This window comes from Algibacter sp. 2305UL17-15 (assembly GCF_040720935.1).
Taxonomy (GTDB): Bacteria; Bacteroidota; Bacteroidia; order Flavobacteriales; family Flavobacteriaceae; genus Jejuia.
This window is the reverse complement of the sequence record NZ_JBFDAE010000002.1, coordinates 346,030-429,160: the sequence shown is the minus strand read 5'-3', so window position 1 is coordinate 429,160 and position 83,131 is coordinate 346,030. Positions and strand designations below refer to the sequence as shown.

Genomic DNA, 83,131 nt, shown 5'->3' with positions numbered 1-83,131 from the left:
AATATACTCAACTACTTTGATAATAAGAGCACAAATGCCTCGGCAGAATCTTTCAACGCAAAAATTAAAGCTTTTAGGGCACAGTTCAGAGGTGTGAGAAACGTAGATTTTTTCCTTTATAGGTTAACCACAGTATTTGCGTAAACACAACAATTGTTCTTGATCCGTTATTTGTTTTATGAATGATTACTACAAAATGTGTGGTATAAAATGTAAATTTTGAGACAATATTGCCAGCGTCCTTCGGACTTCACAATGTTGAGTTTCGAGATCCCGCCCTTCTGCGGGATTAGTTCAACTAACAACATTGTGCGCGTCCTTCGGACTTCCAATGTTGAGTTTCGAGATCCCGCTCTTCTGCGGGATTAGTTCAACTAACAACATTGCGTGCGTCCTTCGGACTTCACAATGTTGAGTTTCGAGATCCCGCCCTTCTGCGGGATTAGTTCAACTAACAACATTGCGTGCGTCCTTCGGACTTCACAATGTTGAGTTTCACTAAGAAAACATGTCCTTCACTTTTTCAAAAAATGATTTATCCGAGCTTTCTGGTTTTGGGGAAAAATGCTCATCTTCCACCATGGTTTCAAAAAATTCTTTCTGCTGCTTATTCAACGTTTTTGGTGTCCAAACGTTTACATGCACCAAAAGGTCTCCTTTTCCGTAGCCGTTAATACTTGGGATTCCCTTTCCGCGTAAGCGTAAAATTTTACCAGATTGTACACCAGCTTCTACTTTTATACGGACTTTACCAGTTACCGTATCAATTTCTTTTGAGGTGCCTAAAACAGCTTCAGGGAAACTTACATATAAATCGTAATGTAAATTATCACCTTCACGCTGTAAATTTTCATGATCTATTTCTTCAATAGCTACTAATAAATCTCCAGAAATTCCATTTCCAGGCGCTTCGTTCCCCTTTCCTGAAACTTTAAGCTGCATACCATCCACAACACCTGCTGGTATTTTTATGGATACTGTTTCTTCCGAAACTTTTAAACCTTGTGCATCTGCATCGGCAGGCTTTTTATCTATGGTCTGTCCGGCGCCACCACAAGCATTACATGGTGCCGATGTTTGCATTCTACCTAAAATAGTATTGGTAATACGCGTCACTTGTCCTGAACCATTACAGGTGGAACAGGTTTTATAAGTTGTTCCTGGAGCTTGTATTTTACGTTTTACTTTTATCTTTTTCTCAACGCCGTTTGCGATTTCTTCGAGTGTTAATTTTACACGAATACGCAGGTTGCTTCCTTTTACACGACGTTGTCCACCACCGCCACCAAAGCCAGAGAAACCACCGCCGCCGAAGCCGCCACCGCCAAAAATATCGCCAAACTGGCTGAATATGTCATCCATATTCATGCCGCCTCCGCCACCGCCAAAGCCACCGCCTTCAAAGGCTTGATGACCATACTGGTCGTAGCGTGCTTTTTTATTGTCGTCGCTTAAAACTTCGTAAGCTTCTGCTGCTTCTTTAAATTTAGCTTCGGCATTCTTATCATCTGGATTTTTATCAGGATGAAATTCTATGGCTTTTTTTCTGTAAGCTTTTTTAATTTCCGCTGCGCTAGCGCCTTTACTAATTCCTAATATTTCGTAATAATCTCTTTTAGCCATTCCCTATTCAACCCTTCCAAAAGGAAGAACTTATTTTTAATTAATATTTTATTGCCCTATAACTACTTTTGGAAAACGAATAACTTTCTCGCCTAAAACATATCCTTTTTCGATAACGTCAATAATTTTCCCTTTTAAATCGTCTGAAGGTGCTGGTATTTGTGTAATTGCTTCATGATTATCGGCATTAAAAACATCACCTTTTTTAACGGTCATTGCCTTTAAGCCCTTTTGCTCTAAAGTGTTTACCAATTTCTGATAAATCAACAATACCCCTTTACGCAACTCCTCAGCTTCTTTATCATCTTCTATATGGCTTAATGCACGTTCAAAATCATCAAGAACTGGCAATAAGGTTTTCATCACATCCTCGCTTGCCGTAGAAAATAATTCTATGCGCTCTTTAGATGTGCGTCTTTTGTAGTTTTCAAACTCTGCAAATAAGCGTAAAAACTTATCTTTTTCTTTTTGAAGCTCCTCTTGTAGTTGTTCTTCAACAGTTAATTCCTCAGCCATTTCTTCTTGTTGTTCTTCAACTGCAACAGCTTCATTTTCAGCACGGTTAAGTTGCTCTTCCTGGATGTCTTTTGCTTTGTTTTTTTTACTCATGGTGTATTTTTTAATACTACTACATTTCGGTTGGCAAAAGTACTGCCAATATTGTTAAAATGCCACATTGTCATTAAAAAATTTGACCTGAATTTTGTTTAACTATTTTTTTACATTTCTATAAAACAATTTGTTTAATTTTGCAGCTTAACTTAAAAATTGAATACAAATGAAAACGAATTTTAAAAATATGCTATATGTTGGTGTTTTAGCACTAGCTTTAGTTGGTTGTAAGGACAAGGCTAAAGAAGCAGAAACAAGCGCTGCTAAAGCTGCTGCCGAAGCAAAAGTTGAATCTGTTAAATATACGGTAGATACTGATGCGTCTGCAATTGAATGGAAAGGTTTTAAACCTACAGGTACTCACAACGGCACCATTAAATTAGACTCTGGAGTTTTTGCGCTTAACGGAAATACTATAGAAAGCGGCTCTTTTTTAATTGACATGAAATCTATTACTGTTTTAGATATCCCTGCGGAAGAAAAAGACAACGCAAAATTAACTGGACATTTAAAAAGTCCTGATTTCTTTGATGTGGAAAACCACCCAAGTTCAGCTTTTGAAGTAACCGGTGTTAGTGAAGCAGAAGGCAAAACAATGCTTTCTGGAAATTTAACGATTAAGGGTGTTAAAAACAATATTACATTCCCTGTATCTGTTACAGAAACTGGTAATGCAGTAAGTTTAACGAGTGAAACATTTACTATAGATCGTTCTAAATGGAACGTGAAATATGGTTCTAAATCGTTCTTTGATAATTTAGGCGATAAATTTATTAATGATGATATTGAATTAAAGATTGATGTTACGGCTAAGAAGGCTTAGTTTTTAAATTTTCTGACTTAAATATTATTTTGAAAACCACCTTTTGGGGTGGTTTTTTGTTTTAATAATTGAAACTTGAATTTATAGTAATTTTCGGCTATCTTGTTTGATCTTGGATATAAGTCATTAAACGACGCATATACGAGAGCCATTAAACGAACCCTTTATATCTACCCCAACAAATCCTCCAAAGCAGGTTTCAAACGATGATATTCAAACTGAAACCCTTTATTTTCAATTTCTTTAGAGCTTACACGTTGACTTTCAAACAACAAAATATGCATTTCTCCTAAAACCAATTTCATTGTAAACTTTGGGATATTCGGTAAAAAAAGAGGTTTATTCAAAACACTTGCAGCGGTTTTAGTCAGCTCATTATTGGTTACGGGGTTTGGTGCAACACCATTGTAAACGCCAACTAATCTATGTTCTAAAACATAAATAAATATTCTTGCTAAATCTTCAATATGAATCCAAGATTGCCATTGTTTTCCACTTCCAAAAGCAGCACCAGCACCATATTTTACAGGTTTTACTATTTCTTTTAAAGCACCACCGTTGTTGCTTAATACCAACCCAATTCTAACTTTGGAAACCGCTACATTTACTTCTGAAAATTTATCAACTACGTTTTCCCATGCTTGAACAACTTCACCTAAAAAAGTATTGCTTTTTTCTTTATGGGTTTGATCGTAATAATTGGTCAACGAATCTGGGTAAATACCGATAGCACTAGCTGAAATAACATGCTTAACCGTGTGCGATTCTCCTTTTAGACTATTTATAAGCAACTGTGTACTATCTACTCTACTTTGTATGATTTGTTGCTTGTAACTTTCTGTCCACCGTTTTGAAATGGACACTCCTGCTAAATGGATAATAGCCTCCACATCTTTAAAACAATTGGTATCAATTGCTTTGGTATTTGGATTCCAGTAAAATCCTTGATAATCTTCTTCTTGAACTATTTTAGAGATACTCGTTGTTAAATAGTTGATTTGCATGTTTTTGGAATGGCAGAGCTTCACAATTTCCTGTCCTATCATTCCTGTAGCTCCTGTAATTAAAACGCGCATTTACCTTTTTTTATTAAAGTTACGAAAAGGGATATGGGAATGCTAGGGGTTTAAGTAAGGTTTAACAGAATGTGAAAATTGACGGAAGACGGATGACCGATGACGGGTGGGTCAGGCTTTGGTGCACAATTAATGGCTGAATATTAAAATACAGATGATACTAACTGAATACTGCGACTGCGACTGATACTGCAACTGCGACTGCGACTGCGACTGCGACTGAAAACTAAAAAATCTCTCGCAAAGGCGCTAAGGCGCAAAGAGTTATTGCTTTAAAATGGAAATGATAACTGTGACAGCGACTGAAATTTGACTGAAGACGGATGACGTGTGGATTAGGGCTTTGGTGTACAATTAATGGCTGAATATTAAAATACAGATGATACTAACTGAATACTGAGACTGCGACTGCGACTGCAACTGCGACTGCGACTGCGACTGAAAACTAAAAAATCTCTCGCAAAGGCGCTAAGGCGCAAAGAGTTATTGCTTTAAAATGGAAATGATAACTGTGATTGCGACTGAAATTTGACTGAAGACGGATGACGTGTGGGTTAGCGCTTTGGTGCACAATTAATGGCTGAATATTAAAATACAGATGATACTAACTGAATACTGCGACTGCGACTGCGACTGAGACTGCGACTGAAAACTAAAAATCTCTCGCAAAGGCGCTAAGACGCAAAGAGTTATTGCTTTAAAATGGAAATGATAACTGTGACTGCGACTGAAATTTGACTGAAGATGGATGACCGATGACGGGTGGGGCAGGCTTTGGTGCACAATTAATGGCTGAATATTAAAATATGGATGATACTAACTGAATACTGAGACTGCAACTGAGACTGAATACTGCTTACTAAAATCAAACCCCTTTAATACGTTCCCATAACGATTTAAACAACGCTCCTAGACTTTCAAACTTGGGTTCAAAAGGTTTCATATTTAGTCGCTTACCATCTTTATACAGGAGCAAACTAAATACTGAAGTATTTGGATTAGCTTCATCTAAAAGCGGATAGCGCAAATCGTTGTATTCGTATTTATTTTCATCTAATTTATAAATGCTATAATACTGATTACTAAACCATGCCAAACCTTTGATGTCATTATAATCAGACGGTTTTAAATCCCGTTGCTTTGGCACTTCCCTGAAATTCTGAAATCTGTTTTTTTTGTCAAACAAAGAATAATCTGCTACAAAATACGATGTCTCTGTTTCCGCTATCGCATACCACAAAATGTTATTTAAAATGGCCGGTTGCGTGCTAAATCTTATGGCACTAATGTCATTATCTTTCAAAGATTTTCTAAAAACTGAATCAATATATAATTTATTTCCCAACGTAAATAACATGTAAGCTGAACTAATACCAATACCCAACTTTAGCCAAAGTCTTCTTTTTTCTGAAGTTCTTCTAAAAAACATTAAAACGATGACACAAACCAAAAAAGGCAATGTATATGCAGGATCTGCTACGGCTATATTATTTAGCGCAACCCGATAATCGCTAAAAGGCGCAAATAACTGTGTGCCGTAAGGTGTAAAACAATCTAGGATTGGATGCGTAAAAAGTGACCAGAAGAATAGTGAGGTCCAATCCTTGAGTGTTGTGCTGTTTAAACGTCTTCCAGAATTGTAGAGTTTATAGACTACCCAACCCAAAATAAAAGCTGCCAAAACAGAAAACAAAATAGAATGCATAAACCCTCTGTGGAATAACATTGCATCAATTTCATTGCCGTAAAGCCACCCCCCTACCAATACATCTAAATCTGGAATGGTCCCGCCGAGAGCTCCAAACAACAAGGCTTTATTTCCTATTTTTTTTCCCAGTACCGCTTCTCCACATGCAGCACCTAAAATAATTTGAGTTAATGAATCCATTCCATATAAAAATGAATGGCAAAAGTACAGAAGTATTTCCATTTGCGTACCTATTGTTAAAATCGTAACATTACGTATCCAAAAAAAATAGATGAAAGAAGACGATAATATTTCCGAATTCAAAGCTAACGACCAAAACATTATTGAAAATAAAGAGCTTAATTTTTATGAAGCCCTTATTCCTGTTGTGCTATTAATGAGTCTTTTGGCATACAATATTTTTTTTGCTGCTGGTGAGCTATTTGGAGAATATTCCAATCAATTTATCTTGCTTATTGGTGGCGCGATAGCTGCTATTGTTGGCTTTTTTAACAAAGTAACACTACATAGAATGTTATCGGAAATATGGGAAAACCTAAAAAGTGTTTTTGTACCAATAATGATTCTGTTTTTAGTAGGGGCATTAGCAGGAACATGGCTCATTAGCGGTGTTATTCCAGCTATGGTTTATTATGGTTTACAAGTATTAAGTCCCGAAATATTTCTACCGGCGTCAGTAATAATTTCTGCTGTAATCTCTATTGCTACAGGTAGTTCCTGGACAACCTCTGCTACGGTCGGCATTGCACTAGTTGGTATTGGAACAGCTTTGGGCATTAACCCTGGCATGATTGCCGGTGCTGTAATTTCTGGTGCTTATTTTGGAGATAAAATGTCGCCTCTTAGTGATACCACAAATCTTGCACCAGCTATGGCAGGAACAGATTTGTTTACTCATATTCGATATATGACGATTACAACAGTACCTACAATTATAATAACACTGATTGTTTTTGGTATTTTGAGTGCAACTATTGAAACCTCTGGAAGTGCCGATGTTAGCAATCTTTTAAAAACTATAAACACAACATTTAATATATCTCCTTGGCTATTTTTAGTGCCATTGGCGGTTATTGTTCTCATTCTTTTTAAGACGAAACCTCTAATTGCATTAGGTGCTGGAGTGCTGCTCGCTGCGCTTTTCGCATTCATATTTCAACCAGAAATTCTGAATAGTTTAGGAGAATCAAAGTTATCATCTGTAATTTCCTCAATATTTTCTGATACACGAATTACAACTGAAAATGAGAAGCTTAACGACCTCTTTTCAGCCGGCGGTATGAAAGGTATGCTATGGACCATCTATTTAATTCTATGCGCTATGGTTTTTGGAGGTATAATGGACGGCATTGGTGCATTGGCTAGAATTACGCGAGCCTTACTTTCTGTTGCTTCATCTGTTTTCGGATTATTTGCAAGTACAGTTATCAGTTGTTTGGGATTAAATACCATTGCGTCCGACCAATATTTAGCCATCGTTATTCCTGGGAAAATGTTTAAACAGGCCTTTGAAGATAAAGGCTTAGCTCCAGAGAATTTAAGCAGGACCTTGGAAGATTCTGGAACCGTTACATCGGTTTTAATTCCCTGGAATACCTGTGGAGCTTATCAAGCAGGAGTTTTAGGGGTTGGCGTTGGCGAGTACTTTATATATGCTATTTTCAACTGGTTGAGTCCGTTTACAACATTACTGTTCGCAGCTTTTTCAATTAAAATCAAACAATTAAAATCTTCAAAATAACAAGTAACCCTCTCATTTTCAGCACGCATAAATAAATACTATTAATCAATAAGTATTTAAAATTTTATGCCGTTTCATTTTCTTTGGTTGTAGGTTATTTTTGCATACTGAAAACGAATAATTAATTATAAAATTTAAATAAAAATGGCATTAGTAGGAAAAAAATTTCCAGATTTAAACGTTGACGCAATGAACGATATGGGCGATACCTTTAAGGTGAACGTTCTTGAAGAAGCGGTTAACAACAAGAAAAAAGTAGTATTGTTTTGGTATCCAAAGGATTTTACTTTTGTATGTCCAACAGAATTGCATGCGTTTCAAGCTGCTTTAGGTGAATTCGAAAAAAGAAATACAATTGTTATAGGTGCATCTTGTGATACACCAGAAGTGCATTTTGCATGGTTAAGTGCTTCAAAAGATAATGGAGGCATTGAAGGTGTAACTTATCCCCTTTTGGCAGATAGCAACAGAAACCTATCTAGCGTTTTAGGTATTTTGGATATCACTAATGAAACCTATAATGAAGCAACAGATTCTATTCAGGTCGAAGGAGACAACGTGACCTACAGAGCAACATATATCATAGATGAAGATGGTATTGTACAGCACGAAAGCATTAACAACATGCCTTTAGGTAGAAATATTGGTGAGTACCTTCGTTTGGTAGATGCATTAACTCACGTACAAGAAAAAGGTGAAGTTTGTCCTGCAAACTGGGAAGAAGGAAAACAGGCAATGAGCGCAAATGCAAAGGCTACGGCTGAGTATTTGGCAGTTCATGCTAACTAATTTGAAATTCCAAATGAGAAAATCCAAATTCCAAAAAGCAACGTTGTAATATTTTGGAATTTGGAATTTTGTTTTTGAAAATTTAAAAAATTATGATTAAAGAATTAAGCGAAGATAATTTACAGACTCTTGTTGCTGAAAACGAAACTGTCGTAGTCCAATATTCAGCAACATGGTGCGGCAATTGTCGTATTATGAAACCAAAGGTTAAAAAGTTAGCTTCAGAGTTAGAAAACATCACTTTTGTAATTGCCGATGCTGAAAAATTTCCAGAATCTAGAAAACTAGCCACGGTTGATAATTTGCCAACCTTTGCAACCTTTAAAAATGGAGTGTTTGTAAATCAAGTACAAACTAACAAATTTGAGGTTCTAAAAGCGCTTGTTGAAGAAGTTGTTTAGAGTTTTCGCTTTTGTGGAAATGACAAAATAAAATACCTAATGAAGTTACCAGTAATTAAACATCTTACACAATTTATTGAAGAAAACGACGAAGATTTTGTGGTTGAAACCATTGAAACCTTGGAAGCCTTAACCGAAGTTTCGTCTCTAAAAGATGAAGAACTGGATGTTATAGGCGAATTGATCTCAAACATGTATGGTGCTATTGAAGTGCATAAAATGACCAAATCGGGAACACCGAAAAAAGAAGCTTTAAATAGTTTTATGAGCCGTGTTTTAGGTTCAATTGACACATAATTGAAAAAAGGAAAATTAGTTAAGTTTAAAACCACTCTGCTTTCGCAAAGTGGTTTTTTTGTTTTATTTAAATCCTTTAGTCGATTATTGTTTTTTTAATTTCTATACTTTTGGTATTTTAAATTGTAAGAATAGTATCTTAGCACAGATTTTAATGCTTATTAAGAGTTTAATAAAGTATAACGATATTAATTTATAACATTAAAGAGTATTACTAAAATTTATGAAAAAATTCCGTCATTGCGTAAAGTACTATGGGCTAAATGGTCTCGTAATCTTTTCTAAACTAAAATTAGGTCTCACAAAAAACATATCAGTTCCTGGGATTTCTCACCCAATATATCTTCGAAAATCTACGACTGATATTCCAACTTTCTTTCAAATATTCACCAAACTAGAATATAAAATCCCATTAAAGTTTGATCCAAAAGTAATCATCGATTTAGGAGCCAACATTGGATTAGGAGCTATTTATTTGGCTAACAAACATCCTAACGCGAAAATTATTTCAATAGAACCGGAAAGATCAAATTTTGAAGTGCTTAAAAAAAACACAGGAAACTATAAAAACATCATTCCATTACAAAAAGCAATTTCTAATTTAGATGGTCAATTTATTGAGATTGAAGATACAGGCGCTGGTAATTGGGCATTTATGACCAAGGTTATAGAAAAGAACCAAAGCACTACATCCTCAGTAGAAACCATATCAGTAAAAAAACTAATGGAATTACATGATTTAAAACACATTGACATTCTTAAAATTGATATTGAAGGTGCAGAGAAAGAACTATTTGAAAGTAATTATGAAGACTGGATGCCTGTTACCAAATGCATCATTATCGAATTACACGATGATATGAAAAAGGGATGTTCAAAAAGCCTTTTTAAATGTATCGGCAATTATAATTTTTCTGTGGAATTTAAAGGAGAAAACTTGGTTTTTATGAATGATGATTTAGTTGATTAATCATTTTTTATTTAAATACCTCTATCGTTCCTAACCTAAATTAATAGTAATTTACAAAGAGTAACTCATTCAAATTAGTAGTTAACTCACTTATACCTACAGATTACTCATTACATCTTTTATAATGTTTTGATTGGTTATAGTTTTATTCCAAACTTAAAATAACCAATCATGAAACAGCTTTGTATTTTATTCCTATTATGTGCCTCATCAATAGCTTTTGCTAACAATACCAACCCGACAACATCTTTAGTAAAGTCCGTAACGGTATTTATTGATGGTGCGCAGGTTACACGTTTTGCAACCATCACTTTACCTATTGGAACTACAGAGTTTTCATTTACAAAACTATCCCCCTACATTCAAGAAAACAGCATTCAAATTTCGGGATTGGATAATGCTTCTATTTTGTCCATCAATTATGCCATAAACCATTTATCAAAATTGGATAAATCTGAACATATTGAAAAGCTTCAAAACGATATTGAAAGACTTAATGATGCTATTCTTCTTGAAGAAGATATGATGTCTGGCTATGAAGAAGAACTAAACATCATAAAAGAAAACAGAAAATTGGGGAATGAAAATCAAGTGGTAAGTCTTGAAAAATTGAAGCAATTTGCAGCTTATTATCGTGAACGCATTACGGAAGTCAATAAATTGATTCATAAATCTTTAAAAAAGAAAAAGGAATACAATGAGCAAATTGGAGACATTAAACAGCAATTGGCAGAATTAAATGTGGATGACAAAATTCAAACAGGAGAAATAAAAATAAAACTAAATACGAACACAAGTAAACAATTGAATCTCATTATAAAATACAATGTAAACAATGCAGGTTGGTTTCCTATCTACGATTTAAAAGCAAAAGACATCAGTAAACCTCTCGATTTACATTATAAAGCCCATGTCTATCAAAATACTGGGATTAGTTGGGATAGCGTAAAACTGACACTCTCTACAAATGACCCAAACATCAATAACATAAAACCAGATGTCAACCCGAAATACTTGAACTTTATTAGTCGCAATAGCAATTATAAAAGTGAAAACTCAACCAAAAGTTACAACTTTAAATACAACCCCTTTATAAAACAAATTAGCGGTATTATTACGGACGCGTCAGGTGTTCCACTTCCTGGAGCAAATGTGATTGTTAAAGGAACTACTAATGGTGCTGTAACAGATTTTGATGGCAACTTTAGTTTAAAAGCCAATGGCGGAAAAGAATTAGAAATATCTTATTTGGGATATAGAAGTGAAATTATCCCCATACATTCGAGTGTTATCAATTTAAGTTTAGATGAAGATGTTAGTGCTTTGGATGAAGTTGTGGTAAGTGGCTATGGAACATCAAAAAGAAGAGATATAACAGGTGCTGTTGCTTCTGTGAAATCCGAAAGTTTTGGCAATGCACTTCAAGGACGTGCCGCTGGTGTTAATATTAGAGGAGTTTCTTCTTTCAATTCTAATGCAAAACCTTTATATGTTGTGGATGGAGTAATTATGAGTTCCAATAAATTCAAAGATATAGATGAAAATATGATTGCCAACATTGAAGTTCTTAAAGATGCTTCAGCAACGAGTATTTATGGAAACAGAGGTGCTAACGGAGTAATTATTGTTACTACAAAAAAAGGAAGCTACACATCTTCAGGCGATATTATTACAGAGGGCATTACAAACACGAATTTTGAAATTCAGAAACTATCTACGGTAGAATCTGATGGCAATATCACAGTCATTGAAATTGACAAATACACCGTGCCTGCTACCTTCTCCTATTTTACGGCACCTGTAATTAATGAAAACGTGTTTTTAACCGCAAAAATTGGCGACTGGCAACAGTACAATTTACTGCCAGGTGAAGTGAATGTGTATTTTGAAGATAGCTATTCTGGAATTACAACTATTAATCCATATGCTACAACCGATAGTTTAACCGTTTCATTAGGCGTTGACCCAAATGTGGTTATTAAAAGAAAACCCATAAATAACTTTAAGAAAACGACGTTTATAGGAAATAATAAAGTTTTAGATAAAGTCTATGAAATTGAACTCAAAAACAACAAACCAACTGCCATAGCGATTGTAATTGTGGATAGAATTCCTGTAAGTCAAAACAGGGAGATAAAAGTGGATGATATAGAAACTGGAACTTCAGATTATGATGCTAAAAAAGGCATTCTAAAATGGAAAATGACTATTTCTCCAAATCAATCCAACACTTATAAATTCTCTTATACTTTGAAATATCCGAGGTATAGGAAGGTTAATTTGTAGTACTTATAATAATTTAAAATTGTTTGAAACTTGACTTTGTCAGAAAAATTTGGAACTTTGTTTAACGTAGTATATAAAATGTTAAAATGTTTTCATATTCCAAAGGCGGTGTACAATTACCGTTCAACATACCCTGAACTGGGTATTGGTTTAAACATAATTTATCTTTAGTTTTAAACTAAAATTTTTAACAATGAAAAAAACATTACTTCTACTAATTATACCTTGTTTTCTATTTGGACAAACAGGTATAAATGTTCCTGAAATGACACATTGTGACACTCAGATGATAAACTTCCTGAATTCATTTGGTATTCCAGGGGCTACATTTGCTATATCAGTTAATGGACGTATGGTGTATTCACGTGCTTTTGGCAATGCCAATATGACATCTACTGAAGTAACACGACCTTATCATCTGTTTAGAGTTGCCAGTCTTTCAAAACCCATTACGTCTATTGGAATTATGAAAATGATAGATGATGGTTTTCTGAATTTAAACGATAAAGTATTTGGTACAGGAGGTATTTTAGAAAACCATTGGTATTTCTCAAACATTACAATTACAGATGCCCGATATGACGACATTACTGTACAAATGCTACTTGAACATACAAGTGGTTGGGATAGAAATATTAATTGTTTTCCAAACCCAACATCCCCTTATCCTTGGTTTTTTAGTGGGTGCGACCCAATTGTAGCCCCTTTACAAGCTACACAAGTTTTAGGTGAGTCTAATCCAGCAAAGGAAGAGCATCTTATTTCATTTTTATTAAAACAGAATTTAAATCATGAGCCTGGTACAGTTTACTCCTATTCTAATATGGGGTTTTTGGTATTGAGTGAAGTTATTGAAGAAATTTCAGGAATGACTTATGAAGCTTGGATGCAACAAGAAATATTTAATCCATTAGGGATTTATGATATGCATATTGGAAAAAACTTATTAGCAAACAAAAGAGAACGAGAAGGTGAGTATATTGGAGAGGGTTTTACTACCTTATCTCAATATAATGATGGTACTGTTGTGCCTTGGGAGTATGGTGGTTTTAGTGTTGAAATAATGGATGGTCATGGAGGATGGATTTCCACATCCCGTGACTTAGTAAGGTTTTTACTAGCAGCTGATGGTTTTAGCACTAAACCTGATATATTATCATCCACAGCTATTAATACAATGTCTACACCCTCATCAGCTAATAATTTTTACGCAAAAGGTTGGCAAGTTAATAGCGCTAACAATTGGTGGCATTCTGGTGCTTTAAGCGGTACAGCAAGTTATTTAGTAAGAACTTCTGGAGGAGCTACTTGGGCTATTGTTTTAAATAAGCGTTTAACTGATTCTAATGCGAATGCGTTTTGGTCGCAACTTGACGCAATGGGATGGAATTGTATTGGAGGTACAACTACTTTTCCAACGCACGATTTATTGGATGCACCTACATTGAATGCGACCAATTTGCAAGCAACTAATATTACCGGAAATAGTATGGATTTATCATGGCAAAATGGCAATGGTACAAGTAGAATTGTAGTAGCTAAAGATATTTCATCTTCAACAAATTCATTTGATTTTGAAGCTTATCCTATTGACGGAATGGATTATGTTGCAAATAATGATTTTACTTCTGGAGATGATTTAGGTGATGGAACTTTTGTTATTTATAATGGCACAGGTAATTCTGTAAGCCTTGCAAATCTATCTGAAACTACGAACTATGCTATACGCATTTATGAGTACAAAAAGTTAGGTAATAATGGTAATAATGCCTTATATCTATTGGGAGGTGCTGAACAATTGGTTCAGGCTACAACTATTTTAAATATTAATGAAAATGATCTATCAAATCATATTAATGTTTATCCTACAGTAGTAAATACAGCATTTAATATAGATATCAGAGAAAGTAAAATTGGGACCTATAATTTCTACCTTTATAACATTAATGGAGTTCTTATTAAAAGAGGAATTTTAGAAAATTCACAAAATAAATTAAATTTAGAACATTTAAATTCAGGTATTTACATATTAAAAATTAGTGAAAATCACATAAAAGAAAATGCGTTTAAGATTATTAAAATTTAAAAACCGAAATATCAACTGCGCATAACAAAAGAGTGTAGTCAATTACCGTTTATGTGCTACTTTGGAAAAGCAATTACTAAACCAAAATTTGAGTTTTATTTGCTAACTTATAGCCAAGCCACAACAACAAATAATACACCAAGACGTTGAACAAACTATAAAAAATCATCCAACCTACTTCGAACTCCGTAAAATAAACCCCGCTTTTTTTTAATGCTTTTATTTTAACAAGAGCATCCGTAGTGCTTTGAACGAACTGCATAGCCTTTCTAATAAGTAATTAAATGGCTTCGGCATACTCAAACTTTACTAATATAAACTTAAATCCTTAAAATCATTTGGGAAATAGCGAAGTTATTCTTCCTTTAAAATCTTTTTCAATTCCGTATAAGCAACCTGTTCCATTTGTGCATAATCGCCGTCCGCAAAAGCCATAAGTTTAATATCGGCAAATAAATCTGCCAAATCGTTGCGGTAATAATCATGTGTTTTTACACCTTTTACAATCTTTTGGATACATTCAAAATCACTATCCTTTTGAAATTGCTCGTAAACACGTTGGTACACCTCTTTATCAACACGACTTAAAATATATTCTTTTTCTTTTGGGGATGCGTTTAAATCTAAATGCGACACATAAATTAAAATATAGGCTAATAATTCGTCTTTTGTCCATGTACTTGGTTGGGTCATATCTCCTGAAGTCAAAGTACCATATTCTGTCCATGAGCCATCATAAACCGAAATATTCTTATAACCTGACAGTTCCGCACCTAATGCCAAAACACAGGCTGTAATACCAGAACCACATGAAAAAATGATGTCTTCATCTTTTTCAGCAACCATATAAAATGCCCTCTCCACATCTTTTTTCGACTTAAAAACACCATCTTCCAATAAATCGGTAAAAGGCAAGTTAACCGAATTGGGAATTGTTCCTCTGCGTAACCCTTCTCTTGGTTCATCCACTTCACAATTAAAACGTGCCGAAGATCTTGCATCAATTATTTTATGGGTTTTAGTTGAAGTAGCGGTTTCAATATCATCGAAAAATTTCATAAAATTTGGTCGCAAATTAGCTATAAAATCGCCTTCATTGCCTTCATAAGGTTTCATATATTCTGTGGGATATCCTGCCTTTAACCATTCTGGAAATCCGCCATCCAAAACAGCTATAGTGTTAAAACCGAAAGCTCTAAATAAATACCAAACCCTCGCACTTGAGTAAATCCCTTTATCGTCATAAACCACAATGGCACTATTTTGATGGATCCCTAATTTTCTAGCTTCCTTTTGAAATTGTGCTTCTGAAGGAAATGCACTTGGAAAAGGATTTGAGGTATCACTAAACTTTTGTTTGATATCAAAAAATCGTGCATTTGGTATTTGCTGTTGCAAGGCATCAAGAGTCTTTGCAATTGTCCCATCTAAAATAACGAGGTTTTCAGCATTCAAGTTCTTATGAAGCCATTCTGCTGAAACCAAAGGTTGTGTTAAACTAACTTTAGACATACCAATCTATTTGACTTGTTCATAATTATCATACCATTCCTTGGGTTTAGGCTCGTGCAGCTTATCCAAAGATTTAGCGACTATCATAGAGACCGTGGCATCTCCAGTTACGTTTACAACCGTTCTGCACATATCTAAAGGCCTGTCAACCGCGAAAATTAGGGCTAAACCAATTGGCAATAATTCCGCAGGAAACCCGATGGATTCCAAAACAATAACAAGCATTACCATACCAGCACTTGGCACCGCCGCACTCCCAATTGAAGCCAATAAGGCTGTAAGCACAATGACCAATTGATTCGTAAACGTTAAGCCCTCGGGCCAAATAACCTGCATGATAAATACGGCCGCAATACCTTGATAAAGGCTTGTACCGTCCATATTTACGGTAGCACCAACAGGCAATACAAATCCAGACACTTCTTTATCTACGCCTAAATGTTCTTCTACTCGCTCCATAGTTACTGGCAAAGTCGCGGCACTACTACTTGTTGAAAATGCGAGTAATTGTGCTGGACTTATTTCCTTTAAAAACCAAATTGGCGACTTTTTGGTATAAATCTTCAATAAGAGCATATAAAACCCAATCATTAATATCAATCCGCCAACAACGCACAATGCATAATACAATAGTTTGACTAAAATTTCGGTATCATCAAAAGCAATAATCACATTTGCCAACAAAGCAAAAACAGCATACGGTGCAAAAAGCATAATTAAATCTACCATTTTCATGACCACTTCATTCAAGGAATCGAAGAAGTTTACGAGTGGTTTTGCTTTCTCTTCCCCAATAAGCAACAAACAGATACCGACAAAAAGGGCGAAGAATATTACTTGCAGCATTGATGCTTCTACAAAAGATTGAAAAATATTACTTGGAAAAATATCCACCAATGCCTGTAACGGACCCGCCTCTTTTTGTGCCGATGCCTTCATTAATTTATCGGTAACTCCGGCATCGTTTTCATATTTGAGCTTAATTTTTTCGATGGTATCCTGTGGCATGCCTTTACCAGGTTGTAATGTGTTTACGATACTTAAACCGATGACAATCGCCACTAAGGTTGTCCCAATATAAATACCAATGGTGCGTAAACCCATGGATTTTATTTTTGAAATATCCTTTAAATCTGAAATCCCTTTTATTAAAGATGCCAGTATTAACGGAACTGCAATCAGTTTTAAAAGGTTGATAAAGATGGTGCCGAAAGGTGCAATCCAATCGGTTACAAAACCTTTGCCGCCATCAACGGTGTTCATAATAAAACCAAAAATGATTCCGAGAACCATTCCTATAATAATTTTCCAATGTAATGCTAGTTTTTTCATTCCGCTCCTAACCTCTCCAAAGGAGAGGGATTTGTTCGTTATTGTTTATTTAAATTTTGATAAATTTTTTAGACAATATAAGTATTTTTAATGTTAATGAGTGGTGTTATTAAAATTGCTTAATTCAACTAAACTTCAAGTTATCTTCTAAATATAAAATTTTACAAAATATTCTTAGGAATAATTTTTCTAGTCCAAGTTTTCAAACGCTTGTAATTACTTACTTCGGAATCTGGATTGTAATCCAATGTGGTTTCCCAAGAATTCCCAGGTTTAAATTCTATTTCCATGCCGTTTAAAACACCATTTGATATTTTTCGTGAATTTACCACAACAAAACATTCTGTATTTAAATTTGCACTTCTGGGATCTAAATTAAATGTGCCTATAACGGTTGTTTTTCCATCGATGACCATGGTTTTTGCATGCAGTCCGAATATGGGTTGATGCTCCAATGTTTCCTGTAATTCGCCGGTCATTATTTTTGTACGTTCTTCGGCATCAGGACGAAACTCAAATATGCGTACTCCTGTATTTAGAACATCTTCTCTATTTTTTTGATAGCCACTAAAAGCCTCTACATTATCTGTTGATGCCAAACTATTGGTTAGAATTCTAATCTTTACCCCTCGATTTACGGCATCTTTGAATAAATTTCTACTGAGTTTTGTGGTCACTAAATACGGGGTTTGAATGTCGATAGAAGATTTTGCATTTTTTACCAAATTAATCAAAGCAGTTGTTGAAATGCCTCCACCCGATAAAAAGTTATCGCCACTATTTTTTCCTGGTTCATCTGAAATAAAATCAACGTCATCCAACCAAACAAGATCTCCAGAATTTTTAATGGTGTTGAATGTATTTGGCAAATCTGCGATTCGTTGTCGTATTTGTGGCCAGAAGTTATCTGGATTACAAGCATATTGATGTAAATTGTCAAACCTGTTTTCTGGATATGCGCGCTCAGAATCATTACCAATAATAGTGGTTACAGGTTTACTTAAATCACTATTCCAGAATTCGTTAAAAGACCTTTTTACCGTTTGAGACACTTTGCCTAATAACAAAATATCCCTGTCCCTGAAATTATAGTCGTGGTCGTAATCAAAGTATTCATCTGCAATATTTCTACCGCCAGTAATCACAATTTTATCATCTACAATAAAGGTTTTATTGTGCATGCGTTGGTTGGCATCTCTAAAATCGGTGGCGAACTTTCCAATTTTCTGAACAATATTCTTTCCTAGATTTACGCCTGGATTGTAAATTTTGACTTCAATATTTTCATGGGAATTAAAAGTTAAAATATCTTCAATAGTGGCATCCACCATAATATCATCTACAATAATTCTAACTTTAACACCTCTGTCTGCTGCTCGTATTAAATAATCGCAAGCAATTAATCCGACATTATCCGTTGAAAAAATAAAATATTGAATATCGATGGTTTTTTCGGCATATTCGGTTAACCATGCTCTGGTAATCATGGCGTTACTGCCATCTTCTAAAACGTAAACCCCTGTTTTCGTTTCCATCTTTTCGGAAACGTCTTTTAGTGTATTAGAAAGTGTTATGGTATCGTTTCTATGGATTTGCGAGCAGAAGTCTGTTTGTGGTGTTTGGGTTTTATTTTCTTTGCAGGATGTGAGTAGGATTAAAATGAAGCCTATTTTTAGTATTTTGATTTGGTTCATATACTTCTTATTTTCTTTTAGAAATAGTACACATTTTATATGTTATATATGCATGCTACAATTGGTGCTTTCCGCTCAATTGCCCAATTTCAGAATCCGAAATGCTCCTTGAATTACCAGCACAAAAACAATTGTTCCGATAATCAAATCAGGTTTATTTGAACTCCAATAATTTACTAAAATTCCTGCAATTATTACTCCTAAATTGATAATCACGTCATTCGATGTAAAAATCATACTTGCTTTCATATGTGCCTCTTCTTTGCTTTTTGACTTTTGCAAAATGTAAAGACAAATACCGTTTGCGACAAGTGCAAAAATCGAAACGATAATCATTGTCGAAAAGTCGGGAAGTTTCTCATCTCTGAAAAATCTTCTTAACACTTCTACAAATCCAATAATCGCAAGTGTTATTTGAAAATATCCAGCAAGTTTGGCAATCCGCTTTTTCTTTGTTAAAGTTCCTCCAACCGCAAACAAACTAATTCCGTAAACAAAACTGTCCGCAAGCATATCCAAACTGTCGCCAACAAGTCCCATAGATTTTGAGATAATTCCTGTCGTCATTTCAACAATGAAAAAAGCAAAATTTATTGCAAGTACAGACCAAAGTAGCTTTTTTTGGATTTTGTTTTCTTTAAATTCCGTTTGGTCGGTTTGTTCAGTCGAGATTTTCTTTCCGCCTAAATTCAGTTCGAGAACTGACTTTTCGATTTGGTCAATTTCTCCGCTGTGAAAAACAATCAATTTTCTATTCAGAATATCAAAATCCAAATTCGCAATGCTCGAAATCCCGTCCAATTTCATTCGGATTAGATTTTCCTCGGAAGGACAATCCATTTTTGTAATTTCAAATATCGTTTTATTCACTCGCTTGGTGGTTTTTCAGCATTACTTACAGCATGTTATATAATTACTTTTATGTTTCAAAATCCCGCAAATAAGCCAGGATAAGATGAGTTAGATATCTTTGTTATCCCATAAATATAATTTATTTTTCGTAAGTTAACACCACATTATAATAAGTGTATGATACTAGTTACAAACTAGCAGCAGCGGGCGTCATTACGAAAAAGGTACGATTGAAGTAATCTTTTAAAAAAAAGACGATAATTTAAACACCCTAGATTGTTTCGTTGCTCTCGCAATGACGATACATTTAAAAAGGTGCCTCACAAACCACATCCAGAATCTCCTGCGTTACAGGATGCACAAAACAAAGTTGTTCTGCATGCAAATACAACCGCTCCCCTTTTGTACCGTATAAATCATCGCCAACAATAGGAGTGTTTAATCCATCAGTATGAGCTGCATGCACCCGTAATTGATGCGTGCGTCCAGAAATAGGAAAAAAGTGAATGCGTGTTTTACCGTTTTCAATAGAGACGACTTTGTATTTGGTTTGGGCAGGCTTTCCGTGTTCGTAACATACCAATTGATGTGGGCGATTGTCTAAATCTACTCGCAACGGTAAATCGATAATGCCCTCTTTGGTTAGTAGTTCGCCATCCAACAACGCCACATAACGTTTTTTTATACTGCGACCGATAAACTGCTTTTGAAGGTTTTTATGTGTTTTTTCGTTTTTGGCGACTAGCAATAATCCAGAAGTGGACATATCTAAACGATGCAACAATAAAGGCCCTTTGGCTTTTGGTAAATACCGCCTCATTCTTGTTAATACTGATTCTTGAATGCGTTTCCCTGGCACGGATAAAAACTCATGGGGTTTGTTTACGAGGAGTAAATAATCATCTTCGTAAACAATTTCGAGAGGTGCTTCGTAAACAGGCATCTGCTCTATTGGGTTATCTTCAACATCCAATCCTTGCATCATGTGTCCTAAAATAGGTTCGCATTTACTGCGGCAGGATGGGTAAAACTGTTTGTGTTGACGCACCTCGGATTTTGGCGATGCGCCCCACCAAAATTCCGCCATGGCAATTGGTTTCAAATTATTTTGATAAGCATATTGAAATAACTTTGGTGCTGCACATTCTCCCGAACCTGCTGGTGGGGTTGGCGTTACTGTATTTTTAAAAATAGCGTTTAAATCTTTTGTTTTTCCTTCGGCATTTAAAAATCGATATTGCCCGTGCAAACGTTTCTGTAAAGACGCCGATTGTTTCGCACGCTTTTCCTTTAAATCGTTTAATGGATTTAAAAAACTATCTAGATGCGTTCGAGCTTTTTCAATTTTTTGTTCCCAATCTTGTTTTAAATCTTTCAACCTAAAATGATAATAGATACTTTGGTTTTTTAAATCTTCAAGCAGGTCATTATAAGCTTCGGTTGATAAATTTTTCAAACCTTCTTCACGTTCTACTTGGCGTGCTTTCTTTTTCGATTTAATAGCTTGTTTAAAGTCTTTTAATTCAAATTCGTAATCTAAAATACGTTGCTCTAAATTGGATTGTGCTTGTTTTAATTCAGACCCATTTTCTAAGGTTTCAATCTGTCTGTTGAGCCTGTTCAATTCTGCTTCTCCAATTTTATAAAATCCCTTTTCATTTAAGTTATCATACACCGTAGGTACAAATCCGTTTATAAAATTACTTTCGGCAAGTTTTCCCGAAAACGCTGCCAAATAGCCTAAGTCTCCTTGTGAGTTTTCCACGACCATTACCCCAAACATCTTCCCTATTTGCAAACCTTCCATACTTGGATCTAATCCGAAATTATGTTCAAAATCGGTTTGAGATTCTAAATAAGTTTGTAAATCTTTTGCAGCAAGAATACTCAGCTCGTGCGGTTGGTAATAAAAAGGAAAAGTAAATTGTTTTGGTAATTCTATTTCCGTTTTTATATGTAATGGACGAAATAAGGTGTTACGAAACGCTTTTTTATCATCTTTCAAAAAATCTCCGGAAATGATGTGTTTTTTATTTTCTATTGAACGATCATACAAATACACCCAAACTTTAATTTGAGAGCCGTCTTCTTGAAAAACAGTTACTAATTCTCTTTTAAATAAACTAGATTCTGGATTATTTCCATCAATCCCTTCGTAAGCATCTAAAACTTTAAAAACATCTTTGGAATTCTTCAATTTATAAACCTTTCCATAGACTTTCCAAGAAATATCATCACTTAAAACAGCACCCGGAAACCAAGAAATCTCATAAAGTTTACCATAAAAAAAGCCTTTACCTGTAACTTCAGAATTACGAGATAAAAATTGAGACATCTCAGTGTCTGAATCCTTTAGTAATGTGCCGTAAACGAATAGATAGTCAGAATTCAAACGGAAGAAACGTGATTAAATAAATCGGTTTAAATCAACTTCATTAATCTGTCCATGAGACGCATGCGCCACCAACGCTCCGTTTTTAACCACTAAAAGTTGTGGAGATTCATGTATCAGTTGAAAAGCGAAACCAACTTCATCCGAAATTTTTCTATAATTCAGTAAATCTAAATAATACAAGTCCAATTCTTTTTCGCTAAAGTTATAGTCTTTTATAAACTGACGTTGCACCATACTACTAATACCACATCGTGTGGAATGTTTAAAAATTACTTGAGGTTTTATACTCGATTTTTGTTTGATGTAATCTATTTGCTGTAAATCGTTAAATGAAACCCATGGTAGAATTTTTTCTTCTTTTGCTACCTTATCACCTCCAAATATTTTATTTAATAATCCCATAATTGCTATTAATAATTCTGTGTTATAATTGAAACGCTTATTCTATTTATTCATTGTTTAGTATCAGTCGAATTCATTCAAAAAACTTACGAACTGACTAATAGTCATCTCTTTACGGAAGAATCAAGACATTTTGTCTCAAAATAATCAACTTTTAGAAATGGTAAGGTAATTGACCTGTACTGGGCGTAAAGTTAAGCAAAAAGAACATAAATTATATACATATGAATTTTAATAATTATACCATAAAATCCCAAGAAGCCATACAACAGGCACAACAGATTGCACAAGGATTCGGACATCAGCAAATTGAAAATGAACATCTATTCAAAGGCATTTTTGAAGTTGATGAAAACGTGATACCGTTCATTTTAAAAAAGCTGAACGTTAATGTTTCCATATTAAAACAGGCACTTGACAAACAACTGGAAAGTTTCTCGAAAGTTTCTGGCGGCGAAATTATGCTTTCCCGTGAGGCAGGAAAAACCTTAAACGAGGCTTCTATCATTGCCAAAAACATGAAGGATGATTATGTTTCTGTGGAGCATCTGATTTTGGCGGTTTTTAAATCCAAAAGCAAAATTGCACAAATGCTGAAAGATCAAGGTGTGACCGAAAAAGCCCTAAAAGCTGCGATTGAGGAACTACGAAAAGGCGAAAACGTTACCTCACAAAGTCAAGAGGAAACTTATAATTCTTTGAGTAAATATGCAAAAAACCTAAATCAGTTAGCTAAAGACGGAAAACTAGATCCCGTTATTGGTCGTGGTGAAGAAATCCGACGCATACTTCAAATTTTATCTCGACGCACTAAAAACAACCCAATTTTAGTGGGTGAACCCGGAACTGGTAAAACCGCTATTGCAGAAGGTTTGGCGCATAGGATTATTGATGGCGATATTCCTGAAAACCTAAAAGATAAACAGATTTTTGCGCTCGACATGGGTGCGCTTATTGCGGGTGCTAAATATAAAGGCGAATTTGAAGAGCGATTAAAAGCCGTGATCAAAGAAGTTACGACTAGCGATGGAGATATCGTTTTGTTTATAGATGAAATTCACACGCTGGTTGGCGCTGGTGGCGGACAAGGCGCTATGGATGCCGCAAACATTTTAAAACCTGCATTGGCTCGTGGCGAACTCCGCGCTATTGGTGCGACCACTTTAGATGAATATCAAAAATATTTTGAAAAAGACAAAGCATTGGAGCGTCGTTTTCAAAAAGTAATAGTGAACGAACCTGATACGGAAAGCGCGATTTCTATCCTTAGAGGTATCAAGGAAAAGTATGAAACACACCATAAAGTGCGTATTAAAGATGATGCTATTATTGGTGCTGTAAAATTATCGCAACGTTATATCACAAACAGGTTTTTACCGGATAAGGCTATCGATTTAATGGACGAAGCCGCGTCTAAAATGCGTATGGAAATCAATTCAAAACCTGAGGAATTGGATGTTTTGGATCGTAAAATAATGCAGTTGGAAATTGAAATTGAAGCCATTAAACGTGAAAAAGATGAAACGAAATTAAAATCCCTGCGTTCAGATTTAGCTAATTTAAAAGAGGAACGTAACGCTATTTTTGCAAAATGGAAGAGTGAAAAAGAAGTGGTTGATAATATCCAAAATACAAAATCTGATATTGAAAACTATAAACTAGAAGCTGAAAAAGCGGAACGTGAAGGCGATTATGGAAAAGTAGCGGAATTACGATACGGAAAGATTAAAGAAGCGCAGGAAGAACTTGAAAAGCTTCAAAAGCAATTGCAAGAGCACTCTGAGAATTCTTTGATTAAAGAGGAGGTAACTTATGATGATATTGCAGAAATTGTTGCAAAATGGACAGGAATTCCTGTGACTAAAATGCTGCAAAGCGAACGCGAAAAATTGTTAAAACTTGAAGACGAATTACACAAACGCATTGTTGGTCAAGAAGAAGCCATTGAAGCAGTAAGTGACGCCGTGCGACGATCGAGAGCTGGTTTACAAAACCCGAAAAAACCTATCGGGACCTTTCTTTTCTTGGGAACAACTGGTGTTGGAAAAACGGAGTTGGCAAAAGCCTTGGCCGAATACCTATTTGATGACGAAAACGCCATGACCAGAATTGATATGAGCGAATATCAAGAACGCCATGCGGTGAGCAGATTGGTTGGTGCTCCTCCCGGATACATTGGTTATGATGAAGGCGGACAATTAACAGAGGCCGTAAGAAGAAAACCTTATTCTGTGGTATTGCTAGATGAAATTGAAAAAGCACATCCTGATACCTTCAACATCTTATTACAAGTTCTTGATGAAGGACATTTAACAGATAATAAAGGACGTGTAGCCGACTTTAAAAACACGATAATCATCATGACTTCCAATATGGGAAGTACCATTATACATGAGCGTTTTGAAGCTACAAAAGATATAGATTCTGCTATCATAGCTGCAAAAATTGATGTGTTGGCATTGTTGAAACAATCTGTTAGACCAGAGTTCTTAAACAGGATAGACGATACTGTAATGTTTACACCTTTATCAAAAGAAAACATTGTTGAGATTGTAAAATTACAATTAAAGGGTGTCACAAAAATGATTGCACAACAAGGCATCACTTTTGACGCCACACAACAAGCTATAGATTATTTAGCAAACAAAGGTTATAATCCAGAATATGGTGCAAGACCTGTAAAACGTGTCATTCAAAAAGAAGTTTTAAATGCTTTGAGCAAAGAGATTTTGGCAGGAAAAATAACAACAGATAGTATCATTCTACTCGATGCTTTTGGAGATAAGTTAGTTTTTAGAAATCAAAGTGATTTGGTAGAAAACATATAAAAATTTAGTTTAGTCTGGTTGGTATCCCAATAACTATCGGGATGAAAAGCAACGTGCGTCTTTTATAAGATAAACGTTGCTTTTTTTATATGCGATTAAATATACCAATTGGAATATTTAATAAAACTAAAATTATAAAAAACTTCCAAAAGTATTAGAAACCACTACCAAAATTAGATTTCAACATTCCGCAATCCATTTAATCATCTAAATAATCGAAGTTAGTACGATAAAGAAAAGAAAGCCATTTGAAAGCCATTATTTGGTGTGGTGACGTACATTTCAATCTTTTAAAACAAACGCGAGAAAAACATTCTGAAGATTTTATGGAATGATTCAAAAACGTGAATCATCCTGTTACTGCGGATAATTTTGAAAACAGACTGATAAATCTTAAAAATAAAACCATGAAAAGGGTTTAAAATTATTTTGGCAAGTATCGATATAAGGGTTCAATTCATCGAATAATTGAATAAAAAGCAGAAATGCTCTACAATAATGCTTAAATTTAAATGTTTATTAATCTGTTGATAAAAAAATAAAATCTCTCCCTCTGGTTAGTCCTAAATTTTTAATTTCACATTTGTTATTATCGCCTCAATAATGACTGAGAATATTACTAATTTTTAAAGAAAACCTACTTTTTATTTATGAATTTATCTAACTATATTGATTACACATTTTTAAAACCTACAGCTACAGAACGTGATATTATAAATGTGTGTAAAATAGCCAAGGCAAATAATTATTTTTCAGTATGTGTTAACGGCTGTTACGTGCAATTGGCGAAAGAACTTTTAAAAGATACAGATGTAAAAGTATGTACCGTTGTTGGGTTTCCATTAGGTGCGGCATCCACAAAAAGTAAAATTTCAGAAGCTTTAAATGCTATTGAAGATGGTGCTAATGAGATAGATATGGTTATTAATTTAGGTTATCTTAAAAGCAGAAATCACGTTTCGGTTTTAAGGGATATTAGCGATGTAAAACGTGCCGTTGGAGATACACCTTTGAAAGTTATTTTAGAGATTTCGGAACTTAATAAAAATGAAATAGTTAAAGCTTGTGAAATTTGCGTTGATGCCAATGCTGATTATGTAAAAACCTCGACAGGTTTTGCAAGTGGTGGCGCAACATTTACTGCGGTTAAAATTATGAAGAAGATCATAAAAGATAAAGCCAAAATAAAAGCTTCTGGCGGTATTCAAGATTTTGAAACGGCGGTAAAATATCTAGAATGTGGTGCAGATAGAATAGGAACTTCAAAAATGTTAAAACCTGAAAGCGACACCCTTCAAAAAAGAAATTCTAAGATTTACAGACGTTATATTGAAACTTCCCAAAAAAGCGAAGTTTCTATTACTAACCTGAATTTAAAGGAAACCAAGGTTTAATATTTACTTTAGTTTAAAACATACTGAATTCCCAATAAACTTTTGTGCCAAAACATCAATTGCTTGTTCTGATAATTGTAAAACCCTTGGATAACCTCCCGTAGTTTGGCAATCCCGCATTAAAATTATCAATTTTCCCGATGGCGTTAACTGTACTGTTCCGGGCATTACTAACGATGTAATTATAGATGGTAAAGCATTGTCTAAAGTTTCCTTTAATTGATACGCCATTCTGTTATTTTCTTTTGAAATGCTGAAATCTTTAGAAAACAACCTTTCTTTTTGTGCTTTTGAAAGTTGATGAAACTCTGGCCCTTTAAAAACTTCGATTACATTCGATTTTAAATAATCAGTATCAATTTTAACACTAGAAAATTTCTTTTTATTTGAAATATTATTTTTAGAAATTTTGAGTTCATCTCCTTTTTTTATCTGGATTTGCTCAGTAATTCTAGGATACATACTTCTGCTTCCCATTACAGATTCTGTTATAAAACCGCCAGACACCGCTAAATAACTTCTAAAACCTGAAACCAGTTTCCCAAAACTTAGAATATCCCCTTTTGATACCTCTATTAAACTATCATTTTTAATCGTACTATCGTTTAATTTAGGACTCATATGTCCCCCAGAGATACAAATTGCAGTACTCTCCAAAATTTCCAGTTTTGGACCACTCATGGTCATCTCTAAAACCGCAGCTTCAGTTTTATTTCCCAATAAACTATTTGCAACTTTTAACGCCCGCATATCCATAGCACCAGAAACAGGAACTCCAAATTGTTGCCACCCCATTCTTCCTAAATCTCGAACCGTTGTATAAAAACCCGGTTTTAAAACTCTAATCATTCACTACCTCGCTTTCTATTTGATACACACCAGCTTCAACCAATGTCTTTATATTTTCATGCTCTTCTAAAGAAATAGGATAAAACTGGATAACATCTCCAGCTTTTGCAAAACATGGTGGGTTTTGTAAAACATTAAAAAAGTCAATTGGAGAATTACCAATAATGTTCCACCCTCCAGGACTTGCGGATGGGTAAACACCTGTTTGCTCTCCTCCTATGCCTACTGCTCCTTTTTCAATCTTCAATCTTGGTGTTGCTTTTCTGGGCGTAAAAAGGGTTTTATCCAGACCTCCTAAATATAAAAACCCGGGTAAGAAACCTATAAAATAAATAGTATATTTTGGTTGAGAATGACGTTTAATAATAGTTTCAACAGAAAGGTTTTTTTCTTGGGACATACCTTTTAAATCCATACCAAAACTAGCATCATAACAAACGGGTAATTTCCATAATCGGGAGGTTCTTTTCTCAATTTTACCAAGTGAATTATATAGTGACTTTAATCGTTCAATTTCTTCATCTAAAACTAAAGGTTCAATACTGTAAGTTATTAATATTGAATTATATGCGTTATTTATAGAAATAAATTTTGAAGTGAGTTCAATTTCAATTTTATGTTTGAAATTCAAAACATCATTTAAGATGGTTGTATCAATTTTAGCAGGCCACACAATAAGAATTGAACGCTCTCCAAATGGCTGATATTTTAATTGAAATTTCACTTACAACTATCGGACGCAGATCCCTTTTTCTTCTAATTGATTATTAAGCCTATTAAGCAAACCGATAGCTTTCGGATTATCGCCATGAATACAAAACGTCTGAGCTTTAATTTTTATTTTTTTACCAGAAATGGTTTTAACCTTTTCTTCTGAAATCATGCGATATACATGTTGAAAAACATCTTCTGGGTTTTCAATAATTGCGTTTTCTTTCTGCCTTGAAACCAATGTTAAATCATCATTATAGTTTCTATCAGCAAATGCTTCATATACAATTGGAATTTTATTTTCAACAGCAATTTCTGCCATAACGGAATTATAAGGCACATAAAGAGCTACAGGCAATTCCATACTTTTCATTACCTCAGCAATTACGGTAGCAATTTTTTCATCCTTTGCCGCCATATTGTATAGTGCACCATGAGTTTTTACATGGTGTAAATTCATATTCTCTTCTTCAAGAATGGCTATCAATAGATTAATTTGATCTTCAATTGATTTGAATAAAGCTACGCAGGGCATATCCATGGCAACTCTACCAAAATTTTCAGGATCTGGAAACGATGGATGGGCTCCTATTTTTACTTTATATTTTTTGGCAAGCTTAACAACATGCTGCATGATATCTTCATCTCCTGCATGACCACCGCAGGCAATATTACAAGATGAGATAAAAGGCATGAGTTGGGATTCGTTACCAATACCTTCACCTAAATCGGCATTTATATCTATTGAAAGTTTGGGCATTAAAATATATTTAAATTAAAAACCTTATTTAAGGCGGTAATAGCCAACAAGATACTTATTAAAAGTATGAACCCACCAAAAGTATTGTTGGCTATTGTGTTTTTATAATTTCCTAAAAGCGTTTTCCTATTCATGACCCACAATAAAAATCCAGCAATAACAGGTAGTAGCAGTCCATTGGCCACTTGTGCAAATTTAATAATTTCTATAGGTTTTATCCCTGATGATGAAAGAATTACACCTAAAATTAAAATAAATGCCCAAACACTTCTAAATTTTACAGATTTTAAATTAGAATCCCAACCTAAACAGCCACTTGCAACATATGCCGCTGCCAAAGGTGCCGTAATTGCACTTGTAATTCCAGCAGCAAATAATCCGATTGCCAAAAAGTATTTTGAAAAACTCCCGAATAATGGTTCTAAACCAAGTGCTAAATCTGCTGCATTGTTAACTTCAGTACTTTGTATTGCCGTTGCGGAAACAACAATACTCATAGACACCAAACCACCTAGCAGAATGGCGATAAACGTATCTTTTCTGGCATGGCCCAAATCACTAACATCTTGCCATTTTTCTTTTACTAAAGAGGCATGTAAAAACAAATTATAGGGTACCACAGTTGTGCCTATTAAAGCTATAATTAATAATGTACTTCCATCTGGTAACTTTGGGATAAAAGCACCTTTTAATAATTCTAAAATATTGGGTTTGGTAAAAATCGCTGTAGTCAAAAATGCAAAACTCATTAAAATGACTAAAAACACCAATGCCTTTTCAATGATTTTATAATTACCGAGATATAACAATACAAAGGCAATACTGCCAATAACGAGACTTAAAATATTTAAAGAAAAGCTTCCAATATTTATGTGATGATTGCCAACTATGGTTTCCAGTCCAAGAACACCTCCACTAATATTTCCAGCTTCATATGCAGCATTTCCAATAACAATTGCAGATAATACCAATGCAATTGATAAAAACTTAAAAACAGGTATTTTAATTTCCGACCGAATAATTTCTGATAAGCCCTTTTGAGTAACGAGCCCCAACCTTGCGGCCATTTCTTGGAGTACAATGGTGGCGATGATAGATAACACCAACGCCCATAATAACGCAAATCCAAATTGCACTCCAGAAAGCGTACAAATAGTTACAGTTCCAGGGCCAATAAATGCTGCTGCCACTAAGGGACCTGGTCCTATATTTTTAATCATTTTTTTCAAACAGAAGTGATTAATCGTACTATTTTAACTGATTCAGCAACTCCTCTACCGCTCTTTTTAACTGCGTATCCTTTTCTTTTGCTTTATCGTCTGGGTTATTATAAACTATAATATCTGGAACAGCTGGTCCCAATTCCATATTAGATTGTGTTTCTTTAACATACCAACCTCTATAGGGCATTCTGACGTAAGAGCCATCTATCAAATTGGTACTTCCCGTTGAAATAACAGCACCAAATGTTGGCACTCCAACTAAAGTTCCAAGACCTAAAGCTTTATAGGCATGCGAAAAAATTTCAGCATTAGAATAGCTATTTTGGTTGCACAAAGCTATGGATGGTTTTGTCCATGATGCTAAAGGTAAGCGCTCGCTAAAGGGATAATGATCCATGAATTTAGTATGCTCTTTTTCTAAATTCTCAGCAGCTCCTCTTGGAACGGTATAGGCATGTTGCTTCACATTAAGAACCGCCATCAAATAATCGGTTGTCCAGCCTCCTCCATTAAACCTCACATCAATTACGATGCCTTCCTTTCCTAATCCCGCGGCTGTTAATTCGCGCTCAAAACGCTCAAAACTTGTCCAATTCATACCTTGAATATGAATATAACCTAGCCTGCCATTTGAATACTTATCGGTAAGTCGCTGTCGCTCTTTAACCCATGCTTTATAATTTTCTGCGCTGTTACTGCTTTTTGGTCGGATAACAATTTCTTTTGAATTACCACCTCTATTTACCTCAACATAAATTTTCTCATTTGAAGTACCTTCCAATAAACGATAAACGTTTATATCCTTATTAAGTTTTATACCATTAACAGCCGTAATAATATCACCTACATAAAACTTACTTGTGCTTCTATCTCCTGGCATGGTAGGGACTACAGACATCACTTTTAAATTTCCATTTGAAGTTGGTTCTAATTCAATGCCCAATAAACCTGTGGTTTCTTTTTGAATATCTTCTCTGGTCTCTACTTTGTAAAGCCCCATGTGGCTCGCATTTATTTGCCCCAACATCCAATTAAACACCATCTGAAAATCTGTTCGTGTGGAAGAAGCTTCTAATGCTAAAGGTTCATATTTCTTTCTGAGGTTATTCCAATCTTGTCCATGAAAATTAGGGTCGTAAAAACCATCATTAATAGCTTTCCAAGCTTCATTAAAAATTTGTTGGGATTCGGTATTGTAATCAATATTTAGTTTTGCGGAAAACGGTAATGCTTCTATTTTATCATTTGATACATCGATACGTGACAGACTGCCTTTATCTTTCGTTAAAAATATAGTTGTAAATTGTTTATCGGCAGTAATATTGGAAGGTTTACTGTTTTTAGAGGTTAATCCCTTTACATCTTTTCCATCCCATTTTATTTTGAATAGATCAGATTCTACTTTAGGATTTCCTCTACTCCGATTTCCAGTAGTATAATATATGGTTTTACTATCTTTTGAAAATAACTGACCAAATTCCCCACCAACAAAAGCGGTAACTTGTACTTGGCGCTCATGGATATCCTCAAAATCTATAACCACATTTTTTACTTTTTCTTTTTTATCTTTGTTTTCTTTTTCCTTATTGCATTTATCATTTTTATCTTTCTTCTCTTTAGACTTTGAATCGTCTTCAGTTTCTTCATCCCAATCTTCTTTGGTTTTTTCCCAATCGGCTTTAGTTAACCACGTAAACCAAACATCATAGTCACTATTATTTCTGTTGGAAGAAAACATTAATTTTTTGCCATCGGGACTCCAAACCGCACTTCTGTCCTGTTTTGGGTGCATAGATATATTAACGGGTTTTGTACTATTATCTGCCTTATGAATATAAATTTCAGTATTAAAATCTAAATTACTTAAACTATAAGCCAACCATTTCGAGTCTGGAGACCATGCCACACCACCCGGAGTTGCCCAACCGTCCAGTAAAGTTTTTTGATTAGATAACTTCCCCTTAGCATCAATAGTTGCTACAACTAACTTACCTTTCCCAACATTATATGCCAAAGATGTTCCACTTGGTGCTAATTTTAGATTGCTTTCGTCGTCTTCAGTATTGGTTAATCGTTCAATTTTATGCTTTAAGGTTTTAAATACATCAGATTCCTTTTCATTATTTGATTTTACGAGATAAATATCCTTTTGTCCATCCCTATCAGAAATAAAAACAAGTGTGCTATCATTCAACCATGTAGCATCACTTTCCCTAAAGGAAGATTTTGAAATATTTACAGTTCGTTTTTTATCTTTTGAAGTTTCCCTAATAAACAACTCGCCTCGCATGTTGATTACTGCATATTTTCCATTAGGCGAAACTGCGATATCACTTACTTTATCGGTATAAGTTTTATGAACCACAGGGGAGAATCTATAATCTGAAGCCAAATTAATATTCACTTCCTTTTGTGCTTTTGTTGCTGCATTAATAACGAATACTTGATTACCCTTGGTTGCCACAATATCGTTTCCATTTCTACTAATTTGAAATGAAAAAATCCCCATATCTTTAAAACTAGTGACTTGTGATATAGTGCCTTGTTTTTCGCCTGAACCATTAATAGTCAATTTGTGTACATTATATTTTCCGCTTCTTGAAGATTGAAAATAAATGGTGTTATCATCGCCCCATTGCGGATAAAAATCGTTCCCGTCAAAATCGGTTAACTTCGTGTAACTATCATTTTTAATGTCGTACAACCATAAATCCCTATTGGCGGGCCCTTGATAGGCTTCTCTTTCTAATCTACAACTTCCTTTTACAAAGACTACATATTTACCATTAGGAGATACATTAGCATCAAAACCGGTAGCATCCAAAAAACGTTTAGGTGTCCCTCCTTTTTCATCTATAATATGAGTTTCGTACTCACGCTCAACCTGAACAAAATTTCTTCGTGTTGAAAAAAGTATAGTGCCAGTAGCCGTAAAATCTGTGATGACATCCGAAGCAGAATGATACGTTAATCGTTTTGGCGCTCCACCAGATGCTGGCATCAGGTAAACATCATTATTACCGAAGCGTTCACTAATAAATGCAATGGATTTACCATCGGCACTCCAGATTGGTCTTGTGTCATATGCCTCATGAACGGTTAATCGTTTTGGGTTTTGTCCATTGATGGTCGCTGTCCAAATATCCCCTTGATAATTAAAGGCTATAGATTGTCCGTTTGGACTAATTGCAGGAAAGTTGATTAAAGGGTTTTGAGCAAAGGCAAAGGTTGTCAATAACAAGCATAAACTTGCTAAAAACTTTGAATACAGTTTCATTTTTTATGGATTATTGTAATTATAGCCCTAAAAATATAACTTATTAAGTAATTATAGGATGTATCTTTTAGCTTTAACAAAGTTTTTACTATTATTCTGAAACTGAATTCAAGGCATATATGGCAAAACTCCCCAACCAATGTCCGCCCTCATAACTATCTCCAAAAATACTTGGCAAGGAATAATTGATGTGTTGGTATGCAATATCATTAAGATGATGGTATTCGGGCAAGTCCTCTGCTATTTTCAATAAACTCCACGCTCTGGAAAAATTCAGGCCATCTAAATGCACTAAATGCCCATCACTCCTATCGGAAACAATACCAACTTCCAACGTGAAATTTTTATCTTTTAATTGTGGCAGAAATTCATCCAACCATGATTTATATGTTTCAATTGGCAATAGCCGTTTCATCAAAGCCGCTTCTTCTAAACATGGCGATAAAAAATCTGTACCACTAGGCTCCCAAGACATAGGGCAGTTTTTATCGTTCATAAAGAAAAACTTAGCGCGATCGGAAATAGCAGATTTAAGAGCTTCATTGTTTAAAGTTTCAGCATAATCATAAGCAAATGAGAGCCCGAATGCCGTATTTGTATGTGTACCGACACGAAGTGAGTAATTTAATCTTGGTAAGAATTCTATATAGTTTTCCATAATTAAATCTGTTAAAGGCTGAAGGTTTGCCTCCAGTTTTTTTGCAGTTTCATCATCCCAAGTATGGAGTTCTTCTGCCAGTTTTAGCAACCATGCCCAGCCATAGGTGCGTTCATAAGATTTGTTATGTTTCCCATGAAAATAGGCAACTTCGGCTTCTATATTTTCTTTTGAAATGTTATTGAGCAGTTTTTGTTTAATAGCATCCGCATTGTCAATATTAGGAAACGACTTCAACAAACTTACCAAACTCCAATGGCCGTGAACTGCCGAATGCCAATCGAAACACCCGTAAAATGCGGGATGTAATGTTGTTGGCGATTTTAAATCTTCAGGACCACCCAAAGTTTGGGATAAACGGTTTGGGTATTCCGTATTTACGCAATGCAATGGTAAAGCGGCCAGTTTATTCGCTTGCTCTAAATCTAATTTAGGCACATCAATACTAATTTCTGAATTCATATGAGACGAAACTTCAGAACTTTGAATGTTTACTTCTTCCTTTTTTGAAGAATTACATGCAAATACTATTAAGGTTATGATAATAAAAGCGCTCTGTTTCATAAAAATGTTTTAAAAATAACGACATGCTAAATTTACCTTACCTCAAAAGAATTGCCAAATATTTACTCCCTTAACATTTTATATTCCCCCAATTAGAGCATTTGTTGTATAAATATAGACAACTGTTATGTTATAAAATTGCATTACCAAGATTAAAACAACATATAGTAATATATTTGTAAAAGCCATTATTAGAAAAATAATTATTTAACTCACAATACGAATAGATGAGACCACTTACGACCACTTTAATATTGTTCATTACCACTACGCTATCTCTTTTTTCCCAACAGAATGATTGGGAAAATCCCCATGTAAACCAGATTAATAAATTGCCCGCAAGAGCTACGTTTTATTCTTATGAAACTACAGATTTAGCAAAGACCGATGTTCGTGAGAATTCGAAAAACTATACATCTTTAAACGGCGATTGGAAATTTAAATGGGTAGCAAAACCTGCCGATGCTTCGGATAATTTTCAGGAAAATGATTTTGATAGTACAGATTGGAAAACTATAGATGTACCGTCAAACTGGGAAATGCGAGGTTACGGTATTCCTATTTACACCAATTCAACTTATCCTTTTTTTAGTGATTTTCCAAAAATCAACCATCACGACAATCCTGTGGGACATTATATTAAAAGCTTCAAATTTGAAGCGTCTTGGAAAGATAAAGATGTGATTCTTCACTTTGGTGGCGTTTCCTCTGCCTACTACGTTTGGGTAAACGGAAAATTTGTTGGTTATAGCGAAGACACCAGATTGCCTTCTGAATTTGATATCACAAAACATTTGGTTGATGGCGATAATAAAGTGGCGGTAAAAGTATATCGTTGGGCAGATGGCAGTTACCTAGAAGCGCAAGACCATTGGAGAATGAGCGGTATTGAACGCGAGGTGTATTTACAAGCATTACCAAAAGTGAGACTTTCAGATTTTACGGTTAGAACGGTTTTGGATGAAAATTATAAGGATGCTTCATTACAGATAAGACCAGAAATCACGGTTAATATTCCAAATAAGTACATTGAAAAAATAGGGCATTTTGGAGGCAACCCATTGAAAACCGTTGTTGATGACTGGGTGTTAACAACGCAATTAGTTGATGCCGATGGACAAACCATTGGAGATGAAAACACCATAAAACTAAGAAAAATTCTAGGCGAATTTTATCCTCAAAGAGATAATGTAGAATTTGGTTTAATAAAAACTGAAGTTCCCAATCCTAGAAAGTGGTCTTCAGACGATCCGTATTTATACACTCTCCTTTTTGAACTTAAAGATGATAAGGGTAATTCCATACAACATACCAGCACAAAAGTTGGATTTAGAAGTCTTGAAATTGATGATAGAGGACGCTTTTTAGTGAACGGAAATCCTGTGAAAATGATTGGTGTAAACCGTCACGATCACGACCAAATCAATGGTAAGGCATTAACCCGAAAAAATATTGAGGATGATGTGAAGCTTTTAAAGCAATTCAACTTTAATGCCGTAAGAACCTCACACTACCCTAACGACCCGTATTTTTATGATTTATGTGATGTCTATGGCATTTATGTGATGGATGAAGCGAACTTGGAAACCCATGGTACCCGCGGACAATTATCCAACGTGCCAGATTGGGGAGCTGCCTATTTAGAACGCGCCATTAGAATGGTAGAGCGCGACAAGAACCACCCGAGCATTGTGTTTTGGAGTTTGGGTAACGAGTCTGGAATGGGGCCAAACCATGCAGCGATGTCGGGTTGGATCAAAGAATTCGATCCTACGCGGTTTATTCATTATGAAGGTGCGCAAGGCGATGCTACCGATAAGCGTTACAAACCAAATTACTTTTCAAAAAACTCTGGAAACCCAACCGACCCTAAATGGGTAGATATGTTGAGTCGCATGTATTTTACGGCTTCTGGTACTCAAGGTTTAATTGACAGTACAGATGATTTTGATAAACGCCCTGTGATTTTATGTGAATACGCCCACGCTATGGGAAATTCCACAGGAAACATGAAAACCTACTGGGATATGATTTATAAAAACGACCGCGCTTTAGGGGGTTATATTTGGGATTGGATTGACCAAGGCATACTTACAAAAGATGAAAATGGAAAAGAATTTATTGCCTACGGAGGCGACTTTGGCGATAAACCCAATGATAATAGTTTCTGCTTAAACGGAATTATTGCATCAGATAGAACGCCAAAACCTGCAACTTACGAATGTAAAAAAGTAAACCAACCTGTTGCTATTTCTACTGATGATGCTAAAAGCGGAGATTTTCAAATATTAAACCGTCATCATGCTATTGATTTATCGGGTTATGATTTGAAATGGGAATTGACCGAAAATGGAAAAACAATCCAAAAGGGTAATTTAAATAGTTTAGACACAAAACCATTTGAAACCAGCACACTTAAAATAGACTTAAAAAAACCAAAGTTAAAAGCAGGTAGCGAATATCATATTTCTATAAACGGGCATTTAAAAGAAAATACACTTTGGGCAAGTAAAGGGTATTTGGTATTTACCGAACAGTTTAAACTCGATTATACTGTTAAAGAAGCAAAACCAATGACGAGTAATGCTACTTTAAACGTAGTTGATACTACAGAGGAAATTAGTATTTCTAATGCATCCATCGCTCTTAAAATTGATAAAGGGTCTGGATACATTTCATCTTTTGAATCGAATGGGAATACCTTATTTAATTCGCCATTAAAACTTAATTTTTGGCGCGCAGAAACTGAAAACGATATTGCTTATAGACGTGCTAAAAAGCAAGAATCTGAACGCGATTGGATGACAGCGGGGGCTAATTTTGTACCTAGTAAAGTTGAAGTCGCTTCAAATGAAAAAGGTAAAGTAGTTGTTGCTGTAAATGGTAGTATTGAAAACCCTAAAACAGAATTACAATTAAAATACACCATTCTCGGAAACGGTTCGGTTAAAGTAAACTATACGGCTAATATCGACGAAAACGCACCTAATGTTCCAAGAATCGGGATGCAATTTGATATTTCAGATACGTACAAAAACCTAACTTATTTCGGTAGAGGTCCAGAACCAAATTACCAAGATAGAATGTCTGGTGCGCATGTGGGCTTATATTCTGGGAATGCGAAAACCATGAGTTATATGTATCCTGTTCCTGAAGAATACGGAAACCATACCGATACACGTTGGTTTAAATTACAAAATAATGCTTCAAAAGGTGTTTTAGTAAAAGGCGAAGATAATTTAAGCTTTAGTGTGCAAGCGTATAGCACCATGAATTTAGAAAAAGCAAAACATTTAAATGAATTGACAGAACGCAATACATTAAGTGTAAATATAGATTTAAAACAAATGGGCGTTGGTGGTGATGATACTTGGAGTAAAAATGCTGAACCACATGAGGCATTTTTAATTGCTCCGGGAAGTTATAGTTATTCCTTTTATTTGGTCCCTTTGAGTTCTAAGATAAAGCCTGAAACGGTGAAGTTTTAAACCAATTTTTTTGATATTTAGAGAAAAAAAGGATAGTACACCCCAGGGTGTACTATCCTTTTTTATTTATATATATGTTATACTTCGAAGAGTGCATTTTATTTTCCGTAATGATAGCGACAAGCTGCTATCAATAGTTCATCATTTTCGTATTTATAAACCAATCAATGTTCTGATGTTATGTGTCTTGACCAATAACCTTGTAAACCTCCTTTTAAAGCTTCTAAAACATTTATTACGACCCGTTCTGCGAAGTTTGTAACTTGGCGCTAACTTAACTTTTCAATCTAGCTATTTTGCCACAACTAGTTTTTGAAAACCGTACCATTCTCCTAACCAGAAAACATAAAAACGCATCAATTAATTTCCAGTTTTTTGTAATGTCCAGCGTCTGCCAAGAAGATCTGTACCAGATATATTACCGTTCGGCTCTACCTGTAGGCTCACACTTCCACGGTCTGGTATCGCGCCGTTCATAAGATAAACCATGACATTATACGTTAACAATTTGTTGTGAGGATTATAGCCCCATGTACCTTTTATTTGCGAAAACCCATCTGCACTTTGCTGGGTGCCGCTTAAAGCACCTCCAACATTAAAATATAGATTTAAATAAGATATTTGTTGCCCAAATTGATAAATGTAAATGTTCCAAGACCCCGGCATGTAGATGTTATTTTGCTGAGGCGGAGGTGTGGGCTTTTTTGGTGGCTGAATGTTTGGGGCACTACTTTGGTTTGTTTGATTAGTGTTAATATGTGTTTTGAAATTTTTATCGACTGACAATCTTTTATTCTTGATCAAGTTATGTATCTGTTCCGCCATTTTCCAAGTTTGTCCTGCGCCAAACCAACTAAAGCAATAAAAATACATCATTTTTTTAACGCCATCGTAATGACCTGAAATCCCCATGTAGTTATATGTGTATCCTGGATTTATATCTTGCGGATAATAGTCCAATACATCAATATCTTTTATGGTAATTTTAATGTCTCCAACAAATTCTATGCTGTTTGAAAGCACCTTGATTGTACCAGATTGTTCAGAGTTATCTACAATGGCTTTTGCTTGATTGATATGCCTCATTTTCACATCCTTAAAAGTAGCCAAGAGTTTAGCTGGTGAGGTTGGAAAATCATCTTTTAAAAGATGTGCTTCTTGCTTTTCTTTATGGGTATTATTTGCTATTTCAGGTTCTGGCAGTTTTGGAGATGGTTTTTTTAACTTTTCAATGGTTACAGGTATTGTTTTTGATCCACATCCATTTTTATCCTTAACGTGAATACTGCCACGGTTCATACCCGCTTTTGGAGTAAATTTTAGTTGAATATAGGTATCATGCTTTTTAATCTCTATCCAATCACTTTTACAGGTTGCTGTCCAATCTAATTTACCGCTCCCTTCATTAAACACATCGATAGTTTCATCGTGCAGAGTTTCATCGAATCCAACACCAATATGGTAAATTTTTTCCTGAGATACGTTCAGCCTTGGCTTCCCGACGCCCATGTTAATTGTTTTATATTCTTCATTTATCTCCTCTAATTTCTTTTTGGGTATAAGTTTTCTTTTACAAAGTGGAAGACTCCCAACACCTCCAGCTTGTTTTTGAGGTCTTTGCTTGGTTTCATCATAGATTAGTGGTGAAATATAATCATATACGTCATCACTACTCACATAACCCTCTTCATTTCTATTGATTTTATCAGATAATAGCGCTTCGTGAAGGTATTTTGTAAATGGACTTGGGCTATTTGGGTTATCTGAATCGACCGTTAATTCCATAGAACTTGAACTAGTCATTACAAACCGACCTGTAGCCTGTAACTTTCGTGATAATTCCCCGCCTTTAAACCCTCCGCTGTGGCAACAATCGAGAATTAAAACATGCTTTCTTGGCGCATAATTTTCTATTAGCCTGTTGATTACGCTAGCAGGAATTGTTGTAGAGATTGGGGAATCTTTCTTTGAGTTTTTAGCGCACAGATATAATGTACTCATTCTATCTTGTAACCCATGCCCGCTATAATAAAATAACGATTGGTCATTATGTGTTAAGTTTTTGAAGAACTGCTCTAATGCAGTTAGAATTTCTGCTGAGGTAGCGTTTAAGAGCGTAGTAACATTCTTTTCCTCAAACAATCCTTTTTCAGGATTACAAAGTGCCTGTTTTAATATCCTGACATCATTTACCGGACCATTAAGTTTGGGCAAACCATGGGGGTCTTCAGGAAACTCACTGTTCCCTACAAGTATGGCTTTATAGGTAACACTCATATCATGACGCTTTTTCTATGGCTTGTTGCAGAAACTCTTTTAGCATGTTTTTGTCTAAACCGTTTGCATCTGCGGTAAATGACACCATCTTTCCGTTGATGTTTGCTGACAATTCTATTTTGGTAGATTTATCTCTTGATAACCATGCTTTAACTACATCTACTATTCCTGTTATTACTGCGGGCCCAAGTGTGATAATTAAGGTTTCCAGTCCGCCTTTCATGCCCTCTACTGGCTCTATCCTTTTTTCTACTTTTGTAGCTCTCCCTTGTAGATCGCTTACAAGTAAATTTTTTTGTTGTGCCCATCGTGAATCATTTTCATCAAAAAAATCGGAAGTTGGATTCAGAATAACTTCTATCTGTTTGTCTTGCATAATGCTTATTTTTTTTGGCTGTATTCCAAATTTATAGAATTTATTTCAAATATGCGAGTTTATGTTTACAGATTTTTAGAGTACTTGAATGTTTTTCAGAACTTTACGTTAAGGGTCTGCTCTCTTCTATTTGAAAATTTTTGGGCGATAACCCGATCCTGATAACTACCGGGAGCGGTCGGGCTTTCCACTATACCTGCCTACCGACCTGGTCTTTTTTAAGCGTCTTTGCGAAGGAGGAACGACTGTGGCAATCTGTTTAATTTATTTTCTGTGCTAAATTTAGTGCATATTGGTCTTAAAAAAGGATGCCGCTTCAATCCCTATCCTTTAGATTAGCATTGCTTATAACAATACCAATACATTTTCCAACTCAATCTTTGAAAGTAATTCTAGTTCGTTATTTTCAAATTTAGAATCTAAATGCTCTAAAACTGCATCATCAGCCTTAGGTTTGTAATTATTATAATCCACAAACCTGATACCTTCTATAAAACGTTCGTTATAGGCTTCACGAAAGCGTAAGCCCACACCATGGTTTTCGGAATAAGAATAGGCTAAATAATCAGCTTTAAAGGTTTTGGTATGGATCCAATAGATAAACACATCTTCAAAATCTTCGCCACCACCATCTTCATTAAAAGTGATTTTAATTTTATAGTACTCCATTCCTTTTATCTTGGTTGTTCCTAAAAAAGATTTATTGACAGCTTTACTATCTAAACCATAAGGTAATACAGAAAAATAATGCACAGAATTAACGGAAGCGCTATATTTTAAAGCCGTAGAATCTGCCAACTTAATCCTTTCACCATTTATATAACGATTAAAACCGTTGTTGTCCAATACGTCAAAAATTGAATCGGATGTTTTTATAATTAACCTTGAGAGCGCAAATTGTCCGTTGTGTCTCGTTGCTGAATATTGCTTATCGCGGAATTCAAATGCTATTTTGGAATTTTGTAACATTTCGGCGCCAGAAACCAATATGGATTTTTGAACGATGCTATCTGCATTTTGAAGTTCTTTTTCACAATTGAATAGAAATGAAGCAAATACAGATATCAAAATAATTTTCCTTATCATGACTGGGCTTTGAAAGTGAGTCGTAAAACCGATAGGTACTTAACGGTACAAATGTATAATATACAAATTTTAGGACGATGCACTCGATAGGGCACTCGTCAGAGACGAAGCGCTAGAGCAAACCAGAAATAGCTGGGAATTTTTACTGTATTATAATTGCTTCTTATTTTGTTTTTGAATTTTAATTTCCATCAAAGTCGGGAGACTTTGCGGAGCGGGATGTATTAAGAAATGTTTAATTGTAAGTCAGGTGCTTTCAAGTTTCTTGATTTTATGTTATTTTGGTATTTCTTTTATTATGAACTCATCTTAACTTTTTCTATTCCCTAAAAAATGGCTTAAATTCGCTCATATTTCGCTACTTTTATTATCCGTAGCCCAGAAACGACGGGTCTATGCCTTTCAAAAATTAACTAATCTGAATACCCCGATATATCGGGATTCGATTAAAAACAAAAAATTAAGATGAGTTCTATATATTTAAATCCTTCTGATATGGAAAAGAACAACAATTTTAGAATATCCAATTTGGGCGAACCCACAAAAACGTCCCCAATACATTTAAGCAAAATCAAAGGCGACAACATTTTTAATTTCATTGAAGATAGTGAACGAATTCTGGCAGATGTCCAATTGAAAAATCTCAATGCTACCTTGAAAGACGGCATGCTTCCAGACTCGTATGAACGTTCTGGACCTCGGGAAAAGGTCTTTTTTGAAGGCGAGAATACTACCGCTGCTATTGTGACTTGTGGCGGACTTTGCCCTGGTATCAATAACGTCATTCGCAGTTTGGTTATGGCGCTGCATTATTTTTATGGCATAAAAAGAGTTATCGGTATTCCCTACGGTTTTGAGGGATTGAATCCTGAAAGTGGTCACGAATTCATTGAACTTACACCAGATAAAGTCAAGAATATCCACGAGTTTGGCGGGACGATCTTGGGGTCTTCAAGGGGGAATCAGGATGTATCTCTCATGGTTGATACCCTTGTGGATAATAAAATCGATATATTATTTACCATTGGTGGCGATGGGACTTTGAAAGGCGCTAACGCCATTGGCACTGAGATTATTAATAGAGGCTTAAAAATTGCAGTCGCTGGAATCCCAAAAACCATTGATAATGACATTGATATCATTGACAAATCCTTTGGTTTTGAAACGTCCTTTGACGTGGCTTGCCCAATTGTTAGAGATGCTCATAACGAAGCAGATGGCGCTTACAACGGAATGGCCATTGTAAAATTAATGGGAAGGGATAGTGGATTTATTGCGGCTTCAACGGCACTTTCAATGCCAGTCGTAAATTTTGTGCTTGTACCAGAAATGGATTTTGAATTGGAGGGAGAGAACGGATTCCTTGCAAATCTAAAAAAAAGACTGCAATTGAAAAAGCATGCTGTCATTGTTGTCGCTGAGGGCGCAGGCCAGCATTTATTTAAAACTAAAAATAACGAGATTACCGACGCTTCGGGTAACATTCAGCACAAGGATATTGGGTTATTGCTCAAGCAGAAAATCAAGGAATACTTTGATGGTATTAAGATGAAGACAACCATAAAATATATTGACCCTAGTTATATCATCCGAAGTGCTCCCGCAAATGCTAACGATAGTCTTTATTGCAACCGTTTGGCTTATCACGCTGTTCACGGGGCCATGGCAGGAAAAACAAATTTTGTAGTGGGAAGCGTTCACAAAAGATTCGTGTACCTACCCATCACGGATGTTACCAAAAAGCGAAAAAAGATTGATATGGAAAGTGGGTTGTGGTTTGGGGTGTTACAGAGTACAGGGCAGCCTTTTTCGATGAAGTAGTTCTGCCAGTTTTGTATGCGCTAGTGCCTCGCTCCGCAAAGTCTCCCGACTTTGAGCCATATTCTTTTGTTCTAACCCAACCACCCTTCTCTATCCAAACTACGATACTGAATAGCCTCACTAATATGAGACCCATTCACATCGGTAACACCTTCCAAATCTGCAATCGTTCTTGAAACTTTTAAAATTCTATCATAGGCCCGAGCCGATAAATTCAAGCGTTCCATAGCCGTTTTTAAAAGCTCTTTGGAAGCATCATCTAAAACACAATGTTTTCTAATTTGTTTCACATTCATTTGGGCATTATAATGCACTTTATCAGAGTCTTCAAAACGTTGGGTTTGAATTTCCCGGGCTTTAGTAACACGTTTTCTAATTTCAACAGAGGTTTCCCCTTTTCTATCATCAGATAGTTTATCAAAAGGAACAGGTGTCACTTCAATATGAATATCGATACGATCCAACAACGGCCCAGAAACCTTACTTAAATAGCGTTGCATTTCCGCAGGACTTGATGTTATAGGGGAATCTGGATCATTAAAATAACCACTCGGACTCGGGTTCATACTCGCCACTAACATAAACGACGATGGATAGGTTACCGTGAACTTTGCTCTGGAAATCGTGACTTCCCGATCTTCCAAAGGTTGACGCATAACCTCAAGAACTTCACGTTTAAATTCGGGTAATTCATCTAAAAACAAAACGCCATTGTGCGACATAGAAATTTCCCCGGGTTGCGGATAACTGCCGCCGCCAACAAGTGCGACGTTGCTTATTGTGTGATGCGGACTTCTAAACGGACGCTGCGCCATCAATCCTGAATCTTTTACGCGACCAACTACTGAATGTATCTTTGTGGTTTCCAAAGCTTCATGTAGTGTCATCGGCGGTAAAATACTTGGTAATCTCTTGGCCAACATTGTTTTTCCTGCTCCCGGAGGGCCTATTAAAATAATATTATGTCCGCCAGCAGCTGCTATTTCCATACAACGCTTAATACCTTCTTGCCCTTTCACATCTGAAAAATCAAACTCTGGAAAATCCAGATTCTTTTCAAATTCTTCTCTGGTATTGATTATGGTTTGCCCTAAAGGTTCACCTTTATCAAAATAATTAATGACTTGTTCAATAGTTTCAACACCATAAACTTCTAAATCATCTACAATAGCAGCTTCTTTAGCATTTTGCGCAGGTAGAATAAAACCTTTAAAACCTTCTTCCCTAGCTTTAACGGCAATAGGTAACGCGCCTTTTATGGGCTGCAAACCGCCATCAAGCGACAATTCTCCCATAATCAAGTATTTATCTAAATCTTCGGCTTTAATTTGACCTGTTGACGCTAGAATTCCGATGGCCAACGTTAAATCGTATGCGGAACCCTCCTTTCGTAAATCTGCGGGAGACATGTTAATGATAATCTTCTTTCCTGGGATTCTGTAGCCATTATTCTGAAGTGCTGCCGCAATTCTAAAATTACTTTCCTTAATGGCGTTATCAGGCAAACCTACAAGATGGTAACCTACACCCTTATCTACATTTACCTCAACAACAACAGTTGAAGCCTCTACACCAAAAACGGCACTAGCAAAAACTTTTTTAAGCATATTTTTTTATTTCTGCTTAAATGTAAGAAATGTATTTGGGATTGAATAATAAATTAAGAATTCTATAATATGCTTTTTTTAGGCTTTGCAACAATTATAGTGTAAGATACGACAACATCATTATTTATCTTAATATGAACATCATAATTTCCCTTTTTAGAAAAACGGTATTTAAATTTGTGATTATTCTTGTCTTCAGGATTTAAAACTTTAATCTTTTCATTTTTAAAACCTTTGTTAATAAACAAGCATATCTTATCAGTTTCCATGTTATAAGATGTTTTCAAACTGAATAAAACTTCTTCATGAACCGAAATTTGAGTGACAAGTTTTTCTGGTAATATAGGCATAACACCAAACTTATAAGTGGTCCCATAAATTAAAGGTGCTTTTACAAACTCATTTATCGTTAATGTATCATTTAGTAATAGCCATTTTTTATCGAGAGGATAATGGTTTTTAGAGAATAATTCCGGTGATGCTAGAAAATAACCATCATTATAATTTTTAACAAATATATTTTCATTTATATAAAAGTAACCACTAGCTAAGGTAGCATCTACCAAATACCATTTATTATTTAATTTAACCGCATTCCACGAGTGATTGGGAATATCGATGGCTTCAACATTTGTATTTACAGTTCTGCTGTAACCATTCACAATCACACATTCTATATCGGCTAAAGACGCCAACTCCTTCAATAAATAAGCATATCCAGAACATATTGTTTTTTTATCTTTTAAGAGTCTGTCAAAAACCCAAGCTTCTACTTGAGTATTCCAATTAGAAAATGCAATACTATCATTCTTAAATTTTTTACGTTTTCTAATGGTTTTTTCACTAAACCCATGGTCGCTCTCAATATTTGAACACACCCAAGTATGGATGGCTCTAAATTTTTCGACTTGGGTATTCAAATTATTAGAAAGCTTGTAAGCTAATAACGGTAGATTACAGAGTCTTTCACCTTTATATAAATTGGCTATACTATCTGCCTTTTCAAAATTGATATATTTGAAATCAGATTTTTGAGCTTCAATTGTGGAACTCAGAAATAAAAAGAATATATAAAGAAATAGTTTCATTAGAATATACCTTTTAGTTTTTGCCAAAATGAGCGTTTAGATTTATAAATAGTACTCACTTCTACTTCTCCCATTAAAACACAGGAACTACTTGGCATAATAACATTTAAAATAGTTTGATTTTCTTTAATAACAATTTTTCTAGTCTCAAAACCCAAATAACTCACCAGTAAAACATCGCCTTTTTTTAATGCCTTTGGAAACGTAAACTCGCCATCAAAATTAGCAGATGTCCCTGTACTTGTTCCTTTTAAAAGGATATTAGCCCCAGGAAGCGGTCCTGATTCATCTGAAATAATTCCAGTTAGCAATCCGTCTTGTGCAACAACTTTCTTATTAGTATCACTTTTATTAGTATTCAACTCTTGAACAATTTCCGTTTTAGGTGTGTTATCCTGAGCTTGAATAGTATGAAGCGATAGCATTGAAAAAAACGTTAAACTAAAAATTCTTAAATATTTAAAGTTTGAAGTTTTTTGTGGTTCGTTGAAAAATGAATAATCTTTTAACTGGGAAAAATTAAAATACCCACAAGTATTTTGGTCATTGTTTTTAAAATGTTTGATTAATTGTTCATCACTCATTTTTCTAAAGTCAATAACATTTTTTTGACATGAGCTACAGAATCCTCCCGTTGATGTTTCTTTAAACTGACTGAATTTTTCTGAACACGGTTTACTAATTGTAAGATTGAATTTTTGTTCCATGATATTTGTTTTTTTGTTCTCTCGAAACTAGAAATAACAAGTAAAACAAAAAATCTAGTTTTATTAAACGATACTTCTGGATGAGTAAACAGTACGTTTCAACGAGTTAAAATTTATTGCAAAAAAGAATCCCGCCAAGGCAGGATTCATTAATTACATTATAAAACGTTTCAATAAAAGTATTTAGTTAATAAATTTAGGTTTGATTACCAACATGACCCAACCCCAATTCTGCACATCGGCCGCAGCACTTTTAGAAACATTCTTTAACTCATACATCCCATCGCTAGCAAACATTTGCGAATACCCAGCAACTAAAGCATAACCCTTAAATGCCTTCTTAAATACAATGTCCACTTCTGTTCCTAAAGCATTCTCTCCGCTTGGCAAATCTTGTTCGCCACTAAAGTTTAAAGCTTTTACCATTAAACTAGAGGTTTCGCTTAATTTAAAGTTGGCACTTACATGAATATCAACTAAACCAATAGAATTTGCGTGATTCCCTACGTAGAAATAATCCATAAATCCATTAAACTTGTGGTTAGTACCGTATAACGGAAAGAAGGCTCCAGTTTCTCCTGCTCCACCATCGTTTCCACTAATAATTTCAATACCTGCACCTAAACCAACTTTCGGAGATGCTTTGTAAGTTAGGTCTAACCCCACCAAATAGGCGCCTTTTACAGAAACCATATTTACACGCTCTCCAGTTTGAATAAAAGCATTGGCAGCTGCACCAAATGCACCCGACTTATAGTCAAGATGCGTTCCCAAGGTTTGCAAACTACTTACACCACTTCCTGCATAAACTCTTTCTCCAGCAACTACATCAAAGTTTTGAAACACATTGTTCAATGCCAATAAACTTCCCGAAAAGCTTCCCCAATTTTGTTTCGCATATACATACTGCATCGCTTTATACGAAAAGAACCCTGGGTTTTCGGTATATTCATTTCCAACATTCGTAAACCCGCTTACATTGGCAGGCATATTATCAAAATCTTGATTAAAAGCGAAACCAAAGTCTAACACAAATTTGTCTTTCTTGTATTTTATAAGTGCGGCATCATGGTTTCGACCTTGTTGCGCCCAATCCAATCCGCCCATAATACGCTGATCATCATAAGATATAGATTGACGCCCCAGTTTTGTTGACCAGCCAGACCCTAAATTAATGTCTGCCCAAGCCTCAAAAATTGCGAAAGAGTTGTTATCATCTACAACTCTTATCTGTCTGTTCTCGCCCCAAGTAAAAACATCCTGAATACTTAAATAAAATTTATAAGCCTCTGTGTTATAACCTGTATTTAATCGCACTCTAGTGGCGGTAGAAAAACCAGGTTCTGCAGCATCTGGAATAATACTTCCAAATCCGTTACGGTATTCTGCCCGTGGCCTAAATTCTCCGTCTAGTGTAAATTGCGCTTGTGCAAATTGAATCATCAATGCCATCAGGCCTATCAATACATATTGTTTTCTCATTTTACTTGTTTTTAAGTTTGATTTACTATTAGTTATTTTATTGTTTATAATTCTTGTTTTATGATTTTTTTAATGCAAATATATAGTTGTAACTATCCTAAGATTATGATATTTCTCATGTTTCATGACCTTAAAGATGAATTATATTTTGTGTTTTTTTAATTTAATGCTCCAGGAAGTCGATCAAATGTTTTCTGTATGTATAATAATCGTCGTGTTCCAATACTGCTTTTCTTGTTCGAGGCCTTTCAAAATCAATCTCTAAAACATCGCCTATTTTGGCTTTTGGACCACTGGTCATCATCACAACGCGGTCTGCTAAAAAGATAGCCTCATCTACATCATGTGTAATCATAACCGCAGTAATTTTTTCCTTATTCCATATTTCAATCAAAATATCTTGAAGCTCCCCTCGTGTTAAAGAATCTAACATACCAAAAGGTTCGTCCAACAATAATACTTTCGGTTTTATGGCAAAAGCACGAGCAATACCAACACGTTGTTGCATTCCTTGGGATAATTCCGAAGCACGCTTATTAAACGCCTCTTCCAAACCGACTTTTTGCAAATAGTACTTCGCAATGTCGTTGCGTTGTCCTTTTGTGGCATGCGGAAATACTTGATTTACCCCCAACATCACGTTCTGCAACGCCGTCATCCAGGGCATTAAACTAGGTGATTGAAAAATAACGCCTCTATCTGGCCCAGGCCCTTTAATATGTTTTCCCAATACTGAAATATTCCCGCCAGAAATCGGATTCAATCCTGCTATCATAGATAACATCGTTGTTTTACCACAGCCCGAATGCCCAATAATGGTGACGAATTCCTCTTTTCTAATTTGAAGATTCAGGTCCTCCAAAACCACGTAATCGCCTTTTGGTGTTGGATATATCTTCTTTAAATCTTTTAAATCCAGCATCACTTCATTCGAAGGAAAACGCATATCTGTAATAATTTTCGTTTTGTTTTCAATTATAGTACTCATTTTGACACTTATTTAAATCGGTTAACAAAATCTTTCGGAGTCAACTCCGGAAGCACAAATTCTTCTTTAGCTTGTGATTTCCGCTCATCTCCAATATCCATTAAATATTCGATAATGGCATTTCTCGTTTTCTTAAAATTCGGGTTATCGTTCATTTCGGTTTTGTCCCTCGGTCTGTCGAGGTCAATTTTAAACTCAGGGCCCAAGGTCGCGTTTGGCCCTGGACGCAATGGAATAATACGATCTGCCATATAAATTCCCTCATCCACATCATTGGTAATCAATAACGCCGTACGCTTATCTTTTCCCCAGATATTTAAAATTTCATCTTGAAGATTGCCACGGGTTAAGGCATCCAAAGCACCAAGCGGTTCGTCCATAATAATCATTTCAGGTTTCATCGCCAAAGCTCTGGCAACCGCTACACGTTGGCGCATCCCGCCCGATAATTCCTTGGGGCGTTTAGTAATTGCAGGCGTTAAACCCACCATCTCCACATACGCCGCAACAATGGCATTCAACTCCGTTTTACTTTTCTTCGGAAACGCCTCTTTAACCGCCATATAAACATTCTGACCTACCGTTAACCACGGCAACAATGAGTAATTCTGAAAAATCACACCGCGTTCATGGCTCGTTCCCTGCACCGGCTCACCCTTAAACAAAATCTCCCCTTTTGTGGGCTCCAAAAGACCATTGATCAAGTTTACCAATGTGGTTTTTCCACTCCCCGTAAACCCCACAATTGCTACAAATTCGCCTTCTTCAATGGACAAATTAATATTCGAAAGCACCTCGGTATCATTCCCGTCCTGTTCGTACGTTTTATAAATATTATTTAATTCTAAGTATGCCATTTCTTTTTTGTTTTAGAAGTTTAATGGTCTAAAAGTTTAGCGCTTCCCAACACCTAAAGTTATCAACCTTCAAACTTTTATATTTATCATTTTTTTGGGGCTGCCCGACGAGGAAGCCTCCCTGACCCCTCCGAAGGAGGTAACGCTTACTCCAATTAGTTTATTCTTTTTGTCCACAAAAAGCTAAACTTCAAACTCACAACTTCAAGCTTCCATCTTTTTTCATTTCCACAACGTTAACTCCCGTCTCCCGTCAACCGTCTTCCGTCTTTTTCAAATGGCACCCGTCTTATCAAAACTTACCCAATTCTGAATCGTTAACATCAATCTATCCAACAAGAAACCAATGATGCCAATTACAAACATGGCAACGATAATTTTTGCATTCGAGTCGTTCGCACCATTCTGGAATTCCTCCCAAACAAACAGTCCCAACCCTGGGCTTTGTGCCAATAATTCAATGGCAATCAAGACCATCCACGCTACCGATAAGGTAATTTTCAACCCCGTAAAAATTAACGGTAAAGATGATGGCAGGACCACTTTAAAAATCTTTTGGAAATTTCCGAGCTTCAATACTTTCGCCACATTTATATAATCTTTATCTACAGATGAAACTCCCATGGCCGTATTGACCAAAGTTGCCCACATAGAACATAAACCAACACTTATAAAAGATATGGTAAACGAACTATCCTCATTAGAATCTATCAACAACGTTTTTACAATCATAAACACCAATAAATACCAAACTACGGGCGATACGGGTTTAAAAATTTGAATGAACCAGTTAAACGCACTTTTCAAAGTGGGGCTCAATCCTATAAATATTCCAAGAGGCACTGCAATAAATAATGCGAGTAAAAATCCAGCAAAAACCGTTTTCAAACTTCTAAAAATTTGATCGACAAACGATGGTCGTCCTGTGTAGGTAATCGCGTCTTTACCTTCCGCTATACGTTTTTCATTTAGCGCCGCCGTTTTTTCAATAAAAGCCGCTTTATCAGCACTAATAATATTATGGTCCCTTAATAAGGATTGATACGAACTCCAAACCTGACTGGGCGATGGTAACGTATTTGGCTGACAACTAGAATCTCCAGATTCAATACAAGTACGAAGTGCTTCGGCTGCCGCAGGACCTTGGTCATTTAAAGCCTTTTCAATTTTAAATTCGGCTTCAATATTATACAAACTCCTTGAGCCCATGTGCCACAAGCCAATAAATAATAAAATGGAAGCAAGCGGTACAATCACTTTACGTAGAAAATTTTTAAAATCTTCCTTTTCTAGCTTCCCAGTAAATAAGTCTCTTAGTGTGCTTAAAAAGCCTAACCCCACAAATTTGGTCGCTTTTTCCAATGTTATACTTAACTTCATCTTTCTCTATTTTTTTGTCGTGCTGAACTTTTTTCAGTATCTCATTTTTATAGGATTTAAAACGAGTTCAGCACCACATATTTTAAAATGTTTACTGTACAGCTTTGTCTTTATTTCCAATTTTAAAGCTGTTGATATATACAATCGGATCTTTAGCATCATAAGATGTTCCATCAATAAAATCGGTAGTTGCCGGTTTGTAACCATCTGTCGTTGGAATATCTCCTGCGGGAATCTGTTCTTCTTCAACCAAAAGCTTTGCTGCTTTAGTCCAGATATCCGGTCTGTATATATCTTTAATTGTATTTGCATACCAATCTGCCGCTTTAGCTTCAGGAATTTGTCCCCATCTTCTCATTTGCGTTAAGAACCAAATACCATCAGAGTAGAACGGATATGTTGCATTGTATTTATAGAACACATTGAAATCTGGCATGTCACGTTTGTCGCCTTTTTCAAATTCAAACGTACCTGTCATAGAATTTGCCAATACTTCTTCTGGCGCACCAACATACTGAGACATGGCTAATATTTTCACAGCTTCTGCCCTATTGCTAGGTTCGTCCAACCATTTTCCAGCTCTAATTAATGCTTTTGTCACAGCGACCGCGGTATTTGGATAATCTTCAACAAATTTCTTTGTCATTACAAATACCTTTTCTGGGTTGTTTTTCCAGATATCATAATTTGTCACAACCGGCACACCAATACCTTTAAAAACGGCTTGCTGGTTCCAAGGCTCTCCTACACAATACCCATAAATAGTTCCTGCTTCTAGGGTTGCTGGCATTTGTGGCGGAGGTGTTACAGACAGCAACACTTCAGCATCAATTTGCCCTTGTACGTTATCTGCTGTGTACATACCCGGATGGATGCCTGCAGCAGCTAACCAATAGCGAATTTCGTAATTATGCGTAGAAACGGGAAATACCATCCCCATTTTAAAAGCTTTTCCAGAGTTTTTATAGTCTGTAATAACAGGTTTTAGGGCGTCTGCTTTAATAGGGTGGATTGGTTTTCCGTCAGCATCTTTTGGCACATTTGGTTTCATTTTGGACCAAACATCGTTTGATACGGTAATACCGTTGCCATTTAAATCCATTGAAAACGGAGTTACCAATGCTGCTTGACGCCCAAATCCTGCGCCAGCAGCAATGGGCTGACCCGCCAACATATGAGAGCCATCCAATTGGCCATCAATTACACGGTCCAACACATTTTTCCAGTTAGATTGTGCTTCAACAGACACAAATAAACCTTCATCTTCAAAAAACCCTTTTTCTTTTGCAATGGCCAATGGTGCCATATCGGTTAATTTGATAAAACCGAACGTTAATTGTGGCTTTTCAATAGCTAATGTTATCGTTTTTGATTTTTCTGCTACAACTTCCGCTGTAGTTGTTTTCTTTTTGTCATTTCCTCCGCATGAGAATAATAAAACTGCAACGGGTAAAACCCAAGTTGTTCTTTTTAGTAGAGATTTCATAATTGAATTGTTTTTTAATTAATCTAAGTATTAATACTTACACAGGGCAAATATATAAGTAGGTTGACTTCTATTTTATGATGAATACCATATTGAAACCTCTTTTTTTGACATATAAAAACCTGCTATTAAACAGGTTTAAAAAGCAAGACATTTATTTTCAGTATTTTAAAAGCGTACCCAGCTTATACGTAAGCATACGTAATCGAGAAAAATGAATAAATAATAGAAATTAATAAGCGCTAAAAAATACCCCGCTCAGTTTAAGTATCAAGGAAATAATTATGTTCGCTAATCTCCTTTTTTAATAATTGAACATCCGTAATACCAATCTTCCTTCCTTTAGCGAAAATAAGGTTCTCTTTTTTTAATGCTGAAAAAATGCGAATAACTTGTTCCTCTGTGGTGCCTGCATAATCCGCATATTCTTTTCTGCTCAGCGGTAAATTAAGAAACCCTCTCAAATCCCCAAATTTTCGGTGTATGTATAATAAGGTGTCAATCACACGTTCCCGAACCGTCATTTGCGAGATGGATTTTACTTTGTTCTCACTTCTGTTCAATTCGTTAGCATAGAACAACATCATGTCATAGGTAAACTTTGGATTATTCAAAAGTGTGTATTGGAGATGTTCTTTTGAGAAATAATGCAACTCGGAGTCTGTCAGGGCTATAGCTCCAATAGAATAGTACTCTTGGGTGCCAAACCCACGATGACCAATAATTTCACATGGTTTTGCAAAACGTACAATTTGTTCACGCCCGTTAATGCCTGTTCTGATCACTTTTACAACGCCACTTTTTATAAAGAAAAGCCCATTAACAGGAGCGCCCTCCATGATAAGCTGCTGTCCCTTTTTACATTTTAAGATGGTGCTGCTCTGAGGAAGTTCGGAATTAAAAAGTAACTCTGAATTGTTATGGATCAAGCAGCTGGCACTTTTACAGACTGCACAAGTCCCCGCAATAACAGTTTTGGAATCTAATTTATTTTGAGCAGAAGTCGATTGCATTACGTATTAAGTTCAATATCAAAAATACGTAATAATACTTAGTTTTAAAACATAGAAGCTTAGTTTTGAGAACATCTCAAAAAATGGCTACTAAAATTAATCAATTCCTTTTTTTGACTTTCTCTAATATCAAAATTATAATAAAAGATCTATTTTTTATACCGAAGTTTCCCCAATTCAATACCAATTGCTGTTTTTGCCAGTATGGTAAACACAAATGCTCCCATGGCCCAAATACCAAGAGTTACCCCTATTTCAATACCTGTTGGTGTGTATTCAGCTATTTTACCATAAGGCCCTGGTATAAAACCGGGAACAATCAATCCGAAACCTTTTTCAATCCAAATGGCGATAAATAATATAAAACAACAGAAAAATAGGACTTTAAAATTATTCCGAAGTTTGTGGAATGTCAATAGAACAGTTGCTAAAACATTCAACGGTATAGCTGTCCAAATCCAAGGTAACAATGCATTTTTTCCATGTAATCCGAAGAATAAATAATATGCACTTTCACTATGGTGTGTTGGCGCATAAAACTCTTTAAACAATTCTGAAATCAACATAATCAGATTTATTTGGGCAGCAACAGTAACCACCATTGCTATTTTTTTGATGGTCTTATCCTCAATTTTAAAGGCGGTATGTGTTCTAATAATGGCCAATACCAAAATGATCAACGCAGGTCCCGCAGCGAATGCAGAAGCTAAAAACCGAGGTCCCAACAAAGCGTTGTTCCAAAATGGACGCGCTTGCAACCCTTGGTATAAAAATGCAGTTACTAAGTGAATTCCAACGGCCCAAAACACAGATAAAATTGCTCCGGGAACATAAACACTCGCCTTAGATTCCTTTCCTTGGTAATGTCTGAACAAAATATAAAATGGAATAGTAATGTTTAAAAACAGATAGCCATTAAGTACCAATACGTCCCAGGTCAGCATCGAATTCGGAAAATTAAACACGCCAATACCCGGTATCATATGCCACAACACCGATGGTCCTCCCATATCAGCAATAACAAATGCTAAACACATAATTAGTGCTGCTACTGCTAATCCTTCACCAATTAAAACGGCTTGTTTAAAATCAATATCTTTAAGTACATAAGTAGGCATTACTAACATTACTGCAGCCGCCGCAACACCAACTAAAAATGTAAAATTGGAAATATATAAGCCCCAGCTCACTCTATCTGACATGCCTGTTGCACTTAACCCTTGATCTAGCTGGATAGAATAACAATACATACCAACTAACATTATAAAAGTTAAAAATGCCATCCAAATGTGGTATTTTTTAGAACCGTGAGTAATAGCGTCCACACTATCAATTACTAAACTTTTAAAAACTTTTAATCGTCGCATATAAATTTTATTAAAAACTCTATATTTTCATTTGGGCGTTACCACAAGGGTCGGGCTTTCACTACTCGCTCCCTCCTACGTCGGGGAGCTCAAACAGACCGTTCAATCCCTAACGGGGGTTAGTACGCAATAACCAGTATTCAGTCCGCAATCTGCATAACTATTTGCCAACTAGTCCATAAAATACCAGAACTTAGGCTCCGTACCTAAATCTTCTTTCAATCGAAATACCTTTTTATTTTCTAAAACCCATCTAATGGTACTATCTGGGTCCAATAAATTTCCAAAAATTCTGGCGCCAGTTGGGCACGCTTCAACACAAGCAGGGTTTTTACCAGCTCTGGAACGTTGTACACAAAATGTACATTTTTCCATCACACCCTTTTTGCGCATTCGGTTTCCTAAATAATGTTGGTTTTTATTGATTTCCGTTTCTGGCACTTCTGGTTTGCTCCAATTAAAGCGCCTGCCATCATATGGGCAAGCAGCCATACAGTAGCGGCAACCCACGCACCAATCATAATCTATCACTACCAAACCATCGTCCTCTCTCCATGTTGCCGATACAGGACACACCTCAACACATGGTGGATTATCGCAATGAAAACATTGTGTTCCCATATAAAAATGACCTTCAGCAGGAACTTCATGGTAATAATTATCATCGGCTTCATTAAAATTAAAACCTTTGCCGTCTTTCATTTCATGGATCCTGATGTATTGCATTTGCGAATCCCTATCTTGGTTATTTTCCTCAACACAGGCATTCACACAATCCATATAGCCTTGACACTTTGAAATGTTGAAAGCATAACCAAACAGGACATCGTCTTCGGCATTTTTAGAAGACATACTAATATTTTTTCCCGTTCTCAATTCATACGAACGCATCAATCTTTCTACAGTACCTTTCTTCTCCTTATCATCCATCAATTTATAGTTGCCCTTAAATTGTTCTTCCCAATCTATTTGCGCTTTTTCCTTACTTTCCTCACCACTAACCACACTACAAGATGTGCTAACCGCTCCTGCCCCAATCAATAAACTAGCCGTTAGCTTTTTAAAAGCTGTACGTCTGTCCATTTTAACCTCAAACACCTGATCAAATCCATCTTTGGTACGCTCTTCTCCGATGGAAGCATTAATAGCCGCTTCTGCAAATTCTTCATCTGTCATTTGAGGAGGTTCTGAATGGGATCCACATCCTCCAGCCGTTTTTCCGCAGCCACAAGCCCCCGAAGGTTCTTGTTCCTTCTTACCTAAATTTAAAGAAAACCATTTTTTGCTATTGCTACCCATACCTTATATATTATTAAAACCTATTATGAAGTTTTTAATTATTCCCGTTCTTTTACTGTTTCTGTATTAAATCGTGCTGGCCACTTACTCGCAATTTGAGGCTTATGCGGATTATGGCAATTCACACAGGTCATAGATGCCCTTGGAGGCGCCCAACCACCAATACGTTTTCCATGTGCGCCACCTTTCCAATCTTCAAATTGTTTGGTGTGGCATTGGTTACATAAATTGTAACTGTTATTAAAATCGATGCTATGCCCCGTCAAACTTTTTAAATTATCCATATTATCAGGATTATGACAGGTAATACAATTCATGGTGTTTTTGTTTGCATGCACCAACTTAATATCCCAATGGGCTTTTTTAGCATCCCTACTTTGCATTTGTTGAAGCGGTTTTGAATGACACTCGGTACAAGCATAAGATGTGATCTGACCTCTTCGTTCTGGAATTAAAAACGTGTGCTCTCCTTCAGTAATCTCTATAGTTTCAATCCCCTCTAAATATTTTTCTGATGAAATAGAAGTGCCATGATAATTTCTGCCTTCAGCTTCAATTTTATCGGTTACACCATGATATTCGCCTTCTCCATGTTTACATGAACATAAAGCGACTAAAAGAATAAAGCTATAAACTATTTTGTTCATCATATAATTATTGTGGGCTATTAATAGCTCTTTTAAAAATTCCTATATCGGTCATCTCTTTATTGTTTGGCACGTGGCATTGTCTGCAATTGATGCGCTCTGGATGTGTTACCCTAATTTCCTTAGGCGCACTAGGGCCTGCATGACATGATAAACAATTTTCATGCATCTGAACTTGATGCGGAATTACAGGCGGACTGCCTTGAAGCGCATTATTAACTCCAACTTGTGGCGCTTCAACTTTATAAAAATTTGTGCCTTTAAATAATTGCTCGGTGTGCTGTGGCACATGACATTGCCTACAATTTACCATTTCAGGATGTGGCGTTACAGGTGCGTACGCATCAAACTTATTTACGAATCCACCGTTTTGATGACATTTCAAACACACATTTTCTCCCATGCTGCGCTCATTAGAAACAGGATGTGGAATACTTGGTGGTGCACCATGAAACGCTCGGTTCTTATAATAATCCTTTAAACTTCTTTGATGGTTTTCATCAACGGGCATATTGGCATAATCCAAGGCATATTGCGATCGCTGAAACACTCCCGTTTCCGAAGGAATTAAAGTTATTGGGTTCTCACTCTCAACAGGAATATAAGCTTCTTCCCGTCCCGTTTGATAACTGAAATTCCAAACCCAGATAAAGGCTATAAACAGAATGACAAATAATGATATGATACCTAATCGCTTCATAGATTATACTTTTTCAACTTTAACGGCACATTTTTTATAATCGGGCTGTTTTGAAATGGGACAAAAAGCGTCTAAAGTAATGTCATTTATCAACATATTTTCATCAAAGAAAGGCACAAACACCTGATTCCTTTCTGGCACACCTCTTTCATTTACCGATGCCGGTAATATGATTTCGCCACGTCTGGTAGTCAGTTTTACTTTATCCCCTGTTCTTATTTGCATGTCTTTGGCTTGTTGTGGATTTAACTCCACATAAGAATGGGGCACCGCTTTATGCAATACTGGAATTCTTCTTGTCATGGATCCTGAATGCCAATGCTCAATAACACGACCTGTAGATAACCAGAACGGATACTCGCTATCCGGCACTTCGGGAGCGGGCTCATACGGACGTTGCCATATGACCGCTCTTCCGTCAGGTTTTCCATAAAAATGGAATTTCTCCCCATTACTACATGCAGGGTCATATTCTGCATTAAAGCGCCATTGGGTAGATTTGCCATCCACATAAGGCCATTGCGCTCCAGGTTGTGATTTTAAAACTTCTAAAGGTGCCATCGCGTGTTTTTTGCCTTCATGATGCCTTCTGTATTCGTTATATATTTCTTCAATATGGGTGTCTTCTTTATAGTAGAATTGTTTTTCGTAACCTAGGCGTTTTGCCACTTCAATGATTTGCCAAGTATCGCTCATAGCCTCTCCTGACGGCTGTATCATTTGTTCAAAATACTGTGTGCGGCGTTCTGAATTTCCATACATTCCTTCGCGCTCTATCCACATGGCTGATGGTAAGATCACATCGGCAATATCGGTTGTTGGTGTTGGGTAGATATCAGAAACTACGATAAATCGTCCTTCTTTTTTAGTAGCGTCTCTATAGCGCTTCAGTTTAGGCATTGTAACCATTGGATTGGTAACCTGAATCCACATGAATTTTATATCGCCTCTATCCAAAGCCCTAAACATTTCAACCGTATGATAGGTTGGTTTCGGATCGATATTTTCAACAGGAACATCCCAAATTTCGGCAGCATGTTTTCTATGTTCCTCGTTCATGACCACACCATGAGGCAATTTATGGGTTAAAGTTCCCACTTCCCTTACCGTACCACAAGCACTAGGTTGCCCTGTTAAAGAGAACGGACTGTTACCCGGAGTTGAAATTTTTCCTGTTAATAAGTGAATGTTATACACTAAGTTGTTTATCCAAGTCCCTCTTGTGTGCTGGTTCATGCCCATACACCATAGCGACATCACTTTCTTGTTAGGATCGCCATAATAAGCAGCCATATATTTTATGTCCTTAGCCGAAACACCCGATAGTTTTTCAACTTTTTCAGGCGAATAATCTTCTAGGAATTTTTTATAGGCTTCAAAATCTATTTGCTCTGGTTTATCTGTAAACTTGTAGTTATCTTCAAGTCCGTAACCCATATCTGTAAGTCCTTTACTGAAACTACAATGCTTTTCAACGAACGACTTATTGACCCATCCGTTTTTTATAATTTCATAACAAATGGCATTGGCAACCGCTAAATCCGTATTGGGCTGAAAAATAATCGACTTATCTGCCGCCATACTCGTACGCGTGGTTCTGGTAGCAAAATCTATAATTTTAACACCTCTTTTTAAGCGCTGATCCAATAATCTTGAAAATAATACGGGATGCATTTCTGCCATATTATTGCCCCAAAGCACAAACACATCAGCATGATCGATATCTTCATAACAGCCCATAGGTTCATCCAAACCAAAAGACGTTAAGAACCCTGTAACCGCACTCGCCATACACAATCGCGCATTGGCCTCAACGTTATTTGTGCCTATACAACCCTTAAACAATTTTGAAGCTACATAGCCATCAGGAATGGTCCATTGTCCAGAACCATAAATGGAAACTGAATCTTTACCATGGTCTTTTATGGTTTCCTTCATTTTAGAAGCAATTAAGTCTAAAGCTTCCTTCATGGAGGTTTCTACGTATCTGCCGTTCTTTTTTACTAATGGCTTAGTCAATCGATCCTTCCCATAAATGGACATCACGGAATGATATCCTTTTACACAACACAAACCTTTATTTACAGGCGATTTTGGATCGCCTTTAACAGCAACTGCCTTTCCATTATCGATGCCCACCAACACACCACAGCCTACCCCGCAAAATCTACATGGGGCTTTTTTCCAATCTAAATTTCCGCCTTTTGGCAGGTTTTTTTCTTGTTCATCCGCAAATAAAATGCCCGGAAACATGGTGGCTGCTGCTGTCATTGCAGACATGATTGCCATTTTCTTTATAAAACTACGTCGGTTTGTTAACGAGGTGTACATACTTAATTTTGTTTAGGTGTATCAAATCCTGAAACCATCGCCAGTAATTTTAAACTGGCAATGGCTTCTATTTGTTCTTTTAAATTTTCGTCTTCGAATTTGTTTTCGGTCTCGGTTACTAGAATAAGTAAATCTTGATTTTCTGCAGGGATAACATCGCAGTTATTTATATGGGATAACGCATCAATGAGTTCTGTTTTTTTACCGTCATGTGGATGTGCTAAGTAACTTTTTATTGGCATAAGATGTCCATATTTTTTATCTAAAGTGTAAATCTCTATCAATTTAAGAAAAAATAAAGTGACAAATGTCATATAATAATAAAAAATCAATTCGCTATATTTGCTAGGATATAACGAAAAACAACTTATGATTTCTATTTCCGAAGCCATTTCAATAGTTAAAGAAAATGGAAAACCGCTTTTAAAAGAAACCACTAAATCTGTCGAAAAAGCTGGTGGTTATGTTTTGTTTGAAGATGTTTATTCACCTATCAATATGCCTCCGTTCAGGCAATCCGCCATGGATGGTTATGCATTGAATTTGCATGATAGTTTATCTTATAATTTAGTTGGAGAAATTAAAGCTGGAGATGGCCATCAACCTATTTTAAGAAAAGGAGAAGCCGTTAGAATTTTTACGGGAGCTCCAGTTCCAGATGCTGCAAATGCTGTTATGATGCAAGAGAAAGTGGAATCGAATGGAAATAACATCACAGTTGAACATCAAATTCCTTTAGAACATAATATTCGTCCGTTGGGAGAACAAGTAAAAACTGGAGCTATCGCCTTAAAAAAAGGCACAAAACTCACTCCTGCTGCTATCGGTTATTTAATTTCTTTAGGGATTACAGAAGTTTCAGTTTTGAAAAAACCAAATATTGCCATTGTAACCACAGGAAATGAATTGATTGAAGCTGGACAAGATTTAACGTATGGTAAAATTTACGAAAGCAATTCAAAAATGTTATTGAGTACATTATATAGTTTAAAATTTTACGATGTGACGCTTCATAAAGTTGAAGACGACTATGATAAAACTGTTGAAAAATTAAAAGTTGTTATCAACAAAAATGATTTGGTAATCATAACTGGAGGAATATCTGTTGGCGATTACGATTTTGTTGGAAAAGCACTAAAAGAACTGCAAGTTGAAGAACTCTTTTATAAAGTAAAGCAGAAACCCGGAAAACCTTTATTCTTCGGAAAAAAAGACGATACCCAAATTTTCGCATTACCCGGAAATCCTGCTGCGGCATTATCGTGCTTTTATGTGTATGTATATATCGCATTGCAAAACATGATGAACCGGGAAGATTTAGAATTACCTCGTGTTAAAGCTAAATCTATTTCAAAATTTGAAAAAAGAGGCGACCGTCCGCAATTTTTAAAAGCTATATATAATGAAGGAAACGTTGAAATTTTAGAAGGACAAAACTCATCGATGTTACAGACTTTTGCACTTTCGAATGCTTTGGTTTATATGAAGGATTACGATAATAAAATTAACATTCATGATGAAACCGAAGTTATTTTATTACCCGTCGTTTAACATGAAAATAAAACTGGATAAACTATGAAAGAAAAATTTAAACCTAACGGATACAATTCAGTATCTCCATATTTTGTGGTGGATGGTGCAAAAAAACTGATTAATTTATTAACGAAAATATTTGATGCAAAAGCATTGAGAACATATGATTTACCAGATGGCACAATTTTGCACGCCGAAATTAAAATTGACGATTCCGTACTTATGTTTGGGAATGCATCAGACAAATTTCCGCCAAATCAATTGCTGACCCATATTTACGTTCCCGATGTCGACAAAACTTTTGAAAAAGCGATGGACTTAGGTTGTGAACCCCTTGAAACACCCAAAGAAAGAGACGGTGACCCAGACAGAAGAGGAAGTTTTAAGGATTTTGCTGGAAATATTTGGTCCATAGGGACTCAGGTAAATGAAGAGACATAACAAAAAACAGCAATAGAAAACGCTATGAGCTACAAAATAAAAAGTCGCATCTGGATAGAATCTGATGAAAACGTACTCCTTGGAGAAGGTCGCGTACATTTGTTAAAGGCCATTCAAAAAACAGGTTCACTTTCAAAAGCAGCAAAATCCTTAAATATATCCTATAAAAAAGCATGGCAGCTGTTAGACTCTGTTAATAAATCAGCAAAAAAACCTGTAACTATAAACAGTATTGGTGGTAAAGGTGGTGGCGGTGCAGAATTAACGGAATACGGAAAATCCTTAGTTATCGCTTTTGATGAAATCAATAAAAATTGCTGGAAGTTTTTAGATAAACAACTTGAGAAAATTAAGCAACTTTAAATACTTAAGCGCACTTTATACACTTTTAACTTTTTTATGTTACAAAACGAAAACATATACCTCTTTTTACTCATCTTACCGATAGTATCGTTTCTATATTCTAGCGTAGGTCATGGTGGTGCGAGTGGGTATTTAGCCCTTATGGCATTGTTTTCATTTGCGCCAGAAAGCATGAAACCTACCGCCCTATTGCTTAACATTTTTGTGGCTGGCATTGCATTTTATTACTATTATAGAGCAGGCCATTTTAATAAGAAACTGTTTTTAGCATTTGCAATGGCTTCCATTCCTTTAGCATATATTGGTGGCACTTTAGAAGTAGATGCTTCAATCTATAAAAAAATACTGGCAGTATTATTAATTTTTGCCATTCTAAAAATGTTGAATGTTTTTGGAAGAGAGACTGATAACATCAAACAAATCAAAATCTGGCAAGGACTGATAGTTGGTGGCGTTATTGGGTTCTTTTCTGGGTTGATAGGTATTGGCGGAGGCATCATACTTACGCCTGTAATTTTGTTGCTCCATTGGGGAAAAATGAAAGAAGCCGCAGCAGTTTCCGCACTTTTTATTTGGGTAAATTCTGCATCAGGATTAATCGGGCAATTAAATAGTGGCGTAACCATTGAAAAAGCATCGTTTTTATTAGTTGCCATTGCACTTATTGGAGGTGTTTTAGGGGGTTATTATGGCAGTAAAATAATTAACAATCAAAGGTTACGGTATATTTTGTCCTTTGTATTAATCATAGCCTGTGCTAAATTATTTTTTACTTAAATGATAGAAAAGAAAAACATAACAGGCATTATTTTGGCGGGAGGCAAAAGCTCGCGTATGGGTACTGATAAGGGTTTTTTAATGTTGAACAACAAACCTTTTGTACAATATAGCATTGATGCTCTAAAACCTTTGGTGTCTGAAATTTTGATTGTTTCTGATGATTCTAAATATGATGTGTTCGGATTAAAACGCGTTAATGACACCTTGAAAGATGCTGGTCCTGTTTCAGGAATTTACTCGGGTTTAGAAGCTTCTTCTTCAGAATATAATTTGATTTTAAGTTGCGATATCCCATTGATTACTTCTGAAATTCTTCAAAAATTAATTGATACTATTGATGATACTTCCGAAGTGATTCAAATTGAAAGTAATAGTAAAACCATGCCGTTAATTGCATTATATAAAAGAAGCGTTAAAGATAAATTTTATGAATTTTTACAAAATGATGAGCGCCGATTACGGATTGCAGTAAACGCCTGTAAATCGAAAAATGTTGCATTAGAAAAAGAACACGAGTTTTCTACAATGAATGTGAACACAAAAAACGAATTAAAAGCAGTTGAAGATGCATATAAACATTAAATATTTTGGTCAAATAGCTGAAGTGACAGAGAAAGAAGAAGAGTCTTTAGAGTTTTCGGGCAGCTTAGTTTCTGAATTATTAGAAATGCTAAATGAAAAATATAGTGAACTGAAAAATAAAGATTTTCAAGTCGCACAAAATCAGGAATTGGTTTCTATTGAAGCCGAATTAACGGGAGATGAAATTGCTTTGTTACCTCCTTTTGCTGGTGGGTAGAAATATAGACCTGTCAGGTTTTAAAAACCTGACAGGTCTGAAAAAGTAGAAAAATAATAAATGACAGACAGATACAACAGACATATCATATTATCAGAAATCGGGCAAATAGGTCAAGACAAGATTTCCAACGCTAAAGTATTAGTCATTGGTGCTGGTGGTTTAGGCTGTCCTGTTTTACAATATTTAACCGCTGCTGGTGTCGGCACTATTGGTATTATCGATTTTGATGTGGTTGAATTATCCAATTTACAACGTCAGGTTTTATTTGGGACATCTACTTTAGGCAAAAACAAAGCTATTGCAGCTAAAGCGCGTTTAGAAGATTTAAATAGTGCCATTTCAATTTTCGCTTACGCGGAAAAATTAACGCATCAAAACGCTATTCATTTATTCAATCAATACGATATTATAGTAGATGGAACAGATAATTTTGAAACCCGTTACTTAGTAAGTGATGCCTGTATCATTACAAACAAACCTTTAGTGTTTGGGGCTATCTATAAATTTGAAGGACAGGTTTCTGTTTTCAACTATAACAACGGATCAAGCTATCGTTGCTTATTTCCAAATCCACCAAAACAAGGAAGCGTTCCAAATTGTTCAGAAATTGGTGTTTTAGGAGTACTTCCTGGAATTATTGGCAGTATGCAAGCCAATGAAGTTTTGAAAATCATTTTAAGTATTGGCAATGTACTCTCAGGAAAACTACTTTGCTATAATGCTTTAACCAGTAACACTTCAACCTTAAAAATAAATAGAAATGAAACGGCTATTTCTAATGTTTTAAAAGACAAAGAAAATTTCCATAAAAAAGAAATCAATTTTAAGTGTGACATAGAAGTGAACTCTCTTTCAATCGAAACTTTTTTATCAAAAGAAAATGTTCAATTTATTGATGTTAGAGAAGCACACGAGCATCCAAAAATTAAAGATTTAGCAGTTACTTATATTCCTTTAAGTGAATTAGAACATAGTTTAGACAAAATAGATAAAACGAAAAAGAAAGCTATTTTTTGTCAATCAGGAATACGAAGTAAACGTGCTGTAGAGTTGTTACAAGAACGGGATATACAAAACTGTTTTAGTGTTATAGAAGGAGCATCAGAAATAAATAATATAATATCAGCGTTAGACCCTTCAGGTTTTAAAAACCTGAAGGGTCTCCAAAACATAAAAATTATGACAAATAAAAAACCAAAAAGCGTATTTAAAGAGGGTGCTATAACTTCAGAATTCATAGGAAACTCAATTCACAAACACCAAACAAAAACAAGCATTGGTGCACATAATATTTTCTTAGGTCAAGTAAGAGCAGATGAAATAGATGGCAAAACAGTTTCCGCCATTGAATACACAGCCTATGAAGATATGGCAAACCAGAAATTCCACGAAATTAGAGAATCCGCTTTTGAAAAATTCGATTTAACCTGTATGCACATTTACCACAGTTTAGGAACCGTAAAAGCTGGGGAAATATGTCTATTTGTTTTCGTATCATCACCAAGACGAAAAGTGGTTTTTGAAGCTTTAGAATTTATAGTTGAAGCCATAAAAGCCGATGTTCCCGTATTTGGAAAAGAGATTTTTGAAGATGAAAGCCATCAATGGAAAGTCAACAATTAATTATTTTTTATTTACTATTTATTATTGAACTACCATGAAAGAACAATTAAAAACCAGAACCAAAGTATTTGCCCACAACTGTGTTAAAATAACAAAATCATTACCTAACACATACCTTTCTAATCATATTAGAGGTCAATTAATTAGATGCTCTACTTCTGTCGCTGCTAATTATAGGGCAACATGTATTGCGCAATCAAAACCTAGTTTCATTGCAAAAATCAGTATTGTAATAGAAGAAGTTGACGAGTCCAATTTCTGGTTAGAATTTGCTTTGGATGAAAATTTAATTGAGAAGAAAATAATAGAAAATTTATTAAAGGAATCTAGCGAATTGACAGCAATATTTATGGCTTCCAGAAAAACTGCAAGCAGGAAATAATCAATAAAAAATAATCAATATTCAATTCGAAATGGTCGATATCACACATAAAGTAACCACATTAAGAACCGCAGTAGCGCAAGCCATTGTTAAGGTCAGTAAGCCAGAAACAATTACTGCTATTGAAAACGACACCGTGCCAAAAGGCAATGTATTTGCTATGAGTAAAGCAGCTGGATTATTAGGTGTAAAACGTACTCCCGATATTCTACCCGATTGCCACCCCTTACCTATCGAGTTTACTGGTGTAGAATATAAAGTTGATGGATTGGAAATCACAGTTATTTTCACAGTAAAAACCATTTACAAAACAGGCGTTGAAGTTGAAGCGATGCATGGTGCAAGTGTCGTAGCACTCAACATGTACGATATGCTAAAGCCTATTGATAAAGGCATTGAAATCCACACCATAAAACTGGTCAACAAAAAAGGTGGAAAGTCCGATTTTAGAGATAAATTCAGAAAGGATTTAAGAGCCGCTGTTATTGTTTGTTCTGATACTATTTCGGCTGGCCATAAAGAAGACAAGGCAGGAAAAGCGATTATTAAAAAGTTGGAGGCATGTGATGTTAAAGTGTCGGAATATGTAATTATTCCAGATGAAGCTGAAGATATTCAACAAAAGGCAAAATCCTATCAAGAACAAGGGTTTGATATGGTCATTTACACAGGAGGAACTGGGCTTTCAGGACGAGATGTGACGCCAGAAGCCTTAATTCCGATATTAGACAGACGCATTCCGGGGATTGAAGAGGCTATCCGTAATTACGGGCAAGATCGTATGCCTTTTGCGATGCTTTCAAGAAGTGTTGCAGGAACGCTTGGGGATACTTTGGTATTGGCGTTACCGGGCTCAACAAACGGCGCAAAAGAATCAATGGATGCCATTTTTCCAGCGGTGTTGCATAGTTTTAGGATTTTGAAGGGGGCGAGACACGATTAGTTTTTCCCGCAAGGTCGCAAAGGTAGTAGGAATGATTACTTTATAATGAAACTGAAAATGTTCATTAAATAGCTATTGAATACTGCGACTGCGACTGCGACTGCGACTGAAAACTAAAAATTATCGCGCAAAGACGCGAAGGCGCAAAGAATTATTGCTTTTAAAACTTGACGGAAGACAGATGACTGATGACGGGTGGTTATGCAATGGTGGGAAGAATTGATGGCTGAATATTCAGATAAAAGCTAAAACTAACTGAAAACTGAATACGGCCAACTGCAAACTCATTTCGTGGCTCTAAGCATTTCCCGTTTTCCTGGAGGACCTTCAAGTCTTTCTACGGTAAAACCTACGGATTGCATTGCTCTACGTACGCTTCCTTTTGCTGAATAGGTTACTAGAATTCCTTTTTCTTTTAAAGCATTATACATGGCTTTAAATATGGGTTCTGTCCAAAGTTCTGGTTGTACTCTTGCTCCAAATGCATCGAAATAAATGAGGTTGTATTTGTTTTTATCTTTAATCTCATTGAACATTTTTTGTTGTTTCCTTAAACTGAAAAGCGAAGTTATTTCATGTTTTTCTTCCCATGAAAGTTTATGCAATTCTTCAAATAGAAGCTGTTTTTCCTTTACATTTAATTCCGAAGGATAGTTTAAAAGTAGTACTTCATCCGAAGGAACAGGATACCCTTCTACACCTGTATAATCAATATTTAAGTTTGATTTTTCGGCTTCTAAAAGTGCGATGAATGAATTTAATCCTGTGCCAAAACCTATTTCTAGAATGGAAATTGCTTGATGAGATTCTGAAACAAGTTCAGAACTAACGAAATGATGTAACCCATGTTTTATAAATACATGATAGGCTTCTTGAATGGCACCGTGTTTGGAATGGTATTGCTCGTCCCATTCTGGAAGGTGAATGGTTGTAGAACCATCGGCTGTTGTTATAATTTCTCTTTTCAAATTGATTTATTGAGCTATTAAAACACCATCGGCCTCGAAAGAATAGGTGCGTTTTGGTTCGGCTATAGACGCGATTTCTTCAGGTGTTTTTCCTGCATCTTGCGCATAATGTTTTTGTTCTTCTACTGAAACTTCTTTCACATAGGCTTTTCCGTTTACGATGACTTCTTTACCCGAAATATCCATAGGCACAAAAAAACCGTAATCCTTAAACTTTACCATGACTTCTTTTCCATCGTTGAGATTTAAAGTCATCCAACAACCTTTGGCTTGACACACATCGATAACTTTCGCTTTCATCTTAGAATTTATGCTATCGCCTTGACGCATTGTTTCGTAATGCGCCGCCATAGATTTTGCTGCAATGGCATCATCGGCTACTATCTTTTTTCCGAATGAGGCATGCTTATCCTCGCAAGAACTTAAAGTTAAAACACAGATTATCAGTAGGATTAATGGTTTCATTATATCATATTTTGAATTTTAACGCTTTTATGTAAATATACCGTTTTTTTGATAATGAATTTTATAAATTTGTAAGCTAAATTAACGAGACATGAGTACTATAATCAAAGACATTGAGATTATAAAAACGAAAGCTACTAAGATTAATGAGGTAGATTTTGACGATTTAAAGTTTGGAAGTGTATTTTCAGACCACATGCTTGTATGCGATTATAAGGATGGGGAATGGCATGCGCCTAAAATTATGCCTTACCAACCTATTACCTTAGATCCTTCGGCTAAGATTTTCCATTACGGACAGTCGGTTTTTGAAGGTATGAAAGCATATAAAGATGCCGCTAAAAATGTCTGGTTATTTAGGCCTGAAGATAATTGTAAGCGTTTAAATATTTCGGCAAAACGTTTATCCATTCCAGAATTACCGGAAGCGTATTTTATGGATGGTTTAAAAGCGTTATTGAAATTGGATAAAGATTGGATTCCTACAAATGAAGGGAGCTCATTATATATTCGTCCGTTTATATTTGCCTCAGGAAATGGTTTTCATGCTTCTCCTGCCGATGAATATAAATTTATAATTTGTACTGCGCCGTCTGGCTCTTATTTTTCGGGAGAAGTAAAAGTTTTAATTGAAGAAACCTATTCGCGTTCTGCCAATGGAGGTGTTGGTTTTGCTAAAGCTGGTGGTAATTATGCAGGTCAGTTTTATCCAACACAATTGGCAAAAGCGAAAGGCTACCAACAAGTCATTTGGACAGACGACCACGAGCATGAATATATAGAGGAAGCTGGTGCCATGAACATTTTTGTGCGTATAAATGATACATTGATTACAGGGCCAACAAGCGACAGGATTTTGGATGGCATTACGAGAAAAAGCATTATTCAGTTGGCTGAATCTGAAAACATTCCTGTTGAAGTTAGAAAAATTACAGTTACCGAAGTTGTTGAAGCTGCAAAAAACGGATCGCTTAAAGAAATGTTTGGTGCCGGGACTGCTGCTGTGGTTTCGCCTATTTCAGCTTTTGGTTATAAAGATACAGATTACGATTTGCCAAAAATAGAAAAGCCGTATGCCGATTATTTGAAAAAGCGCATTACGGATATTCAAACTAATAAAGTGGAAGATCCTTTTGGGTGGCGGTTTAGAGTAATATAAAAAGATGATGACACGGATTTCACGGATTATCACAGATTTTATCCGTGTAAATCTGTGAAATCCGTGTCAACTTTATAGCAGTCAAAGCTTTTTTCTGTGCAGATGAATAAAATCAAAAGTCTATTCAGCTAAAACACCCTCAATATGTAGCTTAAATAGTTTAAATAGTTTAAATGAAATAGAGGCAAATATTTACAAATTCTCACGAGAACAATCCGTGTAAATCCGTGTCAGCTTATTTATTTAAAATGTAATCAATATTCGGCTTAAAATAATTAGGCCCTTTCAATACTTTCCCATCTTCACGATAAATTGGTTGTCCGTTCTCGCCTAGTTTACTCATGTTGCTGCGTTGTATTTCATCAAACACTTCTTCTATTTTATATTGCATGCCGTGTTCTATAATGGTGCCGCATAAAATATAGAGCATGTCTCCAAGTGCATCGGCAACTTCAACTAAATCGTTATTGTTTGCGGCTTCTAGGTATTCTTCGTTTTCTTCTCGCATTAGTTTGTAGCGCAACATGTTTTTAGCCAATCCTAAATCTGCTTTTGGCGATTCTCTATGCCCAATCTTAAATGCGGTATGGAACGCTTTTACGGCTTCAATTTTATTCTTCATATAATTCTATTTTTTTTCATTCCCGCGACCTGTGCTGAACTTGTTTCAGTAAGGCGGAAACCTTTGTTTTTTATTTCCTCAAATCTAGATAGTTATCAAAAAGGGAATCTCATCATTATTACTTAAATTTGCATAAAAATAACCATATGTTTAGTAAAGGTCAAATCATTTTCGGAATTATCTTCTTTATTGTCTTTTCTATTATTATTGGCTATACCTATCGTAGAGATTTAAAACTGCATAAAAAATTTTATAAAGGTAGCTTTTGGGTGCTTATTGCCTTTATTGGTTTTATTGCCCTTGTAAGTGCTATAAAGTTTTTATTCGCGTAAAACCTTACTTCGGTTTTATTTGCACTTTGTCTATTTTTTAAAGTGGTTTATTCTTTTTCCTATAAATTAAATGAGAAATATACCCAGTAACGGGTATTTTTTGTTGCTTGCTATTTACTGAAGTTTGCAATATTACTAACCATAAAACCTTAGAATTATGAAAATTAGATTGATGATAATTAGTATGCTCATCCTATTATTTAATTGTGAAAATAAGACTAAACAGTTAAATATAGATAATGAACGTGAAGAAGAACTATTAATAGAAAGAGACAAAAATGCTAGTTTGTCTAAAGAATTAAAAAATATAAATAATTATTTTACTCAAATTTATGGATTAAATATTGATTTAGAAAACCAGCAAACCACCGAAATTTCTGATAATTCTCAACACAAGAGATATCAGGCATTTGGTTCTATAAAAAATAATATACTAGATATTAATATTCCTATTTCGGATAAAGCTTTGAAAATTGATACTTGTGTAAATATTTCAAATAATAAATTCAATGTCTTAGTTATCGGTTTGAGCAAAGAAAATGATGATGGTACTTCTACAAACTGTGAAGTTACGCATTTGATTAATCGCAAATTTGATGTTTCCAAACTCAGGTTCAATACCAATCTTAAGAAATTATTTGCTATAACCATACATACTAATAATTTCAATTACAAACATATTTTGGAATACAGAAAATTAATGCACAAATGTTTAGATTATCAAGAAATTAAAGACAGTCTCAATGCTCATGGTTGCGATTCAAATAAAATAAGACCAGACGACGACGATGGTGATATCATTCCATAATAAATTTTTATCCTTATTTTTTTTTATCTTCTTGTGCAATATTTCAAATGCTCAAGAAGATATGCTTTTATATAATAAAGTAGACTCTTTATTCAACAAAGAAAATTACAAAGAGCTTATAAGAATAGTAAAAACAAAAAGTATAAATCTTGATGTTCAAAAAAAAGCAAAGCTTAATTTTTTTATTGCTAAATCTTATGACAATTTAAATAAAGAAGATTCGGCTCTTATATATCATCAAAAAGCTCTTAAAATTTACAAAAAATTAAAGCTAGAAGAAAAGGTTATTGAAATAAACTCTGAGATATTCGAAATACTCAAAAGTCAAAACAATATAAAATTTGATATTAATACTTATCTTGATAATATATATAAATATGCTGAGGAAAAAAAATCATCAAAATGGCTGAAATACTATTGGACTAATATTGGTATAGGCTTTCTTAAAAAAAGTAACACGGATTCGCAAAAGCATTATGCGGATTCTGCAAGATACTTTTTCAATAAAGCATTCTCTTTACCAAGTATCAAAGAAGATATAATTAAAGAGACACATCTTTACTCACTTTTTGGCTCTCTTTATAGCCGAAAACACAGAAAAAAAGATTCTGCTTTATATTATTACAATATGGCCCTTAAAGCATATTATCAAGATACAATAAATTATAAAAATCTAAATACTCTATTTAACATTTTAAATAATTCGGGCAATGCACTAAGAAGATCCAAAGACTATAAAGACGCACTAAGTTATTACAAAAAAGCAGAAATTATTGAATTACCAAAATTAAATAGAAAAAGTAAAAAGGTTTTGTATAATAATATGTCAGCAAGCTATTACTATCTTAAAGATTGGAAAAATGCCTACGAGTATTTATATAAATGTGATTCCATAAAGAAACTTATCAACCTTAAAGATCAAAATGCATTAATATCAGATATTCAAGAGCAATACGACAACGAAAAACTACGTGCCGACAATTTAGAAATAGAAAGTAAACGGAAACAAAATAAAAACTTGCTCTTCGCTGCTTTGGCATTTATTCTTTTTGGAGGTATCACAGCATTTTTAATCCAAAAAAACACGCGTAAAAAACAAAAACTAGCCGAACAGGAAAAAGCCCTGGAAACCCAAAAACTAGCAACCGTTTTAAAAGAACAGGAATTGGTAAGTATTGACGCCATGATTGAAGGCCAGGAAAAAGAACGCCAGCGTATTGCCAACGATTTACATGACGACTTAGGCGGACTTATGGCAACCGTAAAACTCCATTTTAATGCACTTAAAGATAAACAAACACCCGAATTATTTGATAAAACCACTACCCTACTTGACGAAGCTTATCATAAAGTACGGGCCATAGCCCACGCTAAAAATTCTGGTGTCATTGCAAAACAAGGGCTGTTGAAAGCGGTACAGAATATGGCGGATAAAATTTCGGCCTCCAACAAAATAACGGTCGATGTGATAGACCATGGTCTAGAAAATCGTTTGGAAAACAGTTTGGAACTGACAATTTTTAGAATTATCCAAGAATTAATTACCAACGTTATTAAACATGCCGAAGCTACCGAAGCTACCATACACTTAACAAATCATGAAGACAGTTTAAACATCATGATTGAGGACAATGGTAAAGGCTTTAACCCCAGCCAGATCACAACAAAAAACAAAGGTATGGGCATTAGCAGTATCGATAAGCGTGTAGAACATTTAAATGGCACTTTGACCATAGAATCTGAACACAAAAAAGGCACAACTATAATAATAGATCTCCCGATATGATAAGACTAGCTATAGCCGAAGACCATCAATCCTTAATTGACGGCATAAAATTACTTTTGGATTATGAAGATGGTATTTCCATTGTTGGTACCGCCAATGATGGCGAAGCACTTTTGGAAATTGTTGAGAAAAAACAACCTAATGTTGTCTTAACTGATATACGGATGCCAAAACTAGATGGTATTCAAGCTGCCAAACACATCAAGAAGAACCATCCGTCTATCAAAATTTTAGCATTTACAATGTTCGATCAAACAGAAGCTATTCAGCAAATGTTGGACGCTGGAGCATCTGGCTATATTTTAAAAAATTCATCATTAACAGAAGTTCATAAAGCAATTATAACTGTATTTAATGGCGACACTTATTTTGATGCCGATATCAACACAAACATTCTAAATTCTGAAGTTTCAAACAAATCAAAAGGCATATTAACCAAACGCCAAATAGAAATTTTGGAACTTATTGCCCAAGGGAAAACCTCTCGCGAAATTGCCGATATATTGTTTATTGGGATTCATACTGTAGATACACATCGGAAAAATATGGTGCGGATATTGGGGCTGCAAGGTAAGGGCGAACTGATGCGGTATGCTTTGGAGAAGAAGTATCGGTTTAAATCTGAATAAATGAGAAAAGCAAATCCTTTTAATTTTTGACCTAACAACATAATTTTAATGATAAAACCCATTCCGAAATTTATAAACGAAACCTCATCTAAGCTGAAGGCACTTGACTTTAATGGCAACGATTTTTCATCTATTGAAAACTTTCCGCTGAATATAAAACAAGGCTTGTATATTATAGACTGGCAAGATGGAAAGGTATCCTATCAAAAAGACATTTATAAGCTGCTAGGCTACACCGAACATGAATTTACCCTGGAAACCATTCTCAATATTGCGCATCCTGAGGATTTGCAACTGGTTAAAAGAATTACCCAGGCCGTGGTGAACCATCTTACTAAAAACCCGTATTTGAATTTGGAAGACAGTAGCCTTAACCTAACCTATCGGTTTAGAAAAAAAGACAATACATATATCAAAATTCTTAGACAGTCCACACTTTTTGAAGCCACCAAAAATGGCATGATGAAAAGCAACCTTTCGTTATTAACTGATATTTCGTTTTTTGACACATCAACAACCGTACAATGGGAATTTAATGCGCCACATATTGAACACAAGGCATTTAAAAAAGAAATATATAAGGAATTTGACGGTTTTTTTACTTCTCGCGAAATAGAGGTTATCAAACTTATAGCAGAAAACCAAAAAACAAAAAAAATAGCTGATACGTTATTTATTAGCGAACATACTGCTTACTCACATAGAAAAAACATCCTTAAAAAAAGTAATACCCATAATGCAAAGGAACTTATTGAATTCTGTCATAATATTGGTGTTTTATAAAAACGGTTATAGATGAAGAAAAAAAACATAACAATCAAAAGTCTAAAAATAGCCTATTTTGATAATGATGTCACATCATCTATTGCCATTGTATTTGTACATGGAAACTCCTCAAGCGGCCAAGGTTTTAAAAACCAATTCAATAATCCAAACTTAAACAATTACAGGCTTGTGGCATTGGATTTACCAGGGCATGGGAATTCAGATAGTTCTACAAATTATTCCGTACCCTTATTTGTAAATACCATAGTTGAATTTTGTAACGCTCTAAAACTTGCCAATTTTATTATTGTGGGCCATTCTCTTGGTGGTCATTTTACCATTCAATCATTACCAAGGCTAAATAATTGTATTGGAGCTTTAGTTTTTGGAACACCCCCAGTAAAAAAACCTTTAAATATAGACGAAGCTTTTTTACAACATCCCGTAATGCCTCTATTATTTAAAAAAGACTTAAACTATGAAGACTTAGATCTATTTACTAAAAGTTTGACAAACAACAAGAATGTGCAGTTCATTAAAAAAGAGATTAAAACAACCGATTCTAATTTTAGAGAGCAACTAGCCCGGTCTATCCAAAATGGAGATATGCCTGATGAAGTTGCCATAATTGAATCCTTAAATATCCCTATTGCTTTACTTTGCGGAAAAGGAGATGTAGTGGTTAGCATAAAATACATCAATAGCCTATCTATACCTACATTATGGAAAAATGAGCTTATTTTGATTGAAAAAACTTCGCATTATCCGCAATTGGAAGCTCCAGAACTTTTTGGTACTTTATTATTACAATTTATTGATGGGTGTCATAAAAACAGATAACATGTATGGAAGACTTAGATCCTGATATTATTGAGTTTAGTAATACTATCTCTCAAAAACTAAAAAACAAAGAGCATACAAAGAAAGACTTTTCAGATTTGGACGCCTTCCCCATCATAGAGGGCAAGCAGTGTCTGTATGTAATAGATTGGCATCAAAAAAAAATAACCTATGCCAGGGGAATCGAGCAAATGTTAGGTTATGAGAAAGATGAATTTACGCCACGATTGATAATGACCTATTTTCATCCAGATGATGTAAAAATTGTGAAACGAATCATAAAAGTAGGCGTAAGCCATGTCACCACAACCAAGGTTTCAAAATCCGATATGTTTTTGACCATCGCCTTTAGGTTAATTAAAAAAGACAACTCTTATTTAAAAGTACTGCGCCATACACAGACCTATGATGTTGATGCAAAAGGCATATTAATAAGTAATGTCTCCTTATTAACAGATATTTCGTTTATGAGCGCAAACAATAAAGTAGAATGGGACATAAACTTTGGGACTATTGATCCTAAAAAATTAAGGGAGCGCATTTTTAAGGAATTTCTTGATTTTTTTACCCCTAGAGAACTGGACGTGGTAAAACTAATTGCTAAGGGCAAAACAACGAAACAGATATCCAATCAACTTTACATAAGCGAACATACGGTATATTCGCATAGAAAAAACATCCTTAAAAAAAGCAATACCCATAATGCAAAGGAACTATTGGACTTCTGCAATAAAATTGGGGTTTTATGATTTTTCATACCTGAAACATTTTGATATAACCATTCATCGATAACATTTTCGACGAATGTTTTAAAAATCCCCAGTACCGGGGATTTTTTGGTTTTGTACTGCTTTGTAAATTTGAGAAGCTATTACCAATAATTCTTAAAAACCCTCTCGTTATGAAACGATTTTTACTCTTTTTATCCCTATACTTTTCAACGATTTTTAGTTTAAATGCGCAACCTATATCCGGAAACCTTTGTAGTTGCAATACGGTACCAAATGAATGCCTCAACCCTGTAATTAGCCGCAACCACAGTATTGTTATGCCTTATGATGGGAAAATTGTATTTGATGGTTTCTCTAATCTTAAGGTTTTAAACAGCAATGGTTTAAATCCAGATGTAGGTATGCATGGCTCCGTTACTTACACGAACTCTGAAGGTGACCAAAAATACATGAATGTTCTAATTAATCTTTCGTTAAAAACTGAAACTATCCCACTGAAAGCAGGTGTTACCGTAGATCTAACAGTATCTTTGGATGTAGCTGGCAATTGTGTTTTTGAAGGTAGTTATGATATCCCCTATACTATTGTACCGCTTAGCTATAGCAATGATCCCGAGCCAAATGACAATGCAGATCAGGCTCTAAATACTGTTGAAGACACATGGTATGAAGGTCATGGCAGTTTTCGCCCCTTAGATTATACGGCTCATGATGATAGTGTTGATTGGTACAAATTAACAGTACCCAGAGATGGGATTTTAACCATAGATGTCAACTCAGACACCACAACTGAGGATTACTATTATACAGTTCTAGGCGTAACTTCCAGTATAGATGGCATAACAACATCAAATGGGAACAGGGTATGGGGCAGTACAACTTCCAACCCACCAAATGGCGTTGAAGCTGGGCAAATATACTGTGTGAAGGCGGGTGATGTACTTTTTGTTAGAGTAACAGGTGATGCCAATAGTTACCGATTTAAATGGAGTGTAGAATCTCCAATCGGGTTTATTGACGTTGAACCCAATGATGATTTTACAGAGGCTATACATTTAAGTTTTGATGACACTAAAACTGGTAATATTGGTTATGGCTTAATTCCTGCAGGATATAAAAATCAATTCCCAAATGCAGTAGAGGATTTTGAAGACTGGTATAAATTTGAAATAACAGAACCTGGAGACTTGCAAATAAATATTGACACTTCTGAAGATTTATTTAATTATACAAGTAATACGCTATATAAAGAAGATGCAAATGGGGATATTGGGAATCCTGTCCCCCTTTCAGGAGATCAAAATAATGGTTTTGAGGTAAGTTGCTTATCTCCCGGCGCATATTACGTAAAACTGCAAACAGACCCCAACAATCTCACCCTCTATAATAATGGTTGCGAAAGTTGTTGTGTTAACTATTCATTAACAGTCAGCCATTTAAACCCTCCTACATATACGAATGATACCAAAATCAACAATAGTTTTAACGACGCCGTTTTGGTTACAGAGGGTGCAACCGAGGAAGGTCAATTAGGATATCGGTATTATGATGTTCCAGGTTATGACAATTATGACTATTATGAATTTATGGTTGATAATAACGGCCCGCTTGCAGTGATATTTTCAGAACCATTTACAGGTAATGCAACATTACATTTAGGCAATCAAAATAAAAACCAGGCCGGTGAAATACATACTGATGCCAATAATGACATTACTTCTATAACTTTTGATTGTGCAAAACAAGGAGAAAACTATTTTTTAAGTTTAAACTCGACTACTTGCCTATCATATCAATTTACTTACACGAATATTGCAAACGGAATTAACAATGAAACGGAACCTAATGATCGTAGGCATTTAGCTCAAACATTTAACCCTAATGATATTATCAGTGGTCATGTGGGCCATGGTTATGTCAACAATTGGGATACATTCGATTATTATCAAATACCAGTAGTAACATCCGCTCCTCTCGAAATAAATTTAGAAGTAAATGGAGATGTAACGGCTTATATCTATGAATATTTTTCGCAGGTAACTAGTGTAGTCCAGGATGAAAACTCGGAACCAATTACTTCAATCAGCTATAATAATACTGATAGTACCAAGCAATACTATTTGATGTTATACAGCGTAAATGGAACCAATATCGGAAATAACAATGATTGTGTGAATTACACCTTAAATGGCTGGACACAAGGTTTTGCAAAAAAACACGACGAAGAGCCTAATAATAATGTTGCAGACGCGATTGCAGTAAGCTTTAACCAAACCTATACAGGGCGGTTAAGCTTCTATGATACAGTAAGTGATTCACGGGATTTTTACAGTTTTTCTCTTTCAGAAAAAGATGATGTAGAATTTATATTGGACACTTTTGAAGGTTTATCAGGCACGGCTATTTTGTCAGTTTACAATGTGGAAAATGATAATTTGGTATATCAGCTAAATCATCAAAATGGTTCGAGCACCTCAAAATCACTAGATATGGTTACTTTGGATTCAGGAGATTATTATCTTACAATTTCCGGAGCTGACGAAACAGGTTCCTATGCCTTTAGTGTTATACCCCAAATGTCATTAAGTGTTGAACATAATCCAACAACTAATCAGATAGAAATATTACCAAATCCAACACCTGGGTTAATACATATAAACCTTAATAGTTACACTCGCGCTCCAGTTCAAATATTCGACATGCAAGGAAGGAAGGTCTTAAATACGATTCTAGAAGGAAAAAACACCAATCTGGACCTTGATTGGTTAAGTTCTGGAATCTATATGCTCCAAATTAGAATTGAAAATTATTTAATTACGAAACGCATCATAAAAGAATAACAACTTAAAGAACCATTCATCGACCAACTTTTCGACCAAAAACCTAAAAACCCCCAGTACTGGGTATTTTTTGGCTTTAAATCATTCCATAAATTTAACAAGCTATTAACAATAATTCTTAAAAACCCTCTCGTTATGAAACGTTTATTACTTCTCTTTTCGATTGCCCTTATTAGTTCCTACAATTTATTTTCACAAGTTCCACAAACTGAACATGATGCTCTGGTTGCTTTTTATAATGCTACTAATGGAACCGATTGGACAAATAATACCAATTGGAATACTGCTAATCCTGTTTCGACCTGGCACGGTATAGGAATAACTATAGTTGATGGCGTTGATCATGTAACCAGTATAGCCTTGCATAACAATAACGTATCTGGGTTTATACCTTCAGAAATTGATGACCTTCCATATTTAAGTCACCTTATCCTCGGATTCAACAATATAGGTGATAATATTCCAGAAGAAATAGGTAATTTATCAAATCTCATAGTATTGGGTCTGGATTTTAACAACCTCACAGGTACGATACCTGCTGAGCTTATGGGCTTAAGTAAACTGGAAAGCTTAAATTTAGGTCGTAATCCATTATCTGGGGGCATACCTCCCGAAATTGGTAATTTGCTAAATCTTTCGTATTTAGCACTTGGAGGAAGTTCCAATGGTATCAAATTAGGCGGGACTATTCCCACTGAATTAGGGAATTTAATCAATTTACAGCGTTTGGATCTAAGGTTATGTGGGTTAACGGGATCCATACCGCCAGAATTGGGCAATTTAACTAAGTTAAATTACTTGTATCTTTTATCAAATAATTTAACAGGAAATATTCCCGATGAATTAGGGAATTTATCCAATCTTTATGGGTTGGCTTTAAGCCACAATCAACTTACAGGCCCTATACCCATTAGTTTAACAACCATTCCTAATCTTACAAACCTTAACCTTGGCGCAAACAGATTAACTGGAGGTATTCCAAAAGAAATAGGCGACCTAACTAGTCTTACCAATTTGTCCATAAGTGGAACACCAAATGGAGAAAAAATAGGTGGGACAATTCCTCCTGAGTTAGGTAATTTAACCAATTTATCTTTTTTGGATTTGAGATCTAGTGATCTTAATGGTAGCATTCCCGACGAACTCGGAACTTTGACAAATCTAAATTATTTATACCTTTTTTCTAATAACTTATCGGGTAGTGTCCCTTCAAACTTTTCAAATTTAATTAATCTTATTAATCTAGATATTAGTGATAATAATTTATCAAATGATATTCCTGATTTAACAAGTGCTAATAATTTAGCTTATTTCCATTTTCAAGACAACAACTTTCAATTCGGCGACTTCGAAGATGAGTTTATCTCATATCAAAGCCAAATAAATGATTTTGTCCATACACCGCAAAAAGCGGTTTCCTTGACCATTGAAGACAAAATATTGGATATTGGTGATGACATTTCGTTAAGCTCTCTACCAATATCCGGAGCTAACAATCTGTACCAATGGCACTTTAATGGGCAACCCATAGATTTAAATACCAACCCCAATATAAGTGGTGCAACTTCCGAAACGCTTCAAATCAGCAACATAACTGCAAACCAGACTGGTACATACCAATGCATTGTAACCAATTCTATTATTACAGATTTGAGCTTTATTGGCAGTACATTTCAAGTTGAATTACTACCGGCATCACACCCAGATTATAATGCCTTAATAGCTTTATATAATGCTTTAAATGGAGATACTTGGACCAATAACACCAATTGGCTAGACACTTCAAAACCAATTTCTTCATGGCATGGCATTACAGAAACCAATGGCAGGGTAACGGGCATTGATTTGTCCAGCAATAATCTATCCGGTGACATACCTACTAGTATTGATGGTTTGTCTCAATTGGAGAACTTGAATTTTAGATCAAATTCCTTAACTGGATTTATTCCCGCAGAAATTGGTAATCTATCTTATCTTTCATTTATTGATTTAGCAATTAATTCCCTTTCGGGGGAAATTCCTCAACAAATAGGAAACCTGCAAGCACTAACTTGGTTGGACTTAGCGCATAATGACCTATCGGGGGCTGTTCCAAACGAATTAACTACCATTCCTAATTTAACGCGTTTGGGACTTGCATATAATAGCTTTATGGGCACTTTGCCAGATTTTACTAACCAAAACCTCTTTGTTCTCGCCATAGATGGCAATTATTTTCAATTTGGAGATTTTGAGTCCGAGTTTACATCATACCAAAATAATATTGCACAATTTCTATATGCACCTCAACAAAACCTAGATGAAAACCATAGTGTTGAACAAACGCTAAATGTTGGCGATAATATTACGTTAACTTCATCTCCAGTAAGTGGAACAAACACTTATTATCAATGGTTTTTTGGTAGTAATGCTATATCAGGAGCTAATTCAACATCACTAGAACTGGAAAACATACAGCTAAATGAAATGGGGGTTTATACCTGTTATGCCTTTAACTCACTAATTTCTGGGCTAACACCAAGAACTGGAATAGCAACACTTAATAGAGTTCCTAGTTTGCACCCAGAATATGATGCCTTGGTCGCTTTTTATAATGCAACTGACGGTGATAATTGGACAAACAACACCAACTGGCTTACAGACGCTCCCATTAATTCTTGGTATGGTGTAGGTACTCTTTATGGCGATGGTAATAGCCTCGTTACAGCTTTATATCTAAACAACAATAATTTAACCGGAGTTATACCAGATGAAATAGGTGATTTTTCTAATTTGTTCAATCTAGAACTTGGGGGCAATAACCTAACTGGAAGTATTCCACAATCTATAACCAACTTGACCCAGCTTGGTGGTCTTGCACTTTACCATAACCAGTTGACAGGCGATGTTCCAGACATATCAGCCAATACCAATCTTAACTATGTTTATATTTATAACAACGACTTTCAATTTGACGATTTAGAAAACTCTTTTACCAATTATCAAAATAAATTAGGTGTGGGCTATGTTTACTCCCCACAGAACGCAATTAGTTCAACCGTAACAACTAAACTTATAACAATTGGAGATAATGTAGATTTTACTTCAGAATCTATTTCAGGAGAAAATAATATATACCAATGGTATTTTAATGGAAATCCTGTTGATATCAATTCAAACCCAAACGCAACAGATCCTACACAACCAAATTTCCAAATTTCAAATATTACTGGAAACCAACTTGGGATCTACGAATGTATTGTCTTTAATTCATTAGTTTTTAATCTAAGTTATGTTGTTGGTACTTATGAAGTTGGTGCACCTCCTGCCCAAAGTCCAGATTATGATGCACTTGTGGCATTTTATAACAGTACTGGCGGTAACAACTGGAAAAACAATACCAATTGGTTGGATACTACAAAACCTATTTATACATGGCACGGTATTACAGAAACAAACGGAAGAGTAACAGGCATC

The 83,131-nt window shown here is 35.4% G+C and carries 69 protein-coding genes (1 of these 69 cut by a window edge); 32 read left to right on the top strand and 37 right to left on the bottom strand.

Annotation, left to right across the window (positions count from 1 at the left end):
* The first annotated feature begins 3 nt into the window (after window positions 1–3).
* On the top strand, window positions 4–144 hold the full coding sequence (locus tag ABXQ82_RS03700) for a transposase (protein WP_367055047.1): 141 nt from the start codon (window positions 4–6) through the stop codon (window positions 142–144).
* A 354-nt stretch (window positions 145–498) separates the two neighbouring features.
* On the opposite strand, the gene dnaJ is transcribed toward ABXQ82_RS03700, so the two are convergent.
* Both dnaJ and ABXQ82_RS03690 read right to left on the bottom strand, forming a co-directional pair.
* Complete coding sequence (dnaJ, locus tag ABXQ82_RS03695; RefSeq protein ID WP_367055026.1) at window positions 499–1,623, bottom strand: molecular chaperone DnaJ; 1,125 nt, start codon at window positions 1,621–1,623, stop codon at window positions 499–501.
* Window positions 1,624–1,671: 48 nt separating this feature from the next.
* Window positions 1,672–2,232, bottom strand: a complete 561-nt coding sequence (locus ABXQ82_RS03690) for a nucleotide exchange factor GrpE (protein WP_367055023.1) — start codon at window positions 2,230–2,232, stop codon at window positions 1,672–1,674.
* A 169-nt stretch (window positions 2,233–2,401) separates the two neighbouring features.
* On the opposite strand from ABXQ82_RS03690, the gene ABXQ82_RS03685 reads away from it, so the two are divergent.
* On the top strand, window positions 2,402–3,058 hold the full coding sequence (locus ABXQ82_RS03685; RefSeq protein WP_367055020.1) for a YceI family protein: 657 nt from the start codon (window positions 2,402–2,404) through the stop codon (window positions 3,056–3,058).
* A gap of 170 nt (window positions 3,059–3,228) precedes the next feature.
* Here the strand turns inward: ABXQ82_RS03685 and ABXQ82_RS03680 are convergent, their stop codons facing one another.
* Together ABXQ82_RS03680 and ABXQ82_RS03675 are read right to left on the bottom strand one after the other, a co-directional pair.
* Entirely contained in the window at window positions 3,229–4,134 is a 906-nt protein-coding gene (locus ABXQ82_RS03680) for a TIGR01777 family oxidoreductase (protein ID WP_367055017.1), read from the bottom strand.
* Between the two features lie 865 nt (window positions 4,135–4,999).
* Window positions 5,000–6,022, bottom strand: a complete 1,023-nt coding sequence (locus tag ABXQ82_RS03675; protein ID WP_367055014.1) for a metal-dependent hydrolase — start codon at window positions 6,020–6,022, stop codon at window positions 5,000–5,002.
* 91 nt (window positions 6,023–6,113) lie between these two features.
* Here ABXQ82_RS03675 and nhaC point away from each other — a divergent pair, with 91 nt between their 5' ends.
* The 7 genes from nhaC (at window position 6,114) to ABXQ82_RS03640 (ending at window position 14,412) form a co-directional block, all read left to right on the top strand.
* Window positions 6,114–7,583 carry a Na+/H+ antiporter NhaC gene (gene nhaC, locus ABXQ82_RS03670; protein ID WP_367055012.1) on the top strand — a complete coding sequence of 490 codons (1,470 nt, stop codon included), beginning with the start codon at window positions 6,114–6,116 and terminating at the stop codon, window positions 7,581–7,583.
* Window positions 7,584–7,727: 144 nt separating this feature from the next.
* The gene (locus ABXQ82_RS03665) at window positions 7,728–8,372 is read left to right on the top strand and encodes a peroxiredoxin (protein WP_367055009.1); all 645 of its coding nucleotides are present in this window, start codon (window positions 7,728–7,730) and stop codon (window positions 8,370–8,372) included.
* A 92-nt stretch (window positions 8,373–8,464) separates the two neighbouring features.
* Window positions 8,465–8,773, top strand: coding sequence for a thioredoxin family protein (locus tag ABXQ82_RS03660; RefSeq protein ID WP_367055006.1), 309 nt, complete (start codon window positions 8,465–8,467; stop codon window positions 8,771–8,773).
* Window positions 8,774–8,812: 39 nt separating this feature from the next.
* Window positions 8,813–9,070: a hypothetical protein gene (locus ABXQ82_RS03655; protein WP_367055003.1), complete on the top strand. Its 258-nt coding sequence runs from the start codon at window positions 8,813–8,815 to the stop codon at window positions 9,068–9,070.
* A gap of 223 nt (window positions 9,071–9,293) precedes the next feature.
* The gene (locus ABXQ82_RS03650) at window positions 9,294–10,040 is read left to right on the top strand and encodes an FkbM family methyltransferase (protein ID WP_367055000.1); all 747 of its coding nucleotides are present in this window, start codon (window positions 9,294–9,296) and stop codon (window positions 10,038–10,040) included.
* 171 nt (window positions 10,041–10,211) lie between these two features.
* The gene (locus ABXQ82_RS03645; protein WP_367054997.1) at window positions 10,212–12,326 is read left to right on the top strand and encodes a mucoidy inhibitor MuiA family protein; all 2,115 of its coding nucleotides are present in this window, start codon (window positions 10,212–10,214) and stop codon (window positions 12,324–12,326) included.
* Between the two features lie 193 nt (window positions 12,327–12,519).
* Window positions 12,520–14,412, top strand: coding sequence for a serine hydrolase (locus ABXQ82_RS03640; RefSeq protein ID WP_367054994.1), 1,893 nt, complete (start codon window positions 12,520–12,522; stop codon window positions 14,410–14,412).
* A gap of 354 nt (window positions 14,413–14,766) precedes the next feature.
* Here the strand turns inward: ABXQ82_RS03640 and ABXQ82_RS03635 are convergent, their stop codons facing one another.
* The 6 genes from ABXQ82_RS03635 to ytxJ form a co-directional block, all read right to left on the bottom strand.
* On the bottom strand, window positions 14,767–15,924 hold the full coding sequence (locus ABXQ82_RS03635) for a sulfurtransferase (protein ID WP_367054991.1): 1,158 nt from the start codon (window positions 15,922–15,924) through the stop codon (window positions 14,767–14,769).
* Between the two features lie 6 nt (window positions 15,925–15,930).
* Window positions 15,931–17,256 carry a dicarboxylate/amino acid:cation symporter gene (locus tag ABXQ82_RS03630; protein WP_367054988.1) on the bottom strand — a complete coding sequence of 442 codons (1,326 nt, stop codon included), beginning with the start codon at window positions 17,254–17,256 and terminating at the stop codon, window positions 15,931–15,933.
* Window positions 17,257–17,417: 161 nt separating this feature from the next.
* On the bottom strand, window positions 17,418–18,950 hold the full coding sequence (locus ABXQ82_RS03625; RefSeq protein ID WP_367054985.1) for a phospholipase D family protein: 1,533 nt from the start codon (window positions 18,948–18,950) through the stop codon (window positions 17,418–17,420).
* Between the two features lie 75 nt (window positions 18,951–19,025).
* Window positions 19,026–19,820 carry a cation transporter gene (locus tag ABXQ82_RS03620; RefSeq protein WP_367054982.1) on the bottom strand — a complete coding sequence of 265 codons (795 nt, stop codon included), beginning with the start codon at window positions 19,818–19,820 and terminating at the stop codon, window positions 19,026–19,028.
* Window positions 19,821–20,109: 289 nt separating this feature from the next.
* A complete protein-coding gene (locus tag ABXQ82_RS03615) occupies window positions 20,110–22,194 on the bottom strand; it encodes a pseudouridine synthase (RefSeq protein WP_367054979.1) in 2,085 nt (694 codons plus the stop codon).
* A gap of 15 nt (window positions 22,195–22,209) precedes the next feature.
* Complete coding sequence (gene ytxJ / locus ABXQ82_RS03610; protein ID WP_367054976.1) at window positions 22,210–22,599, bottom strand: bacillithiol system redox-active protein YtxJ; 390 nt, start codon at window positions 22,597–22,599, stop codon at window positions 22,210–22,212.
* Window positions 22,600–22,823: 224 nt separating this feature from the next.
* Between ytxJ and clpB the strand changes: the two genes are divergently transcribed.
* Window positions 22,824–25,427 carry an ATP-dependent chaperone ClpB gene (gene clpB, locus ABXQ82_RS03605; RefSeq protein WP_367054973.1) on the top strand — a complete coding sequence of 868 codons (2,604 nt, stop codon included), beginning with the start codon at window positions 22,824–22,826 and terminating at the stop codon, window positions 25,425–25,427.
* A 650-nt stretch (window positions 25,428–26,077) separates the two neighbouring features.
* On the top strand, window positions 26,078–26,821 hold the full coding sequence (gene deoC, locus ABXQ82_RS03600) for a deoxyribose-phosphate aldolase (RefSeq protein WP_367054970.1): 744 nt from the start codon (window positions 26,078–26,080) through the stop codon (window positions 26,819–26,821).
* A 3-nt stretch (window positions 26,822–26,824) separates the two neighbouring features.
* Here the strand turns inward: deoC and ABXQ82_RS03595 are convergent, their stop codons facing one another.
* The 6 genes from ABXQ82_RS03595 to ABXQ82_RS03570 all read right to left on the bottom strand — a co-directional run bounded on the left by ABXQ82_RS03595 (window position 26,825) and on the right by ABXQ82_RS03570 (window position 34,863).
* Window positions 26,825–27,670, bottom strand: a complete 846-nt coding sequence (locus ABXQ82_RS03595; protein ID WP_367054968.1) for a biotin-dependent carboxyltransferase family protein — start codon at window positions 27,668–27,670, stop codon at window positions 26,825–26,827.
* Window positions 27,663–28,394: a 5-oxoprolinase subunit PxpB gene (pxpB, locus tag ABXQ82_RS03590; RefSeq protein WP_367054965.1), complete on the bottom strand. Its 732-nt coding sequence runs from the start codon at window positions 28,392–28,394 to the stop codon at window positions 27,663–27,665. Before pxpB ends, ABXQ82_RS03595 begins: the two co-directional genes overlap by 8 nt.
* Window positions 28,395–28,400: 6 nt before the next feature.
* Window positions 28,401–29,141 carry a 5-oxoprolinase subunit PxpA gene (pxpA, locus tag ABXQ82_RS03585; RefSeq protein ID WP_367054962.1) on the bottom strand — a complete coding sequence of 247 codons (741 nt, stop codon included), beginning with the start codon at window positions 29,139–29,141 and terminating at the stop codon, window positions 28,401–28,403.
* On the bottom strand, window positions 29,141–30,361 hold the full coding sequence (locus ABXQ82_RS03580; protein WP_367054959.1) for an Nramp family divalent metal transporter: 1,221 nt from the start codon (window positions 30,359–30,361) through the stop codon (window positions 29,141–29,143). Before ABXQ82_RS03580 ends, pxpA begins: the two co-directional genes overlap by 1 nt.
* Window positions 30,362–30,389: 28 nt before the next feature.
* Window positions 30,390–33,641, bottom strand: a complete 3,252-nt coding sequence (locus tag ABXQ82_RS03575) for a S41 family peptidase (protein WP_367054956.1) — start codon at window positions 33,639–33,641, stop codon at window positions 30,390–30,392.
* A 91-nt stretch (window positions 33,642–33,732) separates the two neighbouring features.
* Window positions 33,733–34,863 (bottom strand): DUF2891 domain-containing protein, encoded by a 1,131-nt coding sequence (locus tag ABXQ82_RS03570; RefSeq protein WP_367054953.1) that lies wholly within the window; start codon window positions 34,861–34,863, stop codon window positions 33,733–33,735.
* Window positions 34,864–35,090: 227 nt separating this feature from the next.
* On the opposite strand from ABXQ82_RS03570, the gene ABXQ82_RS03565 reads away from it, so the two are divergent.
* A complete protein-coding gene (locus ABXQ82_RS03565; RefSeq protein ID WP_367054950.1) occupies window positions 35,091–38,351 on the top strand; it encodes a glycoside hydrolase family 2 TIM barrel-domain containing protein in 3,261 nt (1,086 codons plus the stop codon).
* Between the two features lie 360 nt (window positions 38,352–38,711).
* Here ABXQ82_RS03565 and ABXQ82_RS03560 read toward each other — a convergent pair whose 3' ends face one another.
* The 3 genes from ABXQ82_RS03560 to ABXQ82_RS03550 all read right to left on the bottom strand — a co-directional run bounded on the left by ABXQ82_RS03560 (window position 38,712) and on the right by ABXQ82_RS03550 (window position 42,090).
* Window positions 38,712–40,628 (bottom strand): caspase family protein, encoded by a 1,917-nt coding sequence (locus ABXQ82_RS03560; RefSeq protein WP_367054947.1) that lies wholly within the window; start codon window positions 40,626–40,628, stop codon window positions 38,712–38,714.
* Between the two features lies 1 nt (window position 40,629).
* Complete coding sequence (locus tag ABXQ82_RS03555) at window positions 40,630–41,004, bottom strand: hypothetical protein (protein WP_367054944.1); 375 nt, start codon at window positions 41,002–41,004, stop codon at window positions 40,630–40,632.
* A 345-nt stretch (window positions 41,005–41,349) separates the two neighbouring features.
* The gene (locus ABXQ82_RS03550) at window positions 41,350–42,090 is read right to left on the bottom strand and encodes a DUF6503 family protein (protein WP_367054941.1); all 741 of its coding nucleotides are present in this window, start codon (window positions 42,088–42,090) and stop codon (window positions 41,350–41,352) included.
* Window positions 42,091–42,555: 465 nt separating this feature from the next.
* Here ABXQ82_RS03550 and ABXQ82_RS03545 point away from each other — a divergent pair, with 465 nt between their 5' ends.
* Window positions 42,556–43,911, top strand: a complete 1,356-nt coding sequence (locus tag ABXQ82_RS03545) for an ATP-dependent 6-phosphofructokinase (RefSeq protein WP_367054938.1) — start codon at window positions 42,556–42,558, stop codon at window positions 43,909–43,911.
* Window positions 43,912–43,982: 71 nt separating this feature from the next.
* Here the strand turns inward: ABXQ82_RS03545 and ABXQ82_RS03540 are convergent, their stop codons facing one another.
* The 15 genes from ABXQ82_RS03540 to ABXQ82_RS03470 all read right to left on the bottom strand — a co-directional run bounded on the left by ABXQ82_RS03540 (window position 43,983) and on the right by ABXQ82_RS03470 (window position 61,105).
* Window positions 43,983–45,518, bottom strand: a complete 1,536-nt coding sequence (locus ABXQ82_RS03540) for a YifB family Mg chelatase-like AAA ATPase (protein ID WP_367054935.1) — start codon at window positions 45,516–45,518, stop codon at window positions 43,983–43,985.
* A gap of 62 nt (window positions 45,519–45,580) precedes the next feature.
* Window positions 45,581–46,606, bottom strand: coding sequence for a transglutaminase domain-containing protein (locus tag ABXQ82_RS03535; protein WP_367054932.1), 1,026 nt, complete (start codon window positions 46,604–46,606; stop codon window positions 45,581–45,583).
* The gene (locus ABXQ82_RS03530; protein ID WP_367054929.1) at window positions 46,606–47,313 is read right to left on the bottom strand and encodes a carboxypeptidase-like regulatory domain-containing protein; all 708 of its coding nucleotides are present in this window, start codon (window positions 47,311–47,313) and stop codon (window positions 46,606–46,608) included. The genes ABXQ82_RS03535 and ABXQ82_RS03530 overlap by 1 nt, the downstream gene beginning before the upstream one ends.
* Window positions 47,314–47,496: 183 nt before the next feature.
* On the bottom strand, window positions 47,497–48,795 hold the full coding sequence (locus ABXQ82_RS03525; protein WP_367054926.1) for an alginate export family protein: 1,299 nt from the start codon (window positions 48,793–48,795) through the stop codon (window positions 47,497–47,499).
* A 163-nt stretch (window positions 48,796–48,958) separates the two neighbouring features.
* Window positions 48,959–49,783: an ABC transporter ATP-binding protein gene (locus tag ABXQ82_RS03520; protein ID WP_367054924.1), complete on the bottom strand. Its 825-nt coding sequence runs from the start codon at window positions 49,781–49,783 to the stop codon at window positions 48,959–48,961.
* A gap of 8 nt (window positions 49,784–49,791) precedes the next feature.
* Window positions 49,792–50,640: an ABC transporter ATP-binding protein gene (locus tag ABXQ82_RS03515; RefSeq protein WP_367054921.1), complete on the bottom strand. Its 849-nt coding sequence runs from the start codon at window positions 50,638–50,640 to the stop codon at window positions 49,792–49,794.
* A 273-nt stretch (window positions 50,641–50,913) separates the two neighbouring features.
* Complete coding sequence (locus ABXQ82_RS03510) at window positions 50,914–52,020, bottom strand: ABC transporter permease (RefSeq protein ID WP_367054918.1); 1,107 nt, start codon at window positions 52,018–52,020, stop codon at window positions 50,914–50,916.
* 91 nt (window positions 52,021–52,111) lie between these two features.
* Complete coding sequence (locus ABXQ82_RS03505; RefSeq protein ID WP_367054915.1) at window positions 52,112–53,506, bottom strand: CmpA/NrtA family ABC transporter substrate-binding protein; 1,395 nt, start codon at window positions 53,504–53,506, stop codon at window positions 52,112–52,114.
* A 263-nt stretch (window positions 53,507–53,769) separates the two neighbouring features.
* Window positions 53,770–54,519 (bottom strand): Crp/Fnr family transcriptional regulator, encoded by a 750-nt coding sequence (locus tag ABXQ82_RS03500; RefSeq protein ID WP_367054912.1) that lies wholly within the window; start codon window positions 54,517–54,519, stop codon window positions 53,770–53,772.
* A gap of 149 nt (window positions 54,520–54,668) precedes the next feature.
* Window positions 54,669–55,886: a sulfate reduction electron transfer complex DsrMKJOP subunit DsrP gene (gene dsrP, locus ABXQ82_RS03495; RefSeq protein ID WP_367054909.1), complete on the bottom strand. Its 1,218-nt coding sequence runs from the start codon at window positions 55,884–55,886 to the stop codon at window positions 54,669–54,671.
* 171 nt (window positions 55,887–56,057) lie between these two features.
* Window positions 56,058–57,185 (bottom strand): 4Fe-4S dicluster domain-containing protein, encoded by a 1,128-nt coding sequence (locus ABXQ82_RS03490; protein ID WP_367054906.1) that lies wholly within the window; start codon window positions 57,183–57,185, stop codon window positions 56,058–56,060.
* 38 nt (window positions 57,186–57,223) lie between these two features.
* Window positions 57,224–57,835, bottom strand: coding sequence for a cytochrome c3 family protein (locus ABXQ82_RS03485; RefSeq protein WP_367054903.1), 612 nt, complete (start codon window positions 57,833–57,835; stop codon window positions 57,224–57,226).
* A gap of 4 nt (window positions 57,836–57,839) precedes the next feature.
* Window positions 57,840–58,532 (bottom strand): nitrate reductase cytochrome c-type subunit, encoded by a 693-nt coding sequence (locus tag ABXQ82_RS03480; RefSeq protein ID WP_367054900.1) that lies wholly within the window; start codon window positions 58,530–58,532, stop codon window positions 57,840–57,842.
* A 3-nt stretch (window positions 58,533–58,535) separates the two neighbouring features.
* A complete protein-coding gene (locus tag ABXQ82_RS03475; protein WP_367054897.1) occupies window positions 58,536–60,863 on the bottom strand; it encodes a molybdopterin-dependent oxidoreductase in 2,328 nt (775 codons plus the stop codon).
* A gap of 2 nt (window positions 60,864–60,865) precedes the next feature.
* Window positions 60,866–61,105, bottom strand: a complete 240-nt coding sequence (locus ABXQ82_RS03470) for a hypothetical protein (RefSeq protein WP_367054894.1) — start codon at window positions 61,103–61,105, stop codon at window positions 60,866–60,868.
* A gap of 127 nt (window positions 61,106–61,232) precedes the next feature.
* Between ABXQ82_RS03470 and ABXQ82_RS03465 the strand changes: the two genes are divergently transcribed.
* The 9 genes from ABXQ82_RS03465 to moaCB are packed head-to-tail and all read left to right on the top strand — an operon-like array spanning window position 61,233 to window position 67,730.
* Window positions 61,233–62,414 (top strand): molybdopterin molybdotransferase MoeA, encoded by a 1,182-nt coding sequence (locus tag ABXQ82_RS03465; RefSeq protein WP_367054891.1) that lies wholly within the window; start codon window positions 61,233–61,235, stop codon window positions 62,412–62,414.
* Window positions 62,415–62,438: 24 nt separating this feature from the next.
* Entirely contained in the window at window positions 62,439–62,837 is a 399-nt protein-coding gene (locus tag ABXQ82_RS03460; protein WP_367054888.1) for a VOC family protein, read from the top strand.
* Window positions 62,838–62,861: 24 nt separating this feature from the next.
* Complete coding sequence (locus ABXQ82_RS03455; protein ID WP_367054885.1) at window positions 62,862–63,200, top strand: molybdenum transporter; 339 nt, start codon at window positions 62,862–62,864, stop codon at window positions 63,198–63,200.
* Window positions 63,201–63,236: 36 nt separating this feature from the next.
* Window positions 63,237–63,977 (top strand): sulfite exporter TauE/SafE family protein, encoded by a 741-nt coding sequence (locus ABXQ82_RS03450; protein ID WP_367054882.1) that lies wholly within the window; start codon window positions 63,237–63,239, stop codon window positions 63,975–63,977.
* Entirely contained in the window at window positions 63,978–64,562 is a 585-nt protein-coding gene (locus ABXQ82_RS03445; RefSeq protein WP_367054879.1) for a molybdenum cofactor guanylyltransferase, read from the top strand.
* Entirely contained in the window at window positions 64,546–64,779 is a 234-nt protein-coding gene (locus ABXQ82_RS03440) for a MoaD/ThiS family protein (protein WP_367054876.1), read from the top strand. Before ABXQ82_RS03445 ends, ABXQ82_RS03440 begins: the two co-directional genes overlap by 17 nt.
* Window positions 64,780–64,839: 60 nt before the next feature.
* Window positions 64,840–66,405, top strand: a complete 1,566-nt coding sequence (gene moeB / locus ABXQ82_RS03435) for a molybdopterin-synthase adenylyltransferase MoeB (RefSeq protein WP_367054873.1) — start codon at window positions 64,840–64,842, stop codon at window positions 66,403–66,405.
* A gap of 34 nt (window positions 66,406–66,439) precedes the next feature.
* Window positions 66,440–66,787, top strand: a complete 348-nt coding sequence (locus ABXQ82_RS03430; protein ID WP_367054870.1) for a four helix bundle protein — start codon at window positions 66,440–66,442, stop codon at window positions 66,785–66,787.
* 31 nt (window positions 66,788–66,818) lie between these two features.
* Window positions 66,819–67,730: a bifunctional molybdenum cofactor biosynthesis protein MoaC/MoaB gene (gene moaCB, locus ABXQ82_RS03425; RefSeq protein ID WP_367054867.1), complete on the top strand. Its 912-nt coding sequence runs from the start codon at window positions 66,819–66,821 to the stop codon at window positions 67,728–67,730.
* A 284-nt stretch (window positions 67,731–68,014) separates the two neighbouring features.
* On the opposite strand, the gene mnmD is transcribed toward moaCB, so the two are convergent.
* Both mnmD and ABXQ82_RS03415 read right to left on the bottom strand, forming a co-directional pair.
* Window positions 68,015–68,698 (bottom strand): tRNA (5-methylaminomethyl-2-thiouridine)(34)-methyltransferase MnmD, encoded by a 684-nt coding sequence (mnmD, locus tag ABXQ82_RS03420; RefSeq protein ID WP_367054864.1) that lies wholly within the window; start codon window positions 68,696–68,698, stop codon window positions 68,015–68,017.
* 6 nt (window positions 68,699–68,704) lie between these two features.
* Window positions 68,705–69,163, bottom strand: a complete 459-nt coding sequence (locus tag ABXQ82_RS03415; protein ID WP_367054861.1) for a DUF4920 domain-containing protein — start codon at window positions 69,161–69,163, stop codon at window positions 68,705–68,707.
* A 91-nt stretch (window positions 69,164–69,254) separates the two neighbouring features.
* Between ABXQ82_RS03415 and ABXQ82_RS03410 the strand changes: the two genes are divergently transcribed.
* Window positions 69,255–70,322: a branched-chain amino acid aminotransferase gene (locus tag ABXQ82_RS03410; protein ID WP_367054858.1), complete on the top strand. Its 1,068-nt coding sequence runs from the start codon at window positions 69,255–69,257 to the stop codon at window positions 70,320–70,322.
* Between the two features lie 235 nt (window positions 70,323–70,557).
* Here ABXQ82_RS03410 and ABXQ82_RS03405 read toward each other — a convergent pair whose 3' ends face one another.
* The gene (locus ABXQ82_RS03405) at window positions 70,558–70,944 is read right to left on the bottom strand and encodes a nucleoside triphosphate pyrophosphohydrolase family protein (RefSeq protein WP_367054855.1); all 387 of its coding nucleotides are present in this window, start codon (window positions 70,942–70,944) and stop codon (window positions 70,558–70,560) included.
* Window positions 70,945–71,090: 146 nt separating this feature from the next.
* Here ABXQ82_RS03405 and ABXQ82_RS03400 point away from each other — a divergent pair, with 146 nt between their 5' ends.
* The 9 genes from ABXQ82_RS03400 to ABXQ82_RS03360 form a co-directional block, all read left to right on the top strand.
* Window positions 71,091–71,276 carry a hypothetical protein gene (locus ABXQ82_RS03400; RefSeq protein WP_367054852.1) on the top strand — a complete coding sequence of 62 codons (186 nt, stop codon included), beginning with the start codon at window positions 71,091–71,093 and terminating at the stop codon, window positions 71,274–71,276.
* 184 nt (window positions 71,277–71,460) lie between these two features.
* On the top strand, window positions 71,461–72,084 hold the full coding sequence (locus tag ABXQ82_RS03395; protein WP_367054850.1) for a hypothetical protein: 624 nt from the start codon (window positions 71,461–71,463) through the stop codon (window positions 72,082–72,084).
* A gap of 61 nt (window positions 72,085–72,145) precedes the next feature.
* A complete protein-coding gene (locus ABXQ82_RS03390; protein WP_367054848.1) occupies window positions 72,146–73,870 on the top strand; it encodes an ATP-binding protein in 1,725 nt (574 codons plus the stop codon).
* Window positions 73,867–74,499 (top strand): response regulator transcription factor, encoded by a 633-nt coding sequence (locus tag ABXQ82_RS03385; protein ID WP_367054846.1) that lies wholly within the window; start codon window positions 73,867–73,869, stop codon window positions 74,497–74,499. The genes ABXQ82_RS03390 and ABXQ82_RS03385 overlap by 4 nt, the downstream gene beginning before the upstream one ends.
* A gap of 48 nt (window positions 74,500–74,547) precedes the next feature.
* The gene (locus ABXQ82_RS03380; RefSeq protein ID WP_367054844.1) at window positions 74,548–75,282 is read left to right on the top strand and encodes a LuxR C-terminal-related transcriptional regulator; all 735 of its coding nucleotides are present in this window, start codon (window positions 74,548–74,550) and stop codon (window positions 75,280–75,282) included.
* Between the two features lie 12 nt (window positions 75,283–75,294).
* On the top strand, window positions 75,295–76,104 hold the full coding sequence (locus ABXQ82_RS03375) for an alpha/beta hydrolase (protein ID WP_367054842.1): 810 nt from the start codon (window positions 75,295–75,297) through the stop codon (window positions 76,102–76,104).
* Between the two features lie 5 nt (window positions 76,105–76,109).
* A complete protein-coding gene (locus ABXQ82_RS03370; protein ID WP_367054840.1) occupies window positions 76,110–76,853 on the top strand; it encodes a LuxR C-terminal-related transcriptional regulator in 744 nt (247 codons plus the stop codon).
* A 152-nt stretch (window positions 76,854–77,005) separates the two neighbouring features.
* Window positions 77,006–79,675, top strand: a complete 2,670-nt coding sequence (locus tag ABXQ82_RS03365; RefSeq protein WP_367054838.1) for a T9SS type A sorting domain-containing protein — start codon at window positions 77,006–77,008, stop codon at window positions 79,673–79,675.
* 135 nt (window positions 79,676–79,810) lie between these two features.
* Window positions 79,811–83,131: the 5' portion of an immunoglobulin domain-containing protein gene (locus ABXQ82_RS03360; protein WP_367054836.1), read on the top strand. Its footprint extends 1,209 nt past the window's final position; 3,321 of the gene's 4,530 nt are visible here — the first part of the coding sequence; its start codon is at window positions 79,811–79,813; the stop codon falls past the right edge of the window.

Excerpts from the sequence above, each read along its gene's own strand:
- dnaJ (WP_367055026.1), bottom strand. The coding sequence starts at position 1,623 with ATGGCTAAAAGAGATTATTACGAAATATTAGGAATTAGTAAAGGCGCT.
- ABXQ82_RS03690 (WP_367055023.1), bottom strand. The coding sequence starts at position 2,232 with ATGAGTAAAAAAAACAAAGCAAAAGACATCCAGGAAGAGCAACTTAAC.
- ABXQ82_RS03685 (WP_367055020.1), top strand. The coding sequence starts at position 2,402 with ATGAAAACGAATTTTAAAAATATGCTATATGTTGGTGTTTTAGCACTA.
- ABXQ82_RS03680 (WP_367055017.1), bottom strand. The coding sequence starts at position 4,134 with ATGCGCGTTTTAATTACAGGAGCTACAGGAATGATAGGACAGGAAATT.
- ABXQ82_RS03675 (WP_367055014.1), bottom strand. The coding sequence starts at position 6,022 with ATGGATTCATTAACTCAAATTATTTTAGGTGCTGCATGTGGAGAAGCG.
- nhaC (WP_367055012.1), top strand. The coding sequence starts at position 6,114 with ATGAAAGAAGACGATAATATTTCCGAATTCAAAGCTAACGACCAAAAC.
- ABXQ82_RS03665 (WP_367055009.1), top strand. The coding sequence starts at position 7,728 with ATGGCATTAGTAGGAAAAAAATTTCCAGATTTAAACGTTGACGCAATG.
- ABXQ82_RS03660 (WP_367055006.1), top strand. The coding sequence starts at position 8,465 with ATGATTAAAGAATTAAGCGAAGATAATTTACAGACTCTTGTTGCTGAA.
- ABXQ82_RS03655 (WP_367055003.1), top strand. The coding sequence starts at position 8,813 with ATGAAGTTACCAGTAATTAAACATCTTACACAATTTATTGAAGAAAAC.
- ABXQ82_RS03650 (WP_367055000.1), top strand. The coding sequence starts at position 9,294 with ATGAAAAAATTCCGTCATTGCGTAAAGTACTATGGGCTAAATGGTCTC.
- ABXQ82_RS03645 (WP_367054997.1), top strand. The coding sequence starts at position 10,212 with ATGAAACAGCTTTGTATTTTATTCCTATTATGTGCCTCATCAATAGCT.
- ABXQ82_RS03640 (WP_367054994.1), top strand. The coding sequence starts at position 12,520 with ATGAAAAAAACATTACTTCTACTAATTATACCTTGTTTTCTATTTGGA.
- ABXQ82_RS03635 (WP_367054991.1), bottom strand. The coding sequence starts at position 15,924 with ATGTCTAAAGTTAGTTTAACACAACCTTTGGTTTCAGCAGAATGGCTT.
- ABXQ82_RS03630 (WP_367054988.1), bottom strand. The coding sequence starts at position 17,256 with ATGAAAAAACTAGCATTACATTGGAAAATTATTATAGGAATGGTTCTC.
- ABXQ82_RS03625 (WP_367054985.1), bottom strand. The coding sequence starts at position 18,950 with ATGAACCAAATCAAAATACTAAAAATAGGCTTCATTTTAATCCTACTC.
- ytxJ (WP_367054976.1), bottom strand. The coding sequence starts at position 22,599 with ATGGGATTATTAAATAAAATATTTGGAGGTGATAAGGTAGCAAAAGAA.
- clpB (WP_367054973.1), top strand. The coding sequence starts at position 22,824 with ATGAATTTTAATAATTATACCATAAAATCCCAAGAAGCCATACAACAG.
- deoC (WP_367054970.1), top strand. The coding sequence starts at position 26,078 with ATGAATTTATCTAACTATATTGATTACACATTTTTAAAACCTACAGCT.
- ABXQ82_RS03595 (WP_367054968.1), bottom strand. The coding sequence starts at position 27,670 with ATGATTAGAGTTTTAAAACCGGGTTTTTATACAACGGTTCGAGATTTA.
- pxpA (WP_367054962.1), bottom strand. The coding sequence starts at position 29,141 with ATGCCCAAACTTTCAATAGATATAAATGCCGATTTAGGTGAAGGTATT.
- ABXQ82_RS03580 (WP_367054959.1), bottom strand. The coding sequence starts at position 30,361 with ATGATTAAAAATATAGGACCAGGTCCCTTAGTGGCAGCAGCATTTATT.
- ABXQ82_RS03575 (WP_367054956.1), bottom strand. The coding sequence starts at position 33,641 with ATGAAACTGTATTCAAAGTTTTTAGCAAGTTTATGCTTGTTATTGACA.
- ABXQ82_RS03570 (WP_367054953.1), bottom strand. The coding sequence starts at position 34,863 with ATGAAACAGAGCGCTTTTATTATCATAACCTTAATAGTATTTGCATGT.
- ABXQ82_RS03565 (WP_367054950.1), top strand. The coding sequence starts at position 35,091 with ATGAGACCACTTACGACCACTTTAATATTGTTCATTACCACTACGCTA.
- ABXQ82_RS03560 (WP_367054947.1), bottom strand. The coding sequence starts at position 40,628 with ATGAGTGTTACCTATAAAGCCATACTTGTAGGGAACAGTGAGTTTCCT.
- ABXQ82_RS03555 (WP_367054944.1), bottom strand. The coding sequence starts at position 41,004 with ATGCAAGACAAACAGATAGAAGTTATTCTGAATCCAACTTCCGATTTT.
- ABXQ82_RS03550 (WP_367054941.1), bottom strand. The coding sequence starts at position 42,090 with ATGATAAGGAAAATTATTTTGATATCTGTATTTGCTTCATTTCTATTC.
- ABXQ82_RS03545 (WP_367054938.1), top strand. The coding sequence starts at position 42,556 with ATGAGTTCTATATATTTAAATCCTTCTGATATGGAAAAGAACAACAAT.
- ABXQ82_RS03540 (WP_367054935.1), bottom strand. The coding sequence starts at position 45,518 with ATGCTTAAAAAAGTTTTTGCTAGTGCCGTTTTTGGTGTAGAGGCTTCA.
- ABXQ82_RS03535 (WP_367054932.1), bottom strand. The coding sequence starts at position 46,606 with ATGAAACTATTTCTTTATATATTCTTTTTATTTCTGAGTTCCACAATT.
- ABXQ82_RS03530 (WP_367054929.1), bottom strand. The coding sequence starts at position 47,313 with ATGGAACAAAAATTCAATCTTACAATTAGTAAACCGTGTTCAGAAAAA.
- ABXQ82_RS03525 (WP_367054926.1), bottom strand. The coding sequence starts at position 48,795 with ATGAGAAAACAATATGTATTGATAGGCCTGATGGCATTGATGATTCAA.
- ABXQ82_RS03520 (WP_367054924.1), bottom strand. The coding sequence starts at position 49,783 with ATGAGTACTATAATTGAAAACAAAACGAAAATTATTACAGATATGCGT.
- ABXQ82_RS03515 (WP_367054921.1), bottom strand. The coding sequence starts at position 50,640 with ATGGCATACTTAGAATTAAATAATATTTATAAAACGTACGAACAGGAC.
- ABXQ82_RS03510 (WP_367054918.1), bottom strand. The coding sequence starts at position 52,020 with ATGAAGTTAAGTATAACATTGGAAAAAGCGACCAAATTTGTGGGGTTA.
- ABXQ82_RS03505 (WP_367054915.1), bottom strand. The coding sequence starts at position 53,506 with ATGAAATCTCTACTAAAAAGAACAACTTGGGTTTTACCCGTTGCAGTT.
- ABXQ82_RS03500 (WP_367054912.1), bottom strand. The coding sequence starts at position 54,519 with ATGCAATCGACTTCTGCTCAAAATAAATTAGATTCCAAAACTGTTATT.
- dsrP (WP_367054909.1), bottom strand. The coding sequence starts at position 55,886 with ATGCGACGATTAAAAGTTTTTAAAAGTTTAGTAATTGATAGTGTGGAC.
- ABXQ82_RS03490 (WP_367054906.1), bottom strand. The coding sequence starts at position 57,185 with ATGGGTAGCAATAGCAAAAAATGGTTTTCTTTAAATTTAGGTAAGAAG.
- ABXQ82_RS03485 (WP_367054903.1), bottom strand. The coding sequence starts at position 57,835 with ATGATGAACAAAATAGTTTATAGCTTTATTCTTTTAGTCGCTTTATGT.
- ABXQ82_RS03480 (WP_367054900.1), bottom strand. The coding sequence starts at position 58,532 with ATGAAGCGATTAGGTATCATATCATTATTTGTCATTCTGTTTATAGCC.
- ABXQ82_RS03475 (WP_367054897.1), bottom strand. The coding sequence starts at position 60,863 with ATGTACACCTCGTTAACAAACCGACGTAGTTTTATAAAGAAAATGGCA.
- ABXQ82_RS03470 (WP_367054894.1), bottom strand. The coding sequence starts at position 61,105 with ATGCCAATAAAAAGTTACTTAGCACATCCACATGACGGTAAAAAAACA.
- ABXQ82_RS03465 (WP_367054891.1), top strand. The coding sequence starts at position 61,233 with ATGATTTCTATTTCCGAAGCCATTTCAATAGTTAAAGAAAATGGAAAA.
- ABXQ82_RS03460 (WP_367054888.1), top strand. The coding sequence starts at position 62,439 with ATGAAAGAAAAATTTAAACCTAACGGATACAATTCAGTATCTCCATAT.
- ABXQ82_RS03455 (WP_367054885.1), top strand. The coding sequence starts at position 62,862 with ATGAGCTACAAAATAAAAAGTCGCATCTGGATAGAATCTGATGAAAAC.
- ABXQ82_RS03450 (WP_367054882.1), top strand. The coding sequence starts at position 63,237 with ATGTTACAAAACGAAAACATATACCTCTTTTTACTCATCTTACCGATA.
- ABXQ82_RS03445 (WP_367054879.1), top strand. The coding sequence starts at position 63,978 with ATGATAGAAAAGAAAAACATAACAGGCATTATTTTGGCGGGAGGCAAA.
- ABXQ82_RS03440 (WP_367054876.1), top strand. The coding sequence starts at position 64,546 with ATGCATATAAACATTAAATATTTTGGTCAAATAGCTGAAGTGACAGAG.
- moeB (WP_367054873.1), top strand. The coding sequence starts at position 64,840 with ATGACAGACAGATACAACAGACATATCATATTATCAGAAATCGGGCAA.
- ABXQ82_RS03430 (WP_367054870.1), top strand. The coding sequence starts at position 66,440 with ATGAAAGAACAATTAAAAACCAGAACCAAAGTATTTGCCCACAACTGT.
- moaCB (WP_367054867.1), top strand. The coding sequence starts at position 66,819 with ATGGTCGATATCACACATAAAGTAACCACATTAAGAACCGCAGTAGCG.
- ABXQ82_RS03415 (WP_367054861.1), bottom strand. The coding sequence starts at position 69,163 with ATGAAACCATTAATCCTACTGATAATCTGTGTTTTAACTTTAAGTTCT.
- ABXQ82_RS03410 (WP_367054858.1), top strand. The coding sequence starts at position 69,255 with ATGAGTACTATAATCAAAGACATTGAGATTATAAAAACGAAAGCTACT.
- ABXQ82_RS03405 (WP_367054855.1), bottom strand. The coding sequence starts at position 70,944 with ATGAAGAATAAAATTGAAGCCGTAAAAGCGTTCCATACCGCATTTAAG.
- ABXQ82_RS03400 (WP_367054852.1), top strand. The coding sequence starts at position 71,091 with ATGTTTAGTAAAGGTCAAATCATTTTCGGAATTATCTTCTTTATTGTC.
- ABXQ82_RS03395 (WP_367054850.1), top strand. The coding sequence starts at position 71,461 with ATGCTCATCCTATTATTTAATTGTGAAAATAAGACTAAACAGTTAAAT.
- ABXQ82_RS03390 (WP_367054848.1), top strand. The coding sequence starts at position 72,146 with ATGCTTTTATATAATAAAGTAGACTCTTTATTCAACAAAGAAAATTAC.
- ABXQ82_RS03385 (WP_367054846.1), top strand. The coding sequence starts at position 73,867 with ATGATAAGACTAGCTATAGCCGAAGACCATCAATCCTTAATTGACGGC.
- ABXQ82_RS03380 (WP_367054844.1), top strand. The coding sequence starts at position 74,548 with ATGATAAAACCCATTCCGAAATTTATAAACGAAACCTCATCTAAGCTG.
- ABXQ82_RS03375 (WP_367054842.1), top strand. The coding sequence starts at position 75,295 with ATGAAGAAAAAAAACATAACAATCAAAAGTCTAAAAATAGCCTATTTT.
- ABXQ82_RS03370 (WP_367054840.1), top strand. The coding sequence starts at position 76,110 with ATGGAAGACTTAGATCCTGATATTATTGAGTTTAGTAATACTATCTCT.
- ABXQ82_RS03365 (WP_367054838.1), top strand. The coding sequence starts at position 77,006 with ATGAAACGATTTTTACTCTTTTTATCCCTATACTTTTCAACGATTTTT.